Source organism: Thermus tenuipuniceus (assembly GCF_002964845.1).
GTDB lineage: Bacteria > Deinococcota > Deinococci > Deinococcales > Thermaceae > Thermus > Thermus tenuipuniceus.
In genome coordinates this window covers 1-87,732 of sequence record NZ_PRDA01000007.1, presented here as the reverse complement: position 1 = coordinate 87,732, position 87,732 = coordinate 1, and the positions used below count along the sequence as shown (strand labels likewise).

Sequence of the window (87,732 nt, the reverse complement as noted above, 5' to 3'; positions counted from 1 at the left end):
GGGTAAGATGTGCGTGTCCTCTGCACCCTTCAAGGATACAAGACTTTTACGACAGCCTCTTAGACCCGAAGAGCTGTTCCTCAAGGGTCCCCACCCCGGCCTTCGCCAGGCTGGGGGGGTCCTAGAGATTCCACCCTCCCGCCACCTCGAGGACCTGCCCGGTCACGTAGGGCTCCCGCACGAAGAAGAGCACCGCCCGGGCGATCTCCTCGAGCAAGGCCAGACGGGCCATGGGGATCTCCTGAAGGGGCTGGGATATGGAGTTTTCCGCCACCCCCGGGGCCACCACGTTGGCGGTGATCCCCGCCCCTGCAAACCGCTTGGCGATGGCCTTGGTGTAGAGAATCACCCCGGTCTTGGCGATGGCGTAGGGGGTGATGTGGGGCCGGGAAAGGAGGTTATGGGCCCCGGCGTAGCCCAGGTTCACGATGCGCCCATACCCCTGGGCCACCATGAGGGGAAGGACCCTCTGGGTGAGGAGGAAGGTGCTGGTGAGGTTGGAGTCCAAAATCCAGCGCCACTCCTCGAGGCTCACCTCCTCTATAGGCTTATAGAGGTAATCCCCCACGTTGTTCACCAAGACGCCGATCCCCCCCAGGTGGTAGCGCACCTCCTCCACCAGGGCCAAGACCTCCTCCTCCCGGGTGAGGTCAGCCCGCACCTTGATGGCCTTAACTCCCGAGGCCTCCGCCTCGAGGCGGGTGGCCTCCGCCAGGCCCTCCGAGGTGCGGTAGTGCACCGCCACGTGAAAACCCTCCTTGGCCAGGGCCAGGAGGATGGCCCGGCCAATGCCCTTGGCGCTTCCCGTAACCAAGGCGACCCTCATCTCTCCCCTTTTGCCACCAGGTAGGTTTCCAGCAAAACCCGGGTGAAGCTATTTAGCGGAAAGGAAAAGCCCTCTTCCGGCCTTACCCAGGCCCACTCCAGAATCTCCTCGCCCGGCCGCACCTCCCCTTCCCCTTGGGCAAAGTAGTTGAAGAGGAGCATGTGGGTGGGCTTGTAGAACTCCGGGCTGAAGATGGCCTCCTGCACCAGGGCGAAGCGCACCTCCCTAAGGTCAAGGCCCACCTCCTCCCGGAACTCCCGCCTTAAGGCCCCCTCGAGGCTTTCCCCCCACTCCACCTTCCCCCCGGGCACCCCCCATAGCCCCCGCCACTTCGGGGTGCGCACCAGAAGCACCCGGCCCCCTTGTTCCACCAGGGCCCCTACCGTGGGGACGGGATGGCGCGGAGGATTCTCCATAGATACCAAAGGACAAGATACAGGGCCTGAAGGAGCACGAAGGTGAGATAGGCCTCAGGGCTTTGGAAAAGCAAAAAGACCCCCAGGAAGAAAAGCTGGGTGGTGAGGCCCAGGTTCACCACCCCCGCCAAAGCCCATTCGTCCCAAAAGCGCTCGGGAACAAGGCGAAAACGTCGGAGCACAAAGCCCTCCAGGGCCCTTATGCCCCGGTCCTGGGGGAGGAAGAGGAAGCGGTACACCCCCCGCAGGAAGGCGAGAAGCAAAGTGGGGGGATCCCGTTCCTCGGGGGGCAGGGGAAGGCCCCGGGCTTCCCGGTAAAGCCTCTCCAGGTTGAAGTCGTAGGACTGGACCAGGGTGAAAACCAAGAAGCCTGCAAAGGCCAGCTCCCAGGCCCCGGTGCGCGCCCCCAGGGCCAGGAAGAGGAGGAGGTTCCCCAAAAGGTCCAGCTCCGTATCCAGGTACCGCCCGAGCTCCGTGACCTCCCCCCTGAGGCGCGCCAGCTGGCCATCGGCGTTGTCCAAAACGGTTTTTAGCTGGAGAAGAAAGGCTGCGGGCACATCCTGGCCCAGATGGATCAACCTGGCGGCGAGCAGGACCAAGAACGTGTGGAAGAGGACCAGGTGGTGAGGCCTAACGCGGGTGCGGTACAGAAGGAGGACCACCAGGTGGGCCAAGGGGCGGAAGACCAGGACGTTGAGAAACTCCTGTACCGGCCTTTTCTTGGCTCCCGGCACCATGGTCAGTCCTGGATGTGGGAGAGCACCCGGGCCACCACCTCCTCGAGGGTCATCCCGCTGGTATCGATCACGATAGCCTCGGGAGCAGGGGCGCTTTGGGCCCGGTCCAGCTCGTCCCGCCGGATCAGCTCCTTCAGCACCTCCTGGTAATCCTGTGGCCGCTCCAGGGTGCGCCGCCTGGCCCGCACCTCCGGCGTGGCCGTGAGGTAGAACTTGTGGGGGGCCTCAGGGAAAACCACCCGGCCCATATCCCGCCCCTCGGCCACAAAGGGTGGGGGCACTTCCCTAAGCCTTTCGTTGACCCAAGAGCGCACCCCGGGATGCCGGGCCACCAAGGAAACCACCCGGTCCACCTCCGGCGTGTGGAGGTAGGGGGTCAGGTCCTCCAGGGTGGAAGCCTTCTCGGCCACCACCCGGTTGCCCTGAACTTCGGGGAGCAAGCGTACCCGGTAAGTTTCCAAAAGAGCCAGGATGCCCGGCCCATCCCCAGGGTCCACCCCCGCCCGCTGGGCCAGGTAGGCGGCGGCACGGTAAAGGAGACCGCTGCTGAGGTAGGGCACCCCCAGAACCTCCGCTACCCGTTTGGCCACGGAGCTTTTTCCGGAGGCCGAGGGCCCGTCGATGGTCACGATGCCGCGCATAGCCGCAAAAGGTCCCCGAAAAACCCAGGGTAGGAGATCTCCGCCCAATGGGGCTCCCAGACCCTAACCCCCACGGGGAGGCCAGCCACGGCGAAGGCCATGGCGATGCGGTGGTCGTGGAAGGGCTCCACCTCCCCAGGCCGCACCCCTCCGCCCCCGATGCGGAGCCAGTCCGACCCCTCCTCCACCGCCACCCCCAGGGCCCGGAGGTTGTGGGCGATGGCCTGGACCCGGTCCGATTCCTTCACCCTTAGCTCGGAAAGGCCCGGGATATAGGTCTCCCCTTCCGCCCAGGCGGCGGCGGCGGCCAGGATGGGCACCTCGTCCACCAGGAGGGGGATGAGGGCGGGGTCCACGGAAACCCCCTTCAGGGGGCTATACCGGGCCCGCACGTAGCCCACGGGCTCCCCCCCCTCCCCTTCCAGCACCTGCCACTCCAGATCCGCCCCCATGGCTTTCAGCACCTCCAGGAGGCCGGTACGGGTGGGGTTTAGGCCCACGCCCTCCACGGTGACCTCGGAACCCGGGGTGACGAGGGCCGCCCCCAGGAAAAAGGCCGCCGAGGAGAAGTCTCCGGGCACGGTGAGGTCCTTGGCGGGGAAGGGCTCGGCCCTGCGGGTGCGGATGCGCGGGCCCTCGGCTTCCAAGGGAAGCCCGAAGTGACGGAAGAGCCTTTCCGTGTGGTCCCGGGTGGGAACAGGCTCCACCACCTCCGTGACGCCCTCGGCAAAAAGCCCGGCCAGGAGAAGGGCACTTTTCACCTGGGCGCTAGGCACGGGAAGGGTGTAGGAAACTCCCTTTAAGCCCCTGCCACGCACCGCCAGGGGAGCCTTCTTCCCTCCTTCCCTTCCGTCTATAGAGGCCCCCATAGCCCGGAGAGGCTCCACCACCCGGCCCATGGGACGGCGGCGCAGGGAGGCGTCCCCCGTAAGGACCGCAAAAAGCCCCTCCTGCCCCGAAAGGATGCCCAGGATCAAGCGCATCAGGGTCCCGGCGTTGCCGCAGTCCAGCACATCCTCGGGTTCCTTCAAGCGCAGCCCCCGCCCCCGCACCCGGAAGTGGGGGCCCTCCTCCCTAGCCAACCTAGCCCCTTCGGGGCCCTTTTCCTCGAGGATCTCCGCCCCCAAGGCCCTCAGGACCCGGGCGGTGGAAAGGGTATCCCCAGCCTTTAGGGGATAGAAGAGCCTGCCCTCCCCCTGGCTTAAGGCCAGGAGCATGAGCCCCCGGTGGGTAACGGACTTGTCCCCGGGGACGCGCAGCACCCCCCGCAAGGGGCCACAGGGGCCTAGGTCCAGGTAAGGCCGGTCCATGCCCCCCAGTCTCGGGGGAGCGGGGGGCTTTGGTCAAGGGCGGCCAGCCCTTAAAATGGAACACAAGCATGGCCCTGGCGTGGCAAAGCCCGGTTTATCTGGAACGGAAAAGGCTCCTGGAACGGCTGCCCGAAGAACCGGGCTTTGCCATCCACCTCGAGGCCCCCGCGGGTTTCGGGAAAAGCGTCCTGGCCGGACAGCTTGCCGCCAAACTGGGCCTTCGCACCCTCTGGGCCAGCAGCCTTCTGGGCGAGCCCCGGAGTCTTCTGGCCAAGGCCCTGGACCTGCCCCAGGAGGTGCCCTGGGGTGGGGTGGTGGAGGCCCTTCGGGCTGAACCCACCCTGGTCATCCTGGAGGACCTGACGGGAACGGAGGACCTCTCCCCCCTCCTCCGCACCCTGCCCTGCCTCCTGGTGCTGGCCAGCCGAAAGCCCCTCCCCTACCCCGAGCTCCCCAAACTCCTCTCCGAGGGAAGGCTCGTGCACCTAAAGGCGGTGGACCTGGCCTTCACCCTGGAGGAAACCAAGCTCCTCTTCGCCGGCAAGGAGGGGTATGAGGAAGCCCACCGGGCCACGGGGGGCTGGCCCCTTCCCCTTTTCCTCTCCGCCCTCACGGGAAGCCCTCCCGAGCCCATGGCCCTGGTCCAGGGCCTGAAGGAGAGCCTATCCCCGGAGGAGTTCCAGGAAGGCCTCCTGCTGGCCGCCCTGCCCTACCTGCCCCCCTCCCAGGCCCGCCCGGAGACGGAAAGCCTCTTCCAAAAGGGGCTCCTAAGACACCTGCCCGAAGGCTACGCCCTTCACCTCCTCCTAAAGGATATGGCTAGGCGCAGCTTGCGGCCAGAAGTGCAGGGGGCGGTGCGCCAAAGTGCCCACCGCCTTCCCCCCACCCTGTTGGCGGAGGCCTACTGGGAAGCGGGCCTAGGAGAAGAGCTTCTAGACCTTCTGGAGCGCCCCATCACCCTCCCTATCCCCGCGGAGAGGCTTTTGGGGTGGCAGGACCTCCTGCGCCGCGGGGGCCCCAGGTGCCGCCTACGTCTGGGGGAAGCTCTGGCCCAGTGCGGGAGGAGGGAGGGGTTAACCCTTTTGGAAACGTTGGCGGAGGCCGAGGCGAGAGACCCTGCCCTCGCCCTCTTCGCCTTAGGGCACCTGGCCTACTATCTTTGCGACCCCCCCCTGGGGAAGGATCTGCCCCGGGCCCGGGCCTACCTGGAAAGGGGCCTAGAGCTTTTGCCCAAGGTAAAGCCGGAACTGGCGGGCCGCTTCCTGAACGACGTAGCCCGGGTTCCCTTCGCCGAGGGCAGGCCGGAGGAGGCCGCCCGCCTCTTGGAAGAGGCTCTGCGGTACCTGCCCCTGGAGAGCCCCTACCGCCTTGCTCCCCTCTCCAACCTGTCCCTCCTGCGCTTTGAGCTGAAGGGAAGCCTCAGCGAAAGGATCCGGACCTTGGAGGAGGCCCTCAGGCTGATGGAGGCACACATGCCCCAGAACATCCCTGGCCACCTCCGGGACCTGGGGTGGCTCCACCTCCTCCTGGGACAGAGGGAGAAGGCCCGCACCTACCTGGAAAGGGCCGCCCAAGCCCCCGGAAGCCCCCTGGCTTCCCTCGATGCCAAGATGCTCCTCGCCCACCTGGAAGGGGATGCCGAGGCCCTTACCCGCCATGTGGCCCAGGCGGAGCTTTGGGAAACCCCCTACCTGGTGGAAAGGGGACGGGCCCTTCTGGCGGAGCTGAAGAAGGACCCAGGGACCCTCGAGGGGCTCTTTGGCTTTTTCCCAAGCCTCACCCGGGCCCTCCTGCAAAAGGACCCAGGCCTCCTTCCCCTCTACCCCGAAAGCCGGGAGGAAAGGCTTCTCTGGCATGCCGCCCGCTACCGCCTCTTGCGGGAAGAGGGGGATCTGGAAGCCCTCCTCGCCCTAACCGACGCCAAGGAGGGCATTCTCCCCGGCCTCCTTCCCCTGGAAAGCCTGCCTAGGAAGCGGCCCGAGCTTTCCCGGGCCTACCCCCTTTTGGACCTCTTGCGCCTGGGCTGGAAGGAGGCCATCGCCCTGAGGCTTCCAGAGATACCCCCCTTGAAGGTCCAGGTGGTGGGGCGCTTCCATGTGGAAAACCCCTTGGGGCCCGTGGAGCTAAGGGGCAAGACCAAGGAGGTCTTCGCCCTCTTGCTCCTTCGCCTTCCTCGGGAGGAGGTGGCCTTTGCCCTTTGGCCGGACATGCCCGAGGCGGCGGCCCTGAACAACCTCTACGTCTGGCTGGCTCGCCTGCGGAAGCTCCTGGAGCCCTGGGGGGTACCCACCTACCTGGGGGAGGAGGGCCTGGGGAGGGTGGAGGCCGACCTCTTTGCCCTGGAGGAGGCCTTACGGCAGGGGGACGCGGAGAAGGTCCTAGCCCTTTACCAAGAGCCCCTCTTCCCCGGCCTGGACCACCCCCTTCTGGACCGCAAGCGGGAGGAGGTCTTCCACCGGGTGCGGGCCCTTTTCCTAAGGAAGGGAGAACCCCACTTCTTAGAGCGCCTCTTGGGGCTGGACCCCCTGGACGAGGAAGCCCTCATCCCCCTGGTGGAATCCTGCCTGTCCCAGGGGCAACGGGCCCGGGCCCGAAAGCTCTTGGGGCATTACCGGAAAAGGCTTTGGGAAGAGCTTGGGGAAAAACCCTCCCCCAGGGTGGAAGCCCTTCTCAGGACCCTGTAGGGCTCGCCCCGAGGAAAAACCCCTCCCCTTTCACCCGGACCCCTTCCCCCGGCTCCAGAAGGAAGGTGGCCGGGGGTTGAAGGCGAACCCCCTCCACCTGGGCCTCTCCCTCCAGGAGGGTGAGGAGAAGGGGAGCCTGGGGCTCAAGATGAAGGACCCCCCGCAAGGGATAGCGATAGAGGTGGAAATAAGGCGTCTTGAGGAGGCGCTCTCCCCCTTCCACCGGCTCGGGCTGGGGTGGGAGCCATGGGATAGGCTCCAGAAGGGCCACCTCCAGGGCCTTCTCCAGGTGGAGCTCCCGGGGACGGCCGTGGTCGTAGAGGCGGTAGGTGAGGTCCGAGGGGGTCTGCACCTCGTAGACCCGCGTCCCCGGACCCAAGGCGTGCACCACCCCGGCGGGCAGGTAGAGCACCTGGCCCGGGGCCACGGGAATCCGGTTCAGGATAGGGTCCAGGTTCCCGCCGGCCACAGCATCCCTAAGCTCCTCGGGGCCCACCCGCCGGGAAAAGCCGTAGATCACCTCCCCCGGGGTGAGCACGTACCAGGCCTCGTATTTACCGGGCCTCCCTTCCTTCTCTAGGGCATAGGCATGGGGCGGGTGAACCTGCACGGAAAGCCATTCCGCTGGGTCCAGGATCTTCACCAGGAGGGGCTCCTCCGAAAGCCACACCTCTCCCACCCCTGGGCCGAAGCCCAGGGCACCTCCCCCCCAGGGACGCAGCACCGGCTTGGGACGGAAAAGCCGCACGAGGGTTAGCATAAGGGGTATGCGCGACCTGGACCGCGAGGAAACCTACCTGGCCGACCGGCGGGGCCTGGCCCTGGAGCTTAGGGACCTGGTGGGCTCGGGACCCGTGCCCGCGGAGGCCTACCCCGGCCCCCACGCCGCCTTGGGCTATGGGGAGGGCCACTTCGCCGCCCGGCTATCCGGCCTTCCCGATTGGACGGAGGAGGGAACCCTGTTCGTGCTGGAAGGAGGGTACGACCTGGGAGAGGCCGCTGCCCTTTCCCTTCTGGCGGAAACGGAGCGGGTGCAGGTGGTCAAGGTGGGCCTCCGCCCCGAGGTGGGAGTCTACCTGTCCCCTAGCCCCCTGAACCCTTACCGCTACCTGCGCTTCCTCCTTCTGGCCACAGGACAGGAGGAGGCCCTCTCGGAGGTGGATAGGGCCTTGCTGGAGGAACGAAAACGCCTCACCCCGGAAATCCCCCTCGAGGAGAACCCCGCCAAGTTCCTGGCCTACACCCTGGTGGAGCGAATCCCCCTCCTCTACGCTCCCCTTTTCCGCCCCTTGGAGGAAGCGGGGCAAAGCCTTTTTGCTCGCATCGGGAAAAGCCTGGCCCTCACCCCACCCCATAGCGCCCTGGAGTTTTTCCTCACGGGCCTCGAGGCTCGCCACGAGCAGGGAGACCCCCTGGCCGCCCTCCTTCTGGGAGAAGGGGAAGCGGTACGTCTGGCCAAGGAAATCCTGGAAACCCGGGTGGACGCCATCGCCGAGGTGCCCGCTCCCTCAGGCAGCCGCTTGGCCCAGGCCCTGGCCCTCTGGTACCGGTTGGCCTGGACCGCCTACTACCTGGCCCTCCTCTACGGGGTGGACCCCTCCGACCCCGAGGTGCTGGAGCGCCTGCGGGAGGCCACCTAACCCCCCGGAAAACCCATGACGCCCTTCCCCAAGCCGGAGGACCTCCAAACGGCCATGGCCCTGCAGAGGAGCCTGGCGGAAAGGGTGATCCTGGAGGGAGGCCTTAAAGGCGTCAAGCGGATCGCCGCCCTGGACGCCTCCCATAAAAGGGGGAAGCCCCTGGTGGCGGTGGCGGTGCTTTACCACCTGGAAAAGGGCCCTCTTGCCGTGGGGGTGGGGGTGGTGCCCGAGGAAGCTCTTTTCCCCTACATCCCTGGCTTCCTCTCCTTCCGCGAGGCTCCTGCCTATCTCCAGGCCTTACAGGCGCTTCCCGAGCCACCCGGGGCCCTTTTGGTGGATGGCCAAGGCATCGCCCATCCCCGAGGCCTGGGCATCGCCAGCCACCTGGGGGTGCACCTGGACCTGCCCAGCATCGGGGTGGCCAAGAACTTGCTTTACGGCCGCCTCGAGGCTCCCTTGCCCCTGGAGGCGGGAAGTGCGGTAAGGCTTCTCTCCCCAGAAGGCCGCCCCCTGGGCTACGCCTACCGCAGCCGAAAGGGGGTGAAGCCCCTTTACATCTCCCCGGGGCACCGGGTGGGCCTGGAGGAAGCCTTGGCCTTCGTGAAGCGCCTTCCCACCCGCTTCCGCCTCCCCGAACCCTTGCGCCTGGCCCACCTCGAGGCGGGCAAGGCCCTCCGCCGGCTGGACCCGTAAACTGGAACCCGTGGAGGCACACCAGCCGAATCCCATCTACCGGGCCGCCTGGTATCTGGCCCGGTTTCTCTTGCACCTTCTCTTCGGCTACCGGGTGGAGGGAGCGGACAACATTCCCCGGAAAGGTCCTGTGATCCTGGCGGCCAACCACCTTTCCATCCTGGATCCCATCGCCATGGGGGCCGGGATGCGACGCCCCGTGAGCTTCCTGGCCCGGGCCGACGTCTTCCGCCTGCCCTTCCTCTCCTGGCTTTTGCCCCGGCTCTACGCCATCCCCGTGGAGCGGGGGCAAAGCGACCTCTCCGCCATCAAGGGCGCCATCCGCGCCCTGGAGCGGGGCATGGCCTTCGGCATCTTCCCGGAAGGTACCCGAAGCCGCACGGGCAAGCTCCAGCCCTTCAAGACCGGGGTGGCGGCCATCGCCCTGCGCACCGGAAGCCCGGTGGTACCCGTGGCCGTGGTGGGCACCGACCAGGCCTGGCCCGTGGGCCGAAAACTCTTCCGTCTGCGCAGGCCCATCCGGGTGATCTACGGCAAACCTATACCAGTTCCGAGGCTCTCCCGGTTTACCCACCAGGAGCTGGAAAGCCTGACCCGGGAGATAGAGGCCCAGGTACGGGAACTCCTGCCACCCCAGTACCGCTAGAGCCAATACTTCCGTTATCACACATTGCTATACACAGGTATACAAATAGGTCAGAGTATTGCGTGGCTGCGTTCAGGCGTGCTATAGTCCTTGCGGAAGGGAAAAGAGGAAGGAGGTGAAGAATGGCAGCAAAGAAAACGGTCACCAAAGCGGATCTGGTGGATCAGGTGGCTGCCGCCACGGGCCTCAAGAAGAAGGACGTGAAGGCAGCGGTGGATGCGTTCCTCTCCAAGGTGGAAGAGGCCCTCTCGGGGGGGAACAAGGTCCAGCTCACCGGCTTCGGCACCTTTGAGGTGCGCAAGCGCAAGGCCCGCACCGGCGTGAAGCCCGGCACCAAGGAGAAGATCAAGATCCCCGCCACCCAGTATCCCGCCTTCAAGCCGGGCAAGGCCCTCAAGGAAAAGGTCAAGAAGTAAGGTATTCCCTTCCCCCGGGGGGGCTTTAGCCCCCCGGGTTTATTCCTACCTTTTCCCTCTCCGCCCTGCCCCTAGGTATCCCAGAACACCGCGGGGGCAAGGATCTTCCGGGGCCCCCACCTTGGCTTTCGCCAAGGCGAGGTGGTATCAAGCTCCGCCCAGGGCTCCTCCTGGTTTGACCTTGGGCACCACCCGGGGGGTTTCCTTCTCTGGACGCTCCTGAGGGGTGCTTTCCTCCTCCTCCAGGGGCAGGCCCTCCACCACCTTTTGGAACTCCTCGGCGGTGAGGGTTTCCCGCTCCAAGAGGGTCTCCGCCACCCGCTCTAGGATCTCCCGCTTCTCCTGCAGAAGGCTCTTTACCCGCTGGTACTGCTCCTCGATGAGGCGGCGCACCGCCTCGTCGATGCGCTTGGCGGTTTCCTCAGAGTACTGGCGCACGTCGTACCCGCCCAGGTAGGTGTCCTCCCGCACGGCGTAGGCCACCGGCCCGAACTCAGGGTGCATGCCCCACTCAGTGATCATGCGCCGGGCCAGCTCCGTGGCCTGGCGGAAGTCGTTTTCCGCCCCCGTGGTCACGTCCTCAAAGATGAGCTCCTCCGCTGCCCGCCCAGCCAAGGCCACGGCGATCTGGTCCAGGAGGCGGTTTCGGCTCCAGTGGAGCATATCCTCCCGCCTGGGCATCATGAAGCCCAAAGCCCGCCCCCGGGGCACAATGGTCACCTTGTGCACCCCGTCCGCGTGCTCCAGGAAGTGGGCGGCTAGGGCATGCCCCGCCTCATGGTAGGCGGTGATCTTGCGGTCGCGGGGGGTGAGGACCAAGCTCTTCTTGGCCGGCCCCATCATCACCCGGTCGGCCGCCTCCTCGAGGTCCTTCATGGTGATCTTCTTCCGGCCTTCCCGGGCCGCCAGGAGGGCTGCCTCGTTCAAGAGGTTCTCCAGATCCGCGCCCACGAAGCCCGGGGTGCGCTTGGCCAGAAGGGCCAGGTCCACGTCCTCCGCCAGGGGCTTACCCCGGGCGTGGATGCGGAGGATCTGCTCCCTACCCCTGACGTCAGGGGCATCTATGGCCACCTGGCGGTCAAAGCGCCCTGGGCGTAGAAGGGCCGGGTCCAGGACATCGGGCCGGTTGGTGGCCGCCATGACGATGATGGTGGAATCCTTTTCAAACCCGTCCATCTCCACCAGCAGCTGGTTCAGGGTCTGCTCCCGTTCGTCATTGCCACCCCCAACCCCTGCCCCGCGCCTGCGGCCCACGGCGTCGATCTCGTCGATGAATACGATGCAGGGGGCGTGGCGCTTGGCGGTTTCAAAGAGGTCCCTGACCCTGGCCGCCCCCACCCCCACGAACATCTCCACGAAGTCGGAGCCGCTTGCGGTGATGAAGGGCACCTTGGCCTCCCCGGCCACCGCCCGGGCGATGTGGGTCTTCCCCACCCCAGGGGGGCCCACCAGAAGGACCCCCTTGGGAATCCGGGCCCCCATCTCGTGGAAGCGGGCGGGGTTCTTCAGGAACTCCACGATCTCCTTGAGCTCCTCCTTGGCCTCCTCGGCCCCGGCCACATCCTTGAAGGTCACCTTGGGGGCCTCGGTGAGCACCTTGGCCCGGCTCTTGGTGAAGCTGAAGGCGGAGTCCGAGGGCCCGGCGCGCCCGCTGCGGGAGAAGTAGAAGAGGGCGCCCACCAAAAGACCCACCAGGAGAAGGGGCCACAGGAAGCCCAAAGGGCTTTGGCCCTGGGGGGGCTCCACCCGCACGTTGACCCCCTTGCGCATCCAGGCCTCGAGGGTCTGGTTGTCCGGGGGGCTGGCGGCGTAGGTGGTGAAGGTGGAGCCATCGGTGAGGGTGCCCTGGATGCGGGTATCCCCGGCCCGCACCACCACCTCCTTCACCCGGCCCGCCTGCAGGTCCTCCAGGAAGGTGGTGTAATTCACCCCACCCCCGGGGTTCCCCGCCGTGCCCGCCAGGCTGAAGGCCCAGGCCAAAAGGAGCAGGCCCAACACGAAGACCAAGAAGTTCAAGGGAAGCCGGGACATGTCTTCTCTTAGGGTACACGCCCGAAGGGAAATCCGGGTAGCATGGAGCACTATGATACAAATATGCTCAAGTCTCTTGACTTACCCATGTACCATGGTCTATGCTTGAAATGAGAGGTGTAGCTATGGCTAAGGCAGTGGGCATTGACCTGGGCACCACCAACAGCGTGATCGCCATCATGGAGGGCGGTAAGCCCGTGGTCTTGGAAAACGCAGAGGGCGAAAGGACCACCCCCAGCGTGGTGGCCTTCCGGGATGGCGAAACCTTGGTGGGCCGCATGGCCAAGCGCCAGGCGGTCCTGAACCCCGAGGGCACCGTCTTTGAGATCAAGCGGTTTATCGGCCGCCGCTTTGAGGAGGTCCGGGAGGAGGCCAAGCGGGTCCCCTACAAGGTGGTTCCCGGGCCCGATGGCGGGGTGCGGGTGGAGATCAAGGGCAAGCTTTACACCCCAGAGGAGATCAGCGCCATGGTCCTCCGCAAGCTGGTGGAGGATGCCTCCAAGAAGCTGGGGGAAAGGATCACCAAGGCGGTGATCACCGTGCCCGCCTACTTCAACAACGCCCAGCGGGAGGCCACGGCCAACGCCGGGCGGATCGCGGGCCTCGAGGTCTTGCGCATCATCAACGAACCCACCGCGGCCGCTTTGGCCTATGGCCTGGACAAGAAGGGAAACGAGACCGTCTTGGTCTTCGACCTGGGGGGCGGCACCTTTGACGTGACGGTGCTGGAGATCGGCGAGGGGGTCTTTGAGGTGAAGTCCACCTCCGGGGACACCCACCTGGGCGGCAGCGACATGGACCACGCCATCGTGAACTGGCTGGCCGAGGAGTTCAAGCGGGAGTACGGGGTGGACCTCAAGGCGGACCGCCAGGCCCTCCAGCGCCTCATCGAGGCGGCGGAGAAGGCCAAGATCGAGCTTTCCAGCACCTTTGAAACCACCATCAGCCTGCCCTTCATCGCCCTGGACCCCGCCAGCAAGACCCCCTTGCACCTGGAGAAGAAGCTTACCCGGGCCAAGTTTGAGGAGCTCATCGAACCCTTGCTGAAGCGCCTAAAGGGCCCGGTGGAGCAGGCCCTGAAGGACGCCGGCCTGACCCCGGCCCAGATCGACGAGGTGATCCTGGTGGGCGGGGCCACCCGGGTGCCCGCGGTGCAGAGGGTGGTGAAGGAACTGTTGGGCAAGGAGCCCAACCGCTCCGTGAACCCCGACGAGGTGGTGGCCATGGGGGCGGCCATCCAGGCGGGGGTCCTGATGGGAGAGGTGCGGGATGTGGTCCTCCTGGACGTCACTCCCCTCTCCCTGGGCGTGGAGACCAAGGGCGGGGTGATGACCGTGCTCATCCCCCGGAACACCACCATCCCCACCCGCAAGTGCGAGATCTTCACCACCGCCGAGCACAACCAGACCGCGGTGGAGATCCACGTCCTCCAGGGTGAGCGCCCCATGGCCGCGGACAACAAGAGCCTGGGCCGGTTCCGCCTCGAGGGCATCCCCCCCATGCCCGCCGGGGTCCCCCAGATCGAGGTCTGCTTTGACATCGACGCCAACGGCATCCTCCACGTGACCGCCAAGGAGAAGTCCACGGGCAAGGAGGCCTCCATCACCATCCAGAACACCACCACCCTCTCCGAGGAGGAAATCCAGCGGATGATCGAGGAGGCCAAGCGCCACGCGGAGGAGGACCGGCGCCGCCGGGAGCACGCCGAGCTCAAGAACACCCTGGACTCCACCCGCGTCCAGGCGGAGAGGATCCTCCAGGAGAAGCAAAGCACCCCCGAGGCCAAGGCGCGCCTCGAGGCGGCCATCGCCAAGGCGAAGGAGCTTTCGGAGAAGGATGCCTCCGACCCCGAGCTGAAGGCCGCCACGGAGGAGCTTCTGAAGGCGGTGGAGGCCTACGAGAAGGCGGCCACCGCCGGGACCACCGGGGCATCCAGCCGTGGCCCTGACGACGTGATCGACGCGGACTACAAGCCCGCCGACTAAAGCCCCCCTGCCCTGGCCCCTGCCGGGGCAGGGGCTTCCCCTTACCCCCCTTGGAGGAAGCATGGAGAAGGAACGTGAGGAAACCCAACAGGAGCAGGCCGCCCGGGTGGAGCAAGACCTCCAAGCGGTAGGCGAGGAAGCTCTGGCCCTGGAGGGACGCCTTCTGGCCGCGGAGGAGGAGCTCCAAGCCCTGAAGGACCGGTACCTGCGCCTCCTTGCCGACTTTGACAACTACCGCAAGCGCATGGAGGAGGAGCTTAGGCTTAGGGAACGGGAAGGAATCCTCAGGGCGGTCAGGGCCCTTCTCCCCGTCCTGGACGACCTGGAGCGGGCCTTGGAGTTCGCCGAGGCCAACCCGGAGAGCATCCTCAAAGGGGTTAAGGCGGTGCGGGAGGGCTTCTTCCGCATCCTGGCGGGGCTTGGGATCGAGGAGGTGCCCGGGGAGGGAGAGGCCTTTGACCCCCGCTACCACGAGGCCATCGGCCTCCTTCCCGGGGAGCCTGGCAAGGTGGCCCGGGTCTTCCAAAGGGGCTTCCGCATGGGCGAGGCCTTGGTGCGCCCAGCCCGGGTGGCGGTGGGCGAGGAGAAAAGCCCAGAAGAAGAGGGCGTGGAGTAGGCCATGAAGGACTACTACGCCATCCTGGGGGTACCGAGAAACGCCACGCAGGAGGAGATCAAGCGGGCCTACAAGCGCCTGGCCCGCCAGTACCACCCCGATGTGAACAAAAGCCCCGAGGCCGAGGAGCGTTTCAAGGAGATCAACGAGGCCTACGCCGTCCTCTCCGACCCGGAAAAGCGCAAGGTCTACGACACCTACGGCACCACCACCCCTCCCCCACCCCCGCCCCCTGGGGGGTACGACTTCTCCGGGTTTGACGTGGAGGACTTCTCCGACTTCTTCCAGGAGCTCTTCGGCGGCGGGCTCTTCGGGGGTATGGGGCGGAGGAGGCCAAGGAGAGGCCGCGACCTCAGGGCCGGGCTTCCCCTTACCCTCGAGGAAGCCTTCCGGGGAGGCGAAAAGGTGGTGGAGGTGGGGGGAAGGCGGGTTTCCGTGAGGATTCCCCCAGGGGTGCAAGAGGGAAGCCTCATCCGCCTGGCGGGCCTGGGAGGGCCTGGGGAACCCTCAGGGGACCTGCTCCTTTCCGTGCGCCTTCTGCCCCACCCGGTCTTCCGCCTCGAGGGCCAGGACCTCTACGCCACCTTGGATGTTCCTGCCCCCATCGCCGTGGTGGGGGGCAAGGTGCGGGCCCCCACCCTGGAGGGCCCGGTGGAGGTCACCATCCCCCCCAGGACCCAGGCGGGCAAAAAGCTCCGGCTTAAGGGGAAGGGCTTTCCCGGACCCCATGGCCGGGGAGACCTCTACCTGGAGGTGCGGGTGGTGATCCCCGAGCACCTGACGCCTGAGGAGGAGGAGCTTTGGCGGAAGCTCAAGGAGGTGCGCTATGCTCGCGCGTAGCCCCTATCTATCCCTGGAGGCCCTGGCGGACTACGGCCTTTCCCTGGGGGTGGTGCGGGCCTACGTGGAGATCGGCTTCGTGGAGCCCCTGGAGGTGGGGGGTGCCTGGTACTTCCGGGAGGAAGACCTTCTGCGCATGGCCAAGGCGGAACGCATCCGCCGCGACCTGGGGGCCAACCTGGTGGGGGCAGCCTTGGCGGTGGAGATCCTGGAGCGCCGCTAAGCCCTGCCAGGGGCCTTGGCTTTCCCCAAAAGCCTCCCAAGCCAAGGCAGGCCGAAGGCCGGGACATCCCTCCCATCCCTTTCCCCTATAATCAAGACAAAGAGCGTTGCCACCGCCCCCGCTTAGCGAACCTCTCCTGGACATGAGGTTTTGGTTTGGGTATTCACTCTGCGCAGCTTACTTGACATTATCTTTGTCAAGTGATATGATTTGGGTAGTGGGAGGAAAGGGAGTATGAACCTGGAACGCTGGACCCAAGCCGCCCGCGAGGCCCTGGCCCAGGCCCAGGTCCTGGCCCGGGGGATGAAGCACCAGGCCATCGACCTGCCCCATCTCTGGGCTGTGCTGCTTAAGGACCCCACGGGCCTGGCCTGGCGGCTTCTGGAGAGGGCAGGGGGTAACCCCAAGGCCCTCAAGGAAAGCGCCGAGCGGGAACTGGGCCGCCTGCCCAAGGTGGAGGGGGCCGAGGTGGGTCAGTACCTTTCCCAAAGGCTCGCCCGGGCCCTGGACCGGGCCGAGGCCCTTATGGGGGAGCTCAAGGACCGGTTCGTGGCCTTGGACACCTTGGTGCTGGCTTTGTCGGAAGCTTCCAGGACCGAGCCCTCCTTCCAGGCAAGCCTTCCCGAGGAAGGCCCCCTAAGGAAAGGGTTACTGGAACTTAGAGGAGGTAAAACCGTGCAAACGGAACATGCGGAAAGCACCTACAACGCCCTGGAGCAGTACGGCATCGACCTCACCAAGCTGGCCGCCGAGGGCAAGCTGGACCCGGTGATCGGCCGGGACGAGGAGATAAGGCGCACCATCCAGATCCTCCTAAGGCGCACCAAGAACAACCCGGTGCTCATCGGCGAGCCCGGAGTGGGCAAGACCGCCATCGTGGAGGGCCTGGCCCAGCGGATCGTCAAGGGGGATGTGCCGGAAGGCCTCAAGGGCAAGCGCATCATCTCCTTGCAGATGGGCTCCCTCCTGGCCGGGGCCAAGTACCGGGGCGAGTTTGAGGAGCGCCTGAAGGCGGTGATCCAGGAGGTGGTGCAAAGCCAGGGGGAAATCATCCTCTTCATCGACGAGCTGCACACCGTGGTGGGGGCGGGCAAGGCCGAGGGGGCCGTGGACGCCGGCAACATGCTGAAGCCTGCCCTGGCCCGGGGGGAGCTTAGGCTGATCGGCGCCACCACCCTGGACGAGTACCGGGAGATCGAGAAGGACCCCGCCCTGGAAAGGCGCTTCCAGCCCGTCTTCGTGGACGAGCCCAGCGTGGAGGAGACCATCTCCATCCTCCGGGGCATCAAGGAGAAGTACGAGGTGCACCATGGGGTGCGCATCTCCGACCCCGCCATCGTGGCGGCGGCGGTCCTCTCCCACCGCTACATCACGGAAAGGCGCCTTCCCGACAAGGCCATCGACCTCATCGACGAGGCGGCTGCCCGCCTGCGCATGGCCTTGGAAAGCGCCCCTGAGGAGATCGACACCTTGGAGCGGAAGAAGCTCCAGCTGGAGATCGAACGGGAGGCCCTAAAGAAGGAGAAGGACCCGGACTCCCAGGAAAGGCTCAAGGCCATCGAAGAAGAGATCGCCCACCTCAACCAGGAGATCGAGAAGCTCAAGGCCGAGTGGGAGGCGGAGCGGGAGGTCCTGAAAAAGCTCCACGAGGCCCAGCAACGCCTGGACGAGGTACGCCGTCAGATTGAGCTGGCGGAGCGCCAGTACGACCTGAACCGGGCTGCCGAACTCCGCTACGGGGAGCTTCCCCGCCTCGAGGCCGAGGTGGAGGCCCTCTCCGAGAAGCTCAAAAACGCCCGTTTCGTGCGCCTGGAGGTGACCGAGGAGGACATCGCCGAGATCGTCTCCCGCTGGACGGGCATCCCCGTTTCCAAGCTCCTGGAAGGGGAAAGGGAGAAACTCCTCAGGCTTGAGGACGAGCTCCACAAGCGGGTAGTGGGTCAGGAGGAGGCCATCCGCGCCGTGGCCGACGCCATAAGGCGGGCCCGGGCCGGCCTCAAGGACCCGAACCGCCCCATCGGGAGCTTCCTCTTCCTGGGCCCCACGGGGGTGGGCAAGACGGAGCTGGCCAAGACCCTGGCCGCCACCCTCTTCGACACCGAGGAGGCCATGGTGCGCATCGACATGACGGAGTACATGGAGAAGCACGCGGTGAGCCGGCTCATCGGGGCCCCACCCGGCTACGTGGGCTATGAGGAGGGCGGGCAGCTCACCGAGGCGGTAAGGCGCCGCCCCTACACGGTCATCCTCTTCGACGAGATCGAGAAGGCCCACCCCGACGTCTTCAACATCCTCCTGCAGATCCTGGACGACGGCCGCCTCACCGACTCCCACGGGCGCACCGTGGACTTCCGCAACACGGTGATCATCCTCACCTCCAACCTGGGAAGCCCCCTGATCCTCGAGGGCATCCAGAAGGGCCTGCCCTACGAACGCATCCGGGAGGAGGTCTTCGCCGTGTTGCAAAAGCACTTCCGCCCCGAGTTCCTCAACCGTCTGGACGAGATCGTGGTCTTTAGGCCCCTCACCCGGGAGCAGCTGCGGGAGATCGTGGAGATCCAGCTCCAAAGCCTCAGGGCCCGCCTGGCGGAAAAGCGCATCACCCTTACCCTCACCGAGACCGCCAAGGAATACCTGGCCGAGCGGGGCTACGACCCCGTCTTCGGGGCCAGGCCCCTGAAGCGGGTGATCTCCCGGGAGCTGGAAACCCCCCTGGCCAAAAAGATCCTGGCCGGGGAGGTCAAGGAGGGGGATGCCGTGGTGGTGGACGCTGGCCCCACGGGGCTGGTCTTCCGCACCCCCGAGCGGGTAGAGGCCTGAGAAAGGAGGCGGCATGAGCGTGGTGGAAGTCCTGCAAAAGGCCTACCAGGATGAGCTTCTGGATGCCCTGCGGGCGGAAAGGGCGGCGGAAGGAGTACCCTACCCCCACCTTCGGGCCCTTCTGGAAGAGGTGGCCCGCCGGGAACGGGCTCATGCCGAGGCCATCGCCGAAACCTTGCGCCGCCATGGCGCCTCCCTTCCCCCTGCACCCAAGGTGGAAGAGGAGGGCTGGGAGGCTCTTCTCCGCCTCCTTTCCGAGGAAGGGTTTGACCGGGCTTACTATCTGGAGAGCACCTTCCTCGAGCCCGACCTCGAGGCCCTCTTCACCCGGTTGGGCCGGGAGGAAAGGCTCAACCAGGAAGCCGTGCGCAAAGCCGTAGCCCTTTTAGGAGGTGGCCTATGATCGCAAAGGAAGAAATCCGGCGCATCAAGGAAACCCTGGCTATCGCAGAGGGGCCGATCCTCTCCCTCTACCTGAACATCAACCCCGCCAAGCCGGAAAACAGCAACCGGGCCTACGCCCTGAGGGCCAAGGACGCCATGAAGGCCCTGGAGGTGCCCCAGGACCTGCAGGATAAGGTCCTGGAAGTGTTGAAAAACCAGGTTCTGGAGGCCAAGACCGCCGTCTTCTTCGCCAAGGACAAGCTCTTTGAAACCCTCCTGCTCCAGGTGGAGCTGCCCCTGGTCTCCAGCCTCAAGACCACCTTCCTGAGGGAAAAGGAAAGCCGTTTCCTCACGGAGGGGGCCTTAGCCCACTACGGCGAACCCTTCCTTCTCCCCCTTATCTACGCCCTGGACGAGTACGAGCGCTACGGGGTGGTCTATTTGGACCAGGAGCGCTGGCGGGTGTTTGAAATCTTCCTGGGCGAGATCCAGGAAGTGGGGGATGCCTTCCTCGCCCTGGATACCGAGGCCTGGCGGCGGCTTTCCCTGGACGCCCCAGGGCGCCGCTTCAACCTGGCGGGCATCTCCCGGGGGGGCGCAGGCCAGGACCTCTTCGCCAAGCGCCTGGCCGCCTGGGAAGAACGCTTTTACAAAACCCTGGCCAGCGAGCTAGAAAAGATGGTCCAGGAAAAAGGGTTCACCCGCCTGGTGCTCATGGGCCCAGAGGAGCACACCAAGCTCTTCTTGGGCTACCTACCCAAGCGCCTAAAGGAACGGGTGGCCGCCCTCTTGCCCTCCCTTCCCCACCCCGGGGCCACGCCGGGCGAAGTGTTCAAGCGGCTGGAGCCTGTCCTGGAGGAGATAGAGCGCAAGGGAGAGGTGGAGCTTCTCGAGAAGCTGGAGGAAGCCTACCCCAAAGCGGTCTTCGGCCCCGAGGTGCTGGAAAGGGTGCAGGAGGGACGGGTGGAACTCTGGGTGCTTCCCTGGCACCTGGACCAAGCCGTGTACGCTTGCGATGGCGTGTTCTTCCCCGAAGAGGCCAGGGCCTTGGCCTACTGCCCCACCCCCGAGACCAAGCCCCTGGCCGTGGTCCTGCCCGAGCTGGCCGCAGGGTATGCCGCCAAGCTGGAGTTCGTGCGGGGGGAAGCGGAAAAGCAGCTTCTGGAGCGCGGGGGCATGGCCGCGCTCCTGAGGTGGTGAGGAGGTGAGGCGGATGATCCGGTTTGATCCTTTCAGGGAGCTGGAGGAGTTGCAGGAGCGTCTGGCAAGGGCCTTCGGCACCACCCCCCAGCAGGGGCCCAGGGTGTACGCCCCGCCGGTGGACGTGATGGAGGACGGGGAGGGGCTTCATCTCCTGGTCTACCTGCCCGGGGTGGAGCCCGAGAAGGTGGAAGTGGTGGCCGAGGAGGGGGTGCTCTCCGTAAAGGCGGAGCGGCCCTTCGAGAAGCGGGAGAACGTGGCCTACCACCGCCTGGAAGGCCCCTATGGCAGCTTCGCCCGGAGCTTCAACGTACCCAGCACCTTTGACCTCTCCCGGGTGCAGGCCCGCTTCCGCCACGGGGTCTTGCACCTCCTGGTGCCCAAGGCCGAGGAAACCAAGCCCAAGAGGATCCAAGTTCAGGTGGAATAGGAGGTGAGGCATGCGGCGGACCACGCGGTACATCCTGGCCATTTCCAACCCCATGGGCGACCTCGAGGCCCTGGAGAAGCTGGTGCGGCTGGCCCCCGAAACAGGGGCGGACGCCCTCGCCCTGGTGGGGAACCTCATGCCCAAGACGGCGAAAAGCCGGGACTACGCCGCCTTCTTCCGCATCCTCTCCGAGGCCCATCTCCCCACTGCCTACATCCCCGGGCCCCAGGACGCGCCCCTTTGGGAATACCTCCGGGAGGCCGCCAACATCGAGCTGGTGCGGCCGGAGATGCGCAACGTCCACGAGACCTTCACCTTCTGGAAGGGTCCCTACCTGGTGGCGGGCATAGGCGGGGAGATCACCGATGACGGCGAGCCCGAGGAGCATGAGGCCCTGCGCTACCCCGCCTGGGTGGCGGAGTACCACCTGAAGACCCTCTGGGACCTCAAGGACTACCCCAAGATCTTCCTCTTCTACACCAACCCCTACCACAAGGGCCTTGGGGAAGGGGGGTCCCATGAGGTGGCCCACCTGATCAAAACCCATAACCCCCTCCTGGTGATCACCGCCGGCAGGGGGCAGAAGCACGAGATGCTCGGGGCCAGCTGGGTGGTGGTGCCGGGCAACCTCTCCGAGGGCGAGTACAGCCTCTTGGACCTGAGGGCCAGGAAGCTGGAAACGGGGAACGTGCGCTAAGTACCCCGTCGTGGCTTGCGCCACGACGGGGGCCCCAAAAAGGCCACGGGCAAGCCGCTTCTGCTTTTGCCAATGGAGCACCCTTCGTGCACGAGCACTTAACCCCCACCCCGCTCAAGCCTCCCACCCAGACTAGCGTCCGCATTCCGTGAGGCATATCCTGGTCGCAGGAGGCCCCTATGGACGTCTTTTTCCAGCTGTTTTGGCTTTTCTTCATCCTGTCGGCCCTAACCCCTTACCTGCAGCAACAGATGCTCCTGGGCGCCAGAGCCCGCAAGATCGCCGAGCTGGAAAGAAAGCGGCAAAGCCGGGTCATCACCCTCATCCACCGCCAGGAAGCCGTAAGCTTCCTGGGCATCCCCATCAGCCGCTTCATCAACATCGACGACTCGGAGCAGGTCCTAAGGGCCATCCGCCTCACGGACAAGAGCGTGCCCATAGACCTCATCCTCCACACCCCAGGAGGCCTGGTCCTGGCGGCGGAGCAGATCGCCGAGGCCCTCTTGCGCCACCCCGCCAAGGTCACGGTCTTCGTGCCCCACTACGCCATGTCCGGGGGTACCCTGATCGCCTTGGCTGCCGACGAGATCGTCATGGACGAGAACGCCGTCTTGGGCCCGGTGGACCCCCAGCTCGGCCAGTACCCGGCAGCCAGCATCCTCAAGGTGCTGGAGAAGAAACCCATCCAGGAAGTAGACGACCAGACCCTGATCCTGGCGGATGTGGCGGAAAAGGCCCTGAAGCAGGTGAAGGCCACGGTGAAGAACCTGCTCATGAAGCGCATGCCCGAGGAGAAGGCGGAGGAGGTGGCCACCCTCCTCTCCCAGGGCACCTGGACCCACGACTACCCCATCGACGTGGCCCAGGCCCGGGAGATGAGCCTTCCCGTGAGCACGGAGATGCCCCTCGAGGTCTACGAGCTCATGGACCTCTACCCCCAGGCCCAGGGGGGCAAGCCCAGCGTGCAGTACGTGCCCTTACCCTATCGTCACCAACAACCTGGGAGGCCTTAGGGTGTTTCCCCTCTACGACATCAACCACGCCCGCCGGCCCGCTTTCGTGGTTAAGGGCCTGGTGTTCCTGAACACCCTAGCCTTTCTTTGGCAACTCTCCGTGGGCCTGGAATGGTCCGCCCAAGCCTACGGCTTTGTTCCCGCCCTCTTTTTCCAAGACCCCCTGGAACAGGGCTACCGCCTCCTCACCAGCATGTTCCTCCATGGGAGCTTTTTTCATATCCTTTCCAATATGTGGTTCCTCTGGGTCTTCGGGGACAACGTGGAAGACCGCATGGGCCACGGGCGCTTCCTCCTCTTCTACCTCCTGGGGGGGCTGACCGCCGCCTTAGCCCAGGGCCTCTTCAGCCCGCAAAGCACCGTTCCCATGATCGGCGCAAGCGGGGCGGTCTCGGCGGTGCTGGGGGCGTATTACATCCTCTTCCCCAGGGCTTACGTGGTCTCGGTGATCCTCCTCGTCTTCCCCCTCTTCGTCACCTTCCCCGCCGGGTTCTACCTGGGCTACTGGGCCTTTCTCCAGCTCCTTCAGGGGCTTTTGGGCCTACCCGGGGTGGCCTGGTGGGCCCACCTGGGGGGGTTCCTTTTCGGCGCCCTCACGGCCCGGCGCTTTGCCCCCAGGTGGCAGCGCTGGTAAACTTTAGCCCATGAAGGTAGCCGACCTCATGACCAAGAACCCCGACACCATCGGGCCAGAGGCCACCCTCGAGGAAGCCGCCCGGCGCATCCTGGAGAAGCGCTACGGCAGTCTGCCTGTGGTGGACCAAGAGGGATGCTTACTGGGGCTACTCCAGGTGGAGGAACTCCTCCCCCACCCCGAAAACATTCCCTTCTCCGATGTGGAGGCCCTGCAGCTTTTCGGGGAGTGGGTGGACGGGGAGTTTTTGGAGGATATCTACCGGCGCTACCAGAAAACGCCGGTAAAGGCGGTGATGCGCACGGATATCCCCCGCCTGCATCCCGAGGACCCTGTGGGAAAGGCTTTGGAAACCCTCCTCACCAGCGAGGTGCGCCACCTGCCGGTGGTGGACCAGGGGAATAGGGTGGTGGGCATCCTTACCCGGAGCGACTTCCTCAAGCTCATCCTAGGGAGGCGGTGATGCATGGAGCTGGGCATATCCTCGAGGTCTTCTACCTCATCCTGGCCGCCCAGGTCATGGCCTTCCTCTTCAAGCGCCTGAACCAACCCGTGGTTATCGGGGAGGTGCTGGCCGGCATCCTGGTGGGCCCCGCCCTCCTGGGTTGGGTGCACGAGGGGGAGATCCTGGAGTTCATCGCCGAGCTCGGGGCCATCTTCCTCCTCTTCGTGGTGGGCCTGGAAACCCGGCTTAAAGACATCCTGGCCGTGGGAAAGGAGGCCTTCTTGGTGGCGGTTTTGGGGGTGGCCTTCCCCTTCGTGGGAGGTTACTTCTATGGCCTCCAGATCGGCTTTGCCACCCTGCCCTCCCTTTTCCTAGGCACCGCCTTGGTGGCCACCAGCGTGGGGATCACCGCCCGGGTTTTGCAGGAACTCGGGGTGCTTTCCCGCCCCTACGCCCGGGTGATCCTGGGGGCTGCGGTCATCGACGACGTGCTGGGCCTCATCGTCTTGGCGGTGGTGAACGGGGTAGCCAAGACGGGCCAGGTGGAAACCGGTGCCATTCTGCAGCTTGTGCTCCTCTCGGTGGTCTTCGTGGGGCTGGCGGTGGTCCTCTCCCCCCTCTTCGCCCGCCTGCCCCTGGAGCGGCTCCCCGTAGGCAGCCCGGTGGGCTTCGCCCTGGCCCTAGGGGTAGGCATGGCAGCCCTGGCCGCCGCCATCGGCCTGGCCCCCATTGTGGGGGCCTTCCTGGGGGGCATGCTCCTCTCCGAGGTGCGGGAAAAGTACAGGCTGGAGGAGCCCATCTTCGCCATAGAAAGCTTCCTGGCCCCCATCTTCTTCGCTATGGTGGGGGTGCGGCTGGAGCTTTCCGCCCTCATCTCCCCCGCCACCTTAGCGGCAGGTAGCGTGGTCACGGTTATCGCCATCCTGGGCAAGGTGCTGGGGGGTTTCCTAGGCGCTCTCACCCAAGGGGTGCGCTCCGCCTTAACCGTGGGGGTGGGCATGGCCCCTCGAGGGGAGGTGGGGCTGATCGTGGCCGCCTTGGGGCTGGCCGCCGGTGCGGTGAACGAAGAGGAGTACGCCATCGTCCTCTTCATGGTGGTCTTCACCACCCTCTTCGCCCCCTTCGCCTTAAAGCCCCTCATCGCCTGGACGGAAAAGGGCCTACGCCAGGCTAAGGAGTAGCCCGGTAGGCGGCGTAGGCAGCGAGCACCTTGGCCAGGTACTCCCGGGGCTCGTCCCGCTCCTGGAAACAAAGGAAGGCGTAGAGGTCCCCCTCCCGGGCGATGCCCCTCAGGGTGTAGCCGATGCCCCCGTTATAGGCGGTGACGGCACAGGCCACCTGCTCTAGACCTTTAAAGGCAGCGCACCGCTCCAGGAGCCAGCGCAGGTAGCGGGCGGCATAGCGGATGCTGGCCTCGGGTTCAAAGGGGTCAGCGGGCGGCTCCCCCAGCATCCGGGCCACGTCCGCCCAGGTGCTCCGCAGGAACTGGCCCAAGCCCAGGGCCCCCGTGGGGCTTACCGCCAAAGGGTCAAAGCGGCTTTCCACGTGAAGGAGGGCGTAGAGGAGGTCGGGGTCCAGGCCCTCCCTCCGGGCGTACCCTTCCACCCAATCCCGGTAGGGGCGGGGGTAAGCCAAGGCGGTGGGCCAAGCGACCCGGATCCCCTCCCGGTAAGCCCCCAGGCGGTAGAGGAGGGGCACCAAGGCCGGCCAGTCCTGGGGACGCTGCCAAAGGGCGTAGCGCACCACCCCCCGGGCCCAGGCCTCCTTGCCGAAAGCCACCAGGGCCTCCACCAGGGAGGCTTCGGGAGGCGGCCAGGAAGAAGGGGCCGGGGGTGGAGGCTGGGGCTCCTTCCCCAGAAGAAGGCCTAGCCCCCCTTGCACCAGGTTCAGGGCTTCCCTACGGGGTTCGGCCAGGCCCAGCTCCCCCGCCAGGATGTAGGCCCGAAGGGCAGCATCGTCCGCGTACGGGCTCGTACCCCGGGCCAGGTCCAGATAAAGGACCAGGGCCTCCTTCTTCAACCCCTGCCGTTCCAGAAGACCCGTGGCCCGCCAGACCCCCTGGGGGATGCTTTGCCGGTAGGCCTCCACCGCCTCGAGGATCCTTCCCATCTCCTCCAGGATCCGCCCCTGGGCGTAGCGGCTTTCCGGGTGGTCGTAACGGACCAGAGCTTCCAGGGCCTCCTCCCTCCGCCCAAGCCGCCACAGGGCGTAGCCCAGGCCCAGGTACCCCCTGGGGTCCTCTCTGGCCCACTCCTGGTAAAAGGGCAAAGCCTCCCCATAGCGTCCTAGCCGGAAAAGCGCCTGGGCGCGGAGGTCGGGACGCACCCCCAGGGGAAGAACCCGCAAAAGAGCCTCGTAGGCCCGCCCCTGGAAGAGGGCCTCCCAAAGACGCTCCCCCTCTCCTAGGGAGAGGAGGGCCGAGACCGCCTCTTCCTCGGGCAAGAGCCTCTGCCAAGCGGAGAAGGCCCGGGGGTCCTCTGCCGCCTGGAGGAGGAAGGCGGCCTTGCGCCAGGCCTCCCTCGCCTCCCAGCCCGGTTCAAAGGCGCGCACCCCCTCGAGGAAGAGAGCGTAGCGCCAAGCGTACTCCGCCCGCTCGGCTAGGGGCACCTCCGCTTGCTTGCGCAAATCTGTTTGCCCTTTGGGCAAAGCGTCCCGGTCCACAAGCAGCCAGCCCGCCAGCATCCGGGCATACCCTTCCCCTCCCAGGGCCACCTGGCGCACCTCTTCCGTCACGCCCCTTTCCAGGCTGGCAAAGGGTTCAGGCAAAGCCTGGCTCCGGCAAGAGATAAGGGCAATCCAGAAAAGGACGAGAAGCCACCGCACACCCCCACCCTAAGGGAAAAAGGTGAGAAATCCGAAGGTGGCCCCACGGCCGAGGCCTTGGGAAGGCATGGTTTACCTTGGGGATAGCCCCCTGGCAAAACCCGGGGAGGTGGGCGTAGCCTGATAAGGCCTATGGGTATGGAAGGCCGTATTCCCCCCCACAACCTCGAGGCGGAACAGAGCGTCCTGGGGGCCATTCTCCTGGAATCCGATGTGCTGGACGAGCTGGAAGGCCTCCTCCCCTCCCCGGAGGCCTTTTACGCGGAGGCCCACCGCAAGATCTACGCTGCCATGCAGGCCCTAAGGTCCCAGGGCAAGCCCGTGGACCTGGTGACCCTGGCGGAGGAGCTATCCCGCCGGGGGGAGCTGGAAAGCGTGGGTGGGCCGAGCTACCTGGCCCAGCTCTCCGAGGCCACCCCTACCTCCGCTTACGCGGAGCACTACGCCCGCATCGTGGCGGAGAAATGGACCTTAAGAAAGCTCATCCAGGCGGCAGGCGAGGCCATGCGCCTGGCCTACGAGGAGGCGGGAAGCCTGGACGAGATCCTGGACACCGCGGGCAAGAAGATCCTCGAGGTGGCCCTGGCCCAGACCGACACCGAGGCCCGCTCCATGCGGGAGTTGATCCACGAAACTTTCGAACACATCGAGGCCCTCTTCCAGAACAAGGGGGAGGTTTCCGGGGTTCGCACTGGCTTCAAGGAACTGGACCAGCTCATCGGTACCCTGGCCCCGGGCTCCTTAAACATCATCGCCGCCCGCCCCGCCATGGGAAAGACCGCCTTTGCCCTCACCATTGCCCAGCACGCCGCCCTGAAGGAAGGGGTGGGGGTGGGGATCTACTCCTTGGAGATGCCCGCCTCCCAGCTCACCCTGCGCATGATGTGCTCGGAAGCCCGCATCGACATGAACCGGGTGCGCCTGGGTCAGCTCACGGACCGCGACTTCTCCCGCCTGGTGGACGTGGCGGGAAGGCTTTCCGAGGCTCCCATCTACATCGACGACACCCCAGACCTCACCCTGATGGAGCTCAGGGCCCGGGCCAGGCGGCTTAGAAGCCAGTACGAGGTGGGCCTTCTCATCATCGATTACCTCCAGCTTATGTCCGGGCCCGGGGCGGGTAAGCAAGGGGAGAACCGGCAGCAAGAGATCGCCGCCATCTCCCGGGGGCTTAAGGCCCTCGCCCGGGAGCTCAACGTGCCCGTGATCGCCCTAAGCCAGCTTTCCCGGGCGGTGGAGGCCCGACCCAACAAGCGCCCCATGCTCTCGGACCTCCGGGAGTCGGGCTCCATCGAGCAGGACGCCGATCTGGTCATGTTCATCTACCGGGACGAGTACTACAACCCCCACTCCGAGAAGGCGGGGATCGCCGAGATCATCGTGGGCAAACAGCGAAACGGCCCCACGGGCACGGTGGAGCTCCAGTTCCACGCCGCCCATGTGCGCTTCAACGACCTGGCCCGGGAGCCCTGAGGAAGGTTGGTGGGGTTCATCCCGGGCCTCCCCCCTGGCCTGTGCCCAGATGGGGGGGTGCAAGCAGGGCCGCCGCCCCTTCGGAAAGCGCCCGCCGGAGGTCCCGGTGGCCCAGGGCAAGGCCCAGGGACAGGGCCTCGAGGTAACTCTCCTCAACAAGGGCGATCTCTATGGCAACGATCTTCTCAAAAGCCTCCACCGCGCCGTAGACCTCCGGGCCACGGAGGGCGGTGCGCAGGTGCTCGAGGGAAAGCTCCTGCACAATCCCCATGGCGGGGATCATGGCCCGGGGGCCGATGCCGAGCCTGGCGTGCACCAGCCCAATGCGCCTACGCCCTTCCGCGTAGGCACGGTCGTAGGTGCCCGAGAAAAGCTCCCCGTACCAGCGGGCAAAGGTTCCGTAAAGCCTTTCCACCCTGCCGGGCACCGCGTGGAGGATCTCCGCCAGCTCCGGATCCCGCCCCAGGTAGTCGTAGAAGGCTAGGGCCACCTCGGGGGCGATGGGAACCATTACCTGGCCCAGCTCCCGCAGGAGGGCAGCGTGGGCCTCGGTAAAACCGGTGCGCCGCTTGAGAAGATCGAGGAGTTTGCCCGGGTCCACAGGACAAATGTACCCTGGAACCCCCCGCGCCGTCTACGCAAGCACACCCTGGGGCAGGAAGCGCCTTATACCCTTTTACGCTGAGCCCTTCCCTCCCCCACCCAAGGCCCTACCCCACTCATTTACCAGGATCCGGACGGTCTCCGCGTGGGGTGGTATTACTCGGTGCTCACCCCCTGCTCCACCTGCTGGCTCACGGGTTCCACCATGCGGAAGTGCTGGGCGGGGTCCTCCAAAAGCTTCTCCAGCCGGCTCGCCTTTTCCTCCCGCTTGGCCTCCCGAAGGACGCGGATGTAGGCGGAAAGGAGCTCCCGCACATCCTCCACCCCCCTCAGGTCCAGGGGCTTCACCGCCACCTTGGCCCCCTTGGCCAGGCGGCGCTTCATGGCCTCCTCCGTAAGGCCCATCTCCGGCCAGTGGCGCAGGTAGACCCGCCCCCCGGTCATGCCCGAGCAGATCCAGGGCCCGGGGTCCCCCAGGACCAAGGCGCGCCCCCGGGTCATGTACTCAAAGGCGAACCCCTTGGCCTGAGCCCGGGCGGCCAGGTTACCGAGGTCGTCCCTAAGGGGGCGCTCAGGCTCCCCGCCCAGAACCACATCTGCCCCGGAAAGGCGGATGCCGAAGCGGCTATCGGCCATTCCCTCCACGATGAGGAGGCCCCCGATGGCCCCATAGGCGAAGCTCTTGCCCACGGAGCCATCCACATAGGCCCCGTAGGGATTGCGGCCCTTGAGGATGGCCACGGTGCCCCCAAAGGCGCTCTTGGCCACCCCGTCCTGGGCGCCGCCTTCTACTACCACCCTCATGCCCTCGAGGTTAAAGGCCGCCAGGCCATTCCCGGCCACGCTTCCCGCGTCAAACCGGAGCTCCACCTCAGCGTCGAAGCCCTTGCCGTAAAGGCGCCTCCTGGCGATCTCCCCCGCCAGGTGGGCGCCCAGGGCCCGGTCGGTGGAGTTCACCGGCCCCTCCTGGAAGACCAGCTTTCGGCTTCCCTCCCCATAAGCCCCCATCACCACCTCGGTGATGGTGCGGGTGAGCTGGTTCAAGGGTTTCCTGAGCACATGGGCCGAGGTGTCCTGGAGCCACTCGGGCTCCTCCACGGGCAGGAAGAAGTAGGAGAGGTCCAGCTCCTCCAGGTGGTCCCGCTGGTAGAGGAGGTCCACCCGTCCCCTCAGTTCCCGAAGGGAGCGGGCCCCCAAGGCGGCCACCAGCTCACGCAGGGCCTCCCCCTTGGCCTCAAAGAAACGGGTGAGGTGCTCCACCGCCCGGTCCAGGTCCTGGGGCACGAAGCGCTTCAGCCCGTGGGCCAAAGCCTCCTCCAGGGTCTCGATCTGGGTGGTGATGCCCACGTGGCAGGTATCCAGCTGGCATCCCCGGCAGATGGTGCAGCCGATGGCCACCATGGCCATGGTGGCCATGCCCACCCGGTCCGCTCCCAGAAGGACCATGCGGAGCACGTCGTAAGCGGTCTTGAGGCCGCCGTCAGCCCAGATCTCCACCCGGTCGCGAAGCCCAGCCCGCACTAAAGCCCGGTGGGCCCGCCGCACCCCGATCTCCACGGGAAGCCCCGCGTACTTGAGGGCATGGAGCCTGGCCGCCCCCGTCCCCCCCTCGAACCCCGAGAGGGTGATGACATCCGCCCCCGCCTTGGCGATCCCCACGGCGATGGTGCCGATCCCGGGGATGACGGGCACCTTCACGGAAACCAGGGCCTTGGGGTTCACCGTCTTCAGCTCTTCGATGAGCTGGGCCAGGTCCTCGATGGAGTAGAGGTCGTGGTTGTTGGAGGGGCTGATGAGGTCCACCCCGGGCACGGCGTTGCGGGCGGCGGCCACCTTGGCGGAAACCTTCTTCCCCGGCAGGTGCCCTCCCTCCCCCGGCTTGGCCCCCTGGCCGATCTTGATCTCGATGACCGTGGCGGAGTTCAGCATGTAGGCGTGGACGCCAAACCGGCCCGAGGCCACCTGCTGGCCGCGCCAGTGGGTGTACTTGCCCAGCATATCGGGGATCTCCCCACCTTCCCCGTTGATGCACAGCATGTTGAGGCGCTTGGCCGCCTCCACGTAGGCGCGGAAGGAGGCCTCCCCCTGGGACCCGAAGCTCATGGCGCTGATGACAAAGGGCAAGGAGTGGCCCCCCACGGAGAGGTCCACCTCCTCGGGGGAAACCTCGCTCCTTTCGGGGAAGCGCACCTCCAATAGCTGCCTCGCCGCCACCGGGCTTTCCCGCTCCAGGGAGCGCACCTTTTCCTGGAAGTGGCTATAGGGAGCCTGGCCGCTTGCCACCTCCTGGGCCGCCTTGTAGATCCTGGGGTTGAAGCGGAAGTCCTTGGCGGGCATGACCTTCTCCGCCCGGAAGAAGCCCTCCCGCTCCAAGAGGGTCCGCTCCAGCTCCAAGAAACCGTAGCCCCCCGTATCAGAGCCCAGGAAGTTCCGGGTGCCGAAGTAGTCGGCCAGCTCCGGCTTGAGGCCGATGGCGCTGAAGATTTTGCCGTAACCCCGAAGCTCGTGGATGCCCATGGTGGAGATGACCTTCTCCAGACCCTTGCGCAGGGCCTCGAGGACACCCGCCACCCCCTTCCTCCCCTCCAGGGCCCGGGCCTTCTCCTCAAGAAGCCAGGGGGCCACCGCCTCCGCCCCCAGACCCAGGAGGAAGGCCACGTCGTGCAGATTCCTCACCCCTCCGGAGTGCACCAGGATGGAGGTGCGCCTCCTCAGGGCAATCCCCTCGGCATCCCGCTGCATGAGGGCCCGGTTCACCGCCGCCACCGCCAGGCCGATATCGATCCAGATCCCACCCTGGAAGGCCTCCCAGTCGGAGAGGATGAGGACCTCGGCCCCTTCCTCCACCGCCTTAACCGCCTCCTCCTCCAGGCGCTTAAGCCCAAGAAGAAGCCCCTCCTCCACACCGAACTGGGGCACGAGGGTGGCGGTCTTGAAGCGGGACCTCACCTCTCTTAGGGTCAGGGTGCCGAAGCTTTCCGCAAGGCCCTGGTCCTCCTCCAAGACGATGGGCAAAAGAAGCTCCTCCACCTTGCCCCCACCCCGTCCGTCGGGAAGAGGGCGCCGGCCCAGGAGGGTGCGGGTGGAGAAGTGCTCGATTTCCCGCTCCCGGTCGATGGCCGGGTTGGTCACCACCGCCACGGTCTCCTTGAAGAACTCGGCGAGGTTGGGCTTCTCTGGGTTCAAGGCGGCCAGGGGACCGTCGTAGCCCAGGGAGCCGATGGGCTCGTTGCCGGTCTTGGCCAGGGCCTCGAGGTAAGCTCCATCCCACCGGTCCCAGCCGAAGGCTCGCTCCAGGCCCAAGGGAGAAGGGGCAGGCCTTTCCTCCACCTGGGGTTCGCTCCCCCCGGCCACCGGGGGTGGGGCCTGGCGGATGGGCCCCGAAAGGTGCACCCGGTACCCCGCCACCGGGGTGCGGGCGGCGATCCGCTCCAGCACCAGGCGCTGGTACCGGTCGAAGGGATAGACCTTGGGCCCTTCCGGGGTGAGGCGCAGATACACCTTTTCCCCGGGGGCCAGGGGCTTGGGTTCACCGACAAACTCCTCGGCGTTGAAAACCCCCCTTTCCGAGGAGAAGACAACCTCGTAGGGGGTTTCAAACTGCCAAAGGGGCCTCAGGCCCATGGCATCGGTGGCGAAGACCGCCTCGTCCCGGTGGCGGCTCACGATGGCGGCGGGCCCCTGGGCCAAGGGGCCAAAGCGCTGGCGCAGGGCCAGGTAAAGGTCCTGGAGCTCAGGGGCCAGGCCCTTCACCTCCCCCAGGACAGGGGGAAAGACCAGGTCCATGGCCTCGGGCAGGGAAAGCCCGTAGCGGTAGATGAGCCCCTCCAGCATGCGGTTTAGGTCCTGGGAGTCCGAGCCCCCGGTGCGGGGGATGCCCAGGAAGTCCAGCTCCCGCCTGAGGCGCTCAATGGTGTTGATCTCCCCGTTGTGGCCAATAAGCCCAAAGGGCTGGACCTGCTCAAAGGTGGAGAGGGTGTTGGTGGAGTAACGGTTGTGGCCAAGGGCGATGGCGCTTTTGAACTCGGGCCGGGAAAGCTCGGGGTAGTAGCGCTTTAGAAGCTCCGCCGCCCCCCGCACCTTGTAGACCACGCTGTAGGTGGAGAGGGAGACCACGTGAACGGGGAAGCTGGCCTCGAGCCTCAGGCCCAGCTCCCACAGGGGACCGTCCCCATCGGGGCTGAGCCCCGCCACCTGGAGGAAGATGGGCTCCGTGCGACGGCCCACGGGGCCCAGGACCTCGCTCACCACCTCCCCCCGGCGGAAGAGGACCGGGCGCACCCCAAGCGGCTGGCCCTCCCGCCTCAGGAGCTCGTAGAACTCCTCGAGGCGCCCCTCCTCGCTTTTGGGCAGGAAAAAGTGCCCCACGAAGAAGCGAGGGTTAAAGGCCAGCTCCGGCCCGAGCCCCGCCTCCTCCAGGAAGCGGGCCCATAGCTCCCGGGGGATATCGGTCTGGATGCCTGTTCCATCCCCTTCTCCCCGGATGGCCCCTGCCCGGTGGGCCATGCGGTAAAGGCTTTCCAGGGTCCTCCGCACGATCCGGTGGGAGGGCTTGCCGCTTTTCTCCGCCATGGCGATGATGCCGCAGGCATCCTGGCCTAAGGGGATATCCGGGTAGGCTTCCTTCCAGGTCATCTTGGGGCTCCTTCTTTACGCTTGGGGTTTGGTTTAGGCAAAGGTATGCGCGTCGTTCCCGGGATTATACACCCCCGGGGGGGTAGGGTCAAGGCGTTGTTCCAACCCCCGCGGGCGGTCAAACCCCCCTGGCCCAGCCAAGCCGTTAGTATAGGGGCAAATGCGGGTAGCCCTCTTCGTCACCTGCCTGGCCGACCAGTTCTATGCGGAAGCGGGGATGGCCACTGTCCGGCTTCTTCGGGCCCTGGGGGTGGAGGTGGACTTCCCCCAGGAGCAGACCTGCTGCGGCCAGCCCGCCTTCAACGCCGGCTACTGGAACGAGGCCCGGTCCCTGGCCCGGCGAACCCTAGGCATCTTCCAAGAGGCTGAGTACGTGGTCCTGCCCTCGGGAAGCTGCGCCAGCATGGTGAAAAACCACTACCTCGAGCTTCTTCCTGGGGACGAGGAAGCCCTTAGGCTTTCGGAGAAGACCTACGAGCTATCCCAGTTCCTGGTGAGGGTGCTGGGCGTGACCGAGCTGGGGAAGGGGCTTCAGGGGAAAACCATAGCCTACCATCACGGCTGCCACGCCTTAAGGGAGCTTGGGGTCAAGGAGGAACCCCTTTTGCTCCTGAAAAACAGCGGGGCGGAGATCCTCCCCTGGGAAGCGGCGGAGGAGTGCTGCGGCTTTGGGGGGCTCTTCTCGGTGAAGCTTCCCGAGGTCTCCCTGGCCATGGCCGACCGCAAGATCTCCACCCTGCCCAAGGCGGATGCCCTCACCTCCACGGACGCCGGGTGCCTCCTCCACTTAACCGGGCGCATGGGCAAGCAGGGAAGGAACATGCGGGTGGTTCCCCTGGCCACCCTTCTATGGGAGGCGTATGCAGGTTAAGGCCAAGCTCTACCCCAAGGAAGCCGCCAGGCTCTTAAGGGAACACCCCGGGGTGCGGGAGGCGGTCACAGGAGCCACCCTGCACTTTGAGGCCAACCGCAAGAGGGCCTACCAGGAAATCGACGCCGAGATCTGGCGGGAAAGGGCCAGGAGGGTCAAGGACCACCTCCTTACCCACCTGGACCATTACCTGGAGCTGGCGGAAAAGAGGCTACAGGAAAAGGGCGTCCGGGTGTACTGGGCGGAAGGCCCCGAGGAAGCCCACCGCATCCTGAGGGAGATCGTGGCCCGCCACGGGGTGAAGCGGGCGGTGAAGGCCAAGAGCATGCTCACGGAGGAGTTGGGGGTGAACCCCCTTCTGGAGTCCCTGGGGGTGGAGGTGTACGAAACCGACCTCGGGGAATACCTGATCCAGCTCCTGGGGGAACCTCCAAGCCACATCGTAGGCCCGGCCATCCACCTGGCCCTTTCCGACATCCAAAGGCTCTTCCATGGGCGCTTCGGCACCCCCCTGGACGCTTCCCCTGAGGCCCTGGCCGCCGTGGCCAGGAAGGTTTTGCGGGAAGCCTTCCTCACCGCCGACCTGGGCATCAGCGGGGCCAACTTCCTGGTGGCGGAAACCGGTACCCTGGCCCTCATGGAGAACGAGGGGAACATTCGCCTTTCCACCAGCCTCCCCAGGGTGCACGTGGCCTTCGTGGGGATCGAAAAGCTCCTTCCCCGCTTCGCCGACCTGGCCCTCTTCCTCCCCCTCACCGCCCGGGCGGCCACGGGGCAGCGGCTTTCCACCTACGTCTCCCTCATCCAGGGCCCGGCGAAGGAGGGAGAGGAGGGGCCTAAGGAGGTCCACGTGGTCCTGGTGGACCACGGCCGCACCACCCTTCTCCACGACCCCGAGGCCTGGGAGGTCTTGCGGTGCCTCCGCTGCGGGGCCTGCCTCAACGCCTGCCCCGTTTACCGCCAGACCGGGGGGCACCCTTACGGCTACGTGTACTCGGGGCCCATCGGGGCGGTCTTGGACCCCGGGCTTCTGGGCCTCGAGGACACCTACCCCCTTCCCTACGCCTCCACCCTCTGCGGGGCCTGCTACGAGGCCTGCCCGGTGAAAATCCCCATCCCCAAGCTCCTCCTCACCTGGCGGAAGCGGGCGGTGGAGCGGGGCCTCGCCCCCACCTGGGAAAGAGGCGCCATCCAGGCCTTTTCCAAGGTGATGCAAAGCCCAAGCCTCTACCGGTTCTTCTCCAAGGCCCTAAGGGGCCTTCCCCTGCCCCAGGACCTCCTTCCCCTTCTTAAGGCCTGGACCGAGGGACGGGGTCCCTTACGGCCCAGCCCCAAGCCCTTCCACCAGCTTTGGCAGGAACTCAAGGAGTAAGGCCATGGACGCCAAATCCCGCATCCTAAGCCGCATCAGGCATGCCCTTAAGGGCATGCCCAAGGCCCTTCTCCCCGAGCATCCCCACCCGGCCCTTGCCCAAGACCCCGCGGAGCTTTTCCTGAAGCGCCTGGCGGAGAATGGGGCCGAAGGCCACCTCGTGGATAAGGAAGGGGCCAGGAAGCTTCTTGCCGACCTGGCCCAGGGACTTCCCGGGGCCGCTTACGGCAAAGGGGTACCCGATGCCTTCCGCCTCCTGCCGGAGCTTCCTCCCGAAGAGGCCCCCTTAGGGGTTTCCCGGGCCCTCTTCGCCGTGGCGGAAACGGGTACCGTGGCCCTCTCCTCGGAGGATGGCAGGAGGGTCCAGCTCTTACCCCCCGTTCACCTGGTCCTGGTGGAGGAAGAGAAGGTTTATCCCAGCCTCCTCGAGGCCTTTTTGGACCTAAAATCCTTTCCCAGCGCCATAGGCCTTCACTCCGGCCCCTCCAAAAGCGCCGACATCGGCCAGGTGATGGTCAAAGGGGTGCACGGCCCCGGCCGGTTGGTGGTGGCCGTGCTTCAGGGCAGTTGGTAGGCAGAAGGCGGGGAAAGCCTTCTAAGGTTCAGGCGAAGCCCTCCCTCATCCCGCACAAAGATGGGCCACCACACGAAGCTGGCCCTGCCAGCGATGGCCTGCAGGGGCACGGGTCCAAAGGTGCGGGAGTCCTCAGAACCCCCCAGGGTACGGTTATCCCCCATGACGAAGTAGTACCCCTTCTTGAGGCGGATCCTTCCCACCTCGCAGGCCTCGGTCAGGCGGCTTCGGGCCAGGACCTCCTCCGAAGGAGGCAGGAGCATCTCCTTAAGGGGCCTTAGGTAGGCGGGCAGAAGCTCCACGGGGAAATCCCCCTGCTGGGTAAGGATCCGGGTCATGCGCCCGTCCTTGTAGCATACCCCTGGGAAAGAGTCGGGCCAAGGAGCGATGCGGTCGGTGATGTGCCTCTCGTCCAGGGGCTTACCGTTGATGTACACCACCCCCCGCTCCACATAGACCTCGTCCCCGGGCACCGCCACGATGCGCTTGATGAAGAAGGCCCTGAAGCTAAAGCCCAGGATGGGAAAGCGGGCGGTGGCGTTTGGGGTACCCTCCGGAGGTTTCAGGATGGCGATCTCCCCCCTTCGCCACTCCATCAGGCCAAAGCGCACCAACCACGTTTCCCACTTAGGCACCAGAACCCGCTCCCCGTTTTGCAGGGTGGGAAACATGCTTTGCCCCACCACCCCCACGGTGGTGAAGACAAAGGTGGTGACCAAAAACGCCACCAGGAGGGCTTCTCCCACCTGGCGGAACCACTCCTTGAAAAGATACTCCCAAAACGCCTTCATACCCCTCCTACTTTACCCCCTATCGCCTCCCCTGCCGCCTTGCGCCCCGCCTCCACGATCTCCTCCAGACGGCGGAAGTCCTCAATGCCCACCCCCGCCAGGCTGGGCCTCACGTACACCTCCGGGGCATACAGGGTGAGGCGGACCGAGGTGAGATGGAACTGCATCAGGTCCACCGCCCGCCGGGCCAGGGCCAGAAGGCCCCTGGGAGCTCCTGCCACCTCCCGCTCCGGCGTTACATCCACGGCCCAGACCTCCGTGGCCCCCAGGGATCGGGCCGCATCCACGGGAAGGTTATCCAAAACCCCGCCGTCAAAAAGGAGCTGCCCTTCCCGCTCCACCGGGGCAAGGAGCCCGGGATAAGCGGCGGAGGCCAGGACGGCGCTGGGCAGGTCCCCTTGGGTAAGAAAGAGAAGCCGCCCCGAGACCACGTCCACGGCGGTGACCGCCAGAGGCTTTTTCAACCCGTCAAAGCTTGGGGGAAGGTGCTCTGCCAGAAAATCCCTAAGCTTCCTGCGGGAAAAAATTCCTTCCCTTGGGGAGAAGCCCAAAAGCCCCAGCCAGGGAGTCTTGTGGGCAATGGCCAACATCTCCGCCGGGGTCTTGCCCGCGGCAAAAAGCGCCCCCACGATGGCCCCCATGCTGCTTCCCGCCACCACCTGGAAGTCCAAACCCGCTTCCAGGAAGACCTCGAGGGCCCCGATGTGGGCAAGCCCCCTTGCCCCCCCACCGGAAAGCGCCAAGCCACGCACGCCAAAATCCTAACGGCTTCTGGGTGAAAGAGGTGAGGGCTGGATATAGTGGAGGCGGTGAGCCTGGCGGGGAGGGTCCTTCTGAACCGGTACCGGGTGGTGCGCCCCTTGGGCCAAGGCGCCTTGGCCACCGTCTACCTGGCCTTCGACCGCTTCGGCACCCCTTACGCCCTCAAGGTCTTCCCCCAGGGGGCCGAGGCCAGGCGCAACCGGGAGTTCTGGGTAGGGAAGCAGCTTTCCCACCCCAACCTGAACCCGGTTCTGGAGAGCCTGGACCTGGAGGAAGGCCCCGCCCTCCTCCTGGCCTACGCCCCTGGGGAGGAGATGGGGCGCTGGATGGGGCGCCGCCCCGAGCGCCCTCGGGCCTTATACGTCTTCCGCCAGCTCCTCCTGGCCTTGGCCCACATGCACGGCAAGGGCCTGGTGCACCGGGACGTGAAGCCGGAAAACATCATCGTGGCGGGAACGGACGAGGCCAAGTTGGTGGACTTTGACCTCTCAGGGCCGGCCCTCGAGGCCTTCAAGAAACCCTTAAGGGTGGGTACCCTTCCCTACCTGGCCCCCGAACAGGTCCTGGGACAAAGCCCGGGTCCTGAAGCGGACGTCTACGCGGCGGGCATCATCCTCTACTGGATCCTCTCCGGGGAACACCCCTTTGTGGGTGGGCCGGAGGAGGTCCTCCTCAGCCACCTCCAGGAACCCGTTCCCCCCGTCCCTGGCCTGCCCCCTCCACAACAGGCCTACCTGGAACGCCTCCTGGCCAAGTCCCCAAAGGAACGGTTCCCCTCGGCCAAGGAGGCCCTCGAGGGGTTCCCCTTCCCCTGAGATGGCCACCTGCCTGATCCTTTCCACCCTTCTGGGCTCCTCCCTTTTCGCGGGACTGGGGGAGGTGACGGTGGGAAGGCTTTTGGTGGAAGGGGGCCACCGGGCCTTGGCGGTGGCGCAAAGCAGCGCCTATGCCTTGGTGAAAGAGGAAAACTCCGCCCTTTACGACCTTGCCCCTACCCCGGACGGGTACCTGGCCGTGGGTCACGTGGGAGAAGCCCTCCTCCGCCTGGAGCTGGACCCCCAGGGAAACCCTGTGCGGGCCCTGGCCGGCGGTCGGGGCATCCTCTGGGGCACGGATGGCCGATTCGCCTGGGGAGGATATAGGGGCCCTGGGGGTTGGGAGGCTTTGGCGTTGGACCTGGTCGCGGAGAGGGCCATCCGCCTTCCCTTGCCCGGCCAGGGGTACGCCTACGGGGGCCTATACCGCCATGGCGCCCTCTTCCTGGTGGGCCGGGTGGAGGGGGAAGGGGGGTTTGACGGCTTCTTCCTGGGCCTAAGGGCCAGGGATTTCCTAGGGGAAGGGGGCTGGGCTTACGGGTACCAAAGCGGCTGGCCGGGAAACGACTACCTCCGCTTCCTGGGAGAAAGGGGAGCGGTGGGCCGGCTCGAGGCGCAAGGGGACTCCGAGGGCCTCCTTCTGGACTGGCTAGGCCTTAGCCAAGGAAAGGCTCGACTGCTTCGTCGCCCCGGCTTTGACTACCTCAGGGCCTGGCACGGAGCCTTCCTGGTGGGGGAGGCGGAGGTGGAGGGGGTTTTAGAGGACCTTTGGATTGGGCCGCAAGGAGGCCGGTACGGGGGCGGTCCCATGGCCTCCCTGCGCGCCCTGGATCCTCCTTTTGCCTACGGGTACTCGTATCGCTTACTTTTCCAGGGGGAGGGTATGGTCCTAGACCTAGGGGAATACAGGGGGAAACCCCTCGCCTACCGCCTCGAGGCGCTCACGCTTCCGTGGCGGCCCTTCAAGTCCCGGGCGCTTCCCCTTCCCTTTCCTGGAAGCCCCTCTCCTGGCAAGCGGTGGCCGGGCTAAAAGTCCAGCCCTGCCCCTGATCCCTCGGCTCGGCCCGCCCTCACCTGGCATAGGCTCCGTTGGCCAGGAAGGTGAGGATGCCCGCAAGAAGCCCCTGGGCCACCTTCTCCCGGTAGGCGGCGTCGGCAAGCTGCCTTCCCTCCACCGGATGGTCCCCGAAGCCGATCTCCACCAACACCGCAGGCACCTTGGCGTAGCGAAGCACGAAGAAATCACCGGGGAAGGTCCCACGGAAGGGGCTTCCCGTGGTCTGGGAAAGCTTCCTTCCCAAGGTTTCCGCCAGGCGCTGGCTGTAGCGCTGGTTGGCCTGGGCCACGATGTCCGAGAGGATTCGTTCCGCCACGCTCTGGGCCTCCTGGGTGAGGCGCTTGCCCAGCTCTCCCCCCCCGTTCTCCCGGATCACCTGGGCCAACACCCTCGGGTCCTGGGCCCGGCCAAAGTAAAAGACCTCCACCCCCCGCGCCGTACGGGTGGGAGAGGCGTTCACGTGGACGGAGATGAAGAGGTTCACCTGGGAGCTATCCGCTAAAGCTGCCCTTCGGGAAAGGTCTTCCCGCTTATCGGGGGAAAGGTGGGCATCCCGATCCCGGGTGAGGCGGACCTCAATACCCTCCTTCTCCAGAAGGCGCCTAAGGCGCAGGGCCACGTCCAGGACCACCTCCTTTTCCACCACATACCCCACCATCCCCGGGTCTACCCCCCCGTGCCCCGGGTCCAGGAGGACCACGGGCTTGGGCGGCCTGGGCGGCCGGTTGCGGGGTGGGTCCAAGTTTACCTGGGCCGGCTTGGCCGGGGTGGAGGCCTCCTTTTTCAGGCTTAGGTCCACCACAAGCCGCTCCGGGTCGGAATAGCGGCGCACCGTGGCCTCCACTGCTCCCTTTAGGCGCACCACCACCCGCACCTGCCCTTCCTCAGGTAGGGTTTGGACGGAGGCCACCTCGGAAGAGTTCACCACCTGATCCAGGGAAGCTGCCTTTACCCCCCTCAGGATCAAGACCAGAAGGCCATTCTCCTGGGAAAGGGAGTGCTGGACCTCTTTGGAGGGGAGATCAAAGACCAGCCGGGTAAAGCCCTGGTGCACCCCAATGCGGGGAAAGGCCCAAGCCAGGCTCCATAGCCAGATACAAACCAGGAGGCATACCCGCATCTACGCTCATTCTAGCGGGAAAGGTTAAAGCTTGATAAAATCCGGCTCATGACGAAGAGGGTCGTAATCCATCATCTGGTAGGCCACCGCTTCCTGGGAATCAACGAGCAGGGCGATAAGGTGATGATCGACGGGGATCAGCCCGCCACCGGCCCCCGTCCCATGGAGCTCCTCCTCATAGCCCTGGGAGCCTGCACCGCCTATGACGTGGTGGACATCATGAAGAAGAAAAAGCAGCCCCTGGCCCGCTACCGGGTGGAGGTGGAGGGTGTCCGGGCGGAAACCCATCCCAAGCGCTACACCCACATCACCATCACCCACATCGCCTCGGGACCTGGGGTGACGCTGGAGGCCCTCGAGCGCGCCGCCCACCTGTCCCACACCAAGTACTGCTCCGTTTCCGCCAACCTCAACGCCGAGATCGCCGTGAAGGTGGTGCTGGAACCCTGGGAAGAGGACCAAGGCTAAGCGCCATGCTCCTGGCCATCGACATCGGCAACACCTCCACGGTCCTGGGGGCCTTCTCCGGGGAGGACCTCATCGCCCACTTTCGCATCCACACCGACCGGATGCGCATGGAAAGCGAGTACCGGGTGATGCTAAGAAACCTCTTCGCCCTAGAAAACCTTCCTCCCCCCAAGGCCGCCCTCCTTTCCAGCGTGGTGCCCCCGGTGGAAAGGGAGATGAAGGAGGCCATAGAAAAGCTTTTCGGCATCAAGGCCCAGGTGGTGGATGCCGGGGCCACGGGGCTGGAGGTGTGCATAGATAACCCTAAGGAAGCCGGCACCGACCGCCTGGTAAACGCCGTGGGCGCTTTGGGCTACCCAAGCCCCACGGGCCGCTACATCGTGGTGGACTTCGGCACCGCCACCACCTTTGATCTGGTGGAGGCCCCTAACCGCTACCTGGGCGGGGCCATCACCATCGGCCCCCAGACCGCCGCCGACGCCTTGGCCGCCCGGACCGCCAAGCTTCCCCGCATAGACCTGGTCCCTCCCCCTCAGGTGGTGGGTAAAAACACCCTGGACGCCCTGCGCTCGGGCCTGGTCCTGGGCTATGCCGCCTTGGTGGAGGGCATGGTGCGCCGCTTCAAGGAAGAAGCCGGGGAGGCCCTGGTGATCGCCACTGGGGGCTTTGCGGAAACCCTACGGGATCTCTGCCCCTCCTTTGACGTGGTGGACGAGGATCTAACCCTTAAAGGCCTGCTTCGCATCCACAAGGGGTTAGGGTAAACCAGTACACCCACCGCCCCTCCTCCGGCAAAAGCACGTACCGGTGCCCTTCCACCCGGTAGCACCCTAGGTCCCGCCAAAGACCAGGCCGTTCCCGGAGGAAGACCCTTAAGGGGGTTCCCTCCCGTTGGGCCAGAAGAAGCCGCAGGTTTCCCCCAATGGGCTCCTGGTTTCCCCGCTTACCCTCGCCCTGGTAGAGGATGCGGCCATCGGGCAAGAACCCATTCCGGTACCCCGACTCCCCCCGGTCCACCAGGAGGCTACGCCTCCCAATCCCCTTCCGGGTCCGGTGGTAAGCGAAGACCTCGCTCCAGCTTAAGCTTGACACCGCCCTTTCCCCCGGCTATCATCCTAAGTGCCCGGTCGGACGCCCCCGACCCGGCAACAACCTAAGGCCCCGTGGTGTAGTCGGTTAACACACCCGCCTGTCACGTGGGAGATCGCGGGTTCGAGTCCCGTCGGGGCCGCCAGGCCGAGGTAGCTCAGTTGGTAGAGCATGCGACTGAAAATCGCAGTGTCGGCGGTTCGATTCCGCCCCTCGGCACCAGGGGAAAACCAAACTGCCCTCCCTTAGGGGCAGTTTTTCTTTACCCCATCCCGGGTCACCACCTTTGCTAGACTACCCTTGAAGGGGGTGGGAACCTGAAGCAAAGGATTTGGATTCCGGGTGGGTATTTAGGATAAAGCATTTTCGGCGCTGAAGGCATTTATTCCAAAGGTATTGCCGGTGGAATTCTGGGGTGTGCTCAAGCAGGTGCATTGGGTGGACTGTGAGGGCTTAGGCCCCGCAGTCGCCCTGTTTTTTTAGGGTTGCCATTTCCCCCAAACCCGGAAGGTTCCCCCTCATTCAACAGGGTACTACCCAGCTGCCCAGGGATGTGCTAGGCTGGGTAGTGTAAATCTGACCTACTCCCAAAAATTGTCAGGGTAAAGGCAATTTTCACCGTTCTGATACCTATTTTCCCCTCTTGACGGTATTGACAGACCCCCCTAAAGTGAAAGACAAGCAAACGGGGCCGAACCCCCGGAAGCGGAGGAAAAGGAGGGATGAAGATGAGGAAGCTGATCGCCCGCGTTTTGGTTCTCCTCGGCTCTCTGGTAGCTTTGGGACTGGCGGCTGGAGCAACCGCGCACTGGGAGTAAAAACGGCCACGGGTTGGCCGTTTTTTCCTTTTGCCCCCCCAAGGGGGCCTTATGCTATCCTTTAGGCCAGGATGCTCCGAAAGCTTCGCCGCCTGGAACTCCCCCCGCCTCGGGTTTTGGTCTTCACCCTCGCCACCTTCGCGGCCTTTTTGCTCCTGGAAGGCTACCTCATCGCCCGGCACGGGTTCCGCCTTCCCCCCCCTGGGCTAAACTGGTTCGACCTCCTCTTCTGGGCGGCCTTGGTCTTCTGGAGCGTGGGGGTACGAATTCGTCTCCCCCTCAACGCCAGCATGAGCCACCTCTTCCTCTTCGCCCTGGCCCTGGTGGTCCTGGCCCCTCCCTGGCTTGCCCCCCTCTGGGTGTTTCTCTTCCAACCCGGCGATAAAGCTTGGTACAAGCAGCTCTTCAACCGCTCCCAGGACGCCCTGGCTGCCCTGGCCGCCGCCCTGGTCTGGGGGTTCTTCCAGAGCAACCCCCTCCACCTGGGCAGCCTAGACCTAAGCGCTGGGGCGGGCATAGGCCTAGCGGCGGTGGCTCTTTTTTTCGTCAACACGGGCCTGGTCACCCTCATCATCCACCTCGCCAGCGGTACCCCCCTGCGTGAAGTCTGGAAAAAGAACTTTGGTTGGCTCGCTGCCAGCTACTTCCTCCTCTCCCCCCTGGCCCTCCTCCTGGCCCGGGCCTACGCGATGCCCCTCCTGGGCGGCTGGGGGGGCTGGACGGTCCTCCTCTTCCTGATCCCCCTCTACTACAGCCGCTTCTACTGGGACGAGAAGGTGCGCCTGGAGCAGGCCTTTGACGCCACCTTGGAGGTGCTGATGCACGCCCTCGAGGCCAAGGAGCCGGAAACCCGCATGCACTCCGAGCGCGTGGCGGACATCGCCGCCGACCTGGCCCGGGCCTACTACAAGGACGAGGCCAAGGCCATGGAGATTTACCGAGCGGCCCGCCTGCACGACATCGGCAAGATCGGCATCCCAGAAGCCCTTCTCCTCAAACCGGATAAGCTTACGCCAAGGGAGTATCAGATCGTCCAAAGCCACACCACCAAGGGGGTTGAACTCCTAAAACCCGCAGAGAAGGTAGCCTTTGGCCCCGTGGTCTACAACGTGATCCTCTACCACCACGAGCGCTGGGACGGCCGCGGCTACCCCAAGCGCCTCGCGGGGCACGAGATCCCGGAGGAGGCCCGCATCGTGGGCCTGGCCGACGCCTACGAGGCCATGACCGCAGGCCGTCCTTACCGTAAGGCCAAATCCTCGGAGGAAGCCCTTCAGGAGGTTCAGGACCTCTCCGGCATCCAGTTCGACCCTCGACTGGTGGAGCTCTTCACAGAGCTTTGGCACCAGAACCCCCTGTGGCGCGACCGCCAAGCCTACCTGGAAGCGAAGGAGGGATCGGTATTACGCTCTACCTTGCCGCAGCCCTATTCGGTCTCGGACTCGCCCTCGCCCTCGGAGCAAGACCCAAGGACCTCGGGGGAATAGAGCTGAGGGTGCCTTGGGCCTTCCTCCTGGCCGCCTTGGCAGAGGGGAGCTTGGCCTATGGCACCTACCGGGGCCTCTTCCGGCCCGAGTGGGCCGGGCCTTTGGCCAAGGCCCTGGTCCTTCTCCTGGTAGGGTACGGGCTTTACCGGAACCGGCACCTGAAAAGCCTCTACCTGGTGCTCTTGGGCCTTTTCCTGAACACCCTGGTCATCTTCGCCAATGGGGGCCATATGCCAGTAAGCCTGGACGCACTGCAAAAGGCAGGCATAGAGGGCTGGGAGGAGCTTCTAAAGACCAAGGCCGACGCCGTGCATAGCCTTTTGGATGAATCCACCCGCCTCCCCTTCCTGGGGGATGTCATCCCCCTTCCTCCCCTGCGCAAGACGGCGAGCCTGGGGGATCTCTTCATCCTGGGGGGCATCGTTGGAGTGGTGGTGGAAGGAGCCCTAAGGGCTGGGGGAAGACGGCCTTCCAGGCGTCAGGCAGCCCTGAGGGTACTGGCTTTTCTCCTGCTGGTTTGGCTTCTCCTTACCCTCCGCACCTGAGCCCAGCCTCTTCATGGCTCAGTGTAGTGTATATTCCCAAGGAGGGGGCTTACCCCTAAGTCCGGAGGCAACATGGCGTATCGCATCTGCTTGATTGAGGGCGACGGCATCGGCCACGAGGTAATCCCGGCGGCAAGGAAAGTTCTAGAGGCCACCGGTCTTCCCTTGGAGTTCGTGGAGGCAGAAGCAGGTTGGGAAACCTTTGAGCGAAGAGGGGTTTCCGTGCCCGAGGAAACCGTGGAGAAAATCCTTTCCTGCCACGCCACCCTCTTCGGGGCTGCCACCAGCCCCACGAGGAAGGTACCCGGCTTCTTCGGCGCCATCCGCTACCTCAGGCGCAAGCTGGACCTCTACGCCAACGTGCGCCCCGCCAAAAGCCGCCCTGTACCGGGAAGCCGAAGCGGGGTAGACCTTGTCATCGTGCGGGAGAACACCGAGGGGCTTTATGTGGAGCAGGAACGGCGTTACCTGGACGTGGCCATCGCCGATGCGGTGATCTCTAAAAAGGCCAGCGAGCGCATCGGACGCGTGGCCCTTAGGATCGCGGAAGGCCGCCCCCGAAAAACCCTGCACATCGCTCACAAGGCCAACGTGCTCCCTGTAACCCAAGGGCTTTTCCTGGATACGGTGCGGGAAGCGGCTAAGGATTACCCCCTGGTGAACGTCCAAGACATCATCGTGGACAACTGCGCCATGCAGCTGGTCATGCGCCCCGAACAGTTTGACGTGATCGTCACCACCAACCTTTTGGGGGATATCCTTTCCGACCTCACCGCTGGCCTGGTGGGGGGCCTGGGCCTTGCGCCTTCCGCCAACATTGGGGACACCACGGCGGTCTTTGAACCCGTGCACGGTTCCGCCCCCGACATCGCCGGCAAGGGGATCGCCAACCCAACCGCCACCATCCTGTCCGCCGCCATGATGCTGGAGTACCTGGGGGAGAAGGAAGCGGCCAAGAAGGTGGAAAAGGCCGTGGACCTGGTGCTGGAAAGGGGTCCCCACACCCCGGACCTGGGCGGGACCGCCACCACAGAAACCTTCACCAAGGCGGTGTTGGAAACGCTTAAGGCCCTCTGAGGCTTTTGCCTGAGCGCCCCTCGAGGAGAGGTCCTCGAGGGGCGTAAGGCGTTTTCTGACCGGGGCAAATAGAATACAACAAGGGATGCTGGCGAACCCTCCTGCCCCATTCCGGGCAAAACCGTGTATACTGCAAGCAGGTTCACTTATGGCTCATAGCGGCTACACTGTTCTGTGTTAAGGAGGCAACGTGCTTTCGGGTTTGAGCAAGCTATTCCAACCCCGGGTGGAGGCACTGGGCCTGGAGATTGGTGCCGCCAATCTAAAGCTGGTGGAACTCTCCGGAAATCCTCCCGCCCTCAGGGCCTTGGCCACCCGGCCCACTCCCCCGGGGATACTGGTGGAAGGGGTGATCGCCGAGCCCCAGGCCCTGGCTCAGGAACTCAAGGAACTTCTCGCCGAAGCCCGGACCAAAAAGCGCTACGTGGTGACCGCCGTGCCCAACCCCAGCGTGATCCTGCGCACCCTTCAGGTGCCCAAAATGCCCCTCAAGGAGATGGAGGAAGCGGTTCGCTGGGAAGCGGAGCGGTACATCCCCTTTCCCATTGACGAGGTGGTCCTGGACTTCGCCCCCTTAGATCCCCTGGCCGAGGTAGCTGAGGGGGAACAGGTGGAGGTGATGGTGGGGGCAGCCCGGCAGGAAGCGGTGGCCTCTTTGCTGGAAGCCCTGCGGGGAGCAGGCCTGACCCCCATCATTTTGGATGTAAAACCCTTTGCCGGGCTTTATCCCCTGGAAGCCCAGCTCAGCAGCGACCCGGAGGGGGTTTCCGTGGCGGTGGAGATCGGGGCGGAAAGCACCAGCCTGGTCCTCCTTAAGGGAAACCGCCCCTTGGCGGTGCGGATCCTCACCCTCTCCGGCAAGGACTTCACTGAAGCTATCGGGAAAAGCTTTGGCCTGGACTTCCTCACCGCCGAGGAGGTGAAGCGCACCTATGGCCTCGCCACCATCCCCACCGAGGACGAGGAGCTTCTTCTGGACTTTGACGCCGAGAGGGAACGGTACAGCCCCGCCAAAATCTACGATGCCATCCGGCCCGTCCTGGTGGAACTCACCCAGGAGATCCGCCGGAGCCTGGAGTTTTTCCGGGTACAACTGGGGGACATACAGCCGGAGGTAGGGTACCTCTATGGCGGGGGAAGCCGGCTTAGAGGCCTGTCCACCCTGCTTACCGATACCCTGGGGGTCAACTTTACTGTCCCCGACCCCTGGCAGGGCATCCAGGTGGATCCCAGACGCTTTGACCTGGAAAAGATCAAGGAGATGGGACCGGAGTTCCCGGTGCCCGTGGGCCTGGCCTTACGGGGGGTGATGCCCCTTGATTAGGCTCAACCTTCTCCCGAAGAACCTGCGCCGCCGCGTGGAGCTGGGTTGGTGGCGTCTGGCGGCAGGAGCCTTCGCCCTGCTGGTGCTTCTTCTTCTAGGCTTCCTTCACTACACAGCCTACACCGAGCTCAGCCTGGCCAAAGCGGAGCGGGACGCCCTGAGGGCCGAGGTGGAGGCCCTAAAGCCCTTCATCGCCGAACAAAACCGCCTGGTGCAGGAGAGGAAGGCCCTCGAGGCCCTCCTCGCCATCCGGGAAGGCCTTAAGAAAAACTTTATCCCTTGGTCGGACTATCTGGCCACCTTCATCCGCCAGATTCCCCAGGATGGGGGGCGGCTTCCCGTGGCCCTGCGGTCCGTGGGCGCCCGGGCCATTCCCGAAGACGAAGCCACCCAGATGGCCCAGGCGGGCACCTTTGACGGCAAGCGGGTGCGGGTGGAGTTCACCGTTCAGGGGGAAGCCCTGAACCAAAACGCCCTGGTAAGCTTCGTGCGGGCCTTTGAAACCTCGCCCCGCTTCGGCATAGAGTTCCAGGGGGCCTCCCTGGACCAGAACCGAGGACTTTACACCTTCAGCGCCCGGGTGGGCCTGGTGGGAGGTGAGGAAAGTGCTCGCTAGGCTAGGACAGCGGGAATGGGCCCTGATCGCCATCGCCCTCACCGTGGTGGTGGCCCTCCTTTGGTACTTTCTCCTCATCGCCCCCATGCGCCAGGAAACGGAAAGCGTACGCCAGGAGATCAACGCCCTTATCCCCGAGCGGGATAAGGGAAGGCAAGCCCAGCGCGCTCTGCCGGAACTTCGGGCCACTATCGCTGAGCTGCAAGCCGAGCGCCAAGCCTTTCTGAGGGCGCTTCCCAAGGAGGAACGGCTTTCCCAGGTCCTAAACGAGATCCTGACCGAGGCCATAAGGAGCGGGGTCACGGTACGCTCCTTCACCCGCTCCCCCACCTCGGCCCCGGTTCCGGAGGTGCGGGCGGTGAACCTGGCCCTTTCCCTCGAGGCGCCCTTCCCGGAAACCTACGCCTACCTGAGGCGCCTGGAGGGGCTTTCCCGCTTTAGCTCCCTTTCCGGGCTCAACCTCAGCGTCCAAGGGCAGGAGGTAAACCCCCTCCTTTCCACCAGCTTGACCCTAACCCTCTACATGCTGGCCAAGGACCTCGGCCAGCCTGAAGGCGCTACCCGGACGCAAGGAACCCCATCGCCGCTAGCAACCCAAGGAGGTGGTCGGTGAAACCCCTTCTCCCGCGCCTGGCCGAAGCCTGGCGGAACCTACCCCAGTCCACCAAGCTCCTCCTGGCGGGCCTTCTCCTGGTGAGCGCTGTGGCGCTTTGGTATGTGGGTTTCTACCTGCCAGCCCAGGCAACTATGGAGGTGCAACCCACCCCCGGCCAACCTCAGGTGCCCAGCCAGGGAGGGGAAGCCCCCAAGGCCATAGAAGCTCCCCCCATCCCACCCCTCGCCGAAACTCCTCCGCCGGGTCAAGCAGCGAAGCCTAGCCCCGAGGCTTCTCCTTCCCAGGGAGCCCCTAAGGCAGGCAAGCCCGTCTTGACCCCAGCCTTGCCCATCCCCAAAACCCAACAAGAGGCCCCGCTTCCAAACCCCTTTGTGCCCCTGGTGGTAGAGGCCCCACCTGCTCCCCCCGTACCCTCTCCTGCCCCGGCACCTAGGCCCACTCCCGTACCCACAGGGGCCCCGGTCCGGGTAACCCAGGGAACCCCCCTGCCCACCCCCAGCGTTCAAACTCCACCCCGGCCTCTCCCGGGAAGCCAAGGAGCGCTGCCCGCTCCCAAGGTGCTTACCCCCGCTTTCCAGGTGGAAACCCCCAAAGCCCAGGTGGAAACCCCACCTGTCCTCACCCCACCCGCTGGCCTTGTGGAGGCTCCTTTACCCAGGGCACCCCAAACCCCAGAGGGGGGAAAGACCGAACCTGCGCCTTCCCCCAAAACCCCCTTGCAAGCCCTGGTGGGGGAGAAAGGCATCAAGCTGGCGGGTACGCTTTTGGGCCCGGTGAGCGTGGCTATCTTGGAAACCAAGGAAGGGTACCTGGTATTGCCCGTGGGCAGCCTTCTTCCGGGCAGCGAGGCCGTGCTTCGCCGCATAGAAAGCGACCGCGTGGTGTTGGCCTTGAAGGATGAAAGCTTGGAGATTACCTTAGAAAACACGCAAGCAGGAGGTGGTCAGTGAGAACGGCACTCATGAAACTTGCGATCCCCGGCCTTTTGATCCTGGGCGTGGGGGCTCTGGCGGGAACCCTGCCCCAGGAACCCCGTTTTGATGCCAAGGTGGACCTGAAGGTTTCCGAAAGCCAGGTCCGGGCTGGGCTCACCCTTCCCCTAGATGTGGTCCTGGAAGCCCTGGCCCGGAGCGTGGGCCTTCAGCCCCTTATCTACCGGGCCTACGATGCCTCCGGCGACCCGGCCAAGGCCCAGCCCCCCTTGCCCAACATCAAGCTGGACTTCCAGGGCAAACCCTTCCGGGAGGTCTGGGACCTCCTCTTCGCCACCTACGGCACCCAGTTCAACCTGGACTACCTCCTCCTGCCTCCCGACGTGGTGGTGGTGGCCCCCACCCAGGTGATCACCGCCCTGGTGGACGCCCCAAGCCGGACAGGAGCGGCGGAGCGGAAGCCCTACCTGGTGGCCATCCCCGAGATCGCCTACCGGCGGACGGAAACCGATGCCCAGGGGCAGGCCCGCACCCTGGTGAACATAGATGGAGCCAAGGGTTGGGTGCAAAACGACCTCCTGCCCTTCCTCTCCCGGGAGGCGGCAGGGCTCAGCGTGAACTGGATCGTGGTGGAGGAAGGCGGCAAGCTCAGGGCCCTCCTCTCGGTTCTGGCCACCCCGGAACAGCACGCCCGCTTCTCCGATATTCTCCAGCGAGCGGGGATTGACTTCCGCCCCCTGCCCGCCCTCACCCTGCCCAAGCCCCGGGTGGAGCGCACCTACGCCCTCACCCACGCCACCTTCCCTGAGCTCATTGGCTTCCTGCAAAACCAGGTGCCGAACGCCCAGATCGCCGTGGTCCCCACCGATCCCAAACGGGCCCTCATCACCGCCACCGAGGAGGACCACGCCCGCCTCAGCGAACTCCTCAAGGCCGCCGATGTGCCCAAGCCCACCCCGGTGGTGCGCCGGGTCTACACCTTGCAGAACCTCACCTACCAGGAAGCCCAGGAAAGGCTTAAGCCCGTCCTGGAAAGGGAGTTGAAAGGAGCTCGCCTGGAAGGTGTCCCGGGTAACCCCAAAGCCCTTCTCCTCGAGGCCACCGAGGCCGATCATGCCCTCTTCGCCGAAATCCTCAAGGCCGCCGATGTGCCTCCCCAGGTGGCCCCGCCCCCCCAGGAGGCCACGGTGCGCAGGCTCTACCCCTTGCGCTTCGCCGACGCGGAAAAGGTAGCCCCCTTCCTGGCCCGGGAGGTGCCGGGGATCGTGGTGCAGACGGTTCCGGGGCAACCGGTCCTCTCGGTGCGGGGTACGGAAAGGCAGCTTGCCGAGGTGGAGAACCTGCTTTCCCAAATCGACCGCGCCCCGGAGCAGGGCCCGCCCCTCTTCCAGCGCGCCTACCAGCTTTCCAACGCCAAGGCCTCGGAGCTGGCCAAGGTGCTCCAGGAGGCTCTGCAAGCCCGGCAGGCCCAAGGGGCCCAGGCTCAGGCCCAGCCGCAGACCCCCCCGCGCCAGGCCACGGTGGTGGCAGACGAGCGCACCAACACCCTGATCGTCACGGGCACCCAGGAGGATCTGGCCCTGGTGGAGGGGCTCATCCCCAGGCTGGACCAGGCGGTGCCCCAGGTGAACCTGAGGGTGCGCATCCAAGAGGTGCAGTCCAACTTCACCCGCAACCTGGGCCTCAAGTGGAACACCATCGCCGGGGGGAATGTGGCGGCCAGCATCCTGGACACGGGGCTCTCCCTTATCTTTGACAGCACCCGTAGCCTGGCGGCCCTGAACATCCTGGCCACCCTCGAGGCCCTCCAGCGCCAGGGCCTCTCCCGGGCGCTAAGGGACGTGAACCAGACCGTGCTCAACAACCAGACCGCCCGCCTCCAGTCCGGCGAGACCTTCCTCATCCGCCGGGTGGTGGGGGACCGGGTGGAACGGGTGCCCTTTGACATCGGCATCATCGTGGAGGTCACCCCCCAGATCACCGCCGATGGGCAGATCCTCCTCAACATCAAAGCAGAGGTCTCGGGCAACGTGCAGCGCAACCCCGTGGACGGGGACGTGGACCGCTTCACCAAGCAGGTGGTGACCACCACCCTAAGGGTGCGGGACGGGCAGACGGTGGTCCTCGGGGGCCTTACCTCCCAGGAGAACAACCAGGTGCAGCAAGGGGTGCCCCTCCTCATGGATATCCCTTTGATAGGGGAGCTCTTCAAGCAGCGCACCCAAGAAACCACCGACCGGGAGCTTCTGGTGGTCATCACCGCCGACATCCTTAGGGAAACCGCAAGCCGCTAAGCTCCTTTGCCCCTCCCAGCCAGGGGAGGCAAGCCTGCAAAGCTGGGCTTTGCTGATCCCCTGGCTTGGGCCTATCCCAGGTCGCTTGCCCTACAATAGGCCCATGAGGTTCCTAACCGCAGGCGAGTCCCATGGCCCCGAGCTTCTCGCCATCATTGAGGGCCTGCCCGCCGGCATCCCCCTCACCGAGGAGGACATCAACCCCTGGCTGGAACGGCGCCAGAAGGGCTATGGCCGGGGAAGGCGCATGGTCATCGAAACCGACCGGGTGGAGTTCCGCGCCGGGGTGCGGGCTGGGCGCACCACCGGGGCCCCGGTGGCCCTGGCCATCCGGAACGCCGACCACCGGAACTGGGTGGAGATCATGGACCCGGCTCCGGGGAACGAGCCCCGAAAGAAGGCCCTCACCGCTGCCCGCCCCGGCCACGCCGACCTTTCGGGGGGCATCAAGTACGGCCACAAGGACCTAAGGGACGTGCTGGAAAGGGCCAGCGCCCGGGAGACCGCCATGCGGGTAGCGGTGGGGGCGGTGGCCTTGAAGCTCTTGAGCCTTCTTGGAGTTGAGGGAACAGGGTACGTGCCGGGTATGGCGGGGGTGTGGGCCCAGGTTCCCTTCTCCTGGGACCTGGTACCCCGCATAGAGGAAAGCCCCTTGCGCATGACCGATCCTGAGGCCGAGGCCGAGGTTATCCGCCGCATCGACCAGGTCAAGGCGGAAGGGGACACCCTAGGGGGGGTGATCGAGGCCCGCTTCCGGGGCTTGGTGCCAGGCCTGGGAAGCCACGTGCACTGGGACCGCAAGCTGGATGGCCGCCTGGCCCAGATGGCCCTTTCCATCCCCGCGGTCAAGGGGGTGGAGATCGGCCCCGCCTTTGAAAACGCCATGAAGCGGGGTTCGGAGGTTCACGATCCCATCCACTGGAGCCCGGAGAAGGGGTTCTACCGCACCACCAACCGGGCGGGGGGCCTCGAGGGGGGCATGACCACCGGGGAGGAACTCATCCTCAGGGCTGCCTTGAAGCCTATCGCCACCCTGATGAAACCCCTCCTCACCGTGGACGTGGTGACCCACGAGCCCGCCGATGCCGCCAGGGAGCGCTCCGACGTCACCGCCGTGCCCGCCGCCAGCGTGATCCTCTGCGCCCTCACCGCCATCGTCCTGGCCCAGGCTTACCTGGAGAAGTTCGGCGGGGACACCCTGGAGGAGATACAGGAACGGGTGGAGCGGTACAAGGCTCGGGTCCTAACCTACTAAAGGCGTAGGATGGCTCCATGACCCGCCTGGAGATTCCCCGCCCCGCCACCTTCATCAGCCTCACCGGCTTCATGGGGGTGGGGAAAAGCCGCATTGGCCGGGAGCTCTCCCGAGCCCTTCTGCTCCACTTCATCGACCTGGACCGCTACATCGAGCGCCGCACCGGCCTCTCCATCCCCGACGTCTTCCGCCACCTGGGGGAGGAGGCCTTCCGGCGTATGGAAAAGGAGGCGGTACGGGAGCTCATCGCCAAGGACTTCCTGGTCCTCTCCCTGGGCGGGGGCACCTTCGTGGACTCGGAAAACCGGGCCCTGCTCCTGCAGCGGGGCCCCGTAGTGGCCCTCTGGGCTAGCCCGGAAACCATCCTGGAACGGGCTACCCGCAAGCCGGGGGAAAGGCCCCTTTTGCAGGTGGAAAACCCCCTGGAGCGCATAAGAACCCTCCTCGAGGCCCGCAGGCCCATCTACCAGGAGGCCCACGTGCACGTCTCCACCGACGGAAGGAAGGTGGAGGAAGTGGTGGAGGAAATCGTAGAAAAGCTCTGGCGCTATGCAGAGGCTAAACGTCCGTAGCCCCTCTTCCTACCCCATCGTGATCGGCGAGGGGGTACTCGCCCAGGTAGCGGTACCAGAAGGCCCCACGGCTCTCCTCTACGACCGTAAGGTGGAGGGCTTCGCCCTGGAGGTGGCGAAGGCCCTAAGAACGCCTCATCGCCTGGGACTGGATGGGGGGGAAGGGGTGAAGACCTTAGAGGTCTATGGCCAGGTCCTCTCCTTCCTGGCGGAGAAGGGCCTACCCCGGAACACCACCTTGCTGGTGGTGGGGGGAGGGACCCTCACTGACCTGGGGGGGTTTGTGGCCGCCACCTACCTCCGGGGAATCCCCTACCTCTCCTTCCCCACCACCACGCTGAGCGTGGTGGACGCCAGCGTGGGGGGCAAAACCGGCCTCAACCTCCCCCAGGGGAAGAACCTGGTGGGAAGCTTTCACTTCCCCCAAGGGGTCTATGCGGAGCTCAGAGCCCTCAAGACCCTTCCCCCCTTCACCTTCAAGGAGGGCCTGGTGGAGGCCTTCAAGCACGGGATCATCTCCGGAGAGGAAGGGCTTTTAGAGGTGGAGGACCTCACCCCGGAAAGCCCCCGCCTCGAGGCCTACCTGGCCCAGGCGGTGGCGGTGAAGGTGAGGATCACCGAGCAGGACCCCACGGAAAAGGGGGAAAGGAGGCTATTAAACCTGGGCCACACCCTGGGGCACGCCCTGGAGGCCTACACCCACCACGCCCTGCCCCACGGGGCGGCGGTGGCCTATGGCCTCCTCTACGCCGCCCTTTTGGGCAGGCTCCTGGGGGGCGAGGACCTCACCCCCCTGGTCCTCCGCCTCCTGAGGTGGCTTTCTCCCCCTCCCCTCCCCCGGGTTTCCTGGGAGGACCTCCTTCCCTACCTGCAAAGGGACAAAAAGAAGCTCTCCCAAAGCCTCCACTGGGTGGTGCCCCTGGGCCTGGGGAACCTCACGGTGAAGCCCCTTCCGGAAGCAACCCTAAGGGAGACCTTCGGCCTTTGGCGGGAGGTCCTCGAGGGGCTTGCTTCTTTTGACCAGCAGAAGTGTTAGTCTAAGGGTAAGTGTACATGAGGCTAAGGCCAAGCTCTCCGAACTCCTCGAGGCGGCACGCCGGGGGGAGGAGATCGTCATCACCCGTTACGGCCGCCCCTTGGCCCGCCTGAGCCCCTGGGAGGAAGGGGTACGACTAGGCACCTTACGGCATCTGGGCCCTGTGGATTGGGAAGCCTTCCACGCCCCCTTACCGGAGGAGGAGCTAAGGGCATGGGAAGGTTGAGGCTCCTCCTGGACACCCACACCCTCCTCTACGCTTTAGTGGAACCAGAGCACCTTTCCCCTCACGCCAGGAGCCTGCTGGAAGACCCGCAGAACACCCGCCTGGTAAGCGCGGCTTCCCTATGGGAAATAGCCATCAAATCCCGGCTAGGCCGGTTTCCCCAGGGCGAGGCCGTGCTATCTGCCTATCCCGGTTGGCTGGAACCCCTGAAAGCCCAGGAGCTCCCCATAAGGGGCCCTCACGCCCTCCTAGCCCATTCCCTACCCGGAAACCACCGGGACCCCTTTGACCGCATGTTGGTAGCCCAAAGCCTCTTGGAAAGGGCACTCCTTGTATCCCATGACGAAGCCCTGAAGAGCCTGGGTGCTGCCATCGTATGGTGAGAGGCCTAAAGCCCTACCCCCACTGGCCGGAGCACCCCGGCCTTGGCCTTGCCGAAATCCAAGGGAAACTCCCCTACCTCCGTCCTCAGGACCAGAAGGGCTAGCGGAAGGTCCTCCCCTTCCCACGCCACGCCTGCCCCCGTGGCCAGGGCTAAGGCTCGGGAGTCTTCCGGGGGGAAGGCCACCCGGGGAAGAGGGGGCCAGGGAAGGGTGGCCCCGAAGGCCAGGGCCAGGGTCTTGGCCGGGCGGAAGCGGCCCTTTTGCACCTGGCCCAGGTAAAGCCCGGGGGCTGGGGCCTTGAGGCCGGCCAAGGAGGGAAGCTCCTCCGGAACCAGGTAAAGGTGGCCTGAGCGCTCCCAGATGGGGCCTTCCAGGTCCAAGCCCGCTTCCTCCAGAAAGTTCGCAAGGGCCTTCCGGGCCTCCTGGCTCAAGGGGGGGATGCGTTCCTTAGGTGGCGTGCCCCAGCTACCCCCCTCCTTGCGGAAGCGGGCCAGGAAGTGCCCCTCCCCCTCGAGGCGGTGAGGCCAGAGGCGAGCGGTCTTCCTGAGCTCGGGGTTTCCATCCCCCCACTCCGGAACCCCAGGAGCAAACAGGGGATGGTAGCGGGCATCCTCCAAGTAGAACTCCGGATGCTCCCTTAGGAAGTGGGCCACCACCCCCTCGTTCTCCTCCGGGGCGAAGGTACAGGTGGAGTAGACCAAAACCCCTTCCGGCCCCAAAAGCCTTGCCGCCTGGGAGAGAAGCCCCTTTTGCACCTCGGAAGCTCTCTTAGGGGCCCCAGGACCCCAGTGGCGGATGGCCTCGGGGTCCTTGCGGAACATTCCCTCCCCGGAGCAGGGAGCGTCCAGGAGAACCCGGTGAAAGTACGGGCCAAAGGCCTCCGCGAGGGATCGGGGCGGGGCCTGCACCACGGCGAGCCTGCCCCCCCAGCGCTCCACGTTTTCCAAAAGACCCCGGATTCTCTTGCCGTCCACCTCGTTGGCCAAAAGAAGGCCCCTTCCCCCCATGCGGGCCAGAAGGTGGGTGGTCTTCCCCCCGGGGGCCGCCGCCAGGTCCAAAACCCGCTCTCCGGGTTGAGGGTCCAATAGCACCCCCACCGCCTGGGCGCTCGGCTCCTGGATGTAGTAAAGCCCGGCGTAGAAGAAGGGGTGGGGCCCCGGCCGGGCCTCCTTTGGGTAGTAGAACCCTTCCGGACACCACGGGATGGGCCTCAAGGGCCAGGGGGCGATCCTTGTAAAGTCTTCCGGCGTTATCTTCAGGGTGTTCACCCTAAGGCCATAGCTTCTTTCCCCTTCCGTAAGGGATCTGAGGAAAAGGGGAAACTCCTCCCCCAAAAGCTCCGCCATGCGGGAGAGGAAGGCCTTGGGCAACACCCGAGTACCCTAGCACGAAAAAACCTCTGGCTCAAGGAGCCGGGCTAAAATGGCCCCATGGATCCTGTGGCGGAAAGGCTTGCCCCCAGGGCCTACCTGGCCCTCAAGGGAAAGAAGTGCCCAAGGTACCGGGAAGGCCAGCTCTTGGCCATGACGGGGGACCATCAGGAACCTCACCTCCCATGATTCAAGCCATCGGTACCGATTTGGTGGAAATCGACCGGGTGCGAAGGCTCCTCAAAAAGCACGGGGGAAAAGCCCTAAAAAGGCTTTTCACCGAGGAGGAGTTAACCTATGCCCTTCGCCACCAGGACCCCGTCCCCAGCCTTGCCGCCCGGATCGCCGCCAAGGAAGCCTTCCAGAAATGCTGGCCCGAAAGCCTCTCCTGGAAGGAGGTCTGGGTGGGGATGGAGGGGAGGAAACCGGTGTTGCGCTTTGCCCCAAAGGTAAGGGCCCGCCTCGAGGCGGAAGGCCTCATGGCCCACCTCTCCCTAAGCCACGAGAAGGGCCACGCCCTGGCGGTGGTGGTGCTGGAGTTCAGGGAACCAAGCGCAGGATAAGGGCGTAGTTGTAGGTTCCTCCCCTGCCGGCTGCCAAGGCTCCCTGGACCATGTTCCAAAGGACCAGGATCACCAGGGCAAAGGCCAGGGGAACCGCCACCACCAACCCTACCACAGTCACCGCCAGAAGAAGGAGGGCCAAGCCGTAGAGGGTGTAGCTGATCTGGCCGTTTAGGGACTCCTTGGCGTGAGCCTGGACAAAAGCGCTTTTCGGACCCCAAAGCAGGATGGCCAAGGGCAGAAGGATCTGACCTATAAGGATGAAGTACCCCACCAGGGGAGCCAGGTGGGCCACCGCCGCCCAGGTCCGGTCCGCATCCGTCAAAGGGGTGGGTTGTTCCATAAAGCAAGTTTATCAAGAAGGTGGGCCAGAGGCTAGCTTCTGCCTAGGCCACCTCCTCCACTTCCTCGCGGATGCGGATAGGCCCTTGTTTCCCGGGCCTCAAACCCACCTTGTCCTGGTAAAAGGCCCGGATGACCTCAAAATCCCGCTTGATGTCTCCGGTAGGCCAGAGGTATCCCCCGATCCCCACCTCTTTTTTCCGGAAGTCCACGTAACCGAGGGCAATGGGCACCCCGGCCTTCAGGGCCATGTAGTAAAAGCCGCTCCGCCAGTAAGGCGCCTTCCCCCGGGTGCCCTCCGGGGTGATGAGGATGGCCATCTCCTCCTCCCGCTGGAAAACCTCCGCCATGCTGTCCACCAGGTTGTTCCGGCGGGAGCGGTCCACGGGAATGCCCCCAAGAAGCCGCAAAAACCAGCCCAAGGGAGGGCGGAAAAGCTCCTTCTTCCCCAGCCAACGGGCGCGAATCCTCAGGGCCCATAGGGCGAGGATGCCCACCAGAAAGTCCCAGTTGGAGGTGTGGGGGGCACCGATCAGGACGTACTTCCGGCTGGGAGGCGGCGGCATGTGGTACCGCCACCCCAAAGACCGTAAGAGGAAGCCTGCAAGCTTCTGCATACCCCGAAAGTATACCCCCTGTGCTACACTGATTAAAGGCGGGGTGGGGGCTTCCCCACCCCAGTTTGCTGGGGTGAGGATGCATAAGGTAGTCATCGTAGGCCGGCCCAACGTGGGCAAGTCCAGCCTCTTCAACCGCCTCCTGGGGAAAAGGAGCGCGGTGGTGGCCGATGTGCCCGGGGTTACCCGCGACCTCAAGGAGGGGGTGGTGGAAAGCGAGAAGGGTCGCTTCCTCCTGGTGGACACCGGGGGGCTTTGGTCGGGGGACCGCTGGGAAAAGAAGATACAGGAGAAGGTGGACCAGGCGTTGGAGGATGCCGAAGTGATCCTCTTTGCCGTGGACGGCCGCGCCGAGCTCACCCAGGCGGACTATGAGGTGGCGGAGCACCTGCGGAAGAAGGGGAAGCCCGTGATCCTGGTGGCCACCAAGGTGGACGACCCCAAGCACGAGCCCTACCTGGGCCCCCTTTACGCCCTGGGCTTTGGCGACCCCATCCCCACCTCCAGCGAGCACGCCCGGGGCCTCGAGGACCTCTTGGAGGCCATTTGGCAGAAGCTCCCCGTGCGGCACATTGAATCCGAGCCCGAGGTGGCGGCCATCCGGCTCGCCATCGTGGGCCGACCCAACGCCGGAAAGAGCAGCCTCCTGAACGCCATCCTGGGGGAGGAACGGGTCATCGTCTCCGAGGAGCCCGGCACCACCCGGGACGCCATCGACGTGGCCTTTTCCTTCCGCGGCCAGGACTTCGTCCTGGTGGACACCGCGGGCATCCGCAAGCGCCCGGAAACCCTGGTGGAGGAACTGGCCATAAGGCGGAGTCTGAAGGCCATCGAGGAAGCGGACGTGGTCCTCCTGGTGGTGGACCCCTTCCAGGTGGGGGACCGGGAGCTTAAACTGGCCAACCATGCCCTGGAAATGGGTAAGCCCGTGCTCCTGGTCATCACCAAGTGGGACCTGGTAAGGAAGGAGGAGGCTCCCAAGGTGCGCCGGGAGCTCAAGGAAAAGCTTGCGCACCTGGAGCACCTGCCCAAGGTGTACACCTCGGCCATCACCAGGCAAAACCTGGACAAGCTCTTCAGCGAGGCGGTGCGGCTTTACGAGCTCAACCACACCCGCATCCCCACCGCTGAACTCAACCGCTGGCTTGCCGTGTGGACGGCAAGGGTGCAGCTTCCCAACTTCAAAGGCAAACCCTTGAAGATCCTCTACGCCACCCAGCCCGAGGTGGCTCCGCCCACCTTCGTCTTCTTTGTGAACCACCCCGAGTTCGTGACCCGGGCCTTCGAAAACTACCTCAAAAACCGCATCGGCGAGGACCTGGGCCTAAGGGAAGTGCCCTTCCGCCTGGTCTTCCGCGGGCGGCGGGAAGAGGGCTAGGCCCTCCACCGCCCCCATGCGCAAGGAGAGGTGGGCCAAAGGGGTAAGAGGGGTGGGTTCGGGGTTGATCTCGATCAGATAGCCCCCCCCTGCGAAGGCAATGCGCCCCAGGGAGGCCGCGGGTTCCACCTCGGCGCTGGTGCCCACCACCAAGGCCACATCCGCCTCAGCGAAGGCCTTTTCCGACTTTTCCCACGCGCCCTCGGGCAAGAGTTCGCCGAACCAGACCACGTCAGGCCGGGCCCTATGCCCACAAAGGGGACAGAAGGGCGGAGGGGTGAAAGGATCGGGAAGCAAGAACCGATGCCCGCACGCCTCACAGCGGGCCCGCAGGATGTTTCCGTGGAGCTCCACCAGGTTCCGGCTCCCCGCCCGGGCGTGGAGGCCGTCCACGTTCTGGGTGACCAGGAGGAAAGCCCCACCCCGGGAGAGGACCTCCTCTTCCAGGCGCACCAGGGCCAGATGGGCCGGGTTGGGCCGGGCCTCCAGCACCTTGGCAATGCGCCAGGCGTACCAGGCCCAGACCCCTTGCGGGTCCCTGGCGTAGGCCTCAGGGGTGGCGTAGTCCAGGGGGTTGAAGTCCCGCCAAAGCCCCTCCGCATCCCGGAAGGTGGGGATGCCCGAGGGCTTGGAGATGCCGGCCCCGGTCAGGACCGCTACCCTCTGGGCGGCTTTGAGCCTCTCTCTTGCCTCCTCTAGACCCTCCATACGGCCATGGTAATCCCAGGGATATCCTGGAAGCCATGAGGCTCTTCACCCCTGAGGCCATGCGGGAAGCCGACCAGAAGGCGGCGGAGATGGGCTACCCCAGCCTCCTCCTCATGGAGTGGGCGGGGATGAAGGCGGCACGGGTCTACTGGGAGCTTTTCAGCCACCGTCCCGCCGTAGTTCTGGCGGGCAAGGGGAACAACGGCGGGGACGGCCTGGTCCTGGCCCGGCACCTCCTCCTGGAAGGGGTGGCGGTGCGGGTCTATGCTGCCGAAGGCCAGGAGGGGGACGCCCTTCTAGCCCGGGAGGCCCTCGAGGCCCACGGCCTGGAGATCCGCCCCCTCGAGGAAGCCATCTGGAACCGGGAGGAAGTGCTGGTGGATGCCCTCTTCGGCACCGGGTTGAAAGGCCCCTTAGAGGGTTTCCATGCGGGTTTGGTGGAACGGATGAACGCCTCCGGGCTTCCCATCCTGGCCCTGGACCTGCCCTCGGGCCTGCCCTTCTCCCCCCACGTGCGGGCCATGGCCACCGTGGCCTTCGCCGCCTTCAAAACACCTCATCTCCTCCACCGGGAAGCCTGCGGAAGACTCTTCCTGGCGGACATCGGCCTGCCCAAAGTCCTCTTGGAACGGGAGGATCTTCCCGAGATCGCCACGCCGGAAGGGCTTCTGCCCCTCCTGCCCAAGCGGCCCCTCACGGCCCACAAGGGAAGCGTGGGCCGGGTAGGGGTTTTGGGAGGGTTTAGGGGGGAGGGGCTTCGCTACGCCGGGGCCCCGGTGCTTTCCGCCCTGGGAGCCTACCGCATGGGGGCGGGGCTGGTGCACCTGGTGGTGCCGGAAGGCACCCCCTTGGAGCCCCTGGAGGCCGTCTTCCATCCCGTGGAGGCCCCCGCCCTTCCCCCCATGCGGGTGGAGGCCCTAGCAGTGGGGATGGGCGGGGGGGCCTGGGGGCAGGACTGGGCCCTGAAGGCCTTGGAAGCCCGGCTCCCCACGGTGCTGGATGCGGACGCCTTGCACCCCGAGGTCCTCGAGGCCTACCGCCGGGCCGGGGTGAGGGCTGTCCTCACCCCCCACGCAGGGGAAGCAGGAAGGCTTTTGGGCAAGAGCCCCGAAGAGGTCGCCCAGAACCCCCTGGCCTCAGCCCAGGCCCTGGCGGAGGCCACGGGGCAGGTGGTGGTCCTCAAGGGAAACCCCACGGTGGTGGCGGAAGGTGGCCGCCTCTCCGTAAACCCCACGGGCAACCCCGCCCTAGCCACGGGGGGGACGGGGGATGTGCTTTCCGGGGCCATCGCTACCCTTTTGGCGGCGGGCCTTTCCCCCTTTGACGCCGCCCGGCTTGGGGTTTACCTCCACGGCCTGGCGGGGGACCTCCTGGCGGAGGAAAAAGGCGTCGGCCTCCTAGCCCGGGAGGTGGCCGAGGCCCTGCCCAAGGCACGCAAAGTCCTGACCTCTGGCCAAGAAGGAGCCTTGACCTTCATCTAGAGGACTGAAAATAGGCTGCCATCATGGCTCCAAGAAGAGCACTGCCATAAGCTAGCCCAAGACGCCTGTAGGCCAACCAAAGGCCAAAAAATAGAGCGACTACCACAAAAATATCTCCGGACCTAGACCAGCCGTTGCAAAAGTTGTAAAAGACATCTAACCAGAGCTTAAAATGCAAAGCCGCCAAAAAGCTGTGGAACACAACGTCTAGGATGACATTGTCTAGATTACGAAGCTTGTCTACTAACGAGCGCGATGTGTTTGGTATTTTTCCCCTGCCTACACAAGCTGCGCCCGTCAGCTACTGGCCATAGAATATGCGATATAAGCCACAGCCACAAGGGCACACGTATAGGACAAGCCCACAGAGCGATAGGTTAGCCAAACCATTAAGGCCAAAGCGAAGGCCACAAAGGCGTCGTTTGCAGAAAACGTTCCACCTCTCCAATGCGTAAAAACGCTGTGAGCAAGCCTAAAGAAGGCGATAGGAAACAAGATATACCAACCCGCTAGCGCAACCTCCCTTAGATGCCTGTTTAACGCACGCAATATGTCCGACATCTCTCCTCCTGCCTTGGAAAGCATTCGTTTACCCAACCAAAAGCTGTGCAAACGAATACTGTAGCCATACAAGGGAAAGGATACCTCAAAACTTGCACCTATTCACCCCACGCATACCCATGCACCTGGGGGACCACTTGAAAAGGGCCGCCGGGTTCCCTTCGGATGAAGAAAGCGCTTCTCCTCCTCCTTCTCACCGGCCACGGCAAGGCCAGGCCCCAGCACAGCAAAACCAAATCCCCCTCCACCCTCTCCCGCTTCCTCAACCGCTACCCCTGGCCCACCCGCGCCCTCCTTCGCCTGACTCGCAACAAGGCCCAGGAAGCCCTCCACCAGACCAGGCCCAAGCGGGGGCCCAAGCCCAGGCTCCTCTGGTGGTGCTCTACCTGGTCCTGGGGGACCTGCGTATCCCTTGGGCCTACCGGGTGTGGCGGGGGAAGGGAGAGAAGGCCCTTTCCCTCCTCCCCCTGCGTCTTTTGGCCTCCCCGCTCCCCTGGATGCGCAAGTCCTTCCGCGGGGGGAGGGGAGGTTTCCTGGTGGGAAGCTGGACGGGAGGCGGCGCGGTCGCTTTTGCCGGAGGTGGTCTTGCGGGTCCTCATGGCCGAGCTTGGGGCCTTGGACCGCCGGCCTCCCCCTTTGGGGGAAAGGCAGTGTTTATGCAGGGTATTCAGGAGGTGCAAGTTTTGAGTTATCCTTTTTGTGTCCCCTTACCGGGCCACAAGCGCCTTGGACGCCCTAGGAGAATGACAGTGAGGGCGAAGCCGAGAAAGGCTGGTTCTTTAAGAAAGCTATCAAGAATATTCGTAATCCAGACGGGTTTCCAAAGGAGTAGCGCGAGAAAGAGGAGCCCAGCCAAAGCAGCACCAAATAGGATCTCGCGAGGAGAGGCCACCCAAGCCACCTCACCGTAAAGGGCGTAGTCCAAGGCCATTCCTAACAGAACACCCAAAAGGAACGCCCCCACGAAGCCCAGAGGCACTTGCCCAGCGATAATGGCCGCTAAAGCCAGGAGGGCCACTAGGAAGAAAACGACCCTCTTTACAAAAGCTCTTGTTGTAAACATCCTACACCCCCTTACCTACACTGATTACCTACACTGACACTGCCAGTTGCAGTATTCGTGACACACGGGCACCGAAATAACCCTGCAAACCATCTCGTATCGGGGCGGCAAAGGCTCACACACTTGCTTGCTGACGTAGGAACACGACGTGCGGCATAACCAAAGGCATACCCTGTTACAGCCTGAACCCCCTCTGCCCCCACCCCCATTTCCCGGGTCCAAGCACGCCTCAGGCCCACAAAGGGGGGTAAAACCACCCTTGGGGTCCGAGTGGATGCTGTCCTGGGAAACCACGACCACACAAGCTCCTCCTAAAGCTTTAGGCGGGATCTCTTGAGCGTACACCCATCCTCAGTAAGCCACCACCACAAGCGCTACTAGAGGTGTCAGCTTTATTATAGCACCTCCACCCCTAAGATAGGGCTTCTTCTTCTTCTTCTTGTCAATACCCCAGGAAAGCCCTTGGTATGCTGGGGGCGGTGTAAGCCGTATGGAAGGTAAAGCCCGCCTCTATGTCCCCGCCACCCTGGCCAACTTGGGCTCGGGGTTTGACGCTTTGGGGGTGGCCTTGGACCTCTACCTGGAGGTAGAGGCCGAGCCCGCGGGGGAAGATGCCTTCCTCTACGAGGGAGAAGGCCAGGTGGAGGGGACGGACAACCTAATCCACCAGGGCTACCGGGCAGGGATGCGGGCTTTAGGCCTGCATCCTGAACCCCTCCTCATCCGGGCCTTCAACCCCATCCCCCTGGCCCGGGGAATGGGAAGCTCTTCCGCCGCCTTGGTGGCTGGGGTAGCGTTGGCAAACCAGTACTCCGGGGGAAAGCTGGGAGGCGAAGGGGTTTTCCAGGTGGCCGCCAGCTTGGAAGGCCACCCCGACAATGTGGCTCCGGCGGTTTACGGGGGGTTCGTGGCCGCCCTGGCCGATCCCCCCCTGGCCATCCCCCTTCCCAGGCCCCAAGGGGTCTACTTCGTATTGGCCGTACCCCCTTACGAAGTGCCCACCCCCCTGGCCCGGGCGGCCTTGCCCGAGAAGGTTCCCTTAAAGGATGCGGTGTTCAATCTGGCCCGCAGTGCCCTTTGGCCTGCTGCCCTCTACTCAGGAAGGCTCGAGGCCCTACGGGAAGCCTGCCGGGATCGCCTCCACCAGCCCCATCGCGCCCACTTGATGCCGGGGATGCTGGAGGCCATAGAAGCTGCCCTCGAGGCGGGAGCCCTGGCAGCCTTCGTGGGGGGGGCAGGTCCCACCGTGGCCGCCTTGTCCCGGGAGGATACGCTGGAGGAGGTAGCGAAGGCCCTGGAGGGCTACCGGGGCGAGGGGCGTACCCTAATCTTGGGTATAGGGGAGGGATACTTCTGGAAGGAAACCTGAACGCCATCCCCCTTGTGGAGCTTTTGGAGCTGATCCACGGCCACCGGCGCTCCGGTGTCCTGGAGCTCTCCGTGGGCTCCCTGCCCCTTTCCCTGCGCTTCGCCGGGGGGGAAGTGGTGGGGGCGGCCATTCTGGACTGGGAAGGCCTCGAGGCCCTCTTCAGCTTCCCCCTGCATCCCCAGGAGGGGGTTTTCCGCTTCGGGGTAACCCCGCCCGCTGCGGACCAACCCCTCATGCCCTTCTCCACCCTCTTAGGGGAGTGGGCCCGGGTCAACGACGAATGGGACCGGTTCCGCACCCTGGTGGACTCGCCCAGCCGGGTCCTCGAGGCCATCCGGCCCAAGCCTCCCTACGAGGTCTTCCAGGGGGGGAGAAGCGTCCGGGCGGCCGCCAAGGCCTGGGGCGTGCCCCTCCTTATCGCCATGGAACGGGCCTACATGGGGGTAAGGGAAGGGGACCTTTACCCCCTTCGCCGCTATGCCTGGTACGCCCTAAGGATCAAGTACCAGGGAAGGAAGGGTAAGACCCTGGAGGAGTTCGGCCAGCTTCAGGCCCTCCTGGACGGCACCCACAACCTAGGGGAAGTGATCGCCTCGGGGGTACCCATCGGCCTGGTGCGCCGGTACCTGGTGCAGGCCCTAGCCTCAGGAGAACTCGCCCCCCCGGGCCGGGGCTGGCTCCTGAGGGACCTTACCTGGGAGATGGAAAAAGAGGAGAGCACCTAGAGGAAACCCCCTAGGCCTCCGGCCTCCAAGGATCCCACCCCTTGGCTTTGCCCAAGGGGGTGGTCCTACTTCTTCTTGCGCGGGCGGTACTTGCCGTAAGTGCCCCGCCAGATCTTGCCCCTGCGGGTGCGACGGTCGCCCTTACCCATGCCCTCCCCCCTAGGCGCTCACCGTGGAAAGGTACTTCTGCACCTTGCGCATCAGCCGGGACTTTCTGCGGGCGGCAGCGTTCTTGTGCAAGGTAGAGCCCTTGGCCGCCTTATCGATCAGGCTTTGCGCCATGCGCATGATCTTCAAGGCTTCCTCGGCCTTGCCCTCCTGGGCCAGAAGCACGGCCTTCTTGCTCAAGGTCTTGATGGCCGACTTCTTAGCCTTGTTGCGAAGCCTGCGCTTCAAAGACTGCCGGTGCCGCTTAAGAGCGGAAAGGTTCCTCTTGGGCTTTTTCTGCGCCATCGTTCTCCCCTCGTGCCCCTTAGGGGCAGACCAAGCCTAAGTGTAGCATACCCCGCCTTAAGGGGCAAACTTGGTGGTGACCCAGTCGTAGCGCACCCGGCCCTTGGCTCCTTGAAGCTGGAAGCGGAGGAGGTACTCCCCGGGGCTTGCGGAAAACCGCGCCTCCTCCTGGAAGCTCCCCGAGTAGACCCTCTCCCCCACCACGCGCCCGTCCCGGAGGAGGGCCACGTAAAGCCGCCCCTCCTCGAGGTTCCCGGACACCTTGACCTTCACCGCATCGTAAAGGCCGCTCACCCGGATGGGGTACTGGGCCTCCCCGGTGTACTTCCAGTAGAAAACCGGCAGGAAGGGAGGGTAGCCCACGGCCAGGCCATACCGCTCCGCATACCAGTAAAGGCCAAGGGCCAGCAGGGCCACAAGGAGCAGGGTCCGCATTGCCTTAAGTATACTTGGGCTCATGGCAGGCGCCGACACCAAGCCCTCTCCGGAAGAAGCCTTGGCCCTCCTCAAACGGGGGGCCGAGGAGATCATCCCCGAGGAGGAACTCCTCCTAAAACTAAAGGAGGGCCGTCCCCTGGTGGTCAAGCTGGGGGCCGACCCCACGCGGCCCGACCTGCACCTGGGGCATGCGGTGGTCCTGAGGAAGATGCGCCAGTTCCAGGAGCTTGGGCACAAGGTGGTGCTCATCATCGGGGACTTCACGGGGATGATCGGGGATCCCTCAGGGCGGAGCAAGACCCGGCCTCCCCTGACCCTCGAGGAAACCCGGGAAAACGCCAAAACCTACGTGGAGCAGGCGGGGAAGATCCTCAGGCAGGAGCCCCACCTCTTTGAGCTCCGCTACAACTCCGAGTGGCTGGAAGGCCTCACCTTCAAGGAGGTGGTGCGCCTCACCTCCCTCATGACCGTGGCCCAGATGCTGGAGAGGGAGGACTTCAAAAAGCGCTACGAGGAGGGCATCCCCATCTCTTTGCACGAGTTCCTCTACCCCTTCGCCCAGGCCTACGACTCCGTGGCCATCCGTGCGGACATCGAGATGGGGGGCACGGACCAGAAGTTCAACCTCCTGGTGGGCCGGGAGGTACAACGGGCCTACGGCCAACCCCCCCAGGTGGCCTTCCTCATGCCCCTTTTGGTGGGCCTGGACGGGCGGGAGAAGATGAGCAAAAGCTTGGACAACTACATCGGGGTGGCAGAGCCCCCCGAGGTGATGTTCAAGAAGCTCATGTGGGTGCCCGATGCCCTTCTCCCAAGCTACTTCCGCCTCCTCACCGACCTGGAGGAGGCCGAGATCCAAACCCTTCTAAAGGCGGGTCCCGTCCCCGCCCACCGGATCCTGGCCCGCCTCCTCACCGCCGCCTACGCCCTCCCCACCATCCCCGCCCGCATCGACCGGGCCTTTTACGAAAGCCTTGGCTACAGCTTTGAAGCCCTGGGCAAGGACAAGGAGGCCGGGCCGGAAGCCGTACGCCAGGCGGAGGCCCGCTACGACCAGGTGGCCAAGGGAGTCATTCCCGAGAACATCCCCGAGGTGGTCATCCCCGCTTCCGAGCTCAAGGAGGGGCGCATCTGGGTGGCGAGGCTTTTCACCCTGGCAGGCCTCACCCCTTCCAACGCCGAGGCCCGAAGGCTCATCCAGAACCGGGGCCTCAGGCTGGATGGGGAGCTTATAGAGGATGCGGGCCTCGAGGTGGACCTCTCCCGCCCCCGCATCCTCCAGCGGGGGAAGGACCGCTTCGTGCGGGTGCGGCTTGCGGACTAAGAACCCTCCATAGGCCTCAAGGGTACCTCATACCCGGTGGCGTAGAGGGTGTTCCCTTCCGCCTCGAGGCGCAGGCGGGGCAAGGGGTAGCGGGGAGGCCCATACACCGCCTTTCCCCCAAGGAGGGGGTCGAAGGCCCCAAAGTGGCAGGGGCAGCCCAGGAAAGGCCGCTCGTGACGGAAGTTGTAGAGGATGGCGGCCGCCTCCGGGTCGGGCACATAGTTCACGGTGCACCCCTGGTGGGTGCAGATGCGGCTTAAGGCCAGGTAGTGTTCCTCCCCCAGGGAAAGCCCCCCAAGGACAGGCTCAGGAAGGCGGAGGAGAAAGGCCTTCAAGGGCCCCAAGGGCAAGGGGTACTCAAAGGGCTTCGCCTGCCACACGGCAAGCTCCCCCCGCCGGGCCACCGCCACCTTCGGCCCCTCCTTCCAGGTGGGCTCTCCTACCCCGGGCCTTGGGCGGAAGCGGAGGTTATAGGTGCGCACCCCAAACCAGAGGAAAAACCCCCCGGCCATCGCCACCGGGATGTAGAAGACAAGGTCCCGCCGCCTCATAGGCCGGATAGGTAGTCCAGGAGGGCCTTTAGCTCCCCCTCGCCCAAGGGCACCGCCGGCATCTGGCCCCGGCCCTTGAGCACGATCTCCCTCACCGCCTCCGGGGCTTTCAGGATGGGGTTTCCCTTAAGCCTAGGCCCCACTCCCCCCTGGGCCTCGGCTCCGTGGCAGGCGGCACAGCGGGCCTGGTAGACCGTTTTCCCGTCCATTCCCCCCTGGGCCTGGGCGCGGGCCATGGCGATGAGGCCCTCCACCCTTTCCCTAGCCTCCCCGCCCACCTCCAGATATCTTTCCCAGGCGGCAATGGCCTCCTTCGCCTGGCCCTTCTGGAAGTAAAGGTTCCCGAGGAAAAGCCAGCCCTCCGCGGCCTTGGGGTCAGCGTGCTGGGCGATCTCCAAGAACATCTGGGCCTCCTCCAACCTCCCCCCCATGAAGAGGAGGATTCCCACCCGGCGCACGGCCTCGATGTTGGTGGGATCCTTCCTGAGCACCTCCAGGTAGGCCTCCGCCGCCTGGTCAAAGGCCTGGAGCTCATAGGCCTGCCTTCCCCAGGCCAGGAGGTCCGCCACCTCCCCGGTGCGCTTGGCCTTGTCCTGAAGCGCCTTAAGCTCCCGGGCTTCGGCCCGGGCGGTCACCGTGGTCTCCCCAGGAAGCCTGGGCAGGGTGTAGCGCCAAAGCCCCACCCCCAGCAGGACCACCACCCCCAGGGCCAGGGCCACGGGCCAGGGATTGAAGGGACGAGGCTCGGGGGGGCGCCAACCGTCCAAGGCCCGTTCCAGCTCCACCATCCGGGCCATGGCCAACTTCCTCTCTTCCCCCTCCAGGCTCTTCACCTCCTCCTTCAGGACCTCGAGCTCCTTGAGAAGCTCCTCCCGCCGGGGAGGCTCGGGGAAGGGTTCCCGGGGTCCCCGAAGAGGCCTTAAAGCCAAGTAGAGACCAAGAAAAAATAGAACCAGAAAGATAAGGGTGGCCATCATGCGGGAGGCTCCTTAAGGCGGCGCTCCACCTCCTCCAGAAGCTCAGGAGGCAAGGGTTTCTTGGGCCGGAAGTAGGCGAAAAGCCCCAGGCCCAAAAGAACCAGGCCCAAAACCGGCAACACCCAGACCCAAAGGGTCACCCCCCGCCTGGGAGGCTCGTAAAGGATCCACACCCCGTACCGGTCCACGAAGAAGGCCTTGATCTCCTCCTCCGTCTTCCCTTCTTGAAGCATCTCGGCGATAATCCGCCGCATCTCCACCGCCACCCCGGAGTTGCTCTCCGCCGCCGACTCCCCCTGGCACACGGGGCAACGAAGCTCCCGGGCGATGGCGAAGACCTCGGGGGAGAGATCGGGGGGTGGGGAGGCTGGGTTTTCCTGGGCCCAAACCCCTAGGGCCAGGAAGAACAAAAGCGCCCAAACCCTCATGGCAACACCTCCTTCAGGTATTGCTCCAAGGTGGTCTGGTCGATGGCCCCGGCGTGGCGGACCACCACCCGGCCCTCCCGGTCGATGACGAAGGTCTCCGGGACCCCGTACATCCCGTAGTCCACCCCCACCCGGCCCCTGGGGTCAAAGACCTGGGGGAAGGTGAGGCCAAACTGCTCTATGAAGCGCAAGGCATCCCCCTCCTTGTCCTGGGTGTTGATACCCACAAAAAGCACCCGGTCCTTATACCGGCGCCAGGTGGCCTCGAGGACCGGAGCCTCCTCGTAGCAGGCAGGGTAGCACCAGCTGGCCCAGAAGTTGAGCACGATGGGCTTCTCACCGAGGTGGTCGGAAAGCTTGAAGGTTTCCCTCCACTCCTTTTGGTAAGGAGGAAGCACGGGCAGGGTGAAGTCCGGGGCCGGACGGCGCTCCTTGGCCAGCACCGAGGGAAGCTCCTTGGGATTTCGTTGCATCCCCCAGTAGAAAAGCCCCCCCAGGGCCAAGACCACAAGGAGCCATAGCCAGGTCCTCAAGCTGTTCCCTGTGGGAAACCTCACGCTGGGCTCACCCCCTTAACCTCCTCCCGCCCCGCCGCCGGCCAAAGGATGTACAGGGTTCCCAGGGCCAAAAGCCCCCCCGCCACCCACATCCAGAAGACCAGGGGGGTAACAATGAGGCGGATGGAAGCCCACTCCCCCTTCTCCCGGTCAAAGTCCATGAGGAGGAAGTAGTAGTCGTTTCCCGGGGTGTAGACCACCTTGGGGGCCGGCAAGGGGGAGTTCATCTGCGGGTAGAAGTGAAGCCTGGGCCGCACCTCCCCGAAGCGGTCCGTGCGCAAGGAAGCCTCCACGGCAAACCGCCTCCTTTCGTCCAGGGCCCGCACCCCCAGGAACTCCATGCGCACTCCGCCCACCTCCCAGGCCTGCCCACGATAGAGGGTTTTTTCACTCTCCAGGCGGTAGGTCTGGCTGAAGGCGATACCGAGGCCCATGAGGGCCACGGCGAAGTGGACCAGCAGGCTTCCCACCCGCCTGCGGTTTTCCAAAAATCCCCAGGGGGAAAGCCCTGCCCTAAGGCGGGCCAGCACCCCCTCCCGCACCAGGAGGAGGATGGCGGCGGTGTTGTAGAGGAAAAGCCCCACCGCCAAGGAAGCCCCGAAGGTGTAGCCCCGAAGGAGCCCAACCAGGGTACCCAGGAGCAGAACGGCCAATAAAATGTATAGATTCTGGAAAACCTCCGCCCTAGGCCTCCGCCAGGGCAAAATGGGCCCTATCCCCATGAGGAGGAGGATACCCGCCCCAATGGGAGCGGAAACCTGGTTGAAGAAAGGGGCCCCCACGCTCACCTTGGCCCCGGTGAACGCCTCGGCCAGCAAAGGATAGAAGGTGCCGAGCACCACCACCAAAGCCCATCCGGCGAAGAAAAAAGCCCCGAGGAGAAGGGCTCCTTCCCGGGAAAAGAGCCGGAAAACCGCGGTATCCCGCACCTCCCGGCTGACCCGGGAGAGAAGGCCCAGGCCCAAGCCAGTAACCAGGAGGAAGAAACCCAGGAAGGCAGGCCCTACCGGCCCCTCGGCAAAGGCGTGGACCGACTGGATCACCCCGCTTCGGGTGAGGAAGGTGCCCAGCACCGTGGCGGCGAAGGCCAGGGTGACAAAGGCGAAGTTCCAGGCCTTGAAGGCCCCCCGGGTCTCCTGGACAATAGCGGTGTGCAAAAAGGCGGTGGACAACAGCCAGGGGATGAAGCTGGCGTTTTCCACCGGGTCCCAGGCCCAGTACCCACCCCAGCCCAGGACCTCGTAGCTCCACCACATCCCCGCCACCTTCCCGGCGGTGAGGAAACCCCAGGCGATCAGGGTCCACCACCGGGTCTCCCCCACCCAGGTCTGGTAGCGGCGCACCACCATGGCCGCCACCGCATAGGCGAAGGGCACGCTCAGGCCCACGAAGCCCAGGTACATGAGGACCGGGTGGACGGCCATCATCCAATGGTTCTGCAAGAGGGGGTTAGGCCCATTGCCATCCGCTGGTGGGTTGGGCAGGGTTTGGAAGGGGCTGGCGATGGTGGCCATCACCCCGAAGAAGAAGACCTGGACGCCAAAAAGTACCGCCAAAACCAAGGAAGCCCGCCAGGGGTCCAGGGGTTTGCGGCTGGCCAAAAGGGTGTAGAGGGTTTGCAGCAGGCTCCAAAGGAGGATGCTCCCCTCGAGGGCCGCCCAGGGAGTCACCAGGGTAACCCAGAGGGGGTCATGGGTGGAGTGGTTGCGGGCCACATAGGCCAGGCTGAAGTCGTGGGTGAGAAGGGCCCATTCCAGGGCCAAGAAGGCCGTCAAGGCCGCCAGGAAGGCGGAAAGGACCAAGGCCTTGGCTCCTTTCAGGAAGCGCCCGTCCCCCTGGTGGTAGGCGAGGAGGGAAAGGGCCAGGCCCAGAAGGCTAAAGGCCAGGGCCAGGCTGACACCCAGGTTGCCCAGCAGAGCAGGGGTCATTTGGCCTCCTCAATGAGCTTGCGCACTTCCTCCGGGGTCCAGCCCGCCTTGGGGGCCTGGTAGGCCTCGGAGTGTTTCACCAGGAGGTTGGTGCCGCGAAAGATCCCTTCCTGGAAACGGCCCTCCACCACCACCCCCTGCCCCTCCTTGAACATGCCCGGGGGCGTGCCCTTGTGCACCACGGGCACCTCCGCCACCCCATCGGTGAGGATAAAGCGAAGCTCCAGCTTATCCTTGTCGTAGTGCACGGTGCCCTGCTTGACCAAGCCCCCCAGGCGCACGGGACGGTTCTGGTAGCGCCCCTGGTCCTGCAGGTACTCGGAGGGGGTGAGGAAGTAGACCAGGTTCTGCCCCAGGCCGCCGAAGATGAGGTAGGCCAAGGCCCCCAGGATGACTCCGAGTCCGATCAGGTACTTAGCCCTCATTTCGCCCTCCGGTAGCGCCAGAAGAGGTAGGCCAGGTAGCCGAAGACCGTGAGGTAGGTGAGGGCGTAGACCCAGGTGACGAAGACCTCGCTCACGCCTCCTCCTTCCTGGCCTCCAAAGCGGCCAACAGGGAGCGGAAGCGCACGAAGCCCAGGTAAAGGAGGGTGAAGACGAACAGGTTGAAGAGGAGGGCCTGGAGCATGGCGGGGTCCATGTGGATCTTCCCCGTGGTCAGGTCGATGGACTGGGTTTGGTGCAGGCTCCGCCACCACTTTACCGACATGTAGCTGATGGGCACGTTGATGAAGCCCAGGATGCCCACCGCCGCCGCCGCCTTCCGCCTGAGCTCGGGGTCCTCTATGGCCCCTCTAAGGAGGAAGTACCCCACGTAAACGGCGAAGAGGATGGCGGTGGTGGTGAGCCTGGGCTCCCAGGTCCAGTAGACCCCCCAGGTGGGCCGGGCCCAGAGCATCCCCGTCACCAGGGCCAGCCCCATGAAAACCAGGCCGATCTCGGCGCTCGCTAGGGCCACCCGGTCGTGGCGGGGATCCTGGCGGAAGAGGTAGAGGAGGGAGTAGAGGAAGGTGACGAAGAAGGCCAGATAGCCAAGCCAGGCCCCGGGCACGTGCAGGTACATGATGCGGGCCAGATACCCTTGGTTCACGTCGGGGGGAGCGGAAAGGGCCAGGTAGAGCCCCACGGGGAGGAGCAGAAGCCCCAGCCCCAGGAAAACCCAGGTGAGGGCGTCCGGGCGGTCGGGTTGCGCAACCTTCAGCATGCTTGTACCTCCATGACCCCTAGCATAGCCAAGGGAAGGGTTAAAAATCTGTGGCCTCCATACCGCCAAACCTAACCTTCCATAACCACCGGGAAAAGGAGGGCGCTGGCGGTGAGGTAGACCACATCAAAGACCAAAAGAAGCTGCCACCAATCGGAGATCTCCGCCACGGGAAGGCCCTCCGCTAGGCCCGTGGTGGCCCGCACCGAGGCCAGGACCACGGGGACCACCAAGGAGAAGAGGAGCAAGGGCAAAAGCACCTCCCGTCCCCGGAGCCGGGCCAGAAGACCAGCGTAAAAGGTGGCCACGCTGGCGTAGCCCAAGACCCCCAGGACCAGGGTCAGGAAGAGGAGGAAAAGGCGCTCCAAGGGCAGGTAGAAGAGGCCCGCCGCCATCAAAAGGGCAAGGGCAGCCAGGGGTAGGAGAAGGAGCATCTGGAAAAGAAGCTTGCCGAAGTAGATCCACTCCTTGCCCCCGGGAGCCAGGAGGAGGTCGTCCAAGGTGCCCTCCTCCACCTCGAGGGCAAAGGCCCGGGTGGAAAGAAGTGTACTCCCGAAGGCCAAGGCCACCCAAAGCACCCCGGGGGCAGCCCGGCGCAAGGGCTCCTCCTCCGGTCCCAAGGCCAAGGCCATGATGAAGAGCATCACCGCAAAAAAAGCCAGGATGGAAAGAAGCCCCGCGCGGTCGCGCACCTCGAGGCGAAGATCCCTTAAGGCCAGCAAAACCACCCGGCGCACCACCCCTACCCTACCCTGCCCGGCGGCCTCGGGCCACCCCTCCACGGGAAGCTTCATGCCACCCCCAGCTCCAGGGTGCGGTCCGCCACCCGCTCGGCCAGGGTGCGGTCGTGGGTGGCCAGCACCACCCCCGCCTTCTTCCGGGCCTCGGCCAAGGTGGAAAGAAGAAGCTCCCTCCCCCCTTTGTCCAGGGCGGTTTCGGGCTCGTCCAATAGCCAGATGTCGGGGAAGAGAAGGGTAAGCCGGGCCAAGGCGAGCCTCTTCTTCATGCCGCTGGAGAAGGCGTAAAGGGGAAGGTCCCCGGGCAGTCCAAAGCGATCCAGGGCTTCTTCAGGTTCTTTACCCTGGTGGTGGAAGGCCAGGTCGTAAAGGAGGTGCTCCCGGGCGGTAAGGTGGCGGTGGAAGGCCGGGGGATTGGCTAGGAAAAGAGCCTTGCCCGCCCGTTCCACCTGCCCCCGGGTGGGCTTGAGAAGCCCCGCCATGAGGCGCAAGAGGGTAGTCTTCCCCGACCCGTTGGGCCCCAAAAGGGCCACCACCTCCCCCCGCTCCAGGGTAAAGGAAAGGTCCCGGAGCACCCAGTCCCGGCCGAAGCGCTTGGAGATCCCCTGCAAGCGAAGCAACATGCCTATACCAGTTTAGGGGTATCCCGGAGGGCCTATCGTCCCTCTGATGGGGAAAGACTCCCCGGGTTCACCCCTACAGGTACTTCTGCAGCCACTCCGGTGTAATCCGGAGGAAGAAGGCGTTCAGGGCGCTGTAGGTCCCCGTGAGAAGCAAAACCCCCACCACCAGGAGCACCACCCCCGCCAGCAACTCCACGTAGTGGGAAAGCCGCCCCGCCCGCCGCAGCCAACCCTTGATGCGCTCGGCAAACAGGGCCACCAACAAGAAGGGCACCGCCAGGCCCAGGATGTAGCTCAGAAGAAGCCCCACCCCGCCCCCCACCGCCGTCAGGGTGAGGATGGCCCCCAGGATGGGCCCGATGCAGGGGGTCCAGCCCAGGGCCAGGGTAGCCCCAAGGAGAAAAGCCCCCAAGGGGCGGGCCGTCTCCCCCTCGTAGCGCAGGTTCACTCCCCACCGGGGCCTGAGGCCCAGCATGTACAGGCCAAAGAGGATCAGGACCACTCCCCCCACCCGGGCCAAGGTCTGGCGGTGTTCAAAGAGGAGCCCACCCAACAAGGTAAAGGGCAGCCCCAAGAGGAAGAACACCAACCCAAAACCCAAAACGAAGAAGAGGGCGTTGAAAAGGGGGCGCCCCCTTTCCCCTCCCAGGTAGACCAGGTACGTGGGCACTAGGGGCAAGACGCAAGGGGAAAGGAAGGAGAGCACCCCCGCAAAAAACGCCGCCGCCAGGGAAACGCTCATGCCTTCATCCTAGGGCAAGGTGAGCCAGGGGAAGCGGCGTTTGGTTTCAGGATCCAGCTCCAGAAGCTCCCGGGCAGGCATCCTCACCTGGGGCAGGGTCTTCTGGTTGATAGGCTCATGGGCGTCGATGATGCCGTTCATGTACAGGAGGAAGGCCACCAAATGGTATACCTCCTCGTTCGTTAAGGTCCCTGCAGCCCCAAAGGGCATGGCCCGGCGGATGTAGTCGTAAAGGGTGGTGGCGTACTGCCAGTAGTTGCCGATGGCGAACTCGGCGGGTTCCGTATCCGGGGTGATGGGGAAGGGCTCGGCCACCAGGCGGTTGAAGGGGTAGCCCTCCCCCCGGGCCCCGTGGCAGGAGGCGCACTTCTCCGCGTAGATCCGCTCCCCCTCCTCCACCTTCCCTTCCCCTGGGGGAAGCCCCCGGCCATCGGGCAACACCGCGGGCCGGATGTCGTATTGGGCCGCCAACTCCTCGGAGATGGGGGTGCCCAGGTTGTACCGGGCTCCCACCGCCAACCCCAAAAGGGCCAAGAGAACCAGGATGCGCTTAACCATCAAACACCTCCCCGCCGCATCCCCCCGCGGGCCCAAAAGCCTGCTGGCCCAAGGGCCTGTCCCCGTTCACCACCCGGCCGTCGGGCAGGATGCGCCAGGCCTGGATGGCGTTGTAGTGGTAGCGGTTGTTCCTGCCCCACTTCTTGAAGAACTCCTCCCGGGTGGGCTGGGTGTTCCCCTTCTCGTCCCAGGCCCGGCTCCACAGGACCACCTCCTTGCCATCCCAGTGCCAGGGCATCTTGAAGCGCACGAAAGCGTAGCGCTCCACCGGGGGTTCCAGGGTAGCCTGGCGCCAGGTCTTCCCCTCGTCGAAGGAGATCTCCACCTTGGTGATCCGCCCGTACCCGCTCCAGGCCAGGCCCCGGATCTCGTGGAAGCCCGGCTTGATCTGCTGCAGGCCCGAGGGGTAGGTAATGATGGACTCAGGATCCATGATCCAGGTGAAGGCCCAAACCTTGCCATCGGCCATTACATCGGTGTACTCGCTGGTTTCATCCTTAGCCATGGCGGGAAGGTCCGTGACCAGGATGCGCCTCAGCCACTTCACCTGGATGCTTCCCTCCCAGCCCGGCACCACCAGGCGCACGGGATAACCCTGCTCAGGGCGCAAGGCCTCCCCGTTTTGCGCGTAGGCCACCAGCACGTCCTCCATGGCCTTTTCCAGGGGCAGGGAGCGGGTGTAGGCGGCGGCGTCCATCCCCTCGGGGATGAGCCACTTGGCCTCCGGCTTCACCCCGGCCTCCTTGAGGAGAAGGGCCAGGGGCACCCCGGTCCAGCTGGCGTTGGAGGCCAGACCCCGGCTCCGGGTGGCGGTGAGCTGAGGGTCTGGAGGGTTGCGGTAGCCGTTTTGCCCATTGCCCGCGCACTCGATGAAGTAGGTGCGGGTCACGGAGGGGAAGCGTTTCAGGTCCTCCAAGGTGAAGACCAAGGGCCTTTCCACCATGCCGTGGATCACCAGGCGGTACTTGGCCGGGTCCACCTGGGGCACGCCCCCGTGGTGCCTTTCAAAGTGCAGGCCGTTGGGGGTGATGACCCCCTCCAGCTTCTCCAAGGGGGCGAAGTCCGCACCCGAGTGGCGGGTGCGCAGGTTGGGGGAGATGTAGCGCACCACTCCCTCCTCAAAGGGGCTCCTTTGGCCGTACTCGGAAAGGGGGGCCCCCAGGGTCTTCATGGAGGCAAAGGTCTCCTCGTCCCAAGGCGGGGTCTGAGCCCTAGCCTTTAGGAGGCCAAATATGCCTCCTGCGCCTAAAAGCCGGAAGAACTTCCTTCGGTCCATATACCCTCCCATCGTATCCATTAGCGGCAAGGAAAACCCCGCCCCGAATGGGGGCGGGGCCAGCTCTTTAGGCGGGGCCAAACATGTCGTTCCAAATGCCCGTGGCCCAGCCAATGGCTGCAGTGCCGTTGGCAGCTGAACGCTGGTTGTCCACGGAGCTCTGGGACTTGATCTGTTTGGCCGCCTCATCCCAAGAGTAGTTGGCGGCCACCCAGATGGCCTCCTCCTTGTCCACGAAGGAGTAACAGATGTTTTGGGGAAGCTCAGGGGGGATCTCCGCTAAAGGCTTGCCCTTAAGCCGTTCCACCAGGTGCCGGGCCACGATGGTACCCGAGACGTAGGCCACCATGCCGCTTTTGGGGTAGGGGGTGTTGCCGGTGATATCCCCCACCAGGTAGACGCGGTCGTCCTTCTCCGAGAGGAAGTAGGGGATCTTCACGTTAGCCCAGCGCTCCCCCAGGCCCGCGGTGCGCACCAGTTCTCCCGCCTTCATGGGGGGGATGATGTTGGCCAGGGTGAAGGGTACATCCCCAAGCTCGGTCTTGACCACCTTCTTCCCGTAGTCCAGGCCGGTGATGCGGGTGTTGGGCACGTACTCCAGGTAGTCCTTGTAAAGCTCGTTGTAGGCGGCCAGGAAACCGGGAGCCTTGGAGATGGGCTGCGGGTTGGCGTCCAGGACGATGACCTTCCCCTTAACCCCCTTTTCCTTAAGCCGCCAGGCCAGCATGGCCGCCCGCTCATAGGGGCCAGGGGGACAGCGGTAGGGGGGGTTGGGGATGTACATGACCAGCTCCCCACCCGTCTCGTCAAACTGGTCCAGCATCCTGCGCAAGGCCACGTGTTCAAAGGGCTTGAAGCCCACGGGCATGAGGTGTTTTACCTCGGTGTAGCCGGGGATGGCCTCGTACATGTAGTCGATGCCCGGGGCCAGGACCAGGTAGTCGTAGGCCAGGTAGCCCCCTGTGGTGCGCACCAGGCGGCGGTCACGGTTGATGTCCAAAACCTTTTCCTGGACGAAGACCACCCCGTCCTTGACCACGTTGGTGTAGTCAAAGACCAGCCACTCCAAAGGCTTAACCCCAGCCAGGAAGAGGTTGGACATGGGGCAGGACATGAAGATGGGCTTCTGCTCCACCAAGACCACCTCCACGTCCACCCCCGACTGGACCAGCTTCCGGGCCACCGTGGTGCCGCCCCAGCCCCCCCCGATGACCACCACCCGGGGCTTACGGGTGCGGGGAAGCAGGGTGGCCGGGCGGCTATAAAACTCCTGGGCGAAGGCCGAGCCGGAAAGGGCCCCCACCGCGGCCAAGGCCGCACCCGTCTTCAAGACCTGACGCCGATTCACCTTGCTCATACTCCCTCCTTATTGACCAGGGCGGTAAGGGCTACCGCCCGCGGCTTCCAAGATCTCCGTCATCACCTGGCGGGCCTCCTGGAGCATGGGCACTGCCGGCGTGCCCATGACCCCGGGCATGATGGTCATGAGCATGGGCTCAATGGCACCCACCAGGACGTCAGACCCCATCTGCATGGCGAAGAAGCGGCAGGGAGCCGCGAAGCCTCCCGCGGGCTGGGTGAGGAACATGATCCGGGCCCACTCGCTCTTGCAGGGCATGATCACGGTGACCGGGCCCACCTTCACGTTGGGCAGCAGGTTAAGCCCGTTGGAGGTAAGCTCGGTCTCCACCATGAGCACCACATCCTCCACCTTGGCGGAAGGAACGCGGTACATGAGGGCGGGCATCATGCCGCTGGAAGGATCGGGCATCATGGCAGGAGGCAGGCGCTTCACGGTGCCAAGCCGTCCCAGGGCCGCCTCGAGGCGCCACACCAGCCGCTCCACCTCGCCCCCGTAGACCTGGAGCATGCCAAAAAGAAGCCGCCCGTCAAAGGTACCCACCATATACTTCTGCCCCTCCCCCGTGATGAAGACCGTGGGGGGCAGGACGATGGCCGCCATGGGGTTCTTGGAAACGGCCTCCACGCTTCCCTTCTCGGGCTTCAGAACCACCAGGCGGTAGTCAGGGAAGCCAGGACCCGTGACCTGGCGCACCTGCTCGCCCAGGTTCAAAACCCGGTCGGGTTCCAGGCCCACCGCCTTCAGGGCCTGCAGGGTCTTGCCCTCCACCTCTTCCAAGGAACCCCGAACCTCCACCACCAAGGCTTGGCCCAGGGCCAACCCCAACAAGATCACCAGCGCAAGCAGTTTCCTCATGATCCTCCCTCCACTTCCAGGCCAGCGTCCAGCCAGCCCCTGAAGCCGTGAGCGATGTTCTTGGCGTTTTTGTAGCCCAACGCCTGCAGGTAAGCCGCCACCACCGCCGAGACGCTCCCCGAGTTGCAGTACACAAGGATCAGGGCCTCCTTGTCCTTGGGAAGCTCCGCCAAGCGGTCCGGCACCTGCCCAGCATAGATGTGCACCGAACCGGGAATATAGCCCTTCTTCCGCTCCTCTTCCGTGCGCACGTCCAGGATGAAGGGGTCAAAGAGGAGAAGGTCCTTGGCCTCCGTGGGGTAGACCAGGTAGCTGGCAGGGGGAACGCGCTTGAGAAAGCCCCCAAAGGCCTTGACCCAATCCTCTGCCTCCCCTCCCCCCTGGGCCCGGGCCAGGGCTAGGAGGGGAAGGAGGGGAAGGAGGGCGAGGAGGTCGCGGCGGCGCATGGCTAGCGGGTGAAGAAGGGCAGCTCCTCAAAGGAGTGCCCGGCCTTGGTGGCCTCGGCCAGCATGTACATGGTGAGGGCGATGTGCACGTCGGAGTAGAACTCGGGCTTGGGGATGGCGATGGACTCGTAGCAGAAGTTGATGCGGTCCTCCATGGTGTAGAGCTTGTCCTCCTCAAAGCGGTAGGCGGGCCACTCGTTGCCCAGACCCTGCTTGGGGCTCCTGACCGGGGAAAGCCGCACCCTCTGGCCCGCGTACTGGTCGTGGCAGATGGCGCAGCTCATGTCCCGGGCCCCGGCCCGGGTGTACCAAAGCTCCCGCCCCAGGTTGTACATGGCGAGTTCCTGGGGGTGCTTGGGCACCACCTGGATCTTGGCCTTGGAGGAGAAGGAGGCGATGTAGGTGGTGATGGCCTTAACCTCGTCCCGTTTGATCTCCGCCGGCTTGTACCCCTGCACGGTCTGCATGCAGGTGTACACCCGGGTTTCCAGATCCTCCACCCGCTTGCTGTCGGGGAAGTACTTGGGAAGGATGGCATAGACCCCTTCCAAGACTCCCTTCCCCTTGCCAAAGTCGCACTCCTCGAGGGTCTTGCCGCTCGGCCCCTTGCGGAAGAAGAGCTCCTTCCCCTCCTCAGCGAAGAGCTCCCCGGGCAGAACGCCGAAAGTTTCCAAGTACATCTGCCGCTGGCGCATGGCCTCCTCAAAGGGATCCAGGGGCTTCTGCTGCTGGGTGTAGGCCCCCACCCCCACCAGGGTTCCCAAAGCCAGCAAGCCCAGAAAAACCAAGCGATTCCTTCTCTTCATGGCTCACCTCCGGTTGATGGGGGACTCAGGATCCAGAAGGAAGGCCACCAGATCGGCGGTTTCCTCCGGGGTGAAGAGGCCGTGCACCCCACCCCGGTACATGAGGGAGCAGGGCACGAAGGCCCAGGCGTTGTAGATCTTCTCGTAGGTGTACCGGACCACCGCCTCCGAGGTGCCCCGCTGGCCGTAGTTGGTAAGGGAAGGGCCCATGGTGCCGTAGGCTACCTCGCTGGCCACCCCGGCGTGGCAGGCATAGCAGTTGCCCCGCTTGGGGTCGGTGAAGACCTTCTCCCCGTTTTTCCAATCCCCCATGAGCTTGCCGTTTGCCGGGTACTTGATGAGGGCCTTCTGCTCCGCCAGGAAGCCGGGTATCAGGTCCGCGGGGAGCTTGTCCCGATGCTGGGAGCAGAGGGCCTGCCCCTTGTCCTGGGAGAGCATCACTCTGGCGAACTCGTGGCCGCCCGCATGCAAAGCCGCCTCGAGGCGGGCCCTGAAGGGGCTTACCTGCGAAAGCCCCAGCCCTAAGAGCACAAGGCTGCCAACAACGATCGCTGTTCTCTTCATCCTTTCACCTCCGGAACTTGGTACGTCCTACCGAGCACGCGCACGTTAGGGTTAGGGAGAACCTTCACTCTGCCCACCCCCTTCAGGTACTCCTCCAGCACAGCGTAAATGGGCCTGGGTTCAAAGCCCGCCTTGGCCTCCCCCACCCGCTGGAGCCTCCCCCCATAGGAGGCCGCCAGGTACCGGCGATTGGGATCCAGGGGCTTGCCCCCCACCTCCACCTCCCGGATGCGCTTGCCGGTGGGGGCATCGGGGTCCAAAACGTAGCGGAGGCCATGAACCCGGCTCACGTCCCCGCCCTGCTGGTAGAAGGGATCGGGGCTGAACACATTGCTGGCGATGTCCTCGAGGGTGTTGCGGATCTGCTCCCCCCTTAGCCAGAAGAGGTACAACTCGGGGTAGGTAAAGCCCAGATAGGCGTAGAGGTGGTCCCGGGTGATGGCCTGGCCGGGGAGGATGGTGGTGCCCCAGCGCACCGCCGGGCTGAAGACCAGGTCCACCTCCGGGTAAAGGGCCTTGACCGCCTGGCCCACCAGCTCATCCCAGGTGGAGTAAAGGGTATCCCGCTTGTAAAGTAAGGAGTCGGAAACCGCCAAGGGCTCAAAGAGGTGCTGGCGGTGGGTAGCCACCCGCTCCTGGAGCCACCCCTCCACGTTCTCCGCCTTGGGAAGGTGCTGGGAGAGGACCGGAAGAACCCGTACCCGGAGGTTGGCGATGCCCCCCTTCCAGAGCTTGAGGTCCACCCGCATCAGGGCCTTGCCTGCGGCGCTTCCCGCCACGATCCAGGTCTTGCCCACCCGCCAGGGAAGAGGGGTGAGGTCGTGGGTGTGCCCGGAGAGGATCAGATCTATCCCCCTCACCCGCTCCGCCAAGGCGGCGTCCAGCTGAAGGCCGTTGTGGGAGAGAAGGACCACGGCATCCGCCCCCTCGGCCCGAGCCTGATCCACGGCCTCCTGCAAGCGGCGGACGTCCAGGGCAAAGGAAAGGCCTTCCGTGAACTCCTCGGGGTGGGAAACCCTCACGTAGGGATACGTGGCCCCTACTACGGCCAGGGCGTAGCGGCCCATTTGATGGATCCGGTAGGCGGGGTAAAGGGGGTCGCCGAAAAGTTCATCCACTACGTTGTAGGAAAGGTGCTCGCCCTTAAGCTTCTTGAAGAGCGCCTCGGCCCGCTCCCGCCCCAGGGTCCACTCCCAGTGGGAGACCATGTGATCCACCCCAACGAGGTTCTGCCATTCCACAATGGCTTCCCCCTGGGTTAGGAGGGAAAGGCCAGAGTTGGTCCAGGTATCGCCGCCGTCCAGAACTAGGACCTTTCCCCCCTCCCCTTCCACCTGGGCCTTCTGATTGCGGATAAGGGCGGTGAGGGCAGAAAGTCCCCCGATGGGGCCAAAGGCCCGGGCCAGCTCCTCAAAGTTCACATAGGAGAGCAGGTAGGCCAAGGGCGTGCCCCGCTCCACCCCGTAGTAGCGCAAGACAGCCTCCCCGGTGAGGTACCCCGGGCGGCCCATGAGGGGCTTGGGCGCAATCAGGTTGGGAGGCTCCATGAAGTGGTGGGGGAAAGCCTGCCCGTGAAGGTCGGAGAAGTAAAGGAGGGTGGCGTCGCCGTAGGGGGCAAGGTCATAAAGCCGGGCGGGGTTTTCCAGAGCTTGGGCCAGGGCCCTTGGACCCAGACCCGCCAAAGCGGAAAAGAGGTAGAGGAGCTCTCTGCGGTTCATCTAGACCCCACCGCAGGCTTGGTGTTGAAGTCCGACTCCGGGTCTAGGAGGTAGGCCACCACGTCGGCAATCTCCTCCGGGGTTAAAAGGCCCTGAGCCCCGAAGCGGTACATAACCGTGCATGGGAAGTAAGCCCAAGCATTGTAGATGACCTCATAGGTGTAGCGCTGCACCGCCTCGGACTGCCCCCGGTTCAGGCCGTACTTTTCCAAGCTAGGACCCACATCCCCGCCCAGGTGCACAGGGGAGCCAAAGTGGCAGGAGAAGCAGTTGGCCTTCTGAAGGTTGTTAAAGATGGCCCCGCCCTTCTTCCAATCCCCCATAAGCTTGCCGCTTTGCGGGTACTTGATGAGGGCCCGTTGCTCTTCCAAGAACTTGGGAAGGAAATCGGCAGGCAAGCGGTTCCGATGGGCGGAGCAAAGAGCCTGGTCCGGCCGCTGGTTCAGGAAAACCTCGGCGTAGGCCTTGCCGCCGGTCTTGACAGCTTCCAGCTCGGAAGGGTTGAAGTACGACTGGGCCAAGGCCACCACCAAGGGTGCGGCCAAAAAAAGGATGGGGATAAGCTTCTTCGCTTTCATCACCGCTTCCTCACCGCACAAAGGCCGGCCACTCCTCAACCACGGCCCCATTGTTCTGATAGGCCATGAAAAGCTCCAGGGCTAGGATGGGCAGCGAGTAGAGGTCTGGCTGTGGGTGGGCGATGTTGCCGTAGCAGGCCCGGATCCGGTCCTGCATGGTCCAGATCTGGTCGTTGGAGTAGCGGTAAGCGGGCCAGTGGGTCCAGGACTTATCCTTGCCCAGGACATCAGCATAGGGAAGAACCCCTGCCCTCCGGCCCACGTAAGAGATATGGCAGGTGGCGCAGCCCACATCCCGGGCCCCGCTTCGGGCATAGAAGAGCTTTTCTCCAAGGGCATAGAGCTCCCTTTCTTGAGGAAAGAGAAGGCGCACCTGGATGGGTTTGCCCATGGAGAAGCTGGCGATGTAGAAGGCAATGGCCACCACCTCCTGGCGCTTGATCTGGTCGGGCCGGAAGCCCTGGACCCGGGTCATGCAGGTGAGGATGCGGCTATCCAGGTCCTCTACCTTGCCCGTGTCCAGGAAGTAACGGGGTAGCCTGGCCGCCGCTCCTTCCAGAACTCCCTTCCCCAGGCCGAAGTCACACTCGGCCATGGTCTTGCCCAAAGGCCCCTTGCGGTTAAAGAACTCCTTACCTTGCTCCACAATGAGCTCCGTGGGCAGGATACCTGCGGTTTCCAAAAGGAGCTGTTTTTGTCGCTTGGCTTCCTCCCTGGGGTCCACCTCCCCTTGGGCCAGACCCAACCCCAGAAGTACGAAAACCGCCACCGCCCTCAAGACCCATAAAGGCATGCGCCACCTCCCGCAAACCCGGGCGCCCGGGGATCACCCGGGCGCCACCTTTAGGCCAGCTCCAGTTTTACCGTACCTTCGCCGGTGTCTCCGTCGGTATCCTTCAGTTTTACGGTGAACGTCCCCGCCTTTTCCGCCTTGAACATGAAGCCGTAGAGGGGATTGGCGCTGGTGGAAGGACCGGGGCGGGCCTCCGCCACCTTTTCCCCCTCAAAGTAGACCTCCACCAGGTTGATGTACTTGGCGGGGATGATCTTACCCTCGGCATCCCGCCGGGTGCCGGGCTCGTTGGGGTGCTGGGCCACCACCTGGAGCTTGAAGTTCTCGCCCGCTTTGGGCTTGGCCGGAGTCAAGCGAACAATGGTACGAATGGCCATTTCCTACCTCCTCCTTAACCGCACCCCCCCACGGTCACGCGGGTGCTGGCCGAAGCCAAAAGGAACTTGCCGTCCGCCGTTTCCACCACCGCCCGGATGGCGCTGGTCTCCGCCAAGCGCACCCGGGTGGCGTAGTAGGGCAGGGCCTTCATGGGCATAAAGGCCACCAGGTGCGGGGTGGGGTTCTTGTCTGCGAAGAGGTGGATGGCCTTCACCTGGTTGGAAGGCAGGTTCACCTCCACCTCCGCGGGCACGTTGGCCCCGCTTTCGGCAATGGCGGGCATGGTGAGCTTGATGGCATTCGAAGGTGTAAGATCCTTAAACCCCTTACCCAACGCCGCCTGCAGGACCTTCTCCAGGTTGGCCAAGTCCTCGCCCTCTAAACCCTGCGCCCTTACGGGAAACCCCGCCAAAGCGACGGCCCCGAGGGCTACGCCGGTGGTCCTTAAAAACGCTCGCCTATTCACACGCACCTCCTTTGGCACACAACTGGCGCAGCTCGGAAAGGAACTGCGCCCGGGGCCGGCTGCCAAAAAACCGGCCCACCTCTTCCCACGTCCCCTTGCGAAAGACGAGGAAGACAAAGGTAGGAGTGCCCGGCACCCTATACCGCCGGGCAAGCTCCTGGCCCTCCGGGGTTTCCGTGCCCACGGAGGCCACCACGAACCGGTCCTCCAGGAAGCGGCTTACCTGGGGATCGGAAAGGACGAAGGTGTTCATCTGGTCGCAATAGGGGCAGTGAGGAGAATGAAAGTACACCATCACCACCCGCCCATGGGCCCGGGCCAGGTCCAGGGCCGTGCCATAGGGATACCACCGGCCAAAGTCCGGGGCAGCCAGGGCCGCGGTCAGGATCAGTACCACAAGGGACCAAAGTACCCGGTATGCGTACATCTTATACACCGCCTGGGTACACCCAAGGACATTTGTACCCTAGCACCCTCCCGGAACCATGTCAAGCCCCTTTGACACGAAATCTCCTTATTCATAAAAACGCGCTTATGTGGTTTCCTCTGGGGTCTCTTCCCCTGTACCCCTGGGGACTATAGCTTAAGAAAGGCTAAAGTTTTGGGATAGCCAAAGGCCTTGACAAGGAGCAAGGGACAAAATACCCTGATACCCCGGAGGGTAAAGATGAAGCGGACCCTAACGGCTCTCCTTCTTATCGGCAGCCTGGCCTTCGCCCAGGCAGATGGCGCCAAACTCTACGCTCAGTGCGCAGGATGCCACCAGGCCAATGGCCAAGGTCTCCCCGGGGCCTTCCCGCCCCTGGCCGGGCACGTGTCCGAGATTCTGGGCAAGCAAGGCGGGCGGGAGTACCTGATTAAGGTCCTCCTTTGGGGCTTGCAGGGGCCGATTGAGGTGAAGGGCATGAAGTACAACGGTGCCATGCCCGCGTACAACGGCCTAAAGGACGAGGAGATCGCCGCCCTCCTCAACCACATCGCCACCGCCTGGGGGGACGACAAGAAGGTCCAGGGCTTCAAGCCCTTCACCGCTGCCGAGGTCAAGGCCCTGAGGGATAAGAGGCTCACCCTCCAGCAGGTGCTGGAGGAGCGGAAAAAGTTGGGTCTGAAGTAAGGCGGGCCCGCAAGGAACCCGGGGCACGCCCCGGGTTCCTTGTTTAATGGAGGGGTGCTGGAGCTTGCCCTGAAAAAGCGCTTCCCCGGTTTCCAACTGGCCCTGGACCTCACCGTTCAGGAGGGGGAGGTCCTGGCTCTCTTGGGACCCTCGGGCAGCGGGAAGAGCACCCTACTGAAGCTCATCGCCGGCCTCCTTTCCCCTGATCAGGGTTTCGTGCGCTTCCACGGACAAGACCTCACCCCCCTGCCCCCGGAAAGGCGGGGGGTGGGCTTCCTCTTTCAGGACTATGCCCTCTTCCCCCACCTCACGGTGGCGGAGAACGTGGCCTTCGGCCTGGTGGAGGCCCGCTGGCCTAGGGCCGAGCGGGAAGCGCGGGTGCGGGAGCTCCTGGAGCGGATGGAGCTCCTGTCCCACGCCGGCAAAAGGCCCCAAGAGCTTTCGGGAGGGGAGCAACAGCGGGTAGCCCTGGCCCGGGCCCTGGCCCCCAAGCCCCGCCTCCTGCTTCTGGACGAACCCCTGGGGGCCCTGGACCTCCGCCTGCGGGAAGAGTTGCTCTTCTTCCTGCGCAGGACCCTGCGGGAAGCAGGGGTCACCGCCCTCCTGGTCACCCACGACCAGGGAGAGGCCTTTCTCCTGGCCCACCGGGTGGCGGTGATCCGCCAGGGGCGTCTGGTCCAGGTGGGGCGGCCAGAAGAGGTCTACGCCAAACCTAAAGATGCCTGGACCGCCCGCTTTATGGGCCACAAAAACCTCCTCTCCCCGGAGGAGAGCCAAAGGATAGGCCTGCCGCCTAGACCGCACCTCCTACCCCCGGGGGCCCTGCGCCTGGGGGAGGGGGCGGAGGGTGTGGTGGAGGAACGGCTCTACTACGGGCCCAGGGTGGGGCTTTGGGTGCGGGTTAAGGGTGTGCGGCTTTACCTCGAGGCCCAGGAGGGCCCGGAGGAGGGAACCCCTATCCGCCTCCACCTGGACCTCAACCAGGCGGTACCCTTGGAAAGATGAAGCGCTTCGCCCTCCTCCTGGGCGGCCCCCTCTTGGTGACGGAGGCCCTGAGGGCGCGCCTTCAGGGTTACCGCCTCCTGGCGGCGGACTCCGGGGCCCGCCATGCCCTGACGTTAGGGCTTCCCCTAGAGCTTTGGCTGGGGGACTTTGACTCCAGCCCCCCCTGGCTCCAGGCGGCCCTGCCTGCCCCCAGGGAGGTACTCCCCCGCGAAAAGGACCTTACGGACGGCGAAGCCCTGGTGCGGAAAGCCCTGGACCTGGGAGCGGAAGCGATGCTCCTCCTGGGGGCCTTGGGCGGGCGGCTGGACCACACCCTGGCCCACCTGGAGCTGGCCTTTTACTTGGCGGCACTGGGGGTGCAGGTGGAGCTTTCCGACGGGCTCACCCGGGCCTTCCCCCTCCTCCCCGGAAGCCACACCTTTCCCTTGGAACCCGGAGCCCCCTTCAGCCTCCTCCCCTTCCCCGAAGCCACTTTGGGGGTGGAAGGGGCCCGCTGGAACCTTCCCCCTGCCCCCCTCAAGGCCACCACCCTGACCCTGGAAAACCGGGCCCTAGGGCCCATCCGGGTGCGGGTGGAGGCGGGGCGGGCGGTGCTTTACCTCTTCTGAGGGCAGGGCCGCCAAGGGCAAAGAAGGGCCCGCCGCCTCTCCTGAACCCGGACAAACACATGTGAGACGCTGAAGGGGATAAAAAGATGGGGAACCGACCCTGCG

94 protein-coding genes, 2 tRNA genes and 1 pseudogene are annotated in these 87,732 nt (G+C 64.9%); 52 read left to right on the top strand and 45 right to left on the bottom strand.

Annotated features, from left to right (window positions below):
• Positions 1-121: 121 nt before the first annotated feature.
• Genes tmpR through aroA form a run of 5 tightly spaced genes read right to left on the bottom strand, consistent with a single transcriptional unit; the run spans position 122 to position 3,930 of the window.
• Entirely contained in the window at positions 122-826 is a 705-nt protein-coding gene (gene tmpR, locus C2847_RS07180; protein ID WP_105317758.1) for a bifunctional dihydropteridine reductase/dihydrofolate reductase TmpR, read from the bottom strand.
• Positions 823-1,242 carry an NUDIX domain-containing protein gene (locus C2847_RS07175; RefSeq protein WP_105317757.1) on the bottom strand — a complete coding sequence of 140 codons (420 nt, stop codon included), beginning with the start codon at positions 1,240-1,242 and terminating at the stop codon, positions 823-825. The genes tmpR and C2847_RS07175 overlap by 4 nt, the downstream gene beginning before the upstream one ends.
• Positions 1,206-1,979 carry a CDP-alcohol phosphatidyltransferase family protein gene (locus C2847_RS07170; protein WP_105317756.1) on the bottom strand — a complete coding sequence of 258 codons (774 nt, stop codon included), beginning with the start codon at positions 1,977-1,979 and terminating at the stop codon, positions 1,206-1,208. Before C2847_RS07170 ends, C2847_RS07175 begins: the two co-directional genes overlap by 37 nt.
• A 2-nt stretch (positions 1,980-1,981) precedes the next feature.
• A complete protein-coding gene (gene cmk, locus C2847_RS07165; protein WP_105317755.1) occupies positions 1,982-2,620 on the bottom strand; it encodes a (d)CMP kinase in 639 nt (212 codons plus the stop codon).
• On the bottom strand, positions 2,605-3,930 hold the full coding sequence (gene aroA, locus C2847_RS07160) for a 3-phosphoshikimate 1-carboxyvinyltransferase (RefSeq protein ID WP_105317754.1): 1,326 nt from the start codon (positions 3,928-3,930) through the stop codon (positions 2,605-2,607). The genes cmk and aroA overlap by 16 nt, the downstream gene beginning before the upstream one ends.
• A gap of 68 nt (positions 3,931-3,998) precedes the next feature.
• Between aroA and C2847_RS07155 the strand changes: the two genes are divergently transcribed.
• Complete coding sequence (locus tag C2847_RS07155; RefSeq protein WP_105317753.1) at positions 3,999-6,614, top strand: transcriptional regulator; 2,616 nt, start codon at positions 3,999-4,001, stop codon at positions 6,612-6,614.
• Here the strand turns inward: C2847_RS07155 and C2847_RS07150 are convergent.
• Positions 6,601-7,374, bottom strand: a complete 774-nt coding sequence (locus C2847_RS07150; RefSeq protein ID WP_105317752.1) for a class I mannose-6-phosphate isomerase — start codon at positions 7,372-7,374, stop codon at positions 6,601-6,603. The genes C2847_RS07155 and C2847_RS07150 overlap by 14 nt on opposite strands.
• Positions 7,375-7,381: 7 nt before the next feature.
• Here C2847_RS07150 and C2847_RS07145 point away from each other — a divergent pair, with 7 nt between their 5' ends.
• The 4 genes from C2847_RS07145 (at position 7,382) to C2847_RS07130 (ending at position 10,009) form a co-directional block, all read left to right on the top strand.
• Positions 7,382-8,254, top strand: a complete 873-nt coding sequence (locus C2847_RS07145) for an SIS domain-containing protein (RefSeq protein ID WP_105317751.1) — start codon at positions 7,382-7,384, stop codon at positions 8,252-8,254.
• Positions 8,255-8,269: 15 nt separating this feature from the next.
• Positions 8,270-8,947 carry an endonuclease V gene (locus C2847_RS07140; protein WP_105317750.1) on the top strand — a complete coding sequence of 226 codons (678 nt, stop codon included), beginning with the start codon at positions 8,270-8,272 and terminating at the stop codon, positions 8,945-8,947.
• Positions 8,948-8,957: 10 nt separating this feature from the next.
• Positions 8,958-9,593 (top strand): lysophospholipid acyltransferase family protein, encoded by a 636-nt coding sequence (locus tag C2847_RS07135; protein WP_105317749.1) that lies wholly within the window; start codon positions 8,958-8,960, stop codon positions 9,591-9,593.
• A gap of 122 nt (positions 9,594-9,715) precedes the next feature.
• A complete protein-coding gene (locus C2847_RS07130) occupies positions 9,716-10,009 on the top strand; it encodes an HU family DNA-binding protein (protein ID WP_038031078.1) in 294 nt (97 codons plus the stop codon).
• A 147-nt stretch (positions 10,010-10,156) separates the two neighbouring features.
• Here C2847_RS07130 and ftsH read toward each other — a convergent pair whose 3' ends face one another.
• Positions 10,157-12,040, bottom strand: a complete 1,884-nt coding sequence (gene ftsH / locus C2847_RS07125) for an ATP-dependent zinc metalloprotease FtsH (protein WP_105317748.1) — start codon at positions 12,038-12,040, stop codon at positions 10,157-10,159.
• A 125-nt stretch (positions 12,041-12,165) separates the two neighbouring features.
• On the opposite strand from ftsH, the gene dnaK reads away from it, so the two are divergent.
• The 13 genes from dnaK to C2847_RS07060 all read left to right on the top strand — a co-directional run bounded on the left by dnaK (position 12,166) and on the right by C2847_RS07060 (position 24,508).
• Positions 12,166-14,025 (top strand): molecular chaperone DnaK, encoded by a 1,860-nt coding sequence (gene dnaK, locus C2847_RS07120; RefSeq protein WP_105317747.1) that lies wholly within the window; start codon positions 12,166-12,168, stop codon positions 14,023-14,025.
• A 61-nt stretch (positions 14,026-14,086) separates the two neighbouring features.
• A complete protein-coding gene (locus C2847_RS07115) occupies positions 14,087-14,641 on the top strand; it encodes a nucleotide exchange factor GrpE (protein WP_105317746.1) in 555 nt (184 codons plus the stop codon).
• Positions 14,642-14,644: 3 nt separating this feature from the next.
• Entirely contained in the window at positions 14,645-15,481 is an 837-nt protein-coding gene (locus C2847_RS07110; protein ID WP_105317745.1) for a DnaJ C-terminal domain-containing protein, read from the top strand.
• Positions 15,468-15,704, top strand: a complete 237-nt coding sequence (locus C2847_RS07105; RefSeq protein ID WP_105317744.1) for a chaperone modulator CbpM — start codon at positions 15,468-15,470, stop codon at positions 15,702-15,704. The genes C2847_RS07110 and C2847_RS07105 overlap by 14 nt, the downstream gene beginning before the upstream one ends.
• Positions 15,705-15,938: 234 nt before the next feature.
• Entirely contained in the window at positions 15,939-18,524 is a 2,586-nt protein-coding gene (clpB, locus tag C2847_RS07100; RefSeq protein ID WP_105317743.1) for an ATP-dependent chaperone ClpB, read from the top strand.
• 13 nt (positions 18,525-18,537) lie between these two features.
• Positions 18,538-18,927 (top strand): ferritin family protein, encoded by a 390-nt coding sequence (locus C2847_RS07095; protein WP_105317742.1) that lies wholly within the window; start codon positions 18,538-18,540, stop codon positions 18,925-18,927.
• Positions 18,924-20,108, top strand: coding sequence for a VLRF1 family aeRF1-type release factor (locus tag C2847_RS07090; protein ID WP_105317741.1), 1,185 nt, complete (start codon positions 18,924-18,926; stop codon positions 20,106-20,108). Before C2847_RS07095 ends, C2847_RS07090 begins: the two co-directional genes overlap by 4 nt.
• Before the next feature lie 13 nt (positions 20,109-20,121).
• Positions 20,122-20,538, top strand: coding sequence for an Hsp20/alpha crystallin family protein (locus C2847_RS07085; protein ID WP_105317740.1), 417 nt, complete (start codon positions 20,122-20,124; stop codon positions 20,536-20,538).
• A 10-nt stretch (positions 20,539-20,548) separates the two neighbouring features.
• A complete protein-coding gene (locus tag C2847_RS07080; RefSeq protein ID WP_105317739.1) occupies positions 20,549-21,235 on the top strand; it encodes a metallophosphoesterase family protein in 687 nt (228 codons plus the stop codon).
• A 179-nt stretch (positions 21,236-21,414) separates the two neighbouring features.
• On the top strand, positions 21,415-22,248 hold the full coding sequence (locus tag C2847_RS07075; protein ID WP_105317738.1) for an SDH family Clp fold serine proteinase: 834 nt from the start codon (positions 21,415-21,417) through the stop codon (positions 22,246-22,248).
• A 1-nt stretch (position 22,249) separates the two neighbouring features.
• Positions 22,250-22,882 carry a rhomboid family intramembrane serine protease gene (locus tag C2847_RS07070; protein ID WP_105317737.1) on the top strand — a complete coding sequence of 211 codons (633 nt, stop codon included), beginning with the start codon at positions 22,250-22,252 and terminating at the stop codon, positions 22,880-22,882.
• Positions 22,883-22,892: 10 nt separating this feature from the next.
• Entirely contained in the window at positions 22,893-23,345 is a 453-nt protein-coding gene (locus tag C2847_RS07065; RefSeq protein WP_105317736.1) for a CBS domain-containing protein, read from the top strand.
• On the top strand, positions 23,345-24,508 hold the full coding sequence (locus C2847_RS07060) for a cation:proton antiporter (protein WP_105317735.1): 1,164 nt from the start codon (positions 23,345-23,347) through the stop codon (positions 24,506-24,508). Before C2847_RS07065 ends, C2847_RS07060 begins: the two co-directional genes overlap by 1 nt.
• Here the strand turns inward: C2847_RS07060 and C2847_RS07055 are convergent.
• Positions 24,498-26,150, bottom strand: coding sequence for a transglycosylase SLT domain-containing protein (locus C2847_RS07055; protein WP_105317734.1), 1,653 nt, complete (start codon positions 26,148-26,150; stop codon positions 24,498-24,500). The two genes, C2847_RS07060 and C2847_RS07055, sit on opposite strands and share 11 nt — an antisense overlap.
• 138 nt (positions 26,151-26,288) lie before the next feature.
• On the opposite strand from C2847_RS07055, the gene dnaB reads away from it, so the two are divergent.
• Positions 26,289-27,623, top strand: coding sequence for a replicative DNA helicase (gene dnaB / locus C2847_RS07050; RefSeq protein ID WP_105317733.1), 1,335 nt, complete (start codon positions 26,289-26,291; stop codon positions 27,621-27,623).
• Between the two features lie 16 nt (positions 27,624-27,639).
• Here dnaB and C2847_RS07045 read toward each other — a convergent pair whose 3' ends face one another.
• Both C2847_RS07045 and C2847_RS07040 read right to left on the bottom strand, forming a co-directional pair.
• Complete coding sequence (locus C2847_RS07045; protein WP_105317732.1) at positions 27,640-28,224, bottom strand: protoglobin domain-containing protein; 585 nt, start codon at positions 28,222-28,224, stop codon at positions 27,640-27,642.
• Between the two features lie 158 nt (positions 28,225-28,382).
• Entirely contained in the window at positions 28,383-32,861 is a 4,479-nt protein-coding gene (locus tag C2847_RS07040; protein ID WP_105317731.1) for a glutamate synthase-related protein, read from the bottom strand.
• Positions 32,862-33,021: 160 nt separating this feature from the next.
• Here C2847_RS07040 and C2847_RS07035 point away from each other — a divergent pair, with 160 nt between their 5' ends.
• The 3 genes from C2847_RS07035 to C2847_RS07025 are packed head-to-tail and all read left to right on the top strand — an operon-like array spanning position 33,022 to position 35,678.
• Positions 33,022-33,732 (top strand): (Fe-S)-binding protein, encoded by a 711-nt coding sequence (locus C2847_RS07035; protein ID WP_105317730.1) that lies wholly within the window; start codon positions 33,022-33,024, stop codon positions 33,730-33,732.
• On the top strand, positions 33,722-35,104 hold the full coding sequence (locus C2847_RS07030; RefSeq protein ID WP_105317729.1) for a LutB/LldF family L-lactate oxidation iron-sulfur protein: 1,383 nt from the start codon (positions 33,722-33,724) through the stop codon (positions 35,102-35,104). Before C2847_RS07035 ends, C2847_RS07030 begins: the two co-directional genes overlap by 11 nt.
• Positions 35,105-35,108: 4 nt before the next feature.
• Complete coding sequence (locus C2847_RS07025; protein ID WP_105317728.1) at positions 35,109-35,678, top strand: LutC/YkgG family protein; 570 nt, start codon at positions 35,109-35,111, stop codon at positions 35,676-35,678.
• On the opposite strand, the gene lepB is transcribed toward C2847_RS07025, so the two are convergent.
• Complete coding sequence (gene lepB, locus C2847_RS07020; RefSeq protein ID WP_105317727.1) at positions 35,663-36,469, bottom strand: signal peptidase I; 807 nt, start codon at positions 36,467-36,469, stop codon at positions 35,663-35,665. The two genes, C2847_RS07025 and lepB, sit on opposite strands and share 16 nt — an antisense overlap.
• Positions 36,466-37,221 carry a patatin-like phospholipase family protein gene (locus tag C2847_RS07015; RefSeq protein ID WP_105317726.1) on the bottom strand — a complete coding sequence of 252 codons (756 nt, stop codon included), beginning with the start codon at positions 37,219-37,221 and terminating at the stop codon, positions 36,466-36,468. The genes lepB and C2847_RS07015 overlap by 4 nt, the downstream gene beginning before the upstream one ends.
• Positions 37,222-37,269: 48 nt before the next feature.
• Here C2847_RS07015 and C2847_RS07010 point away from each other — a divergent pair, with 48 nt between their 5' ends.
• Together C2847_RS07010 and C2847_RS07005 are read left to right on the top strand one after the other, a co-directional pair.
• Positions 37,270-38,046 carry a serine/threonine-protein kinase gene (locus C2847_RS07010; protein ID WP_105317725.1) on the top strand — a complete coding sequence of 259 codons (777 nt, stop codon included), beginning with the start codon at positions 37,270-37,272 and terminating at the stop codon, positions 38,044-38,046.
• 1 nt (position 38,047) lies between these two features.
• Positions 38,048-39,076: a hypothetical protein gene (locus C2847_RS07005; protein WP_105317724.1), complete on the top strand. Its 1,029-nt coding sequence runs from the start codon at positions 38,048-38,050 to the stop codon at positions 39,074-39,076.
• Between the two features lie 40 nt (positions 39,077-39,116).
• On the opposite strand, the gene C2847_RS07000 is transcribed toward C2847_RS07005, so the two are convergent.
• Positions 39,117-40,223: an N-acetylmuramoyl-L-alanine amidase gene (locus C2847_RS07000; RefSeq protein ID WP_105317723.1), complete on the bottom strand. Its 1,107-nt coding sequence runs from the start codon at positions 40,221-40,223 to the stop codon at positions 39,117-39,119.
• 48 nt (positions 40,224-40,271) lie between these two features.
• On the opposite strand from C2847_RS07000, the gene C2847_RS06995 reads away from it, so the two are divergent.
• Together C2847_RS06995 and C2847_RS06990 are read left to right on the top strand one after the other, a co-directional pair.
• A complete protein-coding gene (locus C2847_RS06995; protein ID WP_105317722.1) occupies positions 40,272-40,691 on the top strand; it encodes an OsmC family protein in 420 nt (139 codons plus the stop codon).
• Between the two features lie 5 nt (positions 40,692-40,696).
• The gene (locus tag C2847_RS06990; protein ID WP_105317721.1) at positions 40,697-41,455 is read left to right on the top strand and encodes a type III pantothenate kinase; all 759 of its coding nucleotides are present in this window, start codon (positions 40,697-40,699) and stop codon (positions 41,453-41,455) included.
• On the opposite strand, the gene C2847_RS06985 is transcribed toward C2847_RS06990, so the two are convergent.
• Positions 41,418-41,783, bottom strand: coding sequence for an SRA domain-containing endonuclease (locus C2847_RS06985; RefSeq protein ID WP_105317720.1), 366 nt, complete (start codon positions 41,781-41,783; stop codon positions 41,418-41,420). The two genes, C2847_RS06990 and C2847_RS06985, sit on opposite strands and share 38 nt — an antisense overlap.
• Before the next feature lie 65 nt (positions 41,784-41,848).
• On the opposite strand from C2847_RS06985, the gene C2847_RS06980 reads away from it, so the two are divergent.
• The 15 genes from C2847_RS06980 (at position 41,849) to C2847_RS06910 (ending at position 54,961) form a co-directional block, all read left to right on the top strand.
• Positions 41,849-41,925 (top strand) — tRNA-Asp (locus C2847_RS06980).
• Position 41,926: 1 nt separating this feature from the next.
• Positions 41,927-42,002: transfer RNA gene (locus C2847_RS06975), tRNA-Phe, on the top strand.
• A 667-nt stretch (positions 42,003-42,669) separates the two neighbouring features.
• Entirely contained in the window at positions 42,670-44,085 is a 1,416-nt protein-coding gene (locus C2847_RS06970; RefSeq protein ID WP_105317719.1) for an HD-GYP domain-containing protein, read from the top strand.
• A gap of 50 nt (positions 44,086-44,135) precedes the next feature.
• Positions 44,136-44,630, top strand: coding sequence for a DUF5317 domain-containing protein (locus C2847_RS06965; RefSeq protein WP_105317762.1), 495 nt, complete (start codon positions 44,136-44,138; stop codon positions 44,628-44,630).
• Positions 44,631-44,702: 72 nt separating this feature from the next.
• Positions 44,703-45,707 carry a homoisocitrate dehydrogenase gene (locus tag C2847_RS06960; protein WP_105317718.1) on the top strand — a complete coding sequence of 335 codons (1,005 nt, stop codon included), beginning with the start codon at positions 44,703-44,705 and terminating at the stop codon, positions 45,705-45,707.
• Between the two features lie 190 nt (positions 45,708-45,897).
• The gene (pilM, locus tag C2847_RS06955; RefSeq protein WP_105317717.1) at positions 45,898-47,031 is read left to right on the top strand and encodes a type IV pilus assembly protein PilM; all 1,134 of its coding nucleotides are present in this window, start codon (positions 45,898-45,900) and stop codon (positions 47,029-47,031) included.
• On the top strand, positions 47,024-47,647 hold the full coding sequence (locus tag C2847_RS06950) for a flagellar protein FliT (RefSeq protein ID WP_105317716.1): 624 nt from the start codon (positions 47,024-47,026) through the stop codon (positions 47,645-47,647). The genes pilM and C2847_RS06950 overlap by 8 nt, the downstream gene beginning before the upstream one ends.
• Positions 47,637-48,260, top strand: coding sequence for a type IV pilus inner membrane component PilO (locus tag C2847_RS06945; RefSeq protein WP_105317715.1), 624 nt, complete (start codon positions 47,637-47,639; stop codon positions 48,258-48,260). Before C2847_RS06950 ends, C2847_RS06945 begins: the two co-directional genes overlap by 11 nt.
• On the top strand, positions 48,257-49,213 hold the full coding sequence (locus C2847_RS06940; RefSeq protein ID WP_105317714.1) for a competence protein: 957 nt from the start codon (positions 48,257-48,259) through the stop codon (positions 49,211-49,213). The genes C2847_RS06945 and C2847_RS06940 overlap by 4 nt, the downstream gene beginning before the upstream one ends.
• A gap of 11 nt (positions 49,214-49,224) precedes the next feature.
• Positions 49,225-51,489 (top strand): secretin N-terminal domain-containing protein, encoded by a 2,265-nt coding sequence (locus C2847_RS06935; protein ID WP_244187373.1) that lies wholly within the window; start codon positions 49,225-49,227, stop codon positions 51,487-51,489.
• 103 nt (positions 51,490-51,592) lie between these two features.
• On the top strand, positions 51,593-52,744 hold the full coding sequence (gene aroC / locus C2847_RS06930; RefSeq protein ID WP_105317712.1) for a chorismate synthase: 1,152 nt from the start codon (positions 51,593-51,595) through the stop codon (positions 52,742-52,744).
• A gap of 17 nt (positions 52,745-52,761) precedes the next feature.
• Entirely contained in the window at positions 52,762-53,316 is a 555-nt protein-coding gene (locus tag C2847_RS06925) for a shikimate kinase (RefSeq protein WP_105317711.1), read from the top strand.
• Complete coding sequence (locus C2847_RS06920; protein ID WP_105317710.1) at positions 53,294-54,352, top strand: 3-dehydroquinate synthase; 1,059 nt, start codon at positions 53,294-53,296, stop codon at positions 54,350-54,352. Before C2847_RS06925 ends, C2847_RS06920 begins: the two co-directional genes overlap by 23 nt.
• The gene (locus tag C2847_RS06915) at positions 54,333-54,578 is read left to right on the top strand and encodes a type II toxin-antitoxin system Phd/YefM family antitoxin (protein ID WP_105317709.1); all 246 of its coding nucleotides are present in this window, start codon (positions 54,333-54,335) and stop codon (positions 54,576-54,578) included. The genes C2847_RS06920 and C2847_RS06915 overlap by 20 nt, the downstream gene beginning before the upstream one ends.
• Entirely contained in the window at positions 54,566-54,961 is a 396-nt protein-coding gene (locus C2847_RS06910) for a type II toxin-antitoxin system VapC family toxin (protein ID WP_105317708.1), read from the top strand. The genes C2847_RS06915 and C2847_RS06910 overlap by 13 nt, the downstream gene beginning before the upstream one ends.
• 5 nt (positions 54,962-54,966) lie before the next feature.
• Here the strand turns inward: C2847_RS06910 and rsmF are convergent, their stop codons facing one another.
• Positions 54,967-56,334 (bottom strand): 16S rRNA (cytosine(1407)-C(5))-methyltransferase RsmF, encoded by a 1,368-nt coding sequence (gene rsmF, locus C2847_RS06905; RefSeq protein WP_105317707.1) that lies wholly within the window; start codon positions 56,332-56,334, stop codon positions 54,967-54,969.
• A 57-nt stretch (positions 56,335-56,391) separates the two neighbouring features.
• On the opposite strand from rsmF, the gene C2847_RS12835 reads away from it, so the two are divergent.
• Together C2847_RS12835 and C2847_RS06900 are read left to right on the top strand one after the other, a co-directional pair.
• The gene (locus C2847_RS12835) at positions 56,392-56,520 is read left to right on the top strand and encodes a hypothetical protein (protein WP_279627877.1); all 129 of its coding nucleotides are present in this window, start codon (positions 56,392-56,394) and stop codon (positions 56,518-56,520) included.
• Entirely contained in the window at positions 56,517-56,894 is a 378-nt protein-coding gene (locus tag C2847_RS06900; protein ID WP_105317706.1) for a 4'-phosphopantetheinyl transferase superfamily protein, read from the top strand. The genes C2847_RS12835 and C2847_RS06900 overlap by 4 nt, the downstream gene beginning before the upstream one ends.
• Here C2847_RS06900 and C2847_RS06895 read toward each other — a convergent pair.
• Both C2847_RS06895 and C2847_RS06890 read right to left on the bottom strand, forming a co-directional pair.
• Positions 56,872-57,237, bottom strand: a complete 366-nt coding sequence (locus C2847_RS06895; RefSeq protein ID WP_105317705.1) for a DUF4870 domain-containing protein — start codon at positions 57,235-57,237, stop codon at positions 56,872-56,874. The two genes, C2847_RS06900 and C2847_RS06895, sit on opposite strands and share 23 nt — an antisense overlap.
• 43 nt (positions 57,238-57,280) lie before the next feature.
• Positions 57,281-57,853: a lysophospholipid acyltransferase family protein gene (locus tag C2847_RS06890; RefSeq protein WP_105317704.1), complete on the bottom strand. Its 573-nt coding sequence runs from the start codon at positions 57,851-57,853 to the stop codon at positions 57,281-57,283.
• Between the two features lie 79 nt (positions 57,854-57,932).
• Here C2847_RS06890 and der point away from each other — a divergent pair, with 79 nt between their 5' ends.
• Positions 57,933-59,231 (top strand): ribosome biogenesis GTPase Der, encoded by a 1,299-nt coding sequence (gene der / locus C2847_RS06885; RefSeq protein WP_105317703.1) that lies wholly within the window; start codon positions 57,933-57,935, stop codon positions 59,229-59,231.
• Here the strand turns inward: der and C2847_RS06880 are convergent.
• A complete protein-coding gene (locus C2847_RS06880) occupies positions 59,178-59,939 on the bottom strand; it encodes an SIR2 family NAD-dependent protein deacylase (RefSeq protein ID WP_105317702.1) in 762 nt (253 codons plus the stop codon). The genes der and C2847_RS06880 overlap by 54 nt on opposite strands.
• A 35-nt stretch (positions 59,940-59,974) precedes the next feature.
• On the opposite strand from C2847_RS06880, the gene C2847_RS06875 reads away from it, so the two are divergent.
• Both C2847_RS06875 and C2847_RS12580 read left to right on the top strand, forming a co-directional pair.
• A complete protein-coding gene (locus tag C2847_RS06875; RefSeq protein ID WP_105317701.1) occupies positions 59,975-61,420 on the top strand; it encodes an NAD(P)H-hydrate dehydratase in 1,446 nt (481 codons plus the stop codon).
• A gap of 732 nt (positions 61,421-62,152) precedes the next feature.
• Positions 62,153-62,496: pseudogene (locus C2847_RS12580) on the top strand (transposase); the annotation flags it as partial.
• A 173-nt stretch (positions 62,497-62,669) separates the two neighbouring features.
• Here C2847_RS12580 and C2847_RS12280 read toward each other — a convergent pair.
• Entirely contained in the window at positions 62,670-63,044 is a 375-nt protein-coding gene (locus C2847_RS12280) for a hypothetical protein (RefSeq protein ID WP_164835665.1), read from the bottom strand.
• Positions 63,045-63,534: 490 nt separating this feature from the next.
• On the opposite strand from C2847_RS12280, the gene thrB reads away from it, so the two are divergent.
• A complete protein-coding gene (gene thrB, locus C2847_RS06855; protein ID WP_105317698.1) occupies positions 63,535-64,413 on the top strand; it encodes a homoserine kinase in 879 nt (292 codons plus the stop codon).
• Positions 64,398-65,138 (top strand): DUF4388 domain-containing protein, encoded by a 741-nt coding sequence (locus C2847_RS06850; RefSeq protein WP_105317761.1) that lies wholly within the window; start codon positions 64,398-64,400, stop codon positions 65,136-65,138. Before thrB ends, C2847_RS06850 begins: the two co-directional genes overlap by 16 nt.
• A 65-nt stretch (positions 65,139-65,203) precedes the next feature.
• Here the strand turns inward: C2847_RS06850 and C2847_RS06845 are convergent, their stop codons facing one another.
• The 3 genes from C2847_RS06845 to C2847_RS06835 are packed head-to-tail and all read right to left on the bottom strand — an operon-like array spanning position 65,204 to position 66,026.
• Entirely contained in the window at positions 65,204-65,287 is an 84-nt protein-coding gene (locus tag C2847_RS06845) for a 30S ribosomal protein THX (RefSeq protein WP_008632889.1), read from the bottom strand.
• Between the two features lie 10 nt (positions 65,288-65,297).
• Positions 65,298-65,591, bottom strand: coding sequence for a 30S ribosomal protein S20 (rpsT, locus tag C2847_RS06840; RefSeq protein WP_105317697.1), 294 nt, complete (start codon positions 65,589-65,591; stop codon positions 65,298-65,300).
• 57 nt (positions 65,592-65,648) lie between these two features.
• Positions 65,649-66,026, bottom strand: coding sequence for a hypothetical protein (locus tag C2847_RS06835; protein WP_105317696.1), 378 nt, complete (start codon positions 66,024-66,026; stop codon positions 65,649-65,651).
• 22 nt (positions 66,027-66,048) lie between these two features.
• Between C2847_RS06835 and tyrS the strand changes: the two genes are divergently transcribed.
• Entirely contained in the window at positions 66,049-67,353 is a 1,305-nt protein-coding gene (gene tyrS / locus C2847_RS06830; protein WP_105317695.1) for a tyrosine--tRNA ligase, read from the top strand.
• Here the strand turns inward: tyrS and C2847_RS06825 are convergent.
• The 23 genes from C2847_RS06825 to C2847_RS06715 form a co-directional block, all read right to left on the bottom strand.
• Positions 67,350-67,904 carry a Rieske 2Fe-2S domain-containing protein gene (locus C2847_RS06825; protein ID WP_105317694.1) on the bottom strand — a complete coding sequence of 185 codons (555 nt, stop codon included), beginning with the start codon at positions 67,902-67,904 and terminating at the stop codon, positions 67,350-67,352. The two genes, tyrS and C2847_RS06825, sit on opposite strands and share 4 nt — an antisense overlap.
• Positions 67,901-68,881: a c-type cytochrome gene (locus C2847_RS06820; protein ID WP_105317693.1), complete on the bottom strand. Its 981-nt coding sequence runs from the start codon at positions 68,879-68,881 to the stop codon at positions 67,901-67,903. The genes C2847_RS06825 and C2847_RS06820 overlap by 4 nt, the downstream gene beginning before the upstream one ends.
• Positions 68,878-69,309: a cytochrome c-type biogenesis protein gene (locus C2847_RS06815; RefSeq protein WP_105317692.1), complete on the bottom strand. Its 432-nt coding sequence runs from the start codon at positions 69,307-69,309 to the stop codon at positions 68,878-68,880. Before C2847_RS06815 ends, C2847_RS06820 begins: the two co-directional genes overlap by 4 nt.
• Complete coding sequence (locus C2847_RS06810) at positions 69,306-69,842, bottom strand: TlpA family protein disulfide reductase (RefSeq protein ID WP_105317760.1); 537 nt, start codon at positions 69,840-69,842, stop codon at positions 69,306-69,308. Before C2847_RS06810 ends, C2847_RS06815 begins: the two co-directional genes overlap by 4 nt.
• Positions 69,843-69,862: 20 nt before the next feature.
• The gene (locus C2847_RS06805; protein WP_105317691.1) at positions 69,863-71,794 is read right to left on the bottom strand and encodes a heme lyase CcmF/NrfE family subunit; all 1,932 of its coding nucleotides are present in this window, start codon (positions 71,792-71,794) and stop codon (positions 69,863-69,865) included.
• The gene (gene ccmE / locus C2847_RS06800) at positions 71,791-72,219 is read right to left on the bottom strand and encodes a cytochrome c maturation protein CcmE (protein WP_105317690.1); all 429 of its coding nucleotides are present in this window, start codon (positions 72,217-72,219) and stop codon (positions 71,791-71,793) included. The genes C2847_RS06805 and ccmE overlap by 4 nt, the downstream gene beginning before the upstream one ends.
• A gap of 91 nt (positions 72,220-72,310) precedes the next feature.
• A complete protein-coding gene (ccsA, locus tag C2847_RS06795) occupies positions 72,311-72,997 on the bottom strand; it encodes a cytochrome c biogenesis protein CcsA (protein WP_105317689.1) in 687 nt (228 codons plus the stop codon).
• Between the two features lie 71 nt (positions 72,998-73,068).
• Positions 73,069-73,791, bottom strand: a complete 723-nt coding sequence (locus tag C2847_RS06790; RefSeq protein ID WP_164835667.1) for a heme exporter protein CcmB — start codon at positions 73,789-73,791, stop codon at positions 73,069-73,071.
• Entirely contained in the window at positions 73,788-74,357 is a 570-nt protein-coding gene (locus C2847_RS06785; protein WP_105317688.1) for an ABC transporter ATP-binding protein, read from the bottom strand. Before C2847_RS06785 ends, C2847_RS06790 begins: the two co-directional genes overlap by 4 nt.
• A 73-nt stretch (positions 74,358-74,430) precedes the next feature.
• Positions 74,431-75,099 (bottom strand): cytochrome c biogenesis protein CcdA, encoded by a 669-nt coding sequence (ccdA, locus tag C2847_RS06780; protein WP_105317687.1) that lies wholly within the window; start codon positions 75,097-75,099, stop codon positions 74,431-74,433.
• A gap of 9 nt (positions 75,100-75,108) precedes the next feature.
• Positions 75,109-75,657 carry a c-type cytochrome gene (locus tag C2847_RS06775; RefSeq protein WP_105317686.1) on the bottom strand — a complete coding sequence of 183 codons (549 nt, stop codon included), beginning with the start codon at positions 75,655-75,657 and terminating at the stop codon, positions 75,109-75,111.
• Entirely contained in the window at positions 75,650-76,933 is a 1,284-nt protein-coding gene (soxC, locus tag C2847_RS06770; protein WP_105317685.1) for a sulfite dehydrogenase, read from the bottom strand. Before soxC ends, C2847_RS06775 begins: the two co-directional genes overlap by 8 nt.
• A gap of 67 nt (positions 76,934-77,000) precedes the next feature.
• Positions 77,001-78,290, bottom strand: a complete 1,290-nt coding sequence (locus C2847_RS06765; protein WP_105317684.1) for an FAD-dependent oxidoreductase — start codon at positions 78,288-78,290, stop codon at positions 77,001-77,003.
• A 9-nt stretch (positions 78,291-78,299) separates the two neighbouring features.
• A complete protein-coding gene (locus C2847_RS06760) occupies positions 78,300-79,151 on the bottom strand; it encodes a translation initiation factor 2 (protein ID WP_105317683.1) in 852 nt (283 codons plus the stop codon).
• Positions 79,148-79,597, bottom strand: a complete 450-nt coding sequence (locus C2847_RS06755; RefSeq protein ID WP_105317682.1) for a rhodanese-like domain-containing protein — start codon at positions 79,595-79,597, stop codon at positions 79,148-79,150. Before C2847_RS06755 ends, C2847_RS06760 begins: the two co-directional genes overlap by 4 nt.
• Positions 79,598-79,599: 2 nt before the next feature.
• A complete protein-coding gene (gene soxA, locus C2847_RS06750; protein ID WP_105317681.1) occupies positions 79,600-80,403 on the bottom strand; it encodes a sulfur oxidation c-type cytochrome SoxA in 804 nt (267 codons plus the stop codon).
• A gap of 3 nt (positions 80,404-80,406) precedes the next feature.
• Positions 80,407-80,967: a sulfur oxidation c-type cytochrome SoxX gene (soxX, locus tag C2847_RS06745; protein WP_105317680.1), complete on the bottom strand. Its 561-nt coding sequence runs from the start codon at positions 80,965-80,967 to the stop codon at positions 80,407-80,409.
• Positions 80,964-82,685, bottom strand: a complete 1,722-nt coding sequence (gene soxB / locus C2847_RS06740; protein ID WP_105317679.1) for a thiosulfohydrolase SoxB — start codon at positions 82,683-82,685, stop codon at positions 80,964-80,966. The genes soxX (C2847_RS06745) and soxB overlap by 4 nt, the downstream gene beginning before the upstream one ends.
• Entirely contained in the window at positions 82,682-83,263 is a 582-nt protein-coding gene (gene soxX / locus C2847_RS06735; protein WP_105317678.1) for a sulfur oxidation c-type cytochrome SoxX, read from the bottom strand. The genes soxB and soxX (C2847_RS06735) overlap by 4 nt, the downstream gene beginning before the upstream one ends.
• A 10-nt stretch (positions 83,264-83,273) precedes the next feature.
• Positions 83,274-84,056, bottom strand: coding sequence for a sulfur oxidation c-type cytochrome SoxA (gene soxA / locus C2847_RS06730; RefSeq protein WP_105317677.1), 783 nt, complete (start codon positions 84,054-84,056; stop codon positions 83,274-83,276).
• 50 nt (positions 84,057-84,106) lie between these two features.
• Positions 84,107-84,433, bottom strand: coding sequence for a thiosulfate oxidation carrier complex protein SoxZ (gene soxZ, locus C2847_RS06725; protein WP_105317676.1), 327 nt, complete (start codon positions 84,431-84,433; stop codon positions 84,107-84,109).
• 14 nt (positions 84,434-84,447) lie between these two features.
• Positions 84,448-84,900, bottom strand: a complete 453-nt coding sequence (soxY, locus tag C2847_RS06720; protein ID WP_105317675.1) for a thiosulfate oxidation carrier protein SoxY — start codon at positions 84,898-84,900, stop codon at positions 84,448-84,450.
• Positions 84,893-85,327 (bottom strand): SoxW family protein, encoded by a 435-nt coding sequence (locus C2847_RS06715; RefSeq protein ID WP_105317674.1) that lies wholly within the window; start codon positions 85,325-85,327, stop codon positions 84,893-84,895. Before C2847_RS06715 ends, soxY begins: the two co-directional genes overlap by 8 nt.
• A gap of 240 nt (positions 85,328-85,567) precedes the next feature.
• On the opposite strand from C2847_RS06715, the gene cycA reads away from it, so the two are divergent.
• Genes cycA through C2847_RS06700 form a run of 3 tightly spaced genes read left to right on the top strand, consistent with a single transcriptional unit; the run spans position 85,568 to position 87,627 of the window.
• The gene (gene cycA / locus C2847_RS06710; RefSeq protein ID WP_105317673.1) at positions 85,568-86,014 is read left to right on the top strand and encodes a cytochrome C-552; all 447 of its coding nucleotides are present in this window, start codon (positions 85,568-85,570) and stop codon (positions 86,012-86,014) included.
• Between the two features lie 54 nt (positions 86,015-86,068).
• Positions 86,069-87,019: an ABC transporter ATP-binding protein gene (locus C2847_RS06705; protein WP_164835666.1), complete on the top strand. Its 951-nt coding sequence runs from the start codon at positions 86,069-86,071 to the stop codon at positions 87,017-87,019.
• Positions 87,016-87,627 (top strand): thiamine diphosphokinase, encoded by a 612-nt coding sequence (locus C2847_RS06700; protein ID WP_105317671.1) that lies wholly within the window; start codon positions 87,016-87,018, stop codon positions 87,625-87,627. The genes C2847_RS06705 and C2847_RS06700 overlap by 4 nt, the downstream gene beginning before the upstream one ends.
• The last annotated feature ends 105 nt before the right edge of the window (positions 87,628-87,732 follow it).

Coding starts and splice junctions, on each gene's coding strand:
- tmpR (WP_105317758.1), bottom strand. CDS start 826: ATGAGGGTCGCCTTGGTTACGGGAAGCGCCAAGGGCATTGGCCGGGCC.
- C2847_RS07175 (WP_105317757.1), bottom strand. CDS start 1,242: ATGGAGAATCCTCCGCGCCATCCCGTCCCCACGGTAGGGGCCCTGGTG.
- C2847_RS07170 (WP_105317756.1), bottom strand. CDS start 1,979: ATGGTGCCGGGAGCCAAGAAAAGGCCGGTACAGGAGTTTCTCAACGTC.
- cmk (WP_105317755.1), bottom strand. CDS start 2,620: ATGCGCGGCATCGTGACCATCGACGGGCCCTCGGCCTCCGGAAAAAGC.
- aroA (WP_105317754.1), bottom strand. CDS start 3,930: ATGGACCGGCCTTACCTGGACCTAGGCCCCTGTGGCCCCTTGCGGGGG.
- C2847_RS07155 (WP_105317753.1), top strand. CDS start 3,999: ATGGCCCTGGCGTGGCAAAGCCCGGTTTATCTGGAACGGAAAAGGCTC.
- C2847_RS07150 (WP_105317752.1), bottom strand. CDS start 7,374: ATGCTAACCCTCGTGCGGCTTTTCCGTCCCAAGCCGGTGCTGCGTCCC.
- C2847_RS07145 (WP_105317751.1), top strand. CDS start 7,382: ATGCGCGACCTGGACCGCGAGGAAACCTACCTGGCCGACCGGCGGGGC.
- C2847_RS07140 (WP_105317750.1), top strand. CDS start 8,270: ATGACGCCCTTCCCCAAGCCGGAGGACCTCCAAACGGCCATGGCCCTG.
- C2847_RS07130 (WP_038031078.1), top strand. CDS start 9,716: ATGGCAGCAAAGAAAACGGTCACCAAAGCGGATCTGGTGGATCAGGTG.
- ftsH (WP_105317748.1), bottom strand. CDS start 12,040: ATGTCCCGGCTTCCCTTGAACTTCTTGGTCTTCGTGTTGGGCCTGCTC.
- dnaK (WP_105317747.1), top strand. CDS start 12,166: ATGGCTAAGGCAGTGGGCATTGACCTGGGCACCACCAACAGCGTGATC.
- C2847_RS07115 (WP_105317746.1), top strand. CDS start 14,087: ATGGAGAAGGAACGTGAGGAAACCCAACAGGAGCAGGCCGCCCGGGTG.
- C2847_RS07110 (WP_105317745.1), top strand. CDS start 14,645: ATGAAGGACTACTACGCCATCCTGGGGGTACCGAGAAACGCCACGCAG.
- C2847_RS07105 (WP_105317744.1), top strand. CDS start 15,468: ATGCTCGCGCGTAGCCCCTATCTATCCCTGGAGGCCCTGGCGGACTAC.
- clpB (WP_105317743.1), top strand. CDS start 15,939: ATGAACCTGGAACGCTGGACCCAAGCCGCCCGCGAGGCCCTGGCCCAG.
- C2847_RS07095 (WP_105317742.1), top strand. CDS start 18,538: ATGAGCGTGGTGGAAGTCCTGCAAAAGGCCTACCAGGATGAGCTTCTG.
- C2847_RS07090 (WP_105317741.1), top strand. CDS start 18,924: ATGATCGCAAAGGAAGAAATCCGGCGCATCAAGGAAACCCTGGCTATC.
- C2847_RS07085 (WP_105317740.1), top strand. CDS start 20,122: ATGATCCGGTTTGATCCTTTCAGGGAGCTGGAGGAGTTGCAGGAGCGT.
- C2847_RS07080 (WP_105317739.1), top strand. CDS start 20,549: ATGCGGCGGACCACGCGGTACATCCTGGCCATTTCCAACCCCATGGGC.
- C2847_RS07075 (WP_105317738.1), top strand. CDS start 21,415: ATGGACGTCTTTTTCCAGCTGTTTTGGCTTTTCTTCATCCTGTCGGCC.
- C2847_RS07065 (WP_105317736.1), top strand. CDS start 22,893: ATGAAGGTAGCCGACCTCATGACCAAGAACCCCGACACCATCGGGCCA.
- C2847_RS07060 (WP_105317735.1), top strand. CDS start 23,345: ATGCATGGAGCTGGGCATATCCTCGAGGTCTTCTACCTCATCCTGGCC.
- dnaB (WP_105317733.1), top strand. CDS start 26,289: ATGGAAGGCCGTATTCCCCCCCACAACCTCGAGGCGGAACAGAGCGTC.
- C2847_RS07040 (WP_105317731.1), bottom strand. CDS start 32,861: ATGACCTGGAAGGAAGCCTACCCGGATATCCCCTTAGGCCAGGATGCC.
- C2847_RS07035 (WP_105317730.1), top strand. CDS start 33,022: ATGCGGGTAGCCCTCTTCGTCACCTGCCTGGCCGACCAGTTCTATGCG.
- C2847_RS07030 (WP_105317729.1), top strand. CDS start 33,722: ATGCAGGTTAAGGCCAAGCTCTACCCCAAGGAAGCCGCCAGGCTCTTA.
- C2847_RS07025 (WP_105317728.1), top strand. CDS start 35,109: ATGGACGCCAAATCCCGCATCCTAAGCCGCATCAGGCATGCCCTTAAG.
- lepB (WP_105317727.1), bottom strand. CDS start 36,469: ATGAAGGCGTTTTGGGAGTATCTTTTCAAGGAGTGGTTCCGCCAGGTG.
- C2847_RS07005 (WP_105317724.1), top strand. CDS start 38,048: ATGGCCACCTGCCTGATCCTTTCCACCCTTCTGGGCTCCTCCCTTTTC.
- C2847_RS07000 (WP_105317723.1), bottom strand. CDS start 40,223: ATGCGGGTATGCCTCCTGGTTTGTATCTGGCTATGGAGCCTGGCTTGG.
- C2847_RS06995 (WP_105317722.1), top strand. CDS start 40,272: ATGACGAAGAGGGTCGTAATCCATCATCTGGTAGGCCACCGCTTCCTG.
- C2847_RS06990 (WP_105317721.1), top strand. CDS start 40,697: ATGCTCCTGGCCATCGACATCGGCAACACCTCCACGGTCCTGGGGGCC.
- C2847_RS06970 (WP_105317719.1), top strand. CDS start 42,670: ATGCTCCGAAAGCTTCGCCGCCTGGAACTCCCCCCGCCTCGGGTTTTG.
- C2847_RS06960 (WP_105317718.1), top strand. CDS start 44,703: ATGGCGTATCGCATCTGCTTGATTGAGGGCGACGGCATCGGCCACGAG.
- C2847_RS06935 (WP_244187373.1), top strand. CDS start 49,225: ATGAAACTTGCGATCCCCGGCCTTTTGATCCTGGGCGTGGGGGCTCTG.
- aroC (WP_105317712.1), top strand. CDS start 51,593: ATGAGGTTCCTAACCGCAGGCGAGTCCCATGGCCCCGAGCTTCTCGCC.
- C2847_RS06925 (WP_105317711.1), top strand. CDS start 52,762: ATGACCCGCCTGGAGATTCCCCGCCCCGCCACCTTCATCAGCCTCACC.
- C2847_RS06920 (WP_105317710.1), top strand. CDS start 53,294: ATGCAGAGGCTAAACGTCCGTAGCCCCTCTTCCTACCCCATCGTGATC.
- C2847_RS06910 (WP_105317708.1), top strand. CDS start 54,566: ATGGGAAGGTTGAGGCTCCTCCTGGACACCCACACCCTCCTCTACGCT.
- C2847_RS12835 (WP_279627877.1), top strand. CDS start 56,392: ATGGATCCTGTGGCGGAAAGGCTTGCCCCCAGGGCCTACCTGGCCCTC.
- C2847_RS06900 (WP_105317706.1), top strand. CDS start 56,517: ATGATTCAAGCCATCGGTACCGATTTGGTGGAAATCGACCGGGTGCGA.
- C2847_RS06895 (WP_105317705.1), bottom strand. CDS start 57,237: ATGGAACAACCCACCCCTTTGACGGATGCGGACCGGACCTGGGCGGCG.
- C2847_RS06890 (WP_105317704.1), bottom strand. CDS start 57,853: ATGCAGAAGCTTGCAGGCTTCCTCTTACGGTCTTTGGGGTGGCGGTAC.
- der (WP_105317703.1), top strand. CDS start 57,933: ATGCATAAGGTAGTCATCGTAGGCCGGCCCAACGTGGGCAAGTCCAGC.
- C2847_RS06880 (WP_105317702.1), bottom strand. CDS start 59,939: ATGGAGGGTCTAGAGGAGGCAAGAGAGAGGCTCAAAGCCGCCCAGAGG.
- C2847_RS06875 (WP_105317701.1), top strand. CDS start 59,975: ATGAGGCTCTTCACCCCTGAGGCCATGCGGGAAGCCGACCAGAAGGCG.
- C2847_RS12280 (WP_164835665.1), bottom strand. CDS start 63,044: ATGTTTACAACAAGAGCTTTTGTAAAGAGGGTCGTTTTCTTCCTAGTG.
- thrB (WP_105317698.1), top strand. CDS start 63,535: ATGGAAGGTAAAGCCCGCCTCTATGTCCCCGCCACCCTGGCCAACTTG.
- C2847_RS06845 (WP_008632889.1), bottom strand. CDS start 65,287: ATGGGTAAGGGCGACCGTCGCACCCGCAGGGGCAAGATCTGGCGGGGC.
- rpsT (WP_105317697.1), bottom strand. CDS start 65,591: ATGGCGCAGAAAAAGCCCAAGAGGAACCTTTCCGCTCTTAAGCGGCAC.
- C2847_RS06835 (WP_105317696.1), bottom strand. CDS start 66,026: ATGCGGACCCTGCTCCTTGTGGCCCTGCTGGCCCTTGGCCTTTACTGG.
- tyrS (WP_105317695.1), top strand. CDS start 66,049: ATGGCAGGCGCCGACACCAAGCCCTCTCCGGAAGAAGCCTTGGCCCTC.
- C2847_RS06825 (WP_105317694.1), bottom strand. CDS start 67,904: ATGAGGCGGCGGGACCTTGTCTTCTACATCCCGGTGGCGATGGCCGGG.
- C2847_RS06820 (WP_105317693.1), bottom strand. CDS start 68,881: ATGATGGCCACCCTTATCTTTCTGGTTCTATTTTTTCTTGGTCTCTAC.
- C2847_RS06815 (WP_105317692.1), bottom strand. CDS start 69,309: ATGAGGGTTTGGGCGCTTTTGTTCTTCCTGGCCCTAGGGGTTTGGGCC.
- C2847_RS06805 (WP_105317691.1), bottom strand. CDS start 71,794: ATGACCCCTGCTCTGCTGGGCAACCTGGGTGTCAGCCTGGCCCTGGCC.
- ccmE (WP_105317690.1), bottom strand. CDS start 72,219: ATGAGGGCTAAGTACCTGATCGGACTCGGAGTCATCCTGGGGGCCTTG.
- ccsA (WP_105317689.1), bottom strand. CDS start 72,997: ATGCTGAAGGTTGCGCAACCCGACCGCCCGGACGCCCTCACCTGGGTT.
- C2847_RS06790 (WP_164835667.1), bottom strand. CDS start 73,791: ATGAAGCTTCCCGTGGAGGGGTGGCCCGAGGCCGCCGGGCAGGGTAGG.
- C2847_RS06785 (WP_105317688.1), bottom strand. CDS start 74,357: ATGTTGCTTCGCTTGCAGGGGATCTCCAAGCGCTTCGGCCGGGACTGG.
- ccdA (WP_105317687.1), bottom strand. CDS start 75,099: ATGAGCGTTTCCCTGGCGGCGGCGTTTTTTGCGGGGGTGCTCTCCTTC.
- C2847_RS06775 (WP_105317686.1), bottom strand. CDS start 75,657: ATGGTTAAGCGCATCCTGGTTCTCTTGGCCCTTTTGGGGTTGGCGGTG.
- soxC (WP_105317685.1), bottom strand. CDS start 76,933: ATGGACCGAAGGAAGTTCTTCCGGCTTTTAGGCGCAGGAGGCATATTT.
- C2847_RS06765 (WP_105317684.1), bottom strand. CDS start 78,290: ATGAGCAAGGTGAATCGGCGTCAGGTCTTGAAGACGGGTGCGGCCTTG.
- C2847_RS06760 (WP_105317683.1), bottom strand. CDS start 79,151: ATGAGGAAACTGCTTGCGCTGGTGATCTTGTTGGGGTTGGCCCTGGGC.
- C2847_RS06755 (WP_105317682.1), bottom strand. CDS start 79,597: ATGCGCCGCCGCGACCTCCTCGCCCTCCTTCCCCTCCTTCCCCTCCTA.
- soxA (WP_105317681.1), bottom strand. CDS start 80,403: ATGAAGAGAAGGAATCGCTTGGTTTTTCTGGGCTTGCTGGCTTTGGGA.
- soxX (WP_105317680.1), bottom strand. CDS start 80,967: ATGAAGAGAACAGCGATCGTTGTTGGCAGCCTTGTGCTCTTAGGGCTG.
- soxB (WP_105317679.1), bottom strand. CDS start 82,685: ATGAACCGCAGAGAGCTCCTCTACCTCTTTTCCGCTTTGGCGGGTCTG.
- soxX (WP_105317678.1), bottom strand. CDS start 83,263: ATGAAAGCGAAGAAGCTTATCCCCATCCTTTTTTTGGCCGCACCCTTG.
- soxA (WP_105317677.1), bottom strand. CDS start 84,056: ATGCCTTTATGGGTCTTGAGGGCGGTGGCGGTTTTCGTACTTCTGGGG.
- soxZ (WP_105317676.1), bottom strand. CDS start 84,433: ATGGCCATTCGTACCATTGTTCGCTTGACTCCGGCCAAGCCCAAAGCG.
- C2847_RS06715 (WP_105317674.1), bottom strand. CDS start 85,327: ATGTACGCATACCGGGTACTTTGGTCCCTTGTGGTACTGATCCTGACC.
- cycA (WP_105317673.1), top strand. CDS start 85,568: ATGAAGCGGACCCTAACGGCTCTCCTTCTTATCGGCAGCCTGGCCTTC.
- C2847_RS06700 (WP_105317671.1), top strand. CDS start 87,016: ATGAAGCGCTTCGCCCTCCTCCTGGGCGGCCCCCTCTTGGTGACGGAG.